The sequence below is a fragment of the Bradyrhizobium sp. LTSPM299 genome, assembly GCF_000938235.1.
In the GTDB taxonomy this organism is placed as follows: domain Bacteria; phylum Pseudomonadota; class Alphaproteobacteria; order Rhizobiales; family Xanthobacteraceae; genus Bradyrhizobium.
On the sequence record NZ_JYMU01000005.1, the window covers coordinates 115,344 to 201,877 of the forward strand.

General features: G+C 58.8%; 66 protein-coding genes and 6 pseudogenes (1 of these 72 only partly in view). 31 read left to right on the forward strand and 41 right to left on the reverse strand.

What is annotated here, in order from left to right:
• Window positions 1–116 carry the start of an amidase family protein gene (locus tag UP10_RS00670; RefSeq protein WP_044585523.1) on the reverse strand. Its footprint begins 1,321 nt before the window's first position, so only the first 116 of its 1,437 coding nucleotides appear in the window; it begins with the start codon at window positions 114–116; its stop codon lies beyond the left edge, outside the window.
• A gap of 203 nt (window positions 117–319) precedes the next feature.
• Between UP10_RS00670 and UP10_RS00675 the strand changes: the two genes are divergently transcribed.
• On the forward strand, window positions 320–889 hold the full coding sequence (locus tag UP10_RS00675; RefSeq protein WP_197086700.1) for a TetR/AcrR family transcriptional regulator: 570 nt from the start codon (window positions 320–322) through the stop codon (window positions 887–889).
• 163 nt (window positions 890–1,052) lie between these two features.
• Here the strand turns inward: UP10_RS00675 and UP10_RS00680 are convergent, their stop codons facing one another.
• From UP10_RS00680 to rfbA, 3 genes are all read right to left on the reverse strand, one after another.
• Window positions 1,053–2,636, reverse strand: coding sequence for a calcium-binding protein (locus UP10_RS00680; RefSeq protein WP_044585524.1), 1,584 nt, complete (start codon window positions 2,634–2,636; stop codon window positions 1,053–1,055).
• Window positions 2,637–2,988: 352 nt separating this feature from the next.
• Window positions 2,989–4,089, reverse strand: a complete 1,101-nt coding sequence (gene rfbB, locus UP10_RS00685; protein ID WP_044585525.1) for a dTDP-glucose 4,6-dehydratase — start codon at window positions 4,087–4,089, stop codon at window positions 2,989–2,991.
• Window positions 4,090–4,107: 18 nt separating this feature from the next.
• Entirely contained in the window at window positions 4,108–4,992 is an 885-nt protein-coding gene (rfbA, locus tag UP10_RS00690) for a glucose-1-phosphate thymidylyltransferase RfbA (protein ID WP_044585526.1), read from the reverse strand.
• 493 nt (window positions 4,993–5,485) lie between these two features.
• On the opposite strand from rfbA, the gene UP10_RS00695 reads away from it, so the two are divergent.
• The 4 genes from UP10_RS00695 (at window position 5,486) to UP10_RS00710 (ending at window position 8,071) form a co-directional block, all read left to right on the forward strand.
• Window positions 5,486–5,857 (forward strand): hypothetical protein, encoded by a 372-nt coding sequence (locus tag UP10_RS00695; protein WP_156179583.1) that lies wholly within the window; start codon window positions 5,486–5,488, stop codon window positions 5,855–5,857.
• A 276-nt stretch (window positions 5,858–6,133) separates the two neighbouring features.
• Window positions 6,134–6,433 (forward strand): hypothetical protein, encoded by a 300-nt coding sequence (locus tag UP10_RS00700; RefSeq protein WP_044585528.1) that lies wholly within the window; start codon window positions 6,134–6,136, stop codon window positions 6,431–6,433.
• Window positions 6,434–6,490: 57 nt separating this feature from the next.
• Window positions 6,491–6,904, forward strand: a complete 414-nt coding sequence (locus UP10_RS00705; protein WP_044585529.1) for a hypothetical protein — start codon at window positions 6,491–6,493, stop codon at window positions 6,902–6,904.
• A gap of 156 nt (window positions 6,905–7,060) precedes the next feature.
• Entirely contained in the window at window positions 7,061–8,071 is a 1,011-nt protein-coding gene (locus UP10_RS00710) for an NAD-dependent epimerase (RefSeq protein WP_044585530.1), read from the forward strand.
• Between the two features lie 118 nt (window positions 8,072–8,189).
• Here UP10_RS00710 and UP10_RS00715 read toward each other — a convergent pair.
• Both UP10_RS00715 and UP10_RS00720 read right to left on the reverse strand, forming a co-directional pair.
• Window positions 8,190–8,818: pseudogene (locus UP10_RS00715) on the reverse strand (metallophosphoesterase).
• A 362-nt stretch (window positions 8,819–9,180) separates the two neighbouring features.
• On the reverse strand, window positions 9,181–9,381 hold the full coding sequence (locus tag UP10_RS00720) for a hypothetical protein (protein WP_156179584.1): 201 nt from the start codon (window positions 9,379–9,381) through the stop codon (window positions 9,181–9,183).
• A 640-nt stretch (window positions 9,382–10,021) separates the two neighbouring features.
• On the opposite strand from UP10_RS00720, the gene UP10_RS00725 reads away from it, so the two are divergent.
• Complete coding sequence (locus tag UP10_RS00725) at window positions 10,022–11,461, forward strand: undecaprenyl-phosphate glucose phosphotransferase (protein ID WP_044585583.1); 1,440 nt, start codon at window positions 10,022–10,024, stop codon at window positions 11,459–11,461.
• A gap of 424 nt (window positions 11,462–11,885) precedes the next feature.
• Here UP10_RS00725 and UP10_RS00730 read toward each other — a convergent pair whose 3' ends face one another.
• The 5 genes from UP10_RS00730 to UP10_RS43855 all read right to left on the reverse strand — a co-directional run bounded on the left by UP10_RS00730 (window position 11,886) and on the right by UP10_RS43855 (window position 16,654).
• Window positions 11,886–12,626, reverse strand: coding sequence for a metallophosphoesterase (locus UP10_RS00730; RefSeq protein WP_044585584.1), 741 nt, complete (start codon window positions 12,624–12,626; stop codon window positions 11,886–11,888).
• A 694-nt stretch (window positions 12,627–13,320) separates the two neighbouring features.
• Entirely contained in the window at window positions 13,321–13,653 is a 333-nt protein-coding gene (locus UP10_RS00740; RefSeq protein ID WP_044585533.1) for a hypothetical protein, read from the reverse strand.
• 162 nt (window positions 13,654–13,815) lie between these two features.
• A complete protein-coding gene (locus tag UP10_RS00745) occupies window positions 13,816–14,478 on the reverse strand; it encodes a hypothetical protein (RefSeq protein ID WP_156179585.1) in 663 nt (220 codons plus the stop codon).
• 5 nt (window positions 14,479–14,483) lie between these two features.
• Entirely contained in the window at window positions 14,484–15,833 is a 1,350-nt protein-coding gene (locus UP10_RS00750) for an O-antigen ligase family protein (RefSeq protein ID WP_156179586.1), read from the reverse strand.
• Between the two features lie 152 nt (window positions 15,834–15,985).
• Window positions 15,986–16,654 (reverse strand): hypothetical protein, encoded by a 669-nt coding sequence (locus tag UP10_RS43855; protein ID WP_156179587.1) that lies wholly within the window; start codon window positions 16,652–16,654, stop codon window positions 15,986–15,988.
• A gap of 478 nt (window positions 16,655–17,132) precedes the next feature.
• Between UP10_RS43855 and UP10_RS00760 the strand changes: the two genes are divergently transcribed.
• Window positions 17,133–18,260, forward strand: coding sequence for a polysaccharide biosynthesis/export family protein (locus tag UP10_RS00760; RefSeq protein ID WP_082076934.1), 1,128 nt, complete (start codon window positions 17,133–17,135; stop codon window positions 18,258–18,260).
• Window positions 18,261–18,326: 66 nt separating this feature from the next.
• On the opposite strand, the gene UP10_RS41895 is transcribed toward UP10_RS00760, so the two are convergent.
• On the reverse strand, window positions 18,327–18,776 hold the full coding sequence (locus tag UP10_RS41895; RefSeq protein WP_050043510.1) for an NUDIX domain-containing protein: 450 nt from the start codon (window positions 18,774–18,776) through the stop codon (window positions 18,327–18,329).
• 436 nt (window positions 18,777–19,212) lie between these two features.
• Between UP10_RS41895 and UP10_RS00770 the strand changes: the two genes are divergently transcribed.
• Window positions 19,213–20,637: a GumC family protein gene (locus UP10_RS00770; RefSeq protein ID WP_044585538.1), complete on the forward strand. Its 1,425-nt coding sequence runs from the start codon at window positions 19,213–19,215 to the stop codon at window positions 20,635–20,637.
• A 55-nt stretch (window positions 20,638–20,692) separates the two neighbouring features.
• Here UP10_RS00770 and UP10_RS00775 read toward each other — a convergent pair whose 3' ends face one another.
• Complete coding sequence (locus UP10_RS00775) at window positions 20,693–22,030, reverse strand: lipopolysaccharide biosynthesis protein (RefSeq protein ID WP_044585539.1); 1,338 nt, start codon at window positions 22,028–22,030, stop codon at window positions 20,693–20,695.
• A 99-nt stretch (window positions 22,031–22,129) separates the two neighbouring features.
• On the opposite strand from UP10_RS00775, the gene UP10_RS00780 reads away from it, so the two are divergent.
• The 4 genes from UP10_RS00780 (at window position 22,130) to UP10_RS00795 (ending at window position 27,035) form a co-directional block, all read left to right on the forward strand.
• A complete protein-coding gene (locus UP10_RS00780) occupies window positions 22,130–23,368 on the forward strand; it encodes a glycosyltransferase family 4 protein (RefSeq protein WP_197086702.1) in 1,239 nt (412 codons plus the stop codon).
• Between the two features lie 28 nt (window positions 23,369–23,396).
• Window positions 23,397–24,689 (forward strand): O-antigen ligase family protein, encoded by a 1,293-nt coding sequence (locus UP10_RS00785; RefSeq protein WP_197086703.1) that lies wholly within the window; start codon window positions 23,397–23,399, stop codon window positions 24,687–24,689.
• Window positions 24,690–24,936: 247 nt separating this feature from the next.
• Window positions 24,937–26,076, forward strand: a complete 1,140-nt coding sequence (locus tag UP10_RS00790; RefSeq protein WP_082076923.1) for a glycosyltransferase family 4 protein — start codon at window positions 24,937–24,939, stop codon at window positions 26,074–26,076.
• Window positions 26,073–27,035 carry an NAD-dependent epimerase/dehydratase family protein gene (locus UP10_RS00795; RefSeq protein WP_044585542.1) on the forward strand — a complete coding sequence of 321 codons (963 nt, stop codon included), beginning with the start codon at window positions 26,073–26,075 and terminating at the stop codon, window positions 27,033–27,035. The genes UP10_RS00790 and UP10_RS00795 overlap by 4 nt, the downstream gene beginning before the upstream one ends.
• A gap of 11 nt (window positions 27,036–27,046) precedes the next feature.
• Here the strand turns inward: UP10_RS00795 and UP10_RS00800 are convergent, their stop codons facing one another.
• Window positions 27,047–28,165: a glycosyltransferase family 4 protein gene (locus UP10_RS00800; protein ID WP_082076924.1), complete on the reverse strand. Its 1,119-nt coding sequence runs from the start codon at window positions 28,163–28,165 to the stop codon at window positions 27,047–27,049.
• A gap of 80 nt (window positions 28,166–28,245) precedes the next feature.
• Between UP10_RS00800 and UP10_RS00805 the strand changes: the two genes are divergently transcribed.
• From UP10_RS00805 to UP10_RS00815, 3 genes are all read left to right on the forward strand, one after another.
• A complete protein-coding gene (locus UP10_RS00805; RefSeq protein WP_050043512.1) occupies window positions 28,246–29,319 on the forward strand; it encodes a cellulase family glycosylhydrolase in 1,074 nt (357 codons plus the stop codon).
• Window positions 29,320–29,701: 382 nt separating this feature from the next.
• Entirely contained in the window at window positions 29,702–32,836 is a 3,135-nt protein-coding gene (locus tag UP10_RS41900) for an Ig-like domain-containing protein (protein WP_050043513.1), read from the forward strand.
• Window positions 32,837–33,517: 681 nt separating this feature from the next.
• Entirely contained in the window at window positions 33,518–33,778 is a 261-nt protein-coding gene (locus tag UP10_RS00815; protein WP_044585544.1) for a hypothetical protein, read from the forward strand.
• Window positions 33,779–33,951: 173 nt separating this feature from the next.
• Here the strand turns inward: UP10_RS00815 and UP10_RS00820 are convergent, their stop codons facing one another.
• Window positions 33,952–35,598, reverse strand: a complete 1,647-nt coding sequence (locus UP10_RS00820) for a glycoside hydrolase family 26 protein (protein WP_044585545.1) — start codon at window positions 35,596–35,598, stop codon at window positions 33,952–33,954.
• A 213-nt stretch (window positions 35,599–35,811) separates the two neighbouring features.
• On the opposite strand from UP10_RS00820, the gene UP10_RS45070 reads away from it, so the two are divergent.
• Together UP10_RS45070 and UP10_RS46305 are read left to right on the forward strand one after the other, a co-directional pair.
• Window positions 35,812–36,018, forward strand: a complete 207-nt coding sequence (locus tag UP10_RS45070; RefSeq protein ID WP_044585546.1) for a hypothetical protein — start codon at window positions 35,812–35,814, stop codon at window positions 36,016–36,018.
• Window positions 36,019–36,458: 440 nt separating this feature from the next.
• Window positions 36,459–36,584, forward strand: a complete 126-nt coding sequence (locus UP10_RS46305) for a hypothetical protein (RefSeq protein ID WP_283807608.1) — start codon at window positions 36,459–36,461, stop codon at window positions 36,582–36,584.
• A 103-nt stretch (window positions 36,585–36,687) separates the two neighbouring features.
• Here UP10_RS46305 and UP10_RS00835 read toward each other — a convergent pair whose 3' ends face one another.
• The 9 genes and pseudogenes from UP10_RS00835 to UP10_RS00870 form a co-directional block, all read right to left on the reverse strand.
• Window positions 36,688–38,526 (reverse strand): polysaccharide biosynthesis tyrosine autokinase, encoded by a 1,839-nt coding sequence (locus tag UP10_RS00835; protein WP_245321638.1) that lies wholly within the window; start codon window positions 38,524–38,526, stop codon window positions 36,688–36,690.
• Between the two features lie 246 nt (window positions 38,527–38,772).
• Window positions 38,773–39,105: pseudogene (locus UP10_RS46460) on the reverse strand (Wzz/FepE/Etk N-terminal domain-containing protein); the annotation flags it as partial.
• Window positions 39,106–39,639: 534 nt separating this feature from the next.
• Complete coding sequence (locus tag UP10_RS00840) at window positions 39,640–40,623, reverse strand: NAD-dependent epimerase/dehydratase family protein (RefSeq protein ID WP_044585549.1); 984 nt, start codon at window positions 40,621–40,623, stop codon at window positions 39,640–39,642.
• 107 nt (window positions 40,624–40,730) lie between these two features.
• Entirely contained in the window at window positions 40,731–41,192 is a 462-nt protein-coding gene (locus UP10_RS00845) for a hypothetical protein (protein ID WP_156179590.1), read from the reverse strand.
• Between the two features lie 16 nt (window positions 41,193–41,208).
• Entirely contained in the window at window positions 41,209–41,658 is a 450-nt protein-coding gene (locus UP10_RS41905; RefSeq protein ID WP_050043514.1) for a VOC family protein, read from the reverse strand.
• Between the two features lie 6 nt (window positions 41,659–41,664).
• Complete coding sequence (locus UP10_RS00855; RefSeq protein WP_044585551.1) at window positions 41,665–41,904, reverse strand: acyl carrier protein; 240 nt, start codon at window positions 41,902–41,904, stop codon at window positions 41,665–41,667.
• Window positions 41,905–41,957: 53 nt separating this feature from the next.
• Window positions 41,958–43,100, reverse strand: coding sequence for a hypothetical protein (locus UP10_RS00860; protein ID WP_156179591.1), 1,143 nt, complete (start codon window positions 43,098–43,100; stop codon window positions 41,958–41,960).
• Window positions 43,101–43,102: 2 nt separating this feature from the next.
• Window positions 43,103–44,542 (reverse strand): MBOAT family O-acyltransferase, encoded by a 1,440-nt coding sequence (locus UP10_RS00865; protein WP_044585553.1) that lies wholly within the window; start codon window positions 44,540–44,542, stop codon window positions 43,103–43,105.
• A gap of 59 nt (window positions 44,543–44,601) precedes the next feature.
• Window positions 44,602–46,524 (reverse strand): HAD-IIIC family phosphatase, encoded by a 1,923-nt coding sequence (locus UP10_RS00870; protein ID WP_044585554.1) that lies wholly within the window; start codon window positions 46,522–46,524, stop codon window positions 44,602–44,604.
• A gap of 266 nt (window positions 46,525–46,790) precedes the next feature.
• On the opposite strand from UP10_RS00870, the gene UP10_RS00875 reads away from it, so the two are divergent.
• Complete coding sequence (locus UP10_RS00875) at window positions 46,791–47,858, forward strand: glycosyltransferase family 2 protein (protein ID WP_197086705.1); 1,068 nt, start codon at window positions 46,791–46,793, stop codon at window positions 47,856–47,858.
• Window positions 47,859–47,893: 35 nt separating this feature from the next.
• Here the strand turns inward: UP10_RS00875 and UP10_RS00880 are convergent, their stop codons facing one another.
• The 4 genes from UP10_RS00880 to UP10_RS41910 all read right to left on the reverse strand — a co-directional run bounded on the left by UP10_RS00880 (window position 47,894) and on the right by UP10_RS41910 (window position 52,622).
• A complete protein-coding gene (locus UP10_RS00880; RefSeq protein ID WP_197086706.1) occupies window positions 47,894–48,916 on the reverse strand; it encodes an acyltransferase family protein in 1,023 nt (340 codons plus the stop codon).
• A 314-nt stretch (window positions 48,917–49,230) separates the two neighbouring features.
• Window positions 49,231–50,475, reverse strand: coding sequence for an O-antigen ligase family protein (locus UP10_RS00885; RefSeq protein ID WP_044585556.1), 1,245 nt, complete (start codon window positions 50,473–50,475; stop codon window positions 49,231–49,233).
• A gap of 108 nt (window positions 50,476–50,583) precedes the next feature.
• Window positions 50,584–51,762: a glycosyltransferase gene (locus UP10_RS00890; RefSeq protein ID WP_044585557.1), complete on the reverse strand. Its 1,179-nt coding sequence runs from the start codon at window positions 51,760–51,762 to the stop codon at window positions 50,584–50,586.
• A 62-nt stretch (window positions 51,763–51,824) separates the two neighbouring features.
• Window positions 51,825–52,622 carry a glycosyltransferase family 25 protein gene (locus UP10_RS41910; RefSeq protein WP_050043516.1) on the reverse strand — a complete coding sequence of 266 codons (798 nt, stop codon included), beginning with the start codon at window positions 52,620–52,622 and terminating at the stop codon, window positions 51,825–51,827.
• Window positions 52,623–52,934: 312 nt separating this feature from the next.
• Here UP10_RS41910 and UP10_RS00900 point away from each other — a divergent pair, with 312 nt between their 5' ends.
• Complete coding sequence (locus tag UP10_RS00900) at window positions 52,935–54,293, forward strand: glycoside hydrolase family 16 protein (protein ID WP_044585558.1); 1,359 nt, start codon at window positions 52,935–52,937, stop codon at window positions 54,291–54,293.
• Window positions 54,294–54,364: 71 nt separating this feature from the next.
• Here the strand turns inward: UP10_RS00900 and UP10_RS00905 are convergent, their stop codons facing one another.
• Window positions 54,365–55,171, reverse strand: a complete 807-nt coding sequence (locus UP10_RS00905; RefSeq protein WP_044585592.1) for a hypothetical protein — start codon at window positions 55,169–55,171, stop codon at window positions 54,365–54,367.
• 296 nt (window positions 55,172–55,467) lie between these two features.
• Here UP10_RS00905 and UP10_RS00910 point away from each other — a divergent pair, with 296 nt between their 5' ends.
• The 5 genes from UP10_RS00910 to UP10_RS00930 all read left to right on the forward strand — a co-directional run bounded on the left by UP10_RS00910 (window position 55,468) and on the right by UP10_RS00930 (window position 61,545).
• Entirely contained in the window at window positions 55,468–56,598 is a 1,131-nt protein-coding gene (locus tag UP10_RS00910) for an acyltransferase family protein (RefSeq protein ID WP_082076928.1), read from the forward strand.
• Window positions 56,599–56,869: 271 nt separating this feature from the next.
• Complete coding sequence (locus UP10_RS00915) at window positions 56,870–57,778, forward strand: beta-1,6-N-acetylglucosaminyltransferase (protein WP_050043517.1); 909 nt, start codon at window positions 56,870–56,872, stop codon at window positions 57,776–57,778.
• 422 nt (window positions 57,779–58,200) lie between these two features.
• Entirely contained in the window at window positions 58,201–59,706 is a 1,506-nt protein-coding gene (locus UP10_RS00920) for a lipopolysaccharide biosynthesis protein (RefSeq protein ID WP_082076929.1), read from the forward strand.
• Window positions 59,707–59,809: 103 nt separating this feature from the next.
• Complete coding sequence (locus UP10_RS00925; protein WP_082076930.1) at window positions 59,810–60,667, forward strand: glycosyltransferase family 2 protein; 858 nt, start codon at window positions 59,810–59,812, stop codon at window positions 60,665–60,667.
• A complete protein-coding gene (locus UP10_RS00930) occupies window positions 60,664–61,545 on the forward strand; it encodes a polysaccharide pyruvyl transferase family protein (RefSeq protein WP_044585561.1) in 882 nt (293 codons plus the stop codon). Before UP10_RS00925 ends, UP10_RS00930 begins: the two co-directional genes overlap by 4 nt.
• 259 nt (window positions 61,546–61,804) lie before the next feature.
• On the opposite strand, the gene UP10_RS45670 is transcribed toward UP10_RS00930, so the two are convergent.
• The 6 genes from UP10_RS45670 to UP10_RS00965 form a co-directional block, all read right to left on the reverse strand.
• The gene (locus tag UP10_RS45670) at window positions 61,805–62,692 is read right to left on the reverse strand and encodes a class I SAM-dependent methyltransferase (RefSeq protein ID WP_082076935.1); all 888 of its coding nucleotides are present in this window, start codon (window positions 62,690–62,692) and stop codon (window positions 61,805–61,807) included.
• A gap of 111 nt (window positions 62,693–62,803) precedes the next feature.
• Window positions 62,804–63,817 (reverse strand): glycoside hydrolase family 16 protein, encoded by a 1,014-nt coding sequence (locus UP10_RS00940; RefSeq protein ID WP_044585562.1) that lies wholly within the window; start codon window positions 63,815–63,817, stop codon window positions 62,804–62,806.
• Window positions 63,814–64,818 carry a glycosyltransferase family 2 protein gene (locus UP10_RS41915; protein ID WP_050043519.1) on the reverse strand — a complete coding sequence of 335 codons (1,005 nt, stop codon included), beginning with the start codon at window positions 64,816–64,818 and terminating at the stop codon, window positions 63,814–63,816. Before UP10_RS41915 ends, UP10_RS00940 begins: the two co-directional genes overlap by 4 nt.
• Before the next feature lie 83 nt (window positions 64,819–64,901).
• A complete protein-coding gene (locus tag UP10_RS00955) occupies window positions 64,902–65,729 on the reverse strand; it encodes an FkbM family methyltransferase (RefSeq protein WP_044585565.1) in 828 nt (275 codons plus the stop codon).
• A gap of 114 nt (window positions 65,730–65,843) precedes the next feature.
• On the reverse strand, window positions 65,844–66,836 hold the full coding sequence (locus UP10_RS00960; protein ID WP_044585566.1) for an NAD-dependent epimerase/dehydratase family protein: 993 nt from the start codon (window positions 66,834–66,836) through the stop codon (window positions 65,844–65,846).
• Complete coding sequence (locus UP10_RS00965; RefSeq protein WP_044585567.1) at window positions 66,836–68,050, reverse strand: glycosyltransferase family 4 protein; 1,215 nt, start codon at window positions 68,048–68,050, stop codon at window positions 66,836–66,838. Before UP10_RS00965 ends, UP10_RS00960 begins: the two co-directional genes overlap by 1 nt.
• 560 nt (window positions 68,051–68,610) lie before the next feature.
• Between UP10_RS00965 and UP10_RS43865 the strand changes: the two genes are divergently transcribed.
• The 5 genes and pseudogenes from UP10_RS43865 to UP10_RS00985 all read left to right on the forward strand — a co-directional run bounded on the left by UP10_RS43865 (window position 68,611) and on the right by UP10_RS00985 (window position 77,924).
• A complete protein-coding gene (locus UP10_RS43865; RefSeq protein ID WP_156179593.1) occupies window positions 68,611–68,949 on the forward strand; it encodes a hypothetical protein in 339 nt (112 codons plus the stop codon).
• Between the two features lie 797 nt (window positions 68,950–69,746).
• A complete protein-coding gene (locus tag UP10_RS41920; protein WP_156179594.1) occupies window positions 69,747–74,777 on the forward strand; it encodes a family 16 glycosylhydrolase in 5,031 nt (1,676 codons plus the stop codon).
• 525 nt (window positions 74,778–75,302) lie between these two features.
• Window positions 75,303–75,563, forward strand: coding sequence for a hypothetical protein (locus UP10_RS42690; protein WP_245321637.1), 261 nt, complete (start codon window positions 75,303–75,305; stop codon window positions 75,561–75,563).
• Window positions 75,564–75,824: 261 nt separating this feature from the next.
• Window positions 75,825–76,238, forward strand: a pseudogene (locus UP10_RS00980) (sugar phosphate nucleotidyltransferase); the annotation flags it as partial.
• Between the two features lie 249 nt (window positions 76,239–76,487).
• A pseudogene (locus UP10_RS00985) lies at window positions 76,488–77,924 on the forward strand (IS1182 family transposase).
• 65 nt (window positions 77,925–77,989) lie between these two features.
• On the opposite strand, the pseudogene UP10_RS45675 reads toward UP10_RS00985, so the two are convergent.
• The 4 genes and pseudogenes from UP10_RS45675 to UP10_RS43870 all read right to left on the reverse strand — a co-directional run.
• Window positions 77,990–78,336: pseudogene (locus UP10_RS45675) on the reverse strand (NAD-dependent epimerase/dehydratase family protein); the annotation flags it as partial.
• Between the two features lie 1,929 nt (window positions 78,337–80,265).
• On the reverse strand, window positions 80,266–80,442 hold the full coding sequence (locus UP10_RS01000; RefSeq protein WP_156179595.1) for a hypothetical protein: 177 nt from the start codon (window positions 80,440–80,442) through the stop codon (window positions 80,266–80,268).
• 707 nt (window positions 80,443–81,149) lie between these two features.
• The gene (locus tag UP10_RS01005; RefSeq protein WP_197086708.1) at window positions 81,150–81,839 is read right to left on the reverse strand and encodes an archaeosortase/exosortase family protein; all 690 of its coding nucleotides are present in this window, start codon (window positions 81,837–81,839) and stop codon (window positions 81,150–81,152) included.
• Between the two features lie 189 nt (window positions 81,840–82,028).
• A complete protein-coding gene (locus UP10_RS43870) occupies window positions 82,029–82,196 on the reverse strand; it encodes an LPXTG cell wall anchor domain-containing protein (protein WP_156179596.1) in 168 nt (55 codons plus the stop codon).
• A 486-nt stretch (window positions 82,197–82,682) separates the two neighbouring features.
• Between UP10_RS43870 and UP10_RS42700 the strand changes: the two are divergent.
• A pseudogene (locus tag UP10_RS42700) lies at window positions 82,683–83,405 on the forward strand (helix-turn-helix domain-containing protein); the annotation flags it as partial.
• A gap of 688 nt (window positions 83,406–84,093) precedes the next feature.
• Here the strand turns inward: UP10_RS42700 and UP10_RS01015 are convergent.
• Together UP10_RS01015 and UP10_RS43875 are read right to left on the reverse strand one after the other, a co-directional pair.
• On the reverse strand, window positions 84,094–84,450 hold the full coding sequence (locus UP10_RS01015) for a VanZ family protein (RefSeq protein WP_044585573.1): 357 nt from the start codon (window positions 84,448–84,450) through the stop codon (window positions 84,094–84,096).
• A gap of 27 nt (window positions 84,451–84,477) precedes the next feature.
• A complete protein-coding gene (locus UP10_RS43875; RefSeq protein WP_197086711.1) occupies window positions 84,478–84,639 on the reverse strand; it encodes a hypothetical protein in 162 nt (53 codons plus the stop codon).
• Between the two features lie 488 nt (window positions 84,640–85,127).
• Between UP10_RS43875 and UP10_RS01020 the strand changes: the two genes are divergently transcribed.
• The coding region (locus UP10_RS01020) for a mannose-1-phosphate guanylyltransferase/mannose-6-phosphate isomerase (protein WP_044585597.1) at window positions 85,128–86,534 on the forward strand (1,407 nt) is incomplete at its 3' end.

The following is an 86,534-nucleotide window of genomic DNA, read 5'->3' on the forward strand; positions in this document are numbered from 1 at the left end:
AACGCTTCGATGCGACGAAGCACGGCGTCGGCGACCTCATGGGGAGACAGTTGCCCGCCCGCATAGAGCGCCTTGAGTTCGACCGCGCTCAGAAATCCGATTTCCGCCGTGTCCATCGTCGTCCCTGCTTCAGATATTCGGCTACAGTCCGGCCTCGTCGATTTGACGCTTCAAGCTTCCGGCCCTGCCGCTATAAGAAGCATATCCTGTGCCATCACAATTACAATACGGAGCGTCTCGTATGTCAATTGTCTCGCCGGTTCGACCGAAAGTGTCCGCGCCCCAGCCGAGCCGTGCCGGTCGGCCTCGCGATCCGGCGGTGCAGCGCCAGATTCTCGAAGCTGCCAAAGCGCTGGTGGGAGAGAGCGGATGTGCGGCGCTCACCATCGAGGGCGTCGCGGCCAGAGCGGGCGTTTCCAAGCAGTCGGTCTACCGGCGCTGGTCATCCCGCGGTGACCTGCTGGTCGATCTTTACCTCGGCTCAGTCGCCGAGGAGCCGGAGGGATGGCACCGCCTTGGCTTCAAGGCGGCTTTCACCGACTACGTTCAATGGAGTGTTCGGCGCCTGTTCGATCCAAAACGGGCCGCCATCCTGCGCGGGCTGGCGATGGAGGCACAGGCCGATCCGGCAATCCGGCAGGTGCTGAAGGCGAGGATCGTGGAGCCGAGGCTCGCAAGGGGGCGCGAGCTGCTGCGTCGTGCCGCCGGTGCTGGCGAAATCCGAAAGGATCTCGACGTCGAGACGGCTTTGGATTTCGTCTTCGGATCGATCTGGTTCAGTCTCCTGATCACAGGCTCGCCGATCAACCGCCCCTGGCAGGACAGGGTGTTGCGGGCGTTTTTTATCCTGGCGGCGCCTGTGGCTCCGAAAAGTGCCCACAGAACCTAGCAGGGCGTGGACACATAAGTGCGAGATATCAGCCTTTGATGGTGAAGCAGACTTGCGCGAGCAACTCCGGGATGTCGCCGTTTGACCCGGGGCGGACGCCTAGACTAGTTGGCTTTCCGTCGGTGTGGGCTCCGTTCACAGATGCAAGCCAAGCGCAGATTCATCAGGCGAACAAGAAGTCATGCGCTGTCAGCAAATGCGTGAAATTGTGGAGGGTTACCTGATCGGCTCCTGCGGTGATGATGGTGTCAGTGCCACTTTGGGTGATGGTGAGGTCCGCGAATGAATGCAGGCTCGCCACACCGCTAAACTCAATTTTATCCTGTTGGCTCTGGCTGAAGTCTTCGATGGTGTTATTGGTTCCGACTGTCATCGAACTGTTGTCCTTGAATACGAACAGGTCTTTGCCGCCCTTCGCGCCGCCGCTCAGTTGCCCATCACCCCACATGTCGTTGATGACCGTGCCGCCGGGTGCCGCGGTGCCGGCGATCAAGGTATCGTCGCCGCCCTTGGCTGAGCCGGACATAAATTCCGCGTCACCGATGAGAATGTTGGTAACAGTGCCACTAACCAGGCCAGTGCTGTTACCCCCCGTAAGAGTATCGTTGCCTCCCTTCGCAGACTCGGACATGGATTTGGCGTCACCGACGAGGATGTTGGTAACGCCATCGCCGCTAGCCCCCGTTAGGGTGTCGTTGCCGCCCCGAGCATGACCAGACATGTTGCCGCCCGCATCACCAAAGACAGTATTGTTGCACAAGAAGGCCGCCGACGTGTCCGGGGCTGTCAATCCGCCCGTGAAAGTGTCGTTGCCGCCTTGAGCATGGCCCGACATATCGCCGCCTGCGTCACCGTAGAAAGTGTTGTCGGTCCGGACGCCTCCGCCCGTGAAGGAGTCGTCGCCGCCCCGAGCATGGCCGGACATGTTGCCGCCCGCGTCCCCGTAGAAAGTGTTGGTGGTCCGATCAGAGCCGCCCGTGAAAGTGTCGTTGCCGCCTTGAGCATGGCCGGACATGTTGCCGCCCGCGTCACCGTAGAAAGTGTTGTCGCAGAAGAAAACCCCTCCCACGAAACTGTCGTTGCCGCCCTTGCTGTGGTCCGACATATCGCCGCCCGCGTCACCGTAAACAATGTTGCCGGAAGTAGACCCTGTGAAGGTGTCGTTGCCGCCCTGAGCATGGCCGGACATGTTGCCGCCCGCGTCACCGTAGTAGGTGCCCCTGCCAGCGCCCGTGAAGGTGTCGTTGCCGCCCCGAGCATGGTCCGACATGTTGCCGCCCGCGTCACCGTAGTAAGAGGCCTCGACGCCGCCGCCCATGAAAGTGTCGTCGCCGCCCTGAGCATGGCCGGACATGTTGCCGCCCGCATCACCGTAAAAAAAAGAGGCCGCGAAGCCGCTGGCCGAGAAAATGTCGTTGCCGCCCTTGCTGTGGTCCGACATATCGCTGCCCGCGTCACCGTAAGCAGTGATTGTCCCACCTCCAGAGGACTGCCCCGTGAAGGTATCGTCGCCGCCCTGAGCGAAGTCGAACAGGCTGCCAACCGCGTCGCCGTAGAAAGTGGCGTCGAAGGAGCCGCCCGTCGTAAAGGTGTCGTCGCCGCCCTTGGAAAAATCGAACATGCTGCCGCCGGCATCCCCGATCAAAATATTTGTGTTTGGGTCGCCCGAGAGGATGTCATCGGTCCCGTGTTGATGATCGGTTAGATCGCCGGGGGTAAATGGAACCAGGTCGATTGGGCGTGCCATGTGATTTCCTCCCTGTGATGGTTTCTCGATCGCCGATCCTTCATGCGAATTCGGATAATACAACCTTTCCGAGTAACTGCGTGGTTTGCACATCTGTCAAGCTGAAGTTGCTACCCTTCAAATGAGGTTGCCAAGACCGCCTTGGTCCTCGGCCTCGATGTGCCGCCGTCGCTCATCGCTCGTGCGGATGAGGTGATCGAATGAGTGCGCCAGCCGCAAGCTCGTGCGATCCAACCGGTGGAAGTCCGGCCCAAGTCCTGAAGAGCCGGCGAGAAACGGATGTTGATGGATGTCGGCCGCAGACGGGGCCGTTCCGCACGTCTCGCTATGAGGGGCTTATGACACAGCAGGATTAGTCGGGCCGCCGAGCGGCGGGCGATGCCACAGCCGAAAGCCCGAGGCGTTTGGTGTCGTAGCCGGAGTTCAGGATGGTTTCCCACCACGGCCTGTTGGCAAGATACCAGCCGACGGTCTTGTCGAGCCCGCTGTCGAAATTCTCCTGCGCGGTCCAGCCGAGCTCGCGTTCCAGCTTCCCGGCGTCGATCGCATAGCGGCGGTCATGGCCGGGACGATCGGCGACGAACGAGATCAGCCGGCTGCGGTCCCCCTGGCCTGACGGCTGCAGCCGATCGAGCAGCCGGCAGACGGTTTCAACGACCGCGAGATTGGTCCGCTCGTTGCGGCCGCCGACATTGTAGGTCTCGCCGACCCGGCCATGCCGGAGGATTGTCCACAGTGCACGCGCGTGGTCCTCGACATGCAGCCAGTCGCGAACCTGCCGGCCGTCGCCGTAGACCGGAAGAGGTTCGTCGGCGAGCGCCTTGATGATCATGTGAGGAATCAGCTTCTCCGGAAACTGATACGGCCCGTAATTGTTCGAGCAGTTCGAAATCAGGCAGGGCAGTTCGTAGGTTTCGCACCAGGCGCGGACCAGATGATCCGACGCAGCCTTGCTGGCGGAATAGGGCGAGTTCGGTGCGTAGGGGCTCTGTTCGGTGAAAGCGCCGTCGGGACCGAGCGATCCGAACACCTCGTCAGTCGAGACGTGCAGCAGGCGAAACAACTTGCGCTCCGACGGCGTCAGCGCGCGCCAGTGGCGCAGCGCCTCCTGCAGCAGCGTGAACGTGCCCGTGATGTTGGTTCGGATGAATTCCTGCGGACCGTCGATCGAGCGGTCGACATGGGTCTCGGCCGCGAGATGGATCACGCCTTTCGGATTGTATCTAGCGAACAAATCGCGCAGGGCGTCGCCGTCGCAAATGTCGATCCTGGCGAGGGCATAGCGGGCGGGGTGCGCCGCGGCCTGCGGAATTGATTCCAGGCTCGACGCGTAGGTCAGCTTATCGATGTTGACGATCGAGACATCGGTGTTCCCAAGCAAATGCCTGACGACGGCGGACCCGATGAAGCCCGCGCCACCCGTCACGAAGATCGTCGATCGTCCCTCGCTCATATCCGGCACATTGGTTGGCTAGCGCTGCGACTTCACGACGCCGTGATAGACGGAGAGCAGATATTCGCCATAGCTACTCCTTGCCGATCGCTGCGCCAGATGATGGAATTGTTCGAGCGTGATGTTTCCCATCCGCAGCGCGACCTCCTCGATGCAGGCAATGCGCAAACCTTGCCGCTGCTCGAGAATCTGGACGAAGTGGCTGGCCTCGACCAGCGACGAATGCGTGCCGGTATCGAGCCAGGCAAAGCCGCGATGGAGCATTTCGACGGCGAGCTCGCCCCGTTCGATATAGGCGCGATTGATGTCGGTGATCTCGAGTTCGCCCCGCGCCGAGGGTTTCACCGCGGCGGCGATGTCGAGCACCGAATTGTCGTAGAAATAGAGGCCGGTCACCGCGACATTCGATTTCGGCTGCGCCGGCTTTTCCTCGATCGAGATCGGCCGTCCCTGATCGTCCAGCTCGACGACACCATAACTCTGCGGCGAGCCGACCGCGTAGCCGAAAATCGTCGCGCCCCTGGTCTTGCCGCCGGCCCGCTTCAGCTTGTCGCTCAGGCCGTGGCCATAGAAGATGTTGTCGCCAAGGATCAGCGCGACGTTGTCGTTGCCGACGAAGTCGCGGCCGACAATGAAGGCATCGGCGAGGCCGCGCGGCTGCGTCTGCACCGCGTAGGACAATTTGAGGCCGATCTCGCCGCCTTCGCCGAGTAACCGGCGGAACAGATGCTGATCCTCCGGCGTGGTGATGATCAGGATGTCCTTGATTCCCGCCAGCATCAGCGTCGACAACGGATAGTAGATCATCGGCTTGTCGAACACCGGCAACAACTGCTTGGAGACGACCGTCGTCACCGGATACAGCCGTGTCCCGGTTCCGCCCGCCAGAATGATCCCCTTCATCGTACCTCTCGCCCCGCAGGCATTAAGAGTTGCCCCGGCTAGCTCTAGCACGGATTTTACCTCGGGTACGGGCCCCGCTGGCCGGATTTGCGCGTCGGCGCATGAACTTGCGGGCATTTGCACTGGCTCGGCGAGCGGGCCTCCGGCCTCACCAGCCAGTGTGATGCGTCGATCGCGGAATGACCCCGTCGCGAATCGAGCGGCAACGATTCCGCTGCACGGCAAATCATACCGCGAAGGATTCGATAGGCGCGATCGTCAGCACGATCGGTCGAGCACGCGCGATTGTGAATGTGCGATAGCTCACGATGTGCACGCTGCCGGGTGATGTCGCGACGCCACGTCATGAGATTATCGAATTTGATGACTAGGTCTGTCCGGGGAATCTGGGGCGTCACATGTTTTATCGATTCAAATTTCCTCTGCTGGCGCAGTTGAAAGAGAAAAGTCTTTCCGGCGTCTTTGTCGGACTGATTTTATTGGCGATGACGGGATGGATTTATCTGCTGAGCACGATGTTCCTGAAATTCACGCTGTGGGTTTTTTCGTGAGCGGTGGCAACCTCGCACGCGTGTTGATCGATTTTGCATCGTTTGGCTGCACAAAGAATTCAGCGGATGAACAATCTTTCGGCGCGCTGAATCATGATGTGGTCACAACTTCGGACTGTAGATACCAGCACGATGAATTGGGACGACGGACAATGCTTGGTGCTCTCATCTTGTTGACGACGTTTTTCGCAGGCTTCTTCGCCGGCTACGGCGCGCGCGCCTGGCGATCGTACAAGCGGCGCATGCTGGTGCATACGTCCGGCAGGTCGAGGTTGCCCTCCACGACATTCGGTCATGCCCGCCGGGCGTTCTAGCCATCCTGGTGGTCGCGCCGTCGCAGGCTTGCTCACGGCACGACGACGGCTGCAGGCGCTGGTGGCTTTGCCCGCGGGGCAGCGTGTGCCGCCGGCGTGGCACGGCTCTTGTATGGAGAGCTGGTTGCGTTGACTGATTTGCTCGAGGGGACCGCGTGGTGGGATGGTTGGTCGTTCTGCTTGTGCTCGTAATCGGCGTTGCGGCCTTCATGTGGGTCTACCGCCGCCGGCTGGCTGCACGAACCGGTCCCTGGATCGCCAACGAGCTCGCGTAGGATGACTGACCTCAGGAACAACTCGCCAAGGCGCTACGTCATCGATAATGACGGCCGGCGCGTCTTGATCGGCCTCACTTATGAAGAGACGTTCGAGTTCGAACGGCTCGATCACCTCTCGAGCCTGCACGATGCGAGCCGGCACGATGACGGCCACGTGCTGTGGGACGCCGGGGGCCGTCCGGCCACCAATCCGGCGCAGCGCTGGCTCGATCTGTACAGCAAGCACGATCGCGCCTGGCTGCAATGGAGGGCCGATCGCCGCAGCGCCCGCGACCGGGATTTACCGTTTCTTAACTAAGACGGGGCGATTTTGGAGCGGCCGTCTCCTGATTGCGCCTGAACCGGACAAACGCGGATGTTTCAGCTGTTTTTGCGCAATCGAGCGCACAACTACATCAAGGCCCGCCTGGGTGACGAGGGGTTCAGGGCGCGCTCGCCGGAGCGCGACGCCGAGACCGACCGGGCCCGGATAGATTCCATCATGGCTGCGATCGAAACCGCATTGCATGCGGCCGAAAGCGAGCAATCCGGCCTGAGCCGCCGGGTCGACGACGTGCTGGCCCGCGCAGCCGTGACGTTCGGCAACGGCACCGACGAATATCTGGAGCGTGAGGCGCTCGACAATCACCATCAGGACCTGTTCACGGCAGAGATTTCCAACGGACAGCGTCGGCTGAAGGAGCTGGTGGGCGAGATCGCCCATTTCAAGTTCATGAAGGCCGCGGTGTTGAGCCGCTTTCCCAACTACAAGGCCACAATCTCCAGCTAGTCTAGCGGGCGGGCCGGCCTTGGCCCTGGGCGTCGCCGTTCCCGCTTGATCCCCCCTGCAATATCGGTAGGAATGCGTCCTGTTCGGGCGAATCCGGGTTTAACCCGGCGAAATCACGCCCCGAGGCCGTTCGACGGCAGTGGTGAGAAGCGGATTGTGGCCAATTTGCTAGTTACGGGGTGCGCGGGCTTTATCGGCTTTCACCTCACGCAGCGCTTGCTGGGCGAGGGCAGGCCAGTCATCGGCATCGACAACCTCAACGACTACTACGATCCGGCACTCAAGCAGGCGCGGCTCGACCGGCTCATGGCCCATCCCAACTTCACGTTCGAGAAGCTCGATCTGGCCGATCGGGCGGGCATGCAGGCGCTGTTTGCGCGGCATCGCTTTCCTGCCGTTGTGCACCTGGCCGCGCAGGCCGGCGTGCGATACTCGCTGCAAAATCCGCACGCTTACGCCGATTCCAATCTGGAAGGTTTCATCAATCTGCTGGAGGGCTGCCGGCAGGTCGAGTGCCGGCATCTCGTCTTCGCGTCGTCGTCGTCGGTCTACGGCGCCAACACCAAGCTGCCGTTTTCGGTGCACGACAATGTCGACCACCCGGTCAGCCTGTATGCGGCGACCAAGAAGGCCAACGAACTGCTGGCGCATTCCTACAGCCATCTCTATCGCCTCCCGACCACCGGTCTTCGTCTCTTCACGGTGTACGGACCGTGGTATCGGCCCGACATGGCGCTCTATCTGTTCGCCAGGGCGATCACCGCGGGGCAGCCGATCAACCTGTTCAATCACGGCCAGATGCGGCGCGACTTCACCCATGTCGACGATATCGTCGAGGCGATCGTCCGGATCATCGATCGCCCGCCGCAGGGCGACCCGAACTGGTCCGGCGTCAAGCCAGATTCGGGCACGAGCAGGGCGCCGTGGCGCATCTACAATGTCGGCAACAGCAGGCCGGAAGAACTGATGCACGTCGTTGCGCTGCTCGAGCAGGGATTGGGGCGGGTCGCGCAGAAGAACCTGCTTCCGATGCAGCCGGGCGATGTGCTCGATACCTTTGCCGACGTCGATGACCTCGTGCGCGACATCGGTTTCCGGCCGCGGGTTGCGATCGAGCAGGGGGTCGAGACATTCGTCACCTGGTATCGTGACTACCATCGCGTCTAAAGCGCGAAGAGATTAGGTTGAATCGTCATCGCGCTTTAGCTCCTTGTTTGAGCATGATCTTTTCGGAAAACCGCTTCACACTTTTCCGGATCATGCTCTAGGGTCTTTTCGGTACCGCTCACACCGCGAGCAGACTAGATTCCTGGATCGACAGCAGCCTCAGGTTTCCGGTCGCGTAGGCGCCGGTATCGATATCGGCGCGATTGGGCAGTATCTCGGCGCTGCGCACCGGGGTGTGTCCATGCACGATGTACTTGCTGAAGTTCTTCTTGCTCTGGAGAAACTCCTCGCGGATCCAGAGCAGATCGGCCTCGCGCTGCTCGGCGAGCGGGACGCCCGGGCGCACGCCGGCATGCGCGAAGAAGAAATCGCCGCAGGTGAAGGAGAGCCGCAGCCGGCTCAGGAATTCGCGATGCAGCGGCGGCATGGCCGCGGCCAGCGCTCTCATCAACGCGCGCTGTTCGTCTTCCTGCGCATCCGACGCAGGTGAAAGTCCGCAGGACATCAGCGTCTGCGATCCGCCGACCCGGAGCCAGTCCTCGATACGGGGCGGTCGCGTAGCACCTCGCCGAGAAAGGCCTCGTGATTGCCCTTGGGGAAGACCGCGTTGCCGCGGCGGGCGCGCTGGATCAGAAGGTCCATCGTGCCTCGCGAGTCCGACCCCCGGTCGATATAATCGCCCATGTAGACCTCGATCGCGCGATACGGGCGGCTGTGCGCGACATCGGCGTCGATCACCCGGAACATCTGCTAGAGCAGGTGAGCGCAGCCATGGATGTCGCTGATCGCATAGATCCGAACACCGTCCGGCAGCCGCGGCTTGGTGGTTGACGTCAGTTGTCGCAGCGCTGACAGCACCAGGCGGATAGGGACTCTCCGGGCGATCGGCCCCACCGTCCGATAGGACAAACCGCAAATCGCAAAAAGGGATTCGCCGGGAACTGTTTCTTTTAACCCTGAAGAAGGTGCGGCGCGAGGTGAGTTTTTGGCGGCCGGCGTTAGCCGGATGCCGCTTTTGTGCACCTTCTTGATCGAGATTGCGCCAATTCGTGATCGAGATTACGCCAATTGTGGCGGTGCCCGGACAAGCGGAGGACGAGAGAGGCCTCTCAAGACCTCAACGAGGCTTCGGACTCCCCGAGCCGCGCTTCGCGGTTGGCGACGATCTCGGGGCCGATCGCGTGCGTAAGCACGGCGCTGGTCATATATCCGAATTGCAGGACGCATGCGAAAACCACGATCGTCGACAACGCCTCCGCGAGAGGCAGGCCCTGTGCAATCGAGATCCCGGCGACGAGCAACAATCCCATCAAGAGGATCGGCGCTAGAACGAAGAACCTGAATCGGATTCCCAAAGCCATTCCGAACAATGCACTGCTAATCGCCAACGCGGTCACACTCTTTACTCCTCACGCCACAATCCGTAATGGTCCTGCCCTAACATTGCTTTAATGGCCATGATCGAATTGTCCTAACGCTAGGGTTGCATGGGGAGCGAATGACGCGCATAGAGCCCGAATCGAGATGTTTTTTCACGGTGCCGTCACCACAAGAGCGCGGCTGTTGCTCAAGGAAGTGTCATTAGCGTGGTGTCAAGTCGTGCAGCCCGCCGACGTTCGTTGCACGTTTCTCAATGCGCGCAAGTTCGGTGCTCGCGATTGGACAATCGCGCATCACGAATTGATTGATTATGCATCATGCTGTGATCGACGCGTGTGGCAATATCTTGCAATGCGAAAAACGAATTGATTTTCCTGTTGCGGCGCCACAATATCGCTGCGTTTGGTAAACAACCTGCGCAGGCATTTGCGAATCCCAGCGCGCGAAACTGAGACTTTCCTAACCAAGTTTGGTGCGAGATCGCTTCCTCAGTATTCGAGCTTTTCCCGCCTGCATTTGTTGTGTTTGTCCGTTTTCGTCAATGCGGCCGTTGAAGTGATGAGGTTCGAGATGTCTGCAACCACGTTTGGCTCCGATGGTCTTCGAGTAGTAACATCGAACCGCGGCACCTCGTTGCAGAGGCCGTTTCAGCTCTTCATCATCGCCGGCGACTTCCTCATCATCCTGGCGAGTTACATCGCCTCAAGCGCGATCTATCGCTGCTTCGTGAATTCGCCGTCCGATCCGGTTAATTCAGTCGGCGCCGGGCTGGTCGTCGGCATCGTGTTCGTGCTGGCCGCTTATTCTCAGGGCGTCTACGACAATCACAGATTGCTGAATACGCTCTGGCAGTCGCGCAAGGCCCTCGTCATCTGGCTGTTCGCGCTGACCACGCTGGCGGTCGCTGCGTTCCTCCTGAAGTCGACCGCCGACATGTCCCGCGGCACCATCATCCTGTTCACTGCGATCGGGGCGGTTGGGCTCGTCGCGCATCGCGTGGTCTGGCGTTATTGCCTCTCGTCGGCCTTCGCCAAGGAACGACTGATCGACCGCAAGGTCATCCTGATCAGCCTTCGCGCGCTGGATTTCACCTCGACCCGGTTCAAGGACCTTCGCAAGCACGGTTTCGACGTCGTGCAGCACTTCGTGCTCAGTGTGGCTCTGGACCAGGACGACAACACTTGGAACCAGCAGGTTTCCGATGTGATCCGGCAATCGCGTGCCGCCGACGCCGATGAGTATCTGTTGGCGATTGACTGGAACGAGCTACCGATGCTGCAGAAGCTGAGCCACCATCTGCGAATGGTGCCGCAACCGATCCGCCTGTTGCCCGATTTCCCGATCGCCGATCTGGTCTCGCGGCCCTTCCTGCCGGTCAGTGGAACTGTGGCGATCGAGATCCAGCGGCCGCCGCTGACGGTTCTCGAACGGGTTCAGAAGCGCTTCCTTGACATCGGGCTGGCGTCCTTTGCGCTGCTGTTGCTGGCGCCGATGTTCCTGACGGCCGCCCTGCTGGTCAAGCTCGATACGGCGGGCCCGATCATCTTCCGGCAGTCCCGACGCGGCTTCAACGGCAAGCCGTTCCAGATCTGGAAATTCCGCAGCATGACTGTGACCGAGAACGGGACCACTGTCATGCAGGCCACGAAGCGGGACGCACGGGTAACCCGGGTCGGGCGCTTCCTGCGCAAGACCAGCATCGACGAGTTGCCGCAACTCTGGAACGTGCTGCGCGGTGAGATGTCCCTGGTCGGGCCGCGTCCGCATGCGCTCGCCCACGATAATTACTATGACCAGCTGATCAGCAAATATGTCTATCGTCACCACATGAAGCCCGGCCTGACCGGCTGGGCCCAGGTCAATGGCTTCCGCGGCGAGACGCCGACCATCGACCTGATGGAGAAGCGCGTCGAATACGACGTCTGGTATGTGAGCAACTGGAGCATCTGGCTCGACATCCGGATCATCTTCCGTACAGCGGCTGCGCTTATGTATCAGGAAGCCTACTGAGACAGCCGCACACCGCTATGTCAGGCCTGCACGCCTTTGGTCTATTTCTCGTCCTCGATCAGGATCATGAACTGCAGGAATAAATAGAGGCCCATGACCGCGAAATGACGCAAAGCGCGGCGGCGGCGACCGCGATGATGGCAGATGTCGACATGACCTCCAGAGTCCCGGCAAGCGATGGCTTGAACCTCTGCACGAAGCCGGTGGCTGGACCGCTACCCGAAAGTGTCCAAACTTCGCTTGGTGAAGCAATCATTGGTTTACGCCGACACAGCGGCGGACCTGCCTTGATCGCTTTGGGATCGTGCTTACGAAAATCCTGAAACGGGCAATGCCAGATTGAGGACCTGTCCTCCTCGATTGCGCATTCATATTCATGAAAATGGTGGTGCTGAACTCCTTCCCCAGCTACCGGGCGCAGGGGTCAGACGGCAAGCATGCTACTGCCCTGCATCGTCATCAATGTGAGGTTGCCGGTGGCATAGGCTCCGGTATCGATATTCGCCCGGTTTTCCAGCAGTTCGGGGCTGCGTACCGGCGTGTGGCCATGCACGATGTATTTGCCGAAGTTCTGCCGGCTTTTCAGGAACTCTTCGCGGATCCAGAGCAGGTCTGTCTCCTGCTGTTCGGCAAGCGGCACGCCGGGGCGGACGCCGGCATGGACGAAAAAGAAGTCTCCACAGGTGAATGTCAGCCGCAGCTTCCGGAGAAACTCGAGGTGCTGGCGCGGCATCGCGCGCGCAAATGCTTGCACCAAATGTTGCCGCTCCTCATCCCCAGGGGTGGGGGAGGGGGCCAGTCCATAGGACATCAACGTGTATAGTCCGCCGACGCGGAGCCAATCTGTCAGAAGCGACGGGTCGCGAAGGACATTGCCAAGAAACACTTCGTGGTTTCCCTTCAGGAAGATCGTGTTGCCTCGTCGGCTGCGGTCGATCAGGATGTCGAGGGTCGATCGTGAATCCGGACCGCGGTCGACGTAATCGCCCATATATACTTCAATGGCGTAGCGCGGACGGCTGCGCGCGAGATCGGCGTCGATGACCCGCAGCATCTGCTTCAGCAAATGCGCGCAACCATGAATATCGGTCATCGCGTAGATGCGTACCCCGTCCGGCAGTTTCGGCTTGTTCTTTGACGGACGCAATCGGCGCGTGGATAACATCTGCCTGCGGGCGCTCTCGCGAAAATATCTGAACATTTTAACCCTGAAACGCCACGTTGGGACTGGGCATCATGGGTGAAGAACCCTCAGATATTCCCGCGACGAGGGGGATATCTCCGCCGCGATCGCATCCCTCGCGGTTGGGGCGTGGTCGTGTCGGCTCGTTGCTATCGAAAAGCCCGAGGCCAGGCTCCGCTTGGTTGGCAGGATTGCGATCGTCAATGCAGTGGGTTACTCCGGCAAGCGTCTGGGTTCCACGCATGATCCTGAACTGCATAGTCACAACGTGGATGGCGCGCAAGCATTCCGCGGCGTTAACGGCGCTGCGCTGCACAAAAAGTTGATAGAGATAACAATCTTCCGACGTCAAGAATCATCAAGAATCATGATGTCGTCACGGCGCGGGGATGAACTGCCCCGGAGCTGCACGGGACATCGAACATGCTTCCGATACTGATCTTGGTCGCGATCTTCCTAGTCGCATTCGTTCTTGGCTATGCGGCGCACGCCCGGCGCTCGCATAAGCGTCGTGTGCGTTATCTGATGTACGCGCCCTACGTGACCAGATCGTAAGCCAGCCCGCAGGTGCGGCGCTGGGCCTGCAGGATTCGCGGCGCGCTCAATCCTGCAAGCGACGCCCGAAGGTTCGGATCACGCCGACCTTATTCGCCAGCTCGCGGGGATGGGTCCGGGCTCAATATTGAAACACCAGATCGGGATTCCGTGGATCTGGAAACCGGACGTAAGTCCGGTTCGGACCGTAGTAGTAGTTCGGTTCGTCGGTCCTGGTGCGCGGATCAAAGGTGTAGGGATAGCCGTTCTCGAGCGAGCGATGCCGAACAAGAACTGCGGTCGGGTAACCGCATCGCGGACCGCAATAGGGGTTCGGCCCACGGTCGATCCGCAGGATGGGAGCCGCGGAGCGGGCCTGCCGCGGATGAGCCGCATAGTCGGCGGCGCGCGCGGGAGTGCCGAGCATCATCACTGTCGAGGCGAGTGCAACAAGGCCGGCATAGAATTGTGACATCGCTTTTGTTCCCCTGATTGCGGCTAACCTTAAACGTTCGTGCCAGCACGAGCAACCAGTCCGATTCTGCCGTCGGAAATCGAATGAAATGTGGCCGAGACGGATCGGTCGGACCTTCTGCGCCTTGTGCTTGCGCCGCCCGGTCCGCTTCGGGCGCGGTGTTTAGCCGCGCAGTATCGGAACGAACGTCGGATCGATTGATTGAACCGCGTCGACTAGGGAGGCCTTGCCGAGGTCCGATGCCCGTCGATAGGCTGACACGATTGCGGGCTTCAATTCCGGTCGGCGAGTCAGGATCAGCCGGACGTCGCCGCGTACGAGATCATTGACGTCCGGATCGGCGAGCGCATCGAAACGACCGGCGATGTCGAGCCGCACCGGTATCAATCGCGTATCAGTTGGCGCAGTAAAATAGGCCATTTTCAATGCCTCGAACACGACAGGATCGTGCGGGTCGCGTTGAGCCTGAAGCAGCACCAGAGCCAGCCACAGTTCGGGATCGTAAGGCGAGGTCGCCAGCGCCTGCCTGACCCTGCCGATGGCGTCCGGCTGGCCGGTAGATCGTACGGCCGTCGGCTTCTGCCGGCCGGCCTCGATCGCCTGCAACGCAGCGATCAAGGCATGGTTGTTTTCCAGCTCTGATCCGAAAGGGGAGAACGTTGCCGGAAAAGAGGGTACCTCTCCAGTCCAGGGCGAGCTGATCTTGTCTGCGTCGGACGGAAACGCCGCGTGCTCCAGCCCGACGGTCTCCGCGACCGCCGAGGCAATCGCATAGGATCCGATGGTCAGGGCCAATGCGATCAGAAGGATGCGAGATCCGCTCAAGGACGTCATTCCCGATCGACCGCCGAGGCGTCGCGTGACGTCATCTTATCGTAGGATTGAGGGCTGCTGGTCCGGCCCGCAGATTGCGCGAGCCCCAGTCCGACCATCACGGCCACTATGATCTGAACCGAAGAACTTGAGAGGCTTGTATCAAGGAAGCTCTCGCAGAGTACAACCAGAACGCTAGCGGCTGCAGCCGACGCGAAAAAGAAATCTCGTCCTCGCCGAACGGCGCCACGAAAGGTAGAGAAAAAAAGCTGGGCTGCGAAGCCCGCCAGGATCACTATCGCCGGTCGTCCCCACTCGATCGCGATCGAGACCGCGGTGGAAGGGGAAACCGGCAACGGCGTGGCGCCGGGGGCCTGATAGGCCCTCGACGTCAGCCCGAATGTTCCGACGCCATTGCCCAGCCACGGCGCGTCAGCGAGCATGCGTTCTGCCGGTACGGCAGCCTCCGGAGCGACGCTTACGAATCCAAGCAGATCCGAACTACCGGACTGAAGGTGTGGCACGGCCATCGCGCCGGCCATCGTCGCGAAAACTGCAAATAGGATCGCCGACGGCCAAGAACGAAATCCCAGGCGGCGGACGGCGGCGATGAAAACCACTACGGTCAAGCCCAGGCCAGTTACCGCCAGCAAACTCCCTCGTGCGAGGGTCGCCAATGCCGCGAACGCAACGGCAATTCCGGACAGGCCGGAAAGAACCCCGAGCCACAGCGGGAGCGAGGCCAGATTGCGGATGTCCTGCTGGTGTAGGTGTCGTTCAATTGCGCGGGCAATGAGCGCGCCATTTGCGAATATTGCGAGCGCGGCTGCTGCCGGAAACGGGCTCGCGGCGGCGCCGGTGTCGGGATACATGCCTGCCAACAGATCGAGCCGGCTGAACAGGACTTCGACCGACATGAAAGTCGTGACTGCGCACAGCACGAACAGGATCGTTTCGGCCCGGTGACGATCCTTGGTGATAATGACGGCAGATACCGCCAGCGACACGTCGATCAGATAGATGAAGAGGCTTCGCAGCGTCGAGCCGGGATCAATGCTGATGCGGCCTGGCAGCGATGGTTCGTTCAATGCGATCGAAGTCGCCGACCAGATCGGGTTTGCAATCGATGGAGAGGGCAGTGGGAAGATTTGCACCACCATCCAGACGGCCGGAAGCAGAATCGCGAGCGAGAATCGCTTCAGCAGCTGCCCGATCGATGAAAATTCGGCCGCCGGTCCCCTTGCCGCCATGGCCAGCATGATGGCGGCGACAAGCGCGACCGCAGGTTGTGCGAAGGCGCCGTTGGCAATTGCCAGGATCGGGGTCACCCCCAGAAGTGCGATCAGAAGATAGGAAGCTATCGACAAGATTTGGGACTTCGAAGCAAGATTGGGTCGAGGCGACCGTGGATATCACCGCGGCAACGGGGCGGAAGGTGGCGACTATCGCATAAGCGAACATGCGACGCCAACGCACGCGATGCATTCGAGGGAACCCTGAAGTTCCGTCGTCAACCGGCCTACCGAACGTGGCAATTTTGCGACAGGTAACGAAGCGCCGCAGACAACCCGCCGATCGGCACCGCGCCGCGGATCTCGGTCGGCTTGCTCTGAATGTCGACGGAAAGCTCTTTTGCGCTCTGCCACTCGGCGGCCGCGAGGTTCGACGCGCCCGCGGGCAGCAACAGTGCCGCACCGCCTTGGATCACGGAGGCTTCGAACTCCGCCGGCTTTTCGCCTGTCGTCAGGACCACGGTCGGCCGTGTCGAGCGTGACACGGGCTCGAGAAGGATGAGCACGACTTCAATTCCGTCCCGCCCGCATTGCAGGCTCAAGCCCGCAAGGCGTGCATCCGATTTGACGCTGTCGACAACATGCATCGCTGAAATGGCGTCGGCGCCGCCGTCAGGATTTGTGGTCTTCACCAATCGCCATCCGCCCTCAAGCTGTGTCGATTGGCTACCGCTCTCGACCTGCCTGAAGGCCTCTTCGTCGCACTGTCGACGCTGCTCTGGGTTGATGCCGGACGCGCAATTCAACATGCCCGGGCGCGGCGGATCTGCCCGGCTGGAACTATTGGCCACAACCAAAAGAGCAGCGCAGAGCAGGGTTACACACATCATGACAAACGCAGTCGGAATCCTCACTGGAACTAGACTCTTCTTATTCAACGGTCGTATCAAAAGCATGATCCGCTGTACCTCGCAACTTTGCCGCCCGCGCCATGACGACGTCGTTGTCGCCTCGGACGGCGACCGAATGAGACGAGGCGCGCCAATCTCAATCTGACGCGGGATTGCTGAAAATAAATTCGCGACGGAATCGCCACGCGGAACAGGTGAATCGAAAGTTCATTGACGCCCTCTAATGCACTACAACTGCTGATCGTTTGGAACTTGCGCACGAAAAGGATGCAAATTTGGCACGTTTCTGCCTAATTTTTGATCGCGAGAGCGGCCGCCTGTAACTGTGCTGCAACAACACTGGCTTATTCTTGGCTGCGACAATCTCTCCTTATTCTGACCATCTCATGCAGCTTCGTTTGCGCCACTTTGGGAATTGGGTAATGTCTAAGCTTGGGCGTGATGGGGATTAGTCTTGAGGCGTAGCGTGTTAGTGTGGGGAGTGTTGCTCGGCATTTTGCTGTCTTCAGCGGGATGTTCGATCGTGCCTTCGTCGGGTCCGGAAGATCACGTCGTCAAGAGCCAGATCACAAGGTCGGGGCCGGATTACGAGCTGGTCAAGCTCACACCGACCGTCGTCGACATTTTGAAGGAATATGGCCCCGGCGCAATCGCGGGGTCATTTCCTGATCATCGGCCGCCGGCGGGCATCAAATTTGGCATCGGGGACACGGTGGCAGTTTCGATCTTCGAAGCCGCCGCAGGCGGACTTTTTATTCCGGCAGAGGCCGGCGTGCGACCAGGTAACTTCGTCGCCTTGCCGAACCAGAATGTCGATTTGAACGGGTTCATTACGGTTCCCTACGCAGGCCAGGTGAAGGCCAACGGCCGCAGTCCCACCGAGATCCAGCAGGATATCGTGAAGGCGATCGGAAACCGCGCCATTGAACCGCAGGTGGTGGTGTCCCTGATCACGCAAAACACCTCGCTCGTCAGCGTGCTGGGCGAAGTGAAAACGCCGGCGCGTCTGACGGCGAATGCGGCCGGCGAGCGGGTCCTTGACCTGATTGCACGTGCCGGCGGCCTGACGGGGCCGGGCTGGGAGAGTTGGGTGACGCTGGAGCGCGCCGGCAAGCGTGCCACAGTTCCGTTCGGAGCCTTGATGTATCAGCCGGCCAACAACATCTGGGTCCATCCCGGCGACACCATCTATGTCTACCGCGAGCCGCAGGTCTTCCTCGCCTTTGGGGCATTCACGATTGGAGGAAGCTTCGGGGGACAGGCTCAGTTCCCGTTCGATATGTGGAAGATCACCATGGCGCAGGCGATGGCAAAGGCTGGCGGCCTGGTTGACGCGCAGGCGGAGCCCGCGGGCGTCTATGTCTATCGGCGCGAGCCGCGCGAACTGGCGGAACGACTGGGCATCGACTGCTCCAAATACTCCGGCCCGCTGGTGCCCGTGGTGTATAACGCCGACTTCCGGGATCCGGCCGCCTTCTTCCTCGCAAGCAGGTTTGAAATGCGGGACAAGGACGTGTTGTTTGCAGCGAACGCCGCCATCGTCGACACAACAAAGTTCCTGCAGTTCGTCCAGCAAGTGGTCGGCACCGCCAACTCCACGATTGTCGCCGCGAACAACGCGCAAATCCTCAAGATCAACTCGCGCCAGTGATGGATTGGAGTGTAGGTGCAGGTTCTTATTGGTTAGAGGGCGGCCTATGCACGTTGTGTGTACCGATCAGGCACCTTCAGCCGATGATCGATCGAGAAACGCCTTGAGCCCGAACCGGGACGCTGGCGTCAAGTCTCGTTCAAGGCGACGGAGCGAATGCATCAACTCGCCGGGATCGACGATTTCGAGCGAACCCTCCGTCACGACAATTTCATCCAAGGGGATCCCCCGCACCAGAAATACGGTGCCCCTGACAATGTCGCCTCCGACAACCTCACCACATTCATCGAGGCTTGTCAGAAGCTCGAACCTTTCGGGCGCAATCGGATAGCTGAGTTCTTCCCGCAGCTCGCGCGCGATGCAGGCGAGATATGTCTCGTCCGGCTCGCGATGGCCCCCGAACAGCGAAAGTCTCCCGGGATAGGCAATGCCTGGAATGTCGTCGCGGCGCTGGAAAAGGTAACGGCCGGTGGTGTCAAGGACAACTGCAATCGCGATGTGACGATCCGGCATCATGTACTTTCAGGATGTGGTGACTCAAGCACAGTAAGCCGTCAAGGGCAGGGCCAGTTTGTCATATTTAAGGATGCTGTGTGATGCTTCTTCGACCGATTGCGGGCATGTTCTCCGAGGCGGTTTCGGCAAGAACGGTGCGCTCCAGACTCAAATCGTTCTGCACAAATGCGACCCTTTTTGCACCGCGCTATGTCGTCACGGCCTGCGAAATAGGCACTGATGAACGAGCCCTGCTCGGAATGAGGTCAGCGCGCGATCGTGCAATTGTGCGAAGCAGGCTTTTTCTTTTGAGTTTGGCGAACAGGATCGGTAGATTAGCGAGGCGACGGGTGATCGCAAAAGAACCCTGTTCAACACGCCTGCAAGTTGAGCACCAATCCACATTGTTCCGACCGGTCAATGGTCGTATTGTTCGGACGGACGGATAGAGGTTGCAATGACCAGTCTCGAACGACCGGATTATCGCGTAGTTGTTCGACCTCAAGTTGAGGACTATCGGGCTGCGGAGAAGGAAATAGAACATTCCGATAGCCTGGAGCTGTTCGTCCTCCGTGCGCTTCGTCGATACTGGTTGATTGCCGCAGCAGCCCTTGTTTTGGGCCTTGTTTCGTCCGTGCTGCTGCATAGCCTGCTTGACACCAAATACGAGGCGACGGCGTCCCTGCTTGTCGACAACGGCAAGCAGAACGAAGTCAGTCAAGGGACCGACTCGGTCTTTGTAAATTCACAAATCGAGTTGTTGAACAGCGAACTGGTCCTCAGATCGGCCATCCAGAGCGTCGGCGTTGGCAGGTTGTACCCGAAGAGCCCTGACGGTGAACTCTCCAAGTTGCTGAACTCGCTAGGCGTCGCTCGGAAAGAGATGAGCAACGAGGATCGTGCATACAAGTCGGCGGCGCGCGCATTGAAGGTGCAGCTAGAGCCCCGGACCAGCATGATCCGGGTCTCCTTTCGGCACGAAGATCCGCGGCTCGCAGCATCTTTTGTGAACGCGCTCACGGAAAGCTATCTGAGCAAGTACAGAGATCTCTACACCCAGGCTGGGACGGCCGATTTCCTCCGCGGAGAGGTGGATCAGCTTCAGCGCAAGGTGGCGACGGCCGCCGCGGCCCTTGGCTCCTTCGTGACCGCAAATCGTACTTACGCGATCGACGAGCAGAGAAAGCTCCTTCTGACGCTCCAGAGCGACCTCGCCAAGTCACTGGCGACGGTGCGAACTGAGCTGGCGCAGAAGCAGGAGGAGCTGAGGGTCGTCGAGGAGCAGATCAACCAACTGAGGCCGAACGCGGCCCGCGCCCCACAGGCCCGCGATCCGTCAAAGCCGATGCCGGAGCCGGCGGTTCCGCTGCCATACAACAGGAGCCTGTTTAGCGACGATCCTCCCCTGTTGCTTGTGAAGCTTTATCAGGAGACGACGCAGCAATTTCTGACATTGAAGATGACGATCGCCGGGTTGGGCGCCGCGCAGTCGGCACATGCGGCCGAGCTCGATGGTGTTGCAAGGGATCTTGCCAACCTTGCCGGCCTTGAAGCCGAGACCAATCACCTCAAGAGGCAGCTCAGCGCCGCGGAACAGGAACTGACAGAGATCAGCGCGCGCGCGGCGGACAAGCGAATTGCAGCAGCAATGACCGAAAATAACCTTTCGGTCATCAAGATCGCTCAACCCGCGTCTGTTCCGTTTGAGACGGCGGGACGCAGTATCTGGCTGTTCCTGGCGATCGGCTCCTTCCTGTCTTTCCTGATCGCGGTGGGACTGGCCTGCGTGTTGCAGTTGATTTCAGCCTATCGAAATCCGCCGAGAGGCATTCCCGCCAGCTTCCTCCGTACGGTCCGTTTCTACCTGTTTTTCCCAGGCTAGACGCATTTCCGACGACCGCCGGTCGGACGGGCTCGGTTGGGCCGGCCTGATTGATTCAGTGTGCGGCTTTGTCCCCGAGAACCGACATCGATCGCCGGATGGTTTGCGGACTGAGCCAACCGAATGGCTCGATCTCGGGGATGTGGATCGACAACCCGCGCCAGGATAGGAGAAAGAGCACGAGTTCGGCGATTACGCTCGCATAGGCGGCGCCCAATGCGCCAAGTGCGGGAACGAAAATACAGGACGCGACGATGGACGTAAGGGCCGCAAGGGCAAGGTAGATGACCCGTGGAATGGTTTGTTGTCCGGTTACGAGCAGCGAGCTGAAGGCGCTCTGCAAGAATCTCGCCGGAATTGTAATGCTCATCACAAGCAGCAGTTCGACAGACGGCGCGTATCTCGATCCAAACATCCAGGGAACCAGCCCGTGAGCGGTGGTCATCAAGATCGCCATTGCGAGTATCCCGAACGCAGCCATGAGCGCCGCAGACAAATAGAACGCGGCTGCGAATTTCTTGCGGTCATGGTGGCCCCAATGAAAGACCCTTTCAGCAACGAACTTGGAGTAGAACACTGAGGGGAACATCATCGCCGCAGAAACGATAAGAAATGCGATATTGTATTGAGCGGTCTCGGTTCCGCCCCGGAAGTACTCCAAAATTACGATCGGTCCCTGGAAGAATATGAGATAGATCGCGCCGAATACCAGAAACGGGCCAGCAGAGCCGGCCGTCTCCAGCAGGGTGGGATGCGGGTGCCGATAGCTCTCCAGAAGCCGATCCCAGGAACGCGCTGGGACTGCAAGCAAACTACAGATGACCGCGATGGCACCCATCAATCCAAATCCGACCAGCACGGCCCGGAGGCTGGAGATCGCGACTGCCTTGAGGCACAAGGCAACCATCGCGCGTCCAAGCTGGGTCACGACCTGCCAAAACGCGACTTGACCTGCGCGGCGCTCGATTTGATAGCGGACCGACGACAGTTCTACGGCCAGTTGCCCCAACAGGATCGGAAGCGAGGCTGTCAGCAACAGCAGCCGTTCGGAGGGAGGAAACTTTGCAGCCGTTAGCCCGTAAGCGACGAGACCAACGATGCCGAGGGCGGTGAGAAGCGCCACCAGTTGCGCGGCGGGAAAATACCAGCGAAAAGCCTTCTCTTTCTCCCTGCCGACCACCTGCAGCAGAAACCAGTTCATTCCTCCCATGCCGATTAATGCTAGAAGGTTTATGATCGACGACAAGGCGGCAATTGTGCCGAGAGCCTCCAGGTCCATGGAGCGGGCCAATGTTAGTTGCGCAAGAAAATTGAAAAAGGCTGCGAGAAATGTCCCGGAATACAGCAGTGTCAGGGCGCCTATCGCTCGCCTGATGAATGGGTTGCGGATCATCCAGCTTGTCCTTCCCGTGCCGCGATGTGGCGCCGGCACGCAGTCTATTGTCAAATCCAAAAGGCGAAAGTTCAGCGTGTCGCCGTCAGAGGCCAATCGATGACGGGGCGCTCGATACTCTTCGTAACCGACGAGCTCTTCCTTCCGTTGCCGTCGAAAAATGCGTCCGGTTGGCTGTATTACACGATAGCGGAGACCTACAAGAAGCGAGGCTGGAAGATTTGTTGCGTTTCGTTCTTCCGCGATCCGCGCCTGGCGGAATCGAGCGAAGTGAATTCGGCCTATGGAGAGCTTTTCTCGCAATTCCTGCTGCTGCCTGGCTGGAATCGCGGAGGACATCCGCTTGGTGCTGTTGGTCGGGTCTGGCGAGAGGTTGAGCGAGCGTTGACCGGCAATGTCCTGTCATCCCATCCATTCCTTGCCACCAACAGCATCGGAAACTCGCGCAGGATCGCAGAGCTCTTGAACGCATGGCAGGTCGACGTCGTTTACCTTGCCAAGCCGCAATCGGTTCAATTGCTTGGTCGGGTGCTGCCTCGGCTGTCCAACGGACGCAAGCCGCTCGTTGTGATGAGTGCCCATGATGACTTTGTCAATCGCGCGATCGCCTACCGCGGGACGTACCGGAGATTGTTTGACGCGTTGAACTTGCGGCAGGTCCTGCGCAATCATGCCAATGCTTGGCTAAGATACTATCTCGAGCGAATTGACGTTGTGCGCTCGCGGCGGGCTGAAACGGAAATATTCGACGCGTGCCATTTGGTTCGCGTGGAGTCTGTGGATGAGTTCGCAAACTATTCGGCCATAAACCAGTCAACGGCGAAGCTCTCTCACAAACCGTTCTCCTATGTGGCTCCGGTTCGACAAACGGGAGTAACCGCGGCTAGAGCATTCGATGCGGGGTTCATTGGATCGAGTGATGTGATGAATCTCGATGCCGTGCTGTACTTGCGGGACATGATACTGCCGATCATTCGGAGGGAGGCACCGGAATTTCGGGTGCTGATTGCCGGAGGGATATCGAGCAAGGTCCTTCCGCTCGTCGAAGGCGTCGGTAATATCACTGTCTGGGACAGTCTGGACGATGTATCGAACTTCTACCGCGCCATTCGCGTTGCAGCGGTGCCGCTCCGCGCCGGCACCGGCGTCAGCATCAAGGTGCTGGAGGCGTTGTCGTTCGGAAAAAAGATCGTCAGTACGCCTGTCGGTGTCCGTGGGTTGCCGCACAGGCTGCTCGCCAACACGATCGTGACCAGTGATCCGAACGAGTTTGCGCATGCTCTTTTGAAGGAGCAAACTCGGTCCGGCATGCACAGTCAGCCCGTCATCGATGGTTGAGTTGGAGACGACAAGAGGGCGCTTGTTCATGGCAAACGTTCGCCGGAGCGACATCCTGTTTGCGTCAGCCCTGGTTTTCTACCTGCTGATCGCCGCGGATATTGTGCCTGGCGTCACTGGTCTTCAGGCCGACTACGAGCCGGGCTATCTCGATGTCATGAATATCGACAAGGGCGGGGACGTTGTGCGGCAGGCTCTTCTTGCCCCGTTCTTTCTCGCTTCCGTCTATCTGCTGGCACGGGCCAGGCTGCAGGAGAATTTCCGACGGTTGGGGTGGCCGGCGGCCGTCGTGATTGCAATTTGCTTGTTGTCCGCCGCCTGGTCGCCGGACCCCTCGGCGACCCTGAGGAAGGCACTGGGGCTGTTCGGGACCTTCTCGGTGGGAACGTATGTGGCCAGCCGCTTGAGTTGGTACCGCTTTGCCAAGCTTGCTCGGATCGCGGTCGCGGTGGCGCTGGCGGGGTCGTTCGTTTGGTTGCTGGTGTCGCCTGACAAGGCGCTCGACACCAACGGCCAACTTCGAGGGCTGTTCAATCACAAGAATATCCTGGGACAGTTTGCCGGCATTGGCTATCTCGTGTTCCTTTCGCTCGCCTTCGGGGAAACCGGTCGTCGCAGATTTGTGCAGCTTGTGGGCGCTGGAGCTTGCGTTCTGTCGCTGTTGCTGGCGGGGTCCGCAACGCCGCTGATCTCCATTGGATTTGTAACCGCTTGGGTCTACGCGCGATCTCGGCTGAGATTGCGACCGCGGGAATTGGCCGTGCTCACCGCCGTGATCTGCGTAGGTAGCATTCTGTTTCTGATCGCGGCGCCTGATGCGTTTACGTCTGTGATTGGCCGGGACGTGACCCTGTCGGGGCGAACCAACATCTGGCAATTCGCACTGGAAATGGCGGCGGCGAGGCCGTTTCTCGGATACGGTTATGGTGTGTTCTGGCTGGGGACAAATTCCCCCGGGTCGCTGTTTTGGGACACGACCCTCCAGTTCGAACTGAGCGCCCACAATGGCTATTTGCAATGTCTTCTCGACATCGGGATGGCGGGGCTCCTGGTTAGTCTTGTCGCGGTACTAGGACCCCTGCATAGGGTGCTGACACGGTCGGACGTCGAAGGGGCCTACGTCCATCGGCCCGAAAACGTTTCAGAATGGTTCCTGATCTTCTTTCTGATTCTCAATGTGGCAGAAATCCGCCTTTTCGACCCAACGTCCGTGGTGACTTTCGTATTCGCCTATGTTTCCGCGCATTTGAGAGGGGAGACCGGAGCTCGCGATGTTCGGAGAGAGCCCGCGTTTGCGGCAAACGGCGCGGGGCGCCCTTAGATTGCGTCAACAACTGGGCGAGAATCTTCCACGGGCGTTTCGACTCGCGCGTACGCATGGTTGTTAGATTGTGCGATTGCCCAAATTTTCGTCGTTAATTCGGCCACCACATTACGACAAAAATTGATCACAACTAAGGAGAATTTGTCGTATCCTAAACCTTGTTTGGGGGCCCGTAGTCGGAACTAAAGCTTGTTCCGCAGTCGGAACTAAGTTTTTCGGTATTGCGTATTGAAAGGCGGGTCGCGTGCGCATTGGGGTATTTGTAGAATTGTTCGCTCCCAGCGTGGGTGGGCAGGAGCTGTTTTTTGAGGGGCTTTCTCGACAACTCGTCAGGAATGGTCATGTGGTCGATGTTCATTGCATCGCGCACGCACCAGGCTTGGCTAGCGTGGAGAACTTCGACGGGATTACGGTTTTCCGTCACCCTGTAGACGCATCTTATAAGGATCCGCGCTTCAAAATGATGAAGCGGGCCTGGCCGACGATCATCAAATACGCAATGCACGTTCGTCGAGTATCCAGAGGGACGAACTACGACGTGCTCTTGCTCAATCAGTGGCCCCTTTTGCATGCGGTGACGATCCCGAAATCGCAGCGTGCGAAGGCGGTGATACATTGGTGCGAAATTCGTACCGGGCTGTTCTTTAGGTTGATCCAGGCTGTCCTACCGCGGTTTGCGGCCATGAACGTGGCGGTCAGTGACGCCGTGGGCCGCTCGATCCAGCCGTTTTGCGTCGGCCCCGTGCACATTCTCCCGAGTGGAATTGATGTTGAGCTTTATCATTCGCTGCCGCAGAACGGGCGTTCGGGAATTTGCCATCTCGGCAGGATGGCATCTCACAAGAATATTCCTTTGCTGATCGACGCCTTCGAATTGTTGAAGGATCGGGGATACTCTGGCGCGCTGACGCTGGCGGGAGATGGGCCCGCAGTCGACGAGATCAGGGAGCGGGTCCGGACATCCCGGTACGCGTCCGATATCTTACTGCCCGGCCTCGTCTCGGACAGCGCCAAGATCGAGCTGCTGGCCAAATCCGAGGTTCTCGTCGTCTCCAGCCGGCGCGAAGGGTTTCCGAGAGTCGTTGCCGAAGCGATGGCCAGTGGGTTACCCGTCGTCACATGCGAGTATGAGATGAATGGAACAAAGGACGTCGTGCGCTCCTATGATTGCGGCGTGGTGACGCTTCCCACGCCGGACCGGCTTGCTCAAGGCGTGTGTGATGCAATTGCGCGCTGGGATCACTATTCCGCAACCGGCTGTGCTGCTGCGAAGACGCTCTCTTGGACTTTGATCGCGGAAAGCTTTGAGGAATTGGTTGCTCCGGGCCTTGGCGATAGGTCTTCGTCTCTCCCAAGCCGTTTCAGTGAAGCCAGGGTCGCATGAAGCGAAGGATCCTGGTTGCGGGCGGCGCCGGATTCGTTGGGCGGCAACTTGTTCGAAAGTTGATGACCCAGCACGATGTTTGCGTGGTAGATGCGCTGAAGTTCGGAAACCGCTTCGACGAATCCGATAATTCCAAGATTGTGCTGGAGACGGTCGACATTCGGGATTGGCGCTCGCTCTCGGACGTCATGGAGCGGTTTCGTCCCGAAATCCTGATCCATCTTGCTGCAATCCACTTTATCCCCGAGTGCGAGCGCGATCCCGCGCAGGCCGAAGAGGTCAATGTCCTCGGAACGATGAATCTTCTTCGGACCTGTCCGATCGGCGCGCGCTTTGTTTTTGCCAGCAGCGGTGCGGTCTATCAGCCGGACGATGCGCCACACGATGAGACCAACTCGCCCGTGGGACCGGCCGACATCTACGGCCTGACGAAGTTGCATGCCGAGCACTTTGTGAGGTATTTCGTCAAGCAGAGAGGGCTCTGCGGCGCCATAGTCAGGCTTTTCAACGTGATCGGGCCGGGAGAAACCAGCCCGCATATCTTGCCCGAAATCATCTACCAACTGAAGTCGGGGAACACCAGGATCAAGCTTGGGAATGTTTGGCCGCAGCGTGACTATGTCCATGTCGAGGATGCAGCCGGGGGATTCGGACGCGTCGCGCTGTGCGGCGACATTCCGGCGGGTGTGACGGAATTGGTCAATCTGGGCTCCGGCAAGCAATATTCGGTGTCGGCGATCCTGGACGAGTTACGATCGCTTACGGCGCTTCCGATCGAGGTCGAGCATGATGCATCGCGCGCCCGCGCGGTCGATCGACCATTCCTGCAGGCGAGCATCGCCAGGATTCAAGCCGGTTTCGGATGGTCGCCCAGGCTAAACATCGCCGCTGCGTTGGCAGACCTTTGGAAGAATCCGGATCTTGCACCCAGCCTGGTTGAGCAGCTGCGAAACCGCTGACAAAGGCCGCCTCAAGGGCGGCTTGAGCGCGGGCGGCGGGCTCGGCTTTGCGAGAGGGCATTCTCATAGATGCGCAGATGCGCCTTGATCTGGCTATCGATCGAGAATGTCGTGGACGCAAACGAGGCTGCCCTCGTGGCGAGCGATTGCGCCAGTTGAGGAGAATCCAGCAGCGACAGGATATGTGCTGCAAATTCGGCGGCGGTCAGCGGGTCGGCCAGAAGACCGGTTTCGCCGTGGCATATCAGCTCCTGGTTGCCGGGAATCCGTGACGCTACGACCGGCAATCCCATCTTCATCGCCTCGACCACAGACACCGGGACGCCCTCCCAGAGCGACGGCAATAGAAGGATCCGTGCCCTCGACATCAACTCGAGCGCGTCGGTCCGAGACTTCGTGCCAACTATGGTAATCTGGGATTCCACCCCCAGTGCCCTGCATTTCTCGCGCAACGCCGTCTCGAGTTCACCACCGCCAACGATCAGCATCCTTATGCGCGGCCGGTTCATTGCAGCCAGAATGGCCGGCAGGGCGAGCGGATTCTTCTGCGGGTGAAGGCGACCCACAAAGGCGATGTCAAATTCGGGTTGCAGGGAGAGCTTGCAGCCCGCCGGTAGCTCGACTCCATTATATATTTGGCTCCATCGCCGCGGATCGTCGACCAGACCCTCCCTGCGCGCAAATGCCTCGTCCGCCTTTCCGACCAGGACAATCTGGTCAGCGCGCGCGATGCACAACTTCTCCATCAGCTTGAAGAACGGCCGGCTGCCCGGGCCTCTCTTGTCGTAGTGGAAGCCGTGGACCGTGTAAGCAAAGGCGGGGCGCTTGCCGCGCGGCAGGAGCGATATGGGCAATGCCGACCTGGCGCCATGGGCGTGAACGATGTCCGGCGGACGGTGCTCGAACAACTCCGATATCTGGCGCGCTATCTGGAGCACATTCTTCCGGCGGCTGAAGTCGATGCCAAACGTCTTCCATCCCTTTGCGCTGGCGAGGTCGAAAAAGTAACTTCCGATCTGAGTAACGACGGCGGTTTCCACGCCGCTCGCAGTCATGCCGCTGCACAATGTTTCGACAACGACCGGACCACCGCCGGGATTTCCATCGCCCAAAATATGAACTACACGCATCTTACTGACTGGCCTACGTCGTTCGATCCAGTTCGTGGATCGATCAAGTATAAGACACACATAGAGCGACGGGACGTTCGATGGAAGTGGCAATGAATGTCGGGGCGAACAGGCAAATCTTGCGATTGGCCAAGCAGCTAACGAGGCTTTTCATCCTGCTGGTTACGCTGGGCGTGCCATCGGTCGGCCGCTGCGATCCGCTGCAGAAGGGCATGAACGCCGGCGATCTTCTCTTCATGCCGGTGGGTGAACTCCGGTCCCGATTTGTGGAGTTCAGGAGTGCCGGTGTCAAATGGCTGAGAGTGGAGTTTGACTGGAATCGCATCCAGCCGGACAATCAGGATACTTACATCATTCAGCAGCACGACAGGATTGTTGCCCTCGCCCGGGAGTTCAATATTTCGGTCCTGGGCCTAATCTATTATTGCCCAGCTTGGGCAAACGGTGGGCACAAGGCACCGGCATACCCTCCGGCGGACCCGGGCACTTTCGGCCGGTTCGCCGGTTACCTCGCGGCGAGGTACGCATCATCAGGTATTCGGCATTGGGAGATCTGGAATGAGCCGAATCTTGGCAGCAGCTGGGAGCCTGTCCCGTCACCTTCACAGTATGTTGCGCTGTTGAAGACCGCCTACCAAGCCATCAAGAACGTCGATAGCGGCGCGACCGTTATAGCGGGCGGTCTGGCACAGCCAAACAACACCGGCACGACAATGCGCGCTGCGGAATTCTTGGATGCGCTCTACAGGAACGGAGCGCGGCCGTTCTTCGATGCCGTCGGCAACCATCCGTATACGTCTCCAAGTCCTCCAGATCGGTCGGACGGAAATTCCTGGCAGCAAATGGAAAGTTCGGACGGCCTGCGAGGGATCATGGACAGGTACAAAGATCATGACAAGCGCATCTGGGTGACCGAGTACGGCGCTCCGACGGACGGAGAAGCAAATACGGTTATTTCCGAAACGGCCCAGGTCCGGCTTCTCAAATCGGCCTTCGAACTTGCGTCGCGGAAGCCAGATCTCGGGCCGCTCTTCTGGTACAACTTTAGAGATTGGTGTCCAAAAGGAAAGACCGATCCGGACTGCTACTATGGTCTCCTGAGATTCGATAATTCCCGGAAGCCCTCATACGCTGCGTTCGTCGACGTGCATTGACAACCGGCACCGTGGATCTCGGGCGCCTGAGGAATTTGCATGAACCATCAGTAAACGCTCGATCGCATACCTCAACTGCACTGTTTTGCGGCAAACGTCATTTGCACGAGTCCCGCAGCGCGCGCCATTCTTTATCGATCTTGGTAACGAATGGCTGTCCTTCATTGCAGGTCCCATCTCGTTTTTGAAGTGCAGCTTGGCTTTAGCGGCTGTTGCTGCTGCTCTTTTTTTAGTTGTGGAGCATTAACATCGTCGTAAAGCCAATCTTGAATCGCGTTTTTCGATAAAAACGAGAAAGCCTTCTTCAATTGATCGCAATTCTTGTCGCGCACTCTTTCGTCGACACGACTGCCATTCTGGTCGTTGGTGCAGGGATGCCATTATGACAACCGCCATAGCAAGCGTGACGGCGATCGACATCGCCAAGTTTGTGCAGTCGATCGGGGTGAACACCCATCTCGGCAACTGGACGGTGTACGAGAATGTTGGCCTGGTCGAGAGTTCGCTCGCCTATCTCGGAGTGACCACGGTCCGGGACGGCAGCATGTTCTCGACGGCACACGCGCAGGCGGCGTACTCGCAACTGGCGACTGATGGGATCAAATTTGACTTTTTCACGCCGACAGGAACCGACCTGTCGACGTTCATCAATCAGCTGGATGCGTTCGTCGCGGCTCACCCTGGAAGCCTGTTCGCGATCGAAGGTCCCAACGAGGTGGACCTCCAGGCCATCTCCTATAATGGCAGTTCGTCGCTCACGAGCGCGGCCGCATTCCAGCGAGCACTTTTTGCGGCCGTTCAGGTCGATCCAAATCTGAAGGATGTGCCGGTCTACAACCTCACGCTCTCCCAGCCGAACACCTCCAACTACAACCAGGTGGGGAACCTGGCATCGGCGACGGACGACGCCAATATTCATGCCTACGTCTGGTCAGGGACCACGCCAAATCAGGCCCTGCTGAATGACATGAACATTGCGCGGTGGGACGCGGCGGGGCTGCCTGTTATCTTCACGGAAACGGGCTATGACACGATGACGAGCGATCCCATGAGCGGGGTCGATCAGACGGTCCAGGCGAAGTACACGCTCGACACCCTGATGGACGCGTTCAAGAACGGTGTCGCACAAACTTTCCTGTATGAGTTGTTCGACGAGGCCTCTGATCCGAACTTCACGAACAACCAAGCCCACTTCGGCCTGTTCAACAACGACGGCAGTCCGAAGCTGGTTGCGACCGCGATACATAATCTCACGACCATCCTGAGCGATCCCAACGCGTCGCGATCGTTCACTCCCGGCAGCCTGCCGTATGGTCTGGACAACATGCCGTCCACCGCTTCGCAGCTGCTGCTTGAGAAGCACGACGGCACGTTTGACCTGGTGCTCTGGGATGAGCACGTCATCTGGGATCCGACCCAGCAAAAGGAAATCGCGTCACCGACCAGCGACGTGACGCTCAATCTCGGAAAGTCGTACGCGGTAGTTTATGTGTTCGATCCCCTCGTCGGGACCAGCCCCATCGCGACCTATACCAACGTCTCACAGATCCATGTTTCGTTGACGGATCATCCGCTTGTGATTCAGATCGGCAGTGGAAGTCTGACGTCGAGTGCCCCTTCCTCGGCAGGCGCGCTGGCTGATACAACTCCGCCGGATGCACCGAACATCGCATCGTTCTCGCCGGACGCCGGGCTGGTGGGCGATGGTATCACGAACGCCAGCAGGCTGACGCTGACCGGGACCGCGGAAGCGGGCAGCAAGATCCTGGTATTCGACGGCACGACGCAGATCGGCACAACCGCTGTCGACGGCAGCGGCAACTGGGCGTTTGCGACCGGCACGCTGGCCGACGGGATCCATGGCTTTACCGGTCGGGCGGTGGACGGGGCCGGCAATGTCAGCGCGGCATCGAGCGCATTTAGCGTCACGATCGACACGGTCGCGCCCAACGCGCCGGTTCTCGGCTCGGACACACTCATCTCGTCCAACAAGGTGGTGGTGTCGGGAACGGCGGAAGCGGGCAGCACGATCAAGCTGTACGAAGCGGACACATTGCTCGGCACTGCTGTGACGGCATCGAATGGAACGTGGAGCCTCACGACCGGATCGCTCGCCAACGGAACCCATGCATTCACGGCAACCGCAAGCGATGCGGCCGGGAACGTGAGCAATCTCGCCACCGCGCTCCCCACCCTTGTCGGAACGATCATCGATGCGACCGGGTCGGCCGGCTTGATCGAGATCGGCAACAAGTTCTACGTGGGCAACGCCAGCACTGGCTTCAACGCCGAGCTGAAAGTTGCGGGCGTCGCCGAGGTGGCGGATCCGACGGGGCACGTCGCACCGCTCGGAGCCGAGAAGACCGCGACCGGCTACCAGGTCGTCTGGACGCTCGGCGGCGGCCGGTATTCGATCTGGACCGCGGACAACAACGGAAACGAGACCTCCTATGTTCACGTGTCCGGGACGAGCAGCACGCTGGAGACCCTGGAAACGACCTTCCACGAGGACCTCAATGGCGACGGCGTGATCGGCGCAGCGCCGGTCCCGACAACGCTGATCGAGACCAAAGGCTCGGCCGGCGTTGCCCAGATCGCCGGCAATTTCTATGTCGGTAACGCGAGCACTGGCTACAGCACTGAGCTGAAAGTTGCCGGCGTCGCCCAGGTGGCGGACCCGACGGGGCAGGTCGCGCCGCTCGCGGCCGAGAAGACCGCAACAGGGTACCAGGTCGTCTGGACGCTCGGTGGTGGTCTGTACTCCATCTGGACTACGGACAACAATGGCAACGAGATCGCCTACGTGCATGTGTCCGGCACCAGCAGCATGCTTAAGGCCTTGGAGGCCACTTTCCTCCAGGACTTCAACGGCGACGGTGTGATCAATACGGCGTCGACCGTGTTGGATGTCTCCGGCAAGGCGGTCCTTGCCCTGAGCAACACGAGCCAAGCGGCGACGATCGAGCCGGGCGCGATGCTCGAACTGACCGGGGCAGCTTCGGGGGCGATCAGGTTCGCCGGTACGACGGGCACCCTGGTGCTCGACCATGCATCCCAGTTCACCGGGACGATCTCCGGCCTTTCCGGCAACGGAAGCGCAGCCAGTTCGGACATTCTCGATCTGAAGGATATCTCGTTCGTCACCGGAACGAGGGCCTCATACTCGGGCAACACGGCCGGCGGGATCCTGACCGTGTCGGACGCGCAGAACCACATCTCGCACATCACGTTGGTCGGCGACTACACGCATTCAACGTTCAATCTCTCAAGCGACGGAAGGGGCGGCACCTTCGTGATCGATCCGCCTGCTGATGGGTTCGTCTTCGCCGCGGTAACCTCGCAGACCGGCCCCAAACTTGCCGCGGCAACCCGCGCTGACGATTTGGTGCCTCACTTGTCTGGGCCCGCCGGGGCGTTGTACGATCCCCACTTTGCCCCAAACGTGCAGGGCGGGGAGGGCGCCCATCTGACCTCGTTCCACACACCGCCGGTCGAGGGATTTCTGCTCCACATCTAAGCGATCGACTTTTTCTTGAGTGAGACGATGACCGGGAGCGCCGTACATACCCACTGTGGCAAATCTGGTGTGGTCTCAAGCGCGACGGGCCAAGGCGGCGGTCCTGTGGTGACGGTCGCGATTCTTGCCGCTTGCGATCGATGCTATCCATCAGGAAGGTACGACCACGCAGGTAGGAAAGAAGTTGGCATTCCCCGTGCTGAGAGCCTTCCCTAACCAGCCAACCCGAATTGGGTTTGCTTGAAATTGAGGCAAATATCATGCTGTTAATGTACCATTCTGGAACGACAGGTTCGATGCGCCTACAAGCGCTCATCGCGAACCTCCCCTGGAAAATTCAGCTCGTCAGCGCCGACGAGGAGCGGAGGAGGGGGTCTTTTTCGTGAATAATGTGACGTATCCCCTGATTTCCAAGGGCCTGCGGAGCAGCCGCGACAATCTGGTCGCCGCTATCCGACACCGAAGCCCGGTTAAGGGATGTCGATCCCTTGTCGCTACCATCGGGTACTAGGAGCTTTCAGTTGGGCGGAGTGAGCCCTGTATTTAACCGGAATTGAAAACTTTGGTAGGATGTTGGCATGTCGATGGCCGATCCCGGCGTCGGCCGGTCCTGTTCAGCCCCTACTTGAGCGGCGCTGCTGCGATATAAGGGGCGGCCCAAGGATAATGAGGAGAGGAGCTATGTTGGGGCTTGTTCTGGTGAGTGGCATCTGCGGATTGCTCCTGGGACGCTATTACAAGATGTACGTGTGTTTGCCTACGACGGTTCTGTTGATCCCGGCGGCTTATTTTGTCGGTCAAACGGACAGTTTTACGAATGGAATTCTCGCCTTCGTTTTCAGCGCCATCGCTCTGCAGGTATGTTATGCATTCGGCGCGGCGGTCCGCATCTTCATCGAAAACTTCGGGCCACAAAAGGCTCCCTCCGAGGATTTCATCTAACCGCAGACTTTCCATTGACGTTTTTTTAGGCACCGAGCGCCGCCTTGACGCGAGAGGGGCAGGAAATCTGCAGTACGGCGCACAATGTTCCCCGAAGCCTCGCATTTTGGGAACGGCTGCGTAGCAGCGGTAAAAGCGTTATCCCGCCGCCGCCGCAATCCGATCTGGTCCCATCATATCCAGTGAAGCATAAGGTCGCTGGGATGGAATACCGCATGATGCGGGCTCACCTGACTAGCGTCGGCCGAATGGCTGAACATTGCATCGGATCTTGCCGCCATCGACGGGCCGTCCGATCCGGCATCGTTCGCGAGCGCAGCTAAGCTGCGGTGCGCGATGTTCGACGGTGATCCTTCGGGTGCAAAGCTGTCCTGGCTTCTGAAATTTGCGTCGGCAAGCTGGTGGAAAACAAGTGTGTCGTTGCCAACGCCTCCTGGGGCGCCTGATCCGTCGGTCGCGGCTGCCGACGCGGATGCGAACTGAAAATTGTGGTTGAAGCCGTCGATCGCCGCAGCGCTGCCATGACCGTTGGCGGACGCACCGCTCATTTCGGTGTTGCCGTTGCTAACCGTAGCGCTATCCTGCGAGAGCGATGACGCAGACGCCGCAGCTGCGGATTCAGATGCAGAAGCGGGTGCATGGTCGAAGGCTGAAGCAGATGAGTGCACAGATGAGGACGTGGACGCGGATACAGGTGCGGACATTGGCGGGTCACCGAAATACTTCGCCCAAGCTGTAGCCTCCTGCGGCTTGTGGTCGGCGGAACTGGTGAATTGATATTGTCCGCCCGAGTTCGAATCCCAGATGTTCACGAAGCTGACGGTAACGCCCGATTGATGCAGTGTGTCCGCCAACCACTTCACGAATGTCGGATTATCGGTGAGACCGGCGCCATCATTTGTATTGCCCGCGCCGGTCTCGGCGACTGCGAAAGGCTTGCCGGCCGATTTGGCGAGATTGATCAGTTGCTGGAGAGTGGTCGCATGGCCGTCGCTGCCGTCGAGCGACCATTGGTTGGAGGCCGGGTAAGTGTAGTAGTGATCGAGATTGATCGGGTCCGCCGCCCATTGCTTGACGCTGCTGTCGTAGACTGGACGGGACGAATTGAGGACCTGCCCGCTCTTGTCCCAGTCATACAAATGCGTTGACGAGCCGTAGGGAAACACGTCGCCGTAGACGTCAGCGGCGATGATGTCGACATGCTGGTTCCCGGGGTAAGCGGTGTCGATGACATTGCCCGCGTGGCTGTAGTTCGCCACGCTAGGATTCCACGCCACCTTGATGTTCACCCCGTCGGCTTTGCCCGCGGCGTGCAAGACGGTGTAGATGTGCTGGAACGCCTTGACCCAGTCGGCGCGTGTCGCGGCGTCCTCGCCGGCATAGGACGGCATGGTGCCGATATTCATCTCCCAGCCGGGCCGCCAGATCTGTGTCGTGAAGCCATTCTCGGCCCACGCCTTGACCATGCCCTTCAGAACGGAATCGTAGTCCCCCGCCGCGAAGTTCTTGTAGAACTGATCAGGAGTTCCAGAGTTCGAAGCCGTCGAGGTCATCGGCAGACCGATCACCGGCGTGACATCCTTCAGGACGGGCGATTGTGCCATCGAGGCCGCATTCCAACTCGCCTGGCCGACCCATTCGGATGTGGGCAGGCGCTGATCGCCATATTGGTCGAGGAACAGCGGCTTGGCTTTCATCAGGTTCGAGAAGGCGTTGAAGTTTGCTTCGAAATTCACCTCTTCACTGGCATCGTAGTAGTTCGGGTTCCCGACAAAGACGCCGAGAGGAAACGGTGTTGCGCCGGTCGCGTTCTGAGCCATGTCGTGTCTCTTGTCTTGCCACCACTTTCGTTTCGTTCGTGTCTAGGCAGCAAATGCGAAATTGTAATGTCGTCGCTCGACGCGGCGCTGCTGCCAAACCAGGCACATATCGTCGCGTCGACAAAGGGCCGCTTGACGAGCCTTGGTCGCCGTCTACCTTCATGACCCCGGGGTACGCAAAGGAACAGCCATGGACGAGTCCCTCATTACGACGTGGGTGCCCACGAGGGCGAGGACACCGAATTCTATCTGAAAAAGGGATTTTGCGTCGTCGCCGTGGAGGCGATGCCGGAATTCTGCGAATCCATCAGCAACCGGTTCCCGGAATATGTGCACTCAGGCACTCTGTCGGTCGTCAATCTTGCAGTGTCAAACTCGCCAGAAACAAAGGTTTCGGCGCAGGTGCGGGGCGGACGTTGACGATACGCGCTGCCAGACTGGCGGATATTCTAAAGGAGCACGGTGTTCCGAGATACTGCAAGATCGATATTGAGGGCAACGACCTCGAAGCGTTGGCGTCACTGGAAGGTCTTTCGGAACCCCAAAGTTCCTGTCTATCGAGTCTGACAAAACGAGCTGGAAAAAGCTTATCGAAGAGTTCCAGACGTTCGAGAAACTAGGGGTATCGAAAGGACAGGATCAACGATCAATCACTCGTCTCCATGCAGAGATGCCCAGCTGCTCCGAAGGAGGGAAGGTTCGTCGATTGGCAATTCAGGAACGGAAGCAGCCGCCTCTTCGGAGACGAACTTCCGGGAACATGGGTCAGTGCACTTGGGGCGATCGAAATCTACAAGGGCATATTCCGTGGATATGCGATCAATGGAGATCTTGGACTGTTCGGTGGCGGTCCGAAAAGCATGTTCAATATGGTCAGCAAGATCCAGGAGAAGCTGTTACGTATCGAGGGCTCCAGGCAATATTTGAATCCGGCAGTGCAGTTCTCGCCGCGCGGCTGGTACGACACCCATGCGGCAAGAGAGTGATCGTACTTGAGAGGTGACAAGAAGCACGTTGCGCCGCAGGCGGGTAAGCCAGCGGCGGCTGTCGCCGCCGCTGTTGCAACAACATTGTCGCGCGAATCATGCGCTAGTCGACATATCCGTATCGCTTGTAATAGCGGTTGCGGTAGTAGCTGGCGCTGTAGATGTCGTAGCGGCTCATCACCGCCATGTTCACCTTGTTGAGAACCGCGCCGAGAAGGCGTTCGCGGACGATCGGGGTTTCGTTGAGCACGCGCTCCACAATATCGACCTTGGCCTTGGCCCATTCGATGACGAGCACGTATGAGTCCGCCAGCGCACCGGTGGCCCGAACGTCGATCACTGGCGCGAGCGGGCTGAGGTCGAGAACGATGCGGTCGTAGTGCTCCCGCAAATGCTGAAACAATCTTTCCATTTGGGGCGAGGCCAGCACGTCGCTGGAATTGGAGAAACGCGAGGTCACGACACAGGGCAGGAAATGCAGGTTGGTCTGTGGATCAATCCAAACCGCATCCTTCCAATCAACCCTGCCAACGACGACATCGATCAAGCCAACCTGCGCCGAGGGTGCGAGCCGCGCGGTGAGGCTTGGATTGCGGATATCGCCGTCGATCAGGAGGGTGCGGGAACCGGCTTGCGCGACGGTTTGCGCCAGCGCCTCGCTGATCGTGGATTTGCCTTCATTGGGGAGGCCCGAGGTAATGCCGATAACCTTGTTGGACGATCCGTAACTGCTGAGGTCGGTTGCAAGCTTGATCGAGCGAAAGCCCTCGGAAAACCGCGAGAACGGTGCATTGATTACGTATCTGCCGACGCTGTCGTTGGCCTTCAGTAGACGGTCGCGATGCGGCTGCGGGTGATTGGAACCGAGTTCGGATTTTCGCAGCGGCAGACCCGCAGTGGCGACGGACGGAGCCGGCTTTGCTGCCAAAGGCTGGGGTCTTTTCGGGCGTCTGTTGAAACGCCGCGCCGCTCTAGACATCAGAGAGTGCCCCGCTACACCCACGCTCTGCTCGCTGCCGATCGCCGGAATCGAAGCAAGACAGCTGGTGTGGAGCAGCTGCTCGACTTGCGATACCGTCCGGAACACGCGGTCCATCATGTCAAGCAGGACGGCGACGAGCCCGGCAAGGATAGTGCCGCCGATCAGCGTCGCCAGCAGAATGAGCATTGTCTTGGGCGACGTCTTGTTCGGAGCGTTGGACGCCTGCGTGATCACACGCGATTCGGTGATCGGAAACGATTGCTGCTGAACCGAGACCATGTAGAGCTGGAGGAAGTTGTCGGAGAGCGCGCGCGCGCTTTGTGCGTTGCTGTCCAGATCGCGCAATACGATTTGCGCCTGGCTGGTACCGTTGGATAACGCGATGGTATCGTTCAGGCTCTTCTGGCTGGACTCTTCACGCGCTTTCGCAATTGCGAGGTCGCTCTTGTAGACCTCGGCTGTGCGCCGCAGCTCTTCGGTGATCGAATGTCTGATTTCGCGCATCTGGTTGCGCAGATTGACGACTGCAAGGTGGGTCGGCCCGTATCGATTTGACCAATCGGCCTCGCGCGCCGCATAGTCGAGATAGGTCTGGCGCAACTTGGTGATCACCGGATTGTTCATGGTGTCGGTCACGGTCGCCAGATCGTTCAGGATGACCTTGGCGTCGTTGTCGTCCGCATTCAGAATGGATGTGATCCGCTCCAGCTTGGCCTGCGCCTCGGCGCGCTGACCGCGAGCCTGCGTCAGCGAACTGTTGATCTCCGCCAGTTGCTGCTCTGTAAGGAGGCGCCCGCCGGCATCGACGATGTTGTTCTTGGCCTTAAAGTCGGCGACCGCCCGTTCGGCGGTGGAAGCCTGCGTCCGCAGTTCCTTCAATCGATCCTGCAGCCAGACCGCCGCCCGTCGCGACGCCTGATATTTCGATTCCAGCGAATCGACGATGTAGCCGTCGGCCACCGCATTGGCGACCCGAGCGGCCTGGTCGGGCGAACGCGACTGATAGGAGATCTCGATGACGTAGCTCAGGCCGACGCGCTTGATCGTGAGATTGCCGGCCAACTTGCCGATCGCGGTACGCGTCAAAGCGGCTTCGGACGGAGGCGATTCCGGAAATATCCAGGAAAACAGGTTGGAGATGCTGCCGAGCATTCCGCCTTCTTTGCCGGTGAACTCCGGCGAATCGAGCAGATGCAGTTCTTTGATGACGGATGTCGCGATGGTCTCCGACTTGAGGACTTCGACCTGGCTGTCGACCATGGCTGAATCGATCGGACTATCGCCGCCAGTCGGCGCCTGGGTCTGCAAGCCCTGCATCTTGCGGCTGTCGATCAGGAGTACGGCGGTCCCGGTATATTGCTTCGGGGCCGTCAGCAAATAGACGCCGGCCAGGCCGATGCAAATGCACATTACGAAAATCATCACAGGATACTGGCGGCCAATCAGCGTGATCGCCGTAGAAATCGTCTGCTCGAGCGAAGCCGACTGTTGTTTGGGAGATTCGATCTCGCGAGGGGGGGTGATTCGAGTTTGGAGCATCCGGCTCGTCTACCTGACCTGATTTCTGGATTGTGTCGGAGTAGGCTGAAACGCTTCAGCCCTCGCTGAACGCATCGGCGAACTGAAGGTGCCAAATAAATGTGTCAGGAAGAGTGCGGTGCATCATACATCTCCGGGACCCGCCTAGGGTGCGGAACCCAAGGAGCGATTGGGAACATGTATCGTTTTCACGACGACAACGCTTGGTTAAGGGCGGTTCAGGCTAGGTACTCACCCAGCAATTCCCATGCCGGCGAGTAGCGCTATCGCGAGCAAGAGACCGGACATTTGCACAAGAAATAGGCAAGAGAAAGGAGCTCAGAGCAGATGGAATCGTAAGGCGGATGATCAAAATTGTGGAGGGCGCCGTTTGGGCGGCGGCCTCGCGCACCGATTGTCCAATTGGGTCGCAAGTTCCACGGGCAGAAACGGGAACCTTCGCAGCCGGGTCGTTTTGAATTCGAGCGAAGGGTAACGGGACCAGTGCCGAGCCCGGGGACCCTTCGGAAATCCGCCCGAATCCGGCCGCGATCATCAATCAAAATCTTTGATACGGGAATCGCGCTTCCATTCGTCAAGCGAACTTGCCACGTCGTAGTCGAACCTGAATCCGCTGGCGACCAGGCGCTTCGGCAAGATATTCGTGGAGAACCATAATTTGTGGATTCTGTCGCGATTGATGCCGGTCTTGATGCCGACCTTGTGCAGTATCTCGAACGGAAGGACCGCGAAATTCATGAACCATACCGGAATGGTCAACATCGGCTTCTTGTAGCCTGCGGCCTGCGAGAAAGCCGAGCAGATCTCGCTGATCGTGTAGCGATGCTCATAGCAAAAATTGTAGATCGCTATGCCATCGTTGCGAGCTGCCATGAAGAGCATCGACGAGACCAGGTCCTTCACATAGCCGCATGATTTGATGGTGTCGGTTCGACCGGGATAGACGAAGGCCCGTCGTTCCAGCAGCCTCGACAGCCGCGTGAAGTTTCCGTGCTCATAAAGGCCGTAGATGACGGCGGGACGAACGATGGTTAGCCGTCTTGCCGTGTCGTCCGATTGCCACAGCCGATGGATGGCTTCAGCCGAGAGTTTGGAACGCCCGTAGGCGCTGACCGGCGCGGGCTGCGAATCCTCGTCGAGCGGGGTTTCGCTCGGACCGTAGATCGATATCGAGCTTGTGAAGGTGATGGTCCTGCTGTCGGTCTCCATGGCAAATCGGCACACGTTCACCGCACCAAGGACGTTGGTGTAATAATACTCACCGTCCGGATGGCCCGGCGTCGTATGGATCGCTGCCAGATTGAAGATGTTGGCGGGCGCACCATGCGCAAGTTTCGGGTCGACTGGCTTCCGGACATCGTGGTGAACGTATTCTACGCCGGCGATCAGGGTTCTCGGCTTGGCGATATCGACGGCGACAACCCGATCGTATTTTCCGGACGCGATGAGCCTGTTCATCAGATGTGTTCCGATGAAGCCGGAACCTCCGAATATGATGGCCTGAGTGGGGCTGGGCATGCTCAAGGCTCAATCCGAGTGAAGATGTAACGATGTTGCGAGCGCGGCATCGGCGGGCAAAGGAGGTTTGGCCAGACAAAGGGCTGCGGTTGGTGTAGTGCGCTCCATCAATACAACTCGCGGTACTCGTAGCCGAACGAAGTCGAACCCCCAGAGATGCCGAGGATCCTTTGCAGTTTCTGATAACCGCTCAGCGCAACCGTGATGCAGTCCGAGCTGCCAGCATAGCAAACTTGAACCTTGATGGATTGGCCGCAAGAGTTGTTCACAGTCACGATCTGATCGATGATCTTCGGATTGATGATTTGAGGATGCGTGGACGGACGGACCGATATGCAGGCCGTTCCGTCCGGCGCTTTGTGGCTGGGGGCATATGTGCCCTTCATCGGTGGGAACGGGTTCGCCGGCGCTGCCGATATGCCGGTTCCTCCGTACATTGGCGCCGATGATCTCCCAAAGCCGACGATCTGGGCCTGTGCTCCCGACGCGGAAAGCAGGGCAGCGAGGGCCAGGCCGCATGGAATGCGGCCGACGTGACCGAAATGACGTGAAGAGTGATCGTTGTTCATGCGATCTGGCATCCGGCTAGGGCTCAATGCCGGTCTCGAGAAGCTCAATGAGACCAAAACCCGAAACAAGGTGAAACGAGACTTTCTGGCCGCCGAACAGGATTGCCGGTGCGGGCGCGCTGACCGGCATGATCTCGACTCCGGACGCCGAAAGCGCCGCCAGCGCCTGTTCGGCATCTGGGCATGCGTAGCACAGGTGGTAGATCATGGTGCCGTTTCGCTTGATAAGCTTGTCGATCGGCGAGGGACCGTCGCCTGGCCAGATCACTTCGACGTCCGGCATCAGGAGGTGATGCCGCATGGCGAGGTTGACCCGCTGTATCGGGTCGAAAGCTGCGTTTCCCGCCGTATAGCCGAGTGACGCCAGGTAACGAAAGGCGTCTTCCGGGGATGCGACCGCAAGCCCGAGGTGATGGAAAGCCAGCGCAGCCGATGTCGGCGCGATGTCGTTCGCTGAGCGGTCCACGTGTCCTTATGCTTTCTTCTCGATCAGATCGGCGAGTTCGCCGACGTTCTTGAGGCTGCCGATCTCGGATGCGGAGAACTTCACGCCGAAAGCCTTGGAGACAGCCAGCACAAGGCGGATATGGGACAGACTGTCCCAGCCGTCGACGTCGTCGGCGGTGGTTTGCGGAGTGAGAGCCACATCGTCCTCGTCAAATACATCCCGAAAAACACCGGTGAGCTTGCTGTAGACTTCGGCCTTTTCCATTGCGTCATCCTTTGTCGAGTGTGTTGGGGGTGCCGGCGCGGATCGCAGACCGGTCAGTTAGCCGGGGCTGCCGTTGTTACCTGCTCCGAAGAGCGCAAGGTGTTGACCTTGGGGGGAGATTTGTCAGGCTTCTCAAGGCAGACGAACGAATCCAGCTTGCTCGCCAGCCTGGTCGACCAGACTTTGGCCATATGCTGCTTAGCATGCACTTCGTCCGAATAGTCGAGGTCGTTGTCGAGGTCGTCCATGCTCAGCGAGCTGAAGTCCGACTGCTCGCCGAATTCCTGAAGCAGGTTTGCCATCGCCTGTCGATAGCTCGGCTCATAGGGGCTCGCTTTGCGATGCCATGCCGGGATCGGGAGGTCGACGAGCACGACCTTCTCCCCTGACGCCAGCAGCGCTTGAATGGTTTGTTTCAAGATTTCGACCTGGGACGGAGCAATATCGCTCGTGCGCCCCATGGTCTCCTTCCAGTATTCCAGCGCTTTTTGCTTCTCCGCGTCCGACATCACGACGCTTTCGCGTTCGTCGTCGGTGCGTTGGGCGTTGACGCGGCCGGTGAGCGCGAGATTGATGCCGGCCCTGGCCTCGCGCGCGACTTTCTCGAGCAGCAGGAACGGCCGGATCGCCATGACGCCGGCGTCCAGCCATTTCGCAGGCAACACCGCGACCGGACCGTCCGACGTGCGATGGTAGAAGCCATACCGGTACCGTTCGATATCGAGATCAGTCTCACCGCGATGGCGGTCGCCTTCCACATATTTCACATCCGAATCGATGAACATGCCGAACCAAACGCCGATAACGAAGGTGTTCAGTCGGCGTTCCTGATCGTTCTGCACCTCGTGGACGAGATCGATCACCTGCTTGACCTCGGAAATATTAGCGCCTCCCATCGCAAGGTTGCTGACTTTGGCGCAGCCGAGGTTCGACTGCACGAGCTTCTGCCGGAACCCGACGCCGGTGTTCGATGCCCCCACCAAGATGATCTTCCTGTCCGGGTTGGCCAGCACGCTGCGGCCGAGGAAGACATATTTGGGAACCGTCATGTAAAGCGTATGTTCTGCAGCCTGGAAATCCCGCGGACCGCCGCTCGACGGATCCGGAAAAACGAAGAACGACGCGCCGGCGAGCAGCGTGTAAAAAAAGGCGAACGACAACAAGGTCAACGCCGACTGTCGAAGGATGTATTTCAATTTCAAAACGCCTTGTAGACGAAGTCGGGAGCCTTGTGCAGCAGGGTCGCGACGGCGACGATCGCCATCATCCTGCCTGCCAGGTGCAGATTCCTGGGGATCTCGCTGCCCCGGATTGCCGGCAATGTGATAGGGATGCGAACTTGAGCCTGGATGAAATCCAGACTCAACGCCGCAATCGCGAACGCCACTACCACCATGATGAAGGTGCAGAGTACGCCGGCGACACCAAGCCGCGCCAGCAGATGGGTGAATTGATGCAGTTCCGGGACCCACAGGCAGGTCAGTGCGAGCACGAAATAACCAACCGTGAGGCCTCTCGCCGAATAGATGTAGGCGGTGGACTCGGCAAGCGCCCGATAGCGCTTCTTGCCCAGGCGTTCGGTGCAGGCCACTTGCCAAAGCTTGTTGATGCTTGCGCCGGCACCCATCAGGAGGCCGTAAATGACGAATACGGCCGTCGTGCCGTGCCAGACGCCCATTACGCCGAACGTGATGAAGAACGCCAGCACCCCGAGATAGGACGTGAGCGCAGGCGAGGGTAGCCACGTCATCAGGAACATCAGGAGCGGGTTGAAGAGATAGAACTTGAACCACTGCGACAGCGTCATGTGCCAGCGCTGCCAGAATTCAAGGAAGCTGCGCGCCGAGAATGGTTTGTCGAAATTCTCCGGCAGTGTTTGCCCGAGCAGCGTGCCGATGCCGATTACGATGTCCATGTATCCCGAAAAATTGAAATACAGATAGATCGTGTAGAGCGATGCGACTGCGGCATAGACGGCGCACAGCTTGAGAAACGGCAGACCGGCTGGCTGCAGCAGGTGTGGACTGAGGAACGTAAAGGCGTAGTCGGCGGTCGCGGCAACGATGACAAATTTCACATAGCCGGTTGCGATTCTCGAAAACGCCGCATAGACCACCGACGAGTCGAGCTGAACCGCCGCTTTTCCGTCCATCGCGTTGAAGTCCTGATAGCGCTGGATCGGACCGGAAACGAAGCACAGGAAGTTGCAAGTGAAGCGAAAGAACGCCAGCGGACGAATTCGCTCGGCCAAGTCTCCCGACCGTACATCGATCATGATGTGCAGGATTCGAAACAGGATGTACGAAAGTCCGATGGTTAGGTAGGGGAACGGAAGCTGGCCCAACGCCTCGAAGAACGAGAAACGCTTCAGGAATACATAGCAACAAAGGATCGCGACGATGCCCAACGCTAACACGAGGGACGATTGGCGGAGGTAGAGCGCGGATACGCAGAAATAGCCGAGCGCGAGGAAAGCGATCAGCGGCAAGACCTGCGTAGCGTCGGTCAAGTAACTCGCGATGAATACGGCATTCGCGGCCCCGAGCACGAACCTACGGTAAGCGACCGATTCACTCATGTGAAAGGCGACCACCACCGCGGCAAGAAACGTAAAAAACAGAGGCGATGTCAGGCTCATGGATGTGAAGCTCGAGGTTGTCCGAATTCTCGTGGAAATTTGTCGGCGATCCGGTTAAATCAGGCCGGTTCGAACTGCTTCTCTTCGCGCTGAACCGTCATCGGCAGATCTCCCAGTTCAACGTCAGTACGAAACTCCCAGCGGCTGCTCCCATCGGGGCCGTCATCAAGGCGCGTGAAGCCCAGCTTGCCGTAGTGTTCGCGGACCATGTCGTTTCTGTCGGTAGGAAGATAGATGCCTTCCAGGGTGGTGATGCCAACGGCGCGCGCCCGCAATACGATCTCGGCCAGCACGGCCTGTTCGACTCTTCGTCCGAGCACCCGGCAGCTCATCAACCAGCTGTCGATCGTCCAGGTGTCGCGACGGGTCGCGCGGCAAATGATCACACAGATGATGCCGTTGTCGCCGAACTTGTCGATCAGCCGCGCATGCAGGGTCATGACCCCGGAGTCGGCCTCTAGCTGCTCGACCTGGGATTCGGTGTAACGGCGCGTCGTCAGGTTGAACTGGTTGCTCTTGTTGATGAGCTGGGTGACGCGGGCGCGCGTGGTCCGGTCGAAGGGGCCGAAGACAATGCGCATTTCCAGCGACCGCAGGTAGGAGTTCAGATCGGTCGTCTGGCCCTGCAGGTTGAGCCGGCGCGTATTGGCCCGATACATTTCGGCGCGTGCGCTGTCTTCCTCCGAGAAGTTGATCGCCTCGAAATAGCCGGCGGCAGTAAGCGTACGGGCGTAGCCCGCCGGATCGGTTTCGAGCTCCGGCACCGCGACCTCCGGGAGTTCTTGCCGGATCAAGCCGCGTTCGACCGGATTGTCATCCAGGAAGACGAAGGAATCCAGGCCTAGCGCGAGCTCTTTTGCTATGGCGCGGATGTTGGTCGCCTTATCGTTCCAATTGGCCTGGAACACCGCAATATGCTCTTCCTTCAGCAGCATGTCCGGATGTTCCCTGAACGGCCTGCGCGCGACGCTGTCGGTGTTCTTTGAGCTCACCGCGAGCACGATGCCGCGCGCGCGCAGTGTCAGCGCGAGCTGCTGAACCGCAAGATGTGCCTCGCCGGTCGCATCGCCCTGGGCGATCTGGATGCCCTCGACGCCGTCATCACCAATCACGCCGCCCCAGACCGTATTATCGAGATCAAGCACGAGAACACGCCGACTCTTGCCGCGCAGCGCTCCGATGATGCGCGCGACATGCTCGGCGTAGAGCGGCACCATGGCATCCGCGAAGGGCAGCTTTGCCAGATTCCATTGGGCAGGCGAGTGCCAGTCGGCAAGTCCAACCGTCTCCGCGATGCCGGCTACGTCGAGCATCATATCGGTCGACGATAGTACCGCCTCTGAGATCTTCTGGTTGACGCGATCAACGAGATTGCGGACTGTGCCGGCCAGCGCGCGGTCGAAGGACCCGAATAGCCCTTCGGGCGGCGCGGCGAGGGTTTGCAGGATGCACGGCGCGCCGCTGTTCCGCGACACGCTTGCACGGATAGAATCGAGAAGTGCACCCGCCGCTTCGACGGCTTCCGTGGCCATCTGCTCATTGCCCGGACATGGCTGCAGGGATAATCCGCGGTGATCGAGTGCAAGAAGGACCGCGTCAGGCCGCGCCTTGTTGAGCAGAGAATCCGGCTGTAGCGCATCCTGCAGGAATTGATCGTAAGCGCCCGTAATGCATTCGAGCGCAAAACCGTGACGGGCAGCCGTCGCAACCAGCACGGGAACGATCAGATCGAGCGTGCCGTTGCCGATCAGACCGAGTCGAAAGGGCGCGAGCGGTGCGAGGGATTCGCCGCCAAGTTGCAGCGATTGAATGGTCCGCCCCAGCCGGGACAGCTGGCGCTCATCGAGCGCGAGCGTTGCGAGTGCTCTGATTTTCTTGCCAGGGTCGCCGCCAGAGCTGTTTGCCAGTTCTTTGCAGCGGATCGAGAAATCGTCAGGAGGTTTCGGAAGCCAGGCGAGTTCTCGATATAAATCTGCGGACACAGCCGTTTCCTTTATCTTGGCAACACGGTTTATTGCCCGACCAGCTTGCGTTTCCCCTGATTGTTGTTAGCCACAATCTCTATCCATAATTCGACAGTTTCATGGCGGTTGCAAGCAGGGGCACATATGCGGAACCACTATGCGGGGTTCGATGACACGATTTCGGCGCGATTCGAGAGGCCGCGAATGAGCTTGTGGCGATAGGTCGTTGTCAATTCGCACAAATACGAAATAACAACCCGTTCTCGATGCGTGAGGAACCGGACGTGACCAACGAACTCGTCTTGTCGGTGGTGATTCCCAATCACAACTACGCCGATTATGTAGGCATCGCGGTCAAAAGCGCGCTCGATATTCGCTGGCCCGATGTCGAGGTCATCGTCGTTGATGACGGATCGACCGACCGTTCCCTCGAGGTTATCAGGGCCTACGCTGACAGAATCACCATCATCAGCCAGGCCAACGCAGGCCAGATGCCGTCTTGCGTCAATGGGTTTCGCCGCTGCACCGGCGACGTTGTGATATTTCTCGATTCGGACGATGCACTTCATCCGGACGTAATGACTGAAATTGCGGCAGTCTGGTCCGACCAGGCCAGCAAGTTTCAGTTTCAGATGCGTGTCATCGACGCCAGAGGAAATCCGACGGGCAGCATTCTGCCGCAATATTTCTCACATCCCACCCCTCAGGACATCCGCACATGGGTAACGACGACCGGCGTCTATCCGACGCCCCCGGGATCGGGCAGCGCGTATCCGCGGTCGGTGGTCAATCGTATCTTTGGTTTTGAATCAGACTTTATCGACCGCGCGCCCGACAGCTATCTCATCGCCGCGGCGCCCGTCTATGGCGATGTCATAACCATTCCAAAGCCGATGGTAGATTATCGCGTTCATGGGTTGAACCACGGCGCGCACCTGCATCTGGACGACAGCCGCTTCGCGCGGGAGGTCGACCTGACACGTCGGCGCCACAAATTCTTCACGGAAGTAGCACGCAGCGTTGGCATGCCGGTGGAAGCGGGCGCGCTCAACAGGAACTTGCTGTTCCTGTGCCTGCGCGCGGCGTCATACTCGCTGCGGCCAGATATCCATCCGATTGCAGGCGACAGCGCGATGCAGATTGCCTCCGCTACTTTCAAGGCACTGGCGTTTCCGCAAGGCTTCTCCCAGACCCAGCAGATGTCATTGTTCTTGTGGGTGATCTGCGCATTGTTCGGGCCGCGCGGCCTTCGCCGTTCTGTGGTGAGTTGGCGTTACGTTCCGACGGCGCGGCCGCAGTGGATGAACCGGGCGCTTAGCCTGCTTCGAGTGGCGAAAAAAGCGCGTGGTTAGGTGAACCGCGCATCTGGCATGAACATGGGGCGCTTTCACTCGGCGAGATGCGGTTGTTGAGCTCCGGGACCCGGCTTCAGAAGCTCAGCGAACGGACGCTCGAACAACCGCCATGCGGCAAGGCCTATCAAGGCCGACAAAATCAGGCTGGCGACAAAGAATGACGCGGGACTGAAATGCGCCTTGAACTTCTCTATCGCGGAGATAGTGAACGTATGCGTCAGGTAGATCGAATATGAAGCGTCACCGAGCACGGCAAGTGCAGGAACAAAGAGGACGTTCCGCTTTTCTTCAAGGATTACGGCCCCGGCGACGAGCAGGAACGCCGGTATTCCCCAGAACACGATGCGCGGCGATTCAATATCGAGTCGGGCTGAAACGAGAAATAGCAGCAGACCAACGGTCAGTGCGACGTAACCCCAGCGGAGCTGCGGCAAGCGATCCTGCTCAAACGCTCTGCCCAGCAGTATCCCTGACAGGAATTCGAGCATGATTGGGTCGGAGTAAAAAATGATCAGCGGGCTGCTGCCAGTGTAAATGTGCCCCACCAGGGACAGGGCGGAAAACGCCGCGGCCAGAAAAATCAGCCGCTTGATGCTCTCGAGAAAGAGTGCCAGGGCAAAAATGGCATAGAAAAACATTTCGCAGTTCAGGGTCCATCCCGGCACCACCACCGGCCAAATCTCGCCATTGCTCGGAGATCGCATCGGAACAAAGAAAAGTGAGGCGAAGGTGTGGCTGGTGCTTACGACCAGCCGCGGAAACAAGGCCGGAAAGGTGATCGCCGCGAAAACAAAAGAAAGCGTCGCGAACCAATACATCGGAACGATTCTGGTGATGCGGTTCAGGAGAAAATCTGCTGGAGTCTGCCTGCGATAGGCGTTCACGGTCCACATGACGAATCCGCTCACGACGAAAAAGACATCCACGCCGGCGCTGCCGATGACGAGCGCTCGTCCATACGTGAGCCCTTGCGCATGAAAAATCACGACCCCGAAGGCCGCAAATGCTCTCAAGTATTGGATCGAGAGAAGCTTTGGCAATGCTGTCTCCGGCAATGCTGTCTCCGGTCGCGACCGCCATCGTCCCGTGTTGCGTCCTTGCAATGCGGCCGTACGTCCATCGCATTTCGGACGAGTTCGGCGCGAGGCGCGAAGCCAATTTCACTGCGTTCCAATTCCGCCCGGCTTCTCACCTTCCCAGCAGATTTCGTTGTTCGTGTGGACGCTGTGCGTTTTATTTGCGCCGTGGGTCCAGCGGAGAGCTGGCGCGTTATCTGTATAATGAGCGCGCGAGCCCACATCGGATTGCGGTAATGGACAATAATCGACTATCCGCCTCCAATGCCCTTAACACTAATGCCCGCGGAGGTTCAGCGGGATCGCGGACTTGTGCCCGGAATCGGTCGTCCGACCAGAGTCAGCAGCCAGACGATAAGCGCGAAGCTTGGCTTCAGAACGACTCCGACGCTGATCCAGCTGAACAGCAGATAGTTGCATATTTCCACGCGCAGCCGGCTCGAATACAATCTTTGCAGAAGAATTGCCGAGATCAGGCCAAATCCGAGCACGCCGTACTCATAGATTAGCTTTGCCCAGGTCGGGTCGTTGACCTCATATTTTATGCGGTAAAGCGTCACGTCCCTCAGATAGCTGCCCGCGCCGTTTCCGAACCAGGTTGTAAAGGGGCCGACGTCGAAGCTGTGTCCGATCATTTCCATCGGCGCGACGAAGCGCGCATAAGCGCTGGTATTTGGCGTCTGAAACTCTGCGAGACGGCTGAACCACAGGTCCAGGCCCGGAATGTTCAGGCTGTAAAGCAGGTACAGCGCCAAGATCAGGCCGGCGAGATAGGCGACGAAGAGTGGAATGCGAGCGAGCGATCTCGGCATCAACAATCCCGCGGTGATCGCGAGGAGGCCGGAGCCAGAAAGCGAGCAAATCAATCCCACCGCAAGAATGCCCATGATGCTCAGCCTCGCCCGCGACCCGAGTTCTATGATGAGAGCCAGGGCGACGATGATCGAAAGATCAGCCGACTCGCGGAGGAAAAAGCCGTTTGCCTTGATGATTCCGCCACCCTCGCGAACGAAGGTGTAGTTCCCGGCGCCGCGAATGGCCTGGGGTAGACTGAAATAGATGTTGGTCAGAAGCGACGACTTGGTGGCGTTGACCAGCACGATTTGCACGATCGCGATAGCGGCGATGGTGGTTGCCGCCGAAACATAGGCGGACAGGATATAGTCGTGGACGGCGTCCGGATCTCCCTTGAGCCGAACGGCAAACGGAGCATAGAGAACGAAAAGCAGCAGCATCGAAGTCCACGATGTCACCGATGTCGCGGTCGATGTCGCTAAACAGGCCAGCACCAATGCGACGACGAACAGGAGAAGAGGTAGCAACCCGATCGAAGCGAAGCCGCTGGTCAACAGGTACGCCGTCACGGCGGCATAGCAGATCAGGTCAGTCGATGCCGGAAAGGTGCTGATGTTGTAGGCAATCTGCGACAGGAACAGGACCGAGACGATCGACGCCCATATGGCAAATCTCCCCGACTTGCTGAGTTCGGAGTCCGACGATGCTGACTGTGGGCGTGCGGCCCCAGCCGGCGCCGCCATGGGAATCTCAAGAGTCATCGCGGGTTTTTGCCTGGGTGGATCGAGATCACGCTAGCACAATCCGGTGGTCCGTATCGATCGATATGGGGTTCCAGTCGTGACCTTGCATCAGTTCTCCTGGAGCAGGATGCCGCGAAGGCGCTCGGTTCCCCGCTTGAGCCCGAAGCGATCGGACATCATTTCAAACAGCCTGGCCTGATTGCGATTAAGGCCGGCGAGGTCGTCGATGCCATCGATGATCGCGTTTGCCAAGTCATCCATGCTGTCGGCGAGAAACATGGCCGATTGCTCGTCGGGCGTGGTGCCATCGACTGCCATTCGTAGTCCGAATATGGGGAGCCTTGCGAAGGCATAATCCAGCAGTTTCAGCTTGAACCCTCCGCCGAGCGTTTCGGCCACGAGTCCGCCGCGCGACTTCCCAAGCACGCCCGAGAGATCGGCCACCGGACCATGGAACACCAGGTTCGGTCGTTCATGGGCATAGCGGGCCTTGATGTCCTCCGGAACGTTTCCGACCACGTCGAGGGTGACGTTCCTGCTCTTTAGAATCGGAAGCAACGCGCGGACGATATGTTCGAGATTGCGCTGCTTTGCCACCCATTCGAACGAGCCGAGCAGCAGAATGGACCTTGGCCGGGTCGGCTCGATGCGATCGCTCGGCGCGACCGTTCCGAGATAGATGGGTGGCACGACGAACGTGGACTTGCCAGCCAGCGCAAAATAGGCCGCGTCCGCCTCGGTGATGCAAAGGATGCTGTCGGCGGCGTCGACGATGCGTTGCTCAAGTCGCCGGTACTTTTCGGCATCCCAGCGCATGATTGACCGGCGCAACGGATCGGCGGGGTCTTTCGCGATCTCGGGCCTAATCTTTCCCTCGGCATTATGCGCCACGTAGCAGATCGAGGCCTGCTTTCGTTGCTGCAATACCGTCGAGAGGAACGCGGCGGAGCGCGCGTGATCGAACACGATCCAGTCCCAATGTTGATCCAGAAGCTCGGCCAGAGTGTTCCCGATCGAAGGCGGGGCAAGACTGTAGGCGTCTCTTGGTAACGACGTGAGCAGGCTCAGTAATCCAAACTTTCTTGGCCACGGCGCCTCCGGGAAGACCGTGCCCGGCAAGCTGAGCACGCGATCATCGATCGGCCGGTTCTCGCGCCGAGTGCCGACGACCGTTACGGCAGCCCGTTCGGTTCTTGACAATGCCGTGAGCATTCCCGCGGTATAGAGCGCATCGCCGCTAAAGAGCGGCGAGGGAACGCGGCCGGCAATCCAGAGAATCTTCTTCATGCTCAATCTCGAAAGAGAATGCTCCGAGCAGAATGCCGGCGGCGCGCATCCGCGACTAGGGATCAGGCGACAGATGGAGATTTGGCGCCGAGCAGGCGTCGCTTGACCAGGCGTCTTGCAACGTAGGCAATCCGCTTCGTGCCGCGACCGATGGAGGCGAGCCCTTGACGAATCCGCTCCACGGGCTGCAACGGGGGCGCGTCGAGGTTGCGCAACTCGATGCTGCTTTCATAAGCTGCCTGACTGACGAGAAACGGTTGAGTCTCGGCGAAATCAATCCCGTGCCGATCGTAATAGACGAGCTTGTGGTCCAGCGGCCGGTCGGCGACCGACAGTGCCCTTATGAGTTCCACCGCGCCCTTTCGTGTGACGGCATAGGCAGCGGATCCGAGGGCCGGCTTCAGGGGAACGACCAGCTGGGCCGTTTCGCCCTTGAGGAGCGAGACGCCGGATTTTGACGTGTGCGCATAGTGAATGCCTTCGAATTTCACGATATCGCTCGTCATCAGAAAGTGTGCCAAATCGCGCCGGTAGAACTGCGCAAAACGTTCGTCGAACGCGGCGTCGTCTTCGAAGATGATGGCCATCGGCAGGTTCTTGCGCACGATGCGCTTCAGCGCGGCGATGTGCGACAGATAGCAGCCGATCTCGCCCGCCTTCATCGGGCGATTGGCGAGGGCAAAGTGGAATTCGCGGCGGATCACCCGGCGAATAAGTGTCATCCGCTTTTTGGCGTCGATCGCGGGAATTCTCTCATAGGGGATTACGAGCCGCGTCAGCGCACTCGAAATGTCCTGCCATCGCTCGACGTCCCGATCGAGATTGATGACGAAGGCAGGTATTGTAGCGTCGGTTGCCACGAACTCTCTCACGTTTGTATTGCCGCTTGTGTATTACCGCTTGCACATGGCGAGTGGCGCTGCCGTAAATTTCGTCATTCTCCGGACATAAATTCGGCAGTCCGACCACATCGTGGCCAAGCTTGATGTGTTCTATCCGACGCCAATTTCCCGTCTTCGTCCATTTCGTCAATGTGACTGGCCGACCGTTGGGAACCCCCTAGAGTGCGAGGCTAACCTGTCCTACCGATGCAAGGCTGTCAACTTGACCGAGACTTGTTGGTGACGTTAGGAAACCCTGTCATCGAAATCACACACGCTCAGAGACCTCGAATGATCCTCACCGAGATTTGCAAACGTGTTCTCCTGACACTCACGATTCTCACAGCCGCCTCGACGTGCGCGCGGTCGGCGGGATGGGAACTGGTGTTTTCCGACGAGTTCAATGGCGACAAGCTCGATCGAACCAAGTGGGCCACGCGCTATCTCTACCAGAACGAAACGATGGATCATTTCAACGATGAAAATGAACGCTACCGCGACGGCCACGTGGTGGCGGACGGTGCGCTCAACCTAATCGCCAAGAAGATGCCCGGATCGGTCAGCCTGTATGAATCCGCGATGATCCGTAGTCATCGAACCTTCTATTACGGATATTATGAAGCGCGCGTGTTCCTGCCCAACGCAAAGGGAGTCTGGCCGGCATTCTGGCTCGAGGCCGATTACGATATCGACGGCAAGACCTGGCATCCGCCGGAGATCGACATCTTCGAGTATGTCATCAACGGCGTTGAGGACAAGGCGAACTCACTACACTCGAACGTAGTGGGCCCCTTTAGCGCTCAGCAATACAGCTATGTGGATCGATCGTTCGAGCTCAAGTTCCAGAACATTTATGGAAGCGAGGACCTCAATCAGGGTTGGCACAATGCTGGCTTTGTGTGGGCGCCCGACAAGATTTCGATGTTTTGGGATGGCAAGCTGATCTACACGCGCAATTACCAGTGGCTGCGCAGCGACGGAAAGCTTGGACCGCCGGCGCATGTCGATCTCAACTTCGCCGTCGGCGGCAGCAAATGGGCGGGCCGGCATGGCATTGATGAGGCCGCGTTTCCGCAGACCTTCAAGATCGACTATCTCCGCGTCTGCCAGTACACGACCTCCGAACGCGGCGGCCGGCAGTGCGGGCCGAGCGAATTGACGCCGGATCCGAAGCAATTTGGCTATTCCGCGCCGCTCAACGACATGGCGAAGCCGGCATTCCTGGGCGTCAGCAAGGTGGTGGCGGGCAAGCAACCCAAGGCAGGCGTCTTGGCGTTAAGCACCAGCGACAAGCTTGACGTCGAAATTCCAATCAAAGTCCCGGAAGACTATCCGTCCAATCGGACGCTTCAGCTGACCGTTTACGACAAGGCGACGGGATCCATTGTGGCGTCCACCAACGCCAAGCTGCAGCTCGAGGCCGACAAGAGGCGACCCGACGGCACCATAATCGCCGTTGCCTCCCTGCCCGCCGTTCAGCGTCCCGGAAGCTACATCCTATTTGGCGGGCTGACCGCTGACGTGGCCAACGGCAGTGGCGCAAAGCAGACGCTGCCTAGTCCGGTGACTTGCAGTACCGACGTCGTTCAGCCAGCCAAAGCTACGGTGTGCAAGCTGCTAAATCTGGACGTGCAGGCGCAGTCGCAATGATGCGGTCCGGCTCTGCGGGATGATCGCGCGCTTATCGATGCCAACCGATACTCTGTGGCATGGCAGGTTCGCTAGGCGGGATCGGTTCCGAAAAACTCACGTCGCAGCTTCGGTGTGATGAGGCGGAGCGAAAGCGCGGTTTTGATGAAACGAAGCGGACTGGCAAGCGTCGCTTTCTTGAAGAAAGTTGCGATCAGCCCGGAGGAATTGCTATGGGCCCCCGGATGTCCGACCCGGTAGATCGCGCCAAAGAATGGGAGCGCTTTGATCGGAGTTCCCGCTGCGGCTAGCTCCTGAGCGATCGCGATATGACTCCCAAGCATGCGCTTCATATAGTCGTCCGCATCGTTTCCGCTGAGCTTCTCCAGATCGTAGAGCCGGGCATTGATGATATGCGAGGTGCCGCAAAGCATGAAGAACTTTGAGATGGCGCCGAGCAGAAGGTTGCCTTCACTCCACATGTAACCTCGGTCGATATACCATCCATTCTCGTCGGGATGCCTGGCAACATGGTCGGCGAGCCTGGAACTGACGAAATCGTCGTCATCGACGATCATGAAAAAGGTGGTGTTCCGTGCTGCCAGCATTCCGGCGCGCACGCGGCGGCCCTTATCGACGCGGAAGAAATCCCGGAATACTTCGACGTCGTCTGCGGCACCGCGTTCGTGCTTCGGGTTCGGCGCAAAATCGACGCGTTCAACCGAAAAACCTCTCGGAAGGGCGGGCAAGTCTGCGCCGGTATTCGCCACAATGATGGCTTGCCAGTGGTCACTATTCTGACCCGAGATCGATGCTATGGTTTGTGCAAGCCGTGCCTTGAGGGCGTCCCAGTTCTTGGAATTCGCCGGATGGCGAACCGGTATGATGAAGGTCAACATGAATTGTCTCGCATGGACGTTGTGGGCTTGGATGTTGCGCTCGCGTGATCGTTCCGGCAGATAGCATGCGCTATTGGCCCGCTGGATGCATAGCACCAAGTTACGGCTGCCGCTCGGATTGTTCATCGTTGCGGCATGAACTCTCAGCGAAAGGTTTGTGGCAAAGCTATGGAGCGGAATTCTACTGGTCGTTGCGACGGAGTTTTGTGCAGCCGATGCGATCTCTGGCTCGTTTCGGAACGCCCCCCATTTGCTGACGGCCTCAGCGCGATTTTTCCCCTCTTGAAGTGACACAGATGACTCCTGGAACCACGCTGGATCAAAAATCCTCTGCACAACTCTTGACCATCCAGTACCTGCGCGGCCTTGCGTCCGTGATGGTGGTGCTGCATCACATCAGAAATCCGTGGCCGCATCTGTACAACCCGCTCGAAACGTTCGACATGGGCGAGGCCGGGGTCGATATCTTCTTCATCATTAGTGGCGTGGTGATGTACGTCTCGTCGCGAGTTGAGGCGCCCGCGGTCTTCGTCGGATTGCGGCTCATTCGCGTCGCGCCTCTGTACTGGATCCTGACGCTCTGCGCGGTCAGCCTCGTTCTATTGTCCGGCGGAGCCAAGCCTGGCATCGCGCTCGTGAACGACGTGATCCTTTCCGCTCTGTTTATTCCGCACCACAGCTCGATTTTCACAGGCACGATCTGGCCGGTGTTGAACCCGGGCTGGACCCTGTATTTTGAAATGTTCTTCTACCTGATCTTTGCTGTTGGCCTTTTCTTTCGTAAACCGCTGCTGATCTCAATTTGTCTGATTTCTCTGCTCGTTGTGCTGGGAGTCTTTGTATCGACCGATGAATCGATCTTTCACACCTATACGCACCCGCTACTGCTATATACGCATCCCCTGATGCTGGAATTTGCGGCGGGCATCGTATTGGGGTGGTTGTTCCTGAGCGGGAATGTTCCCAAGGTCTGGCTGCTTTTGCCGGTCGGCTTCTTGGTGTTGGTCGCTGCACATATCTTGCGGCTTCCGTACCTGTTTCTGCAAAACGGTTTATGCGCGGCGGTGATCATGATCGGCGCGGTCGCAGCCGAGGGATCATTCAAGATTCCGGAAGTTCGCTGGCTGCGGTTGCTTGGGGATGCGAGCTATTCGATCTATCTCACGCACGCGCTGACGCTTTTCATATTTCGCCGGGTGCTTCTGCGGTTGCCATTGGAAGGCGCTCTACAGTTTGCTTCGTTCGCAATTCTCGCCGCAACAGCTTCGTTGCTGGTTGGATTTCTCGTCTACTTCAAGATCGAGCGTCCCATGACGCGTTGGCTGCGCTCGCAATTCCTGGCGACATTCGCGGCCAGGCGCAGAGTTTCAGGCCACCGATTGAGCGAGACCGGTTCGTCTGTTCCCGTGGGCCCAGCCGGCGGGTGATCGATATGCGAGCGCTCATGTCTATTCCTTGAGCAGATTTGCACAGGGTCGGGTTCTTGCCTTGAACCGATCGACCAAGTCATGCATGCGTATGACGCAGAGGGGCTCTGCAATCAAACGCCCTCGGGTCGTAAACTGCGGGATCCGCTTGGGCCTCGTGGCGTTAGGCAGCGAGCGTGTTTAAGACGCGAGCTATCTTTGAGCCGCGAGCTGTCTATTGCGAGACCAGGTTGTCGACACCGGCGCGTGACCATACCAGGACGACAAGAAGATGAATATTGCCTACCTCATTCTTGCCCACCAGCATCCTGAGCAGCTTTCTCGGCTAGTTCATCAGCTGCAGACGCCTGCTGCGGACATGTTTGTACATGTCGATGCAAAGGTAGACATTGGTCCGTTCATGCGGGCGGTCGGATCCGACGTCAAGTTTGCGGAAAAGCGAATCCCCGTTTATTGGGCTGATTATTCCCAAGTCGATGCAGTCCTACTCCTGATTGAAACAGCCTTAGCGGTGCCCCGCAATTACGACTATTTCGTTTTGCTCAGTGGTGTCGACTACCCGCTGCGTTCGGCGGCAGAGATCGAGGACTTCTTCCTGCGAAACAAGGGCCTTGAATTCATCAATTGGGTGGCAATGCCTTCGACACTAGTAGCAAAGCCCCTGTCGCGGCTAACCGACTACAAGCGCCGTCCCGGACTGCTCGGCTGGATTATCGGTAGAGTTCGCCAATTGCTCGCCAAACTTCATGTCATCCCGCGAGAGCGTGACTACAGAGTATATCTGGGTAACCTTGCGCCTTATGGAGGGAGTACGTGGTGGGCTCTTACGCGCGATGCGTGCGACTACATCCAAAAATTCGCTGTAGGCAATCCCAGGCTCATGCGGTTTTTTGAGAATACCTCTTCGCCGGATGAAATGGTCTTCCAAACCATCCTTGCGAATTCGCCGTTCCGGTCAAGCATGCGCCGTAACATAACGTATACAGACTGGAGCAAGGGGGGGAATAATCCGTCCCCTATCGGCGACCAGCACGTGGCGATGTTCCGCGCCAATCCGATCATGAGGGCGGAAGAAGGTGTTTATGTTGCCGGCGAGTTCCTTTTTTGCCGCAAGGTCATGGATGACGCCATCTCGGATCAGCTTGCGGTCATGATCCAGCAACGCGACCCCGTTACCTAACGCGCTCCTGTCCCTGGCTAGCATTCGATGGCCGAGGAAGCTGCGCGCGGCTATGATCTGCCCGGACGAGGTCATGTCGAGTGTGACGTCTTCGGCTGCTATTTGGTCGCATTTCGGAGCTGGTTGATAGCTTATTTGTTCCGCAGGGAGTCGCGAAGGCTAGCCCTGCGTCTTCACTTGCAACTGTGCTAGCTTACCAATTGTCCGCTTGGTCGGTTGGCAGTGGATGGATCACGTGGCCCGAGCCGGGCGCGCCTTCCGCTCATCCCCTTCTCCTGGAAGCGTCTGATGGCAATCGAGTTGGATGGACGTCGAAAACTGCTTGTTGGGCAATTACCTTCGCGCAAGGATGTCGTTGCGTGGTTGCATGCGACCATCCGTAATCATGCCGGGAACGTTATGATCTGGGAAGAATTCTGCAAATGGTAGACACTGAACCCGGCAACCAAACGCACGCTGTTCGCGCCATTCGGGGCGTGTTTTGGTCGGGCGTCAACTCGATCGTACCGTCGCTCGTCGGCTTTTTCGTTTTCCTGGTGACCTCGCGCTACCTCGGTCCGGCCGAGTTCGGTGTCGTGGCCCTTGCTGGCAGTCTGGTGGCGCTGCTCGCAGTGCTGTTGCCGACCGGTTTCGCGGAGGCGATCGTTCAGAGGTCGTCCGTGGACGACGCCCATCTTGACTCAACGTTCTGGGTGGCATCGATCTGCGCGCTCGTCGCGTATGCCGTGCTGGTGGTTTCCAGCGGACTGTTCAGCCGAATGCTGGGCTCCGAATGGATCGCGGTTTTGCTTCCGGTCGCCGGGCTGAGGCTGTTCGCAGACGCCGCCGGCATTGTTCCGCAGGCCATCATCACGCGAAGAATGTCCTTTGAGTTGATTGCTGGCCGGACATTGCTCGCCACGGTGGTGTCGGCGGCACTGACGGTGCTCCTTCTCCTCGCTGGCTATGGCATTTGGGCTCTCCTCGTCGCACAGCTGTCGTCGTCCGTCACCGCGGCCGTGGCCGCCATGTGGGGAGCGGGGTGGCGGCCGAAATTCCGGATCAGCCTGGACGCACTCAAATCGCTCGCGCGTTATGGCGCGTTTTCATCGGGTACTCGGGCCATGCAGGCCCTGACGACACAGGCGGACCCCGCGATCGTGGGGCTTTACCTTGGGCCGCATCAAGCGGGCATCTACGCCTTTTCGCGGAACCTGTTCCAGATGATCCTCAACGTCCTGGCAACGCCGATCGGTGCGGTGGCGCATCCAATGTTCTCGGCCGTTCAGGAAAATGTGGATCGGGTCAAGAAGGGCTATTTGCTGGCGACGTTTCTGTCCTCGGCGTTATCGTTTCCGGTCTTCATCGGGTTTGCGATGATCGCGGACCTTGCAGTCCCTGTCATATTCGGATCGCGCTGGGTCGATACGGTCGAACCGATCCGGCTGTATTGCGGCCTCGGCACGATGGCCTGCATCGGTGTGATTCAGGGAAGTCTCATCAACAGCCGCGGGCATGCTCATTGGTGGTTTTATTACCAGCTTGCCGCAGGAATAGTCACACTGGCGATCTTGCTGCTGATGTCGAGATTCGGCGTGACCGCGCTATTGGCAGCCGTCCTGATCGCGACTATCGCCAGATGGCCGTTTGCGGTGATCAAGACGTCTCGGCTCTTGGCGGAACCGGTGTCGGCGTATTTACGGGTCTTCGTCGGCCCGATGGGCTCCTGCATTGTCATGGTCGCGTGCATTGCCGGCACGAGGCACCTTCTTCCGGAGCTTCCGCCCGTTCTTGCGCTAGGTGTCATGGTTGCGGTTGGCGCAGTGTCGTATGTCGGGGCGATGCTGGTGATCGCCAGGGACCAGACGATGGATGTCGCGAAGCTGCTCGCGGGTTCTATCGGGTTCAAGCCACGGGGCCAGCGCGGAGTTGTGTCGAAGCCTGGTTGAATACGTTGGTTGCGCCCCCTGAGGCAATAACCATAATGTTATCCGACGTCCGTCACGGTGTGTCGGTCGGTTCTCGAAATTGACGAAGGTCCGAGCAAGTAGAATGCACGAAGTTGCGCTAACGTTGGTCCTGTGTTCTCGAAATGGAATGAGGACCGTCGAAAAATGCCTGGATCATATTCGCTCGATGGACGGCGCGGATGCCATCGAGGTCGTGCTGGTCGACAACGGCTCGACGGATGGCACCTTGACCGCAATGCAGGAGTTCTGCCGGGCCAACCCAAATCTGTGGCGTGCCATCCAGGAAACCAAGCCGGGCAATTCGGCCGGTCGAAACACCGGGATCGCGGCGTCTTCCGGCGAGATCATGCTATTCATCGACGACGATTGTTATCCGCACAGGGATTTTGCATCCGCCTGGAAAGCGGTATTCGCGCAAGATCCCGGGTTGGGCTTTGGCTCCGGAAGAATCCTGCCGTACGACGCACGGCAGTCGTCGCTTGGTTGCAACACCAGCACCACGACACAGATTCTCACCTCGTCCACTTTCGTCCAGCGAGGGTTTGTCCAAGGCTCCAACATGGCGTTCAGGCGCCAGTGTTTGATCGATGCCGGCATGTTCGACGACCGCTTTGGGGCCGGCACTCCGTTCGCCGGCGAGGAATGGGAAGTCGCTGTCAGGGCGTCATATGCCGGCTGGACGGGCGGGTATTTCCCGGAACCAAGCGTGGCTCATGATCATGGCCGCTTTGACAATGAGGCGTTCGTTCGCGGGCACTACTATGACATCGGTGCCGGCGCCGTCTACGCCAAGCATCTTTTGACGACCCATGCACCTGCGACCGTCGTGGAGATTGCGCGGGACATCCGTAGACAGATCAGGAAGCGGGCTGCCGTTGGGCCCCTGTTCGGAGGGGCCGTGCAATATTACTCGACCATGCTGCGTCAGGCGCGATCATGAAACTCTACTACTACCAGAGCACCGCACCGAACTTTGGTGACGATCTGAACAATGTGCTCATGCCGAAGGTCTTCCCGCGCTTCTTTGATGAAGATGATCTGACCCTGTTCCTCGCGATCGGTTCAGTCCTCTTCGACCATCATCCGCAGCAGGCCCTGAAGGTGGTGTTCGGGTCGGGATTTGGCCAGTACACCGCGGCTCCCCGGCTCGACGACCGCTGGAAGATCTACTGTGTGCGCGGGCCGCTGACCGCGGAAGCGCTGGGACTCAACGCGCGTCTCGTCGCGGCCGATGCGGCCGTGCTGGTCAATCGTCACTTGAGGGAAGACGTCCCAAAGCGCTTCAAGTTCAGTTACATCCCGCATTGGCAGAGCCTGTTGAACGGCAATTGGCCCAGGGCTTGTGAATTGGCCGACGTCGAACTGATCGACCCGCGTTGGCCGGTTGACCGGGTCCTCGAAATGATCCAGGCCTCGAGCACGGTCATTACGGAGGCAATGCACGGCGCCATTGTCGCGGATGCGCTCCGGGTACCGTGGGTGCCAGTTCTTCCGTTCCACCGATCTCATCGATTCAAATGGTCGGATTGGGCCGGTGCTCTGAAGATCGAGCTCAGACCGTACGCCACCTTTCCTGCGACGTTGCACGACCTCTGGGTTTCGAGGACGGGTAGGGATGGTAACTGGATGTCCAGCAAGAACGGGCTGATTCAGCTCGCCGTCGGCACGGCGAACAGCGCGCTGCCCTATGTCGCCGCGCGCGGATTGCAGCGGCTGAGCGAAATGGAGCCCGTGCTCAGCTCCGACATTGCGCTCGAAAAGGCCGTCTCAAAGCTCGAGGCCGCGGCCGATCAGATCCGACGAGACTTTCATCGTTGAACGAGACTCGGTGCGTCTCGTCTCGGCATCTTCGAAACTGGATGACCTTCAATCCGGCAATATGCATTCGAGAGGGAAAGGCATGCGGATCGCTGGGAGCAGCGAAGCAACGAAGGTTGTTCCGCTTGTAACGTATGCTTGACATGAGGTGGAACGCTGCCCACCCATCTATGCGCCTTCCATAACAGTCGATCTTGGACGGCTGGGCTGGCTAGGCCCAATCACGCGAACGTCGAGCGAACAACGTGGATACTATCGCTCAAACCGTCTCCAACCAGAACGAATACCCTTCCGACTTGCAGCCTAACGGCTTGGTGATTTCTTTAGCTTGAGCGCGAAGGCGCTCGTCCTGTTCAATAAACCAGTTCGGCAGGAGTATCTTGAAGGGTTGTTGGTGGCATAACAGCATTGCGGCCAAGAGGTATTGCTCTGAATAAAGTCGTTTGTTCCAGCGCGGCGGATAATCCCAGGGAAGGAAGATATCATGGATCTGAACGATGACGCCGGAGGCAAGGCGCGGTAACAGTTCAAGGAAGAACACCGTTGCATCGGAATTTGTGAACGCCCGGTGTGAACCATCAAAAAACAGGACGTCACCGGCTTGCAATTGATCGAATAGAGAAAGGTCGCAATCTTCGAGACGTTGCCGGATCACGTTGTCGCATAAGACGTCAATTGAATTTCTTGGGTGAGGGTCCAAAGAAGTGATTGTGGTCTGAAGCTTTGCATCATTAATAGCAAAGCGCGCAAACTTCGTCGAATTGCCGGACCCGATCTCGAAGTAGCGCATCGGCTTTCGCGTGACCAAAAATCCGATCAGGGCAACCGCGTCGAAGTCCTTGAACCAGACGTTCTGCCAGTTGGGTGTCGTGGATAGCTCGTCGCTGGTGAGCGGTATCTTCGAATAAATGTCGCGGCAGCCTGAGAATGCTTGAATGAGACTGCTATAGTCGGCCCGGCCACGCTCAATCACTTCTGCAAGCTTGCCGTGAGGAGGATGTCCAAACCCCCAGCGTGGCTTCGGGTCGACAGGATAGTATTCATCGACGCCGTAACCCCATTTCCAATTTGTCTTGGAATAGGGGTGCAGGTCAAAGCCGGCCAACTTCGTAGCCGTCCGAACGGTCTTCTTGATCTGATGCAGCATGAAGAGGATCCCATCGAAACGTGGGCGTTTCAAAGACATCATTAATTCGAATTATGGCCTTTTGATCGCGGCTTTCTGCCGAACGCATGTCGGGTAGTCGGCCTGTCGTTCTCAAGCGCTGCCAAACTGTACGACTTTCACGCCGCGGATGTACATCCGTGCGGGAAAAGCAGACGGGTCGCTCGGCGCCGCCACGAGTCCGCCCACAGCGACATCCATCAGCATGTACCACGGACCTGGGCCCACCAAATTCGCCGTGGCCCGATAGGGTTTACCATTGAAGTACCACACGATCTCGGTTTCCCCGAGAAAGCAGCCGAACCGATTGAAGTGCGTAAAGATATCAGCGCCCGGCTCGAAGTTGCTCAACTTGATCGGTGCGCTCGAAGATTCATGCCCCTTGCTGCTCACCCAGTGAAGATTGGTCGCCACGCCATCCCGCGGATAGTCGGAAGAGGAGATGAAGGCTTCGATGATGTCGATCTCTGGCGGCCACTTGCCGGAGCGCAAGAGCCACAGCGCCGGCCAGCTTCCGGCGATCTTCGACAGCCTCACATCAAACTCGACATAGCTTCCAGTTGTGATCCGGTTGAAGAACGTCTGCGACGTAATGATCGCTGCGGTATAGGTGATGGGTGATTCTTTCTGCCACCCCAGAGTGATCTTGCCAGCCCGGCCATCCGAAAGCCCCTCCGGGATGTATTCGGCTTGAATGAAGCGGTGCCCAGTCGATGGATCGAGGCCCCACACCTTAGCTTCCGGGTTAAGAGCCGGATCCGCGTAGTAACCGAGTTCCCTGTTGCCGACCTGCTGCCGCGTCTTGGAAAGCCGGCTCTGCCAACAGGGCCTCCCGTCCACACGAAAGCCGCTGTCGCTGGCGAAGTCCGGAGCGAGGAGATCATCTGAAAAAACCACCGTGCCGCCGGTCGGAAGCGGTGGAAGCTCGCGGCGTGATGGAGGAGCTGGCGTCTGTGCTTGCGCGTCGCACAGGGCAGAGGATGCGGCAGTGAGGCCGGCGGCTGTGGCGCGGATGAGGAATTGTCGCCTTGTGGCACTCATTGTTTGGCGGCGAACATCATTTTGATCGTCTCCCGTGACGACGACGGGCCGGCTCGCTGTCGTCATGCCTTCAATCGGCGCGAATGAGCGTTGAGCTGCTTTGCCAGGCGCGACAAAGCTTCGGACGCGCAGGTGACCACGAACTGAAAGCTCAACACGAGTGCGCCGATCGGCATTGCGATCAAGAGCGCACCATAGCGCCGTTTGGAACGCGTATATTGCGCGGCCGTGGCCATTTCGATCCGTAGCACCCGCAGACCGGCCCAGTTACGCCGGTGCCAAGCCGACCACAGCCAACCGAGCAAAATAGTCAGCCGCGTGTCGGGTCGCAAGATGTATTTGGCATAGAAACTACCGCGGCCCCGGTCGTATGAGCGCAGTAAAGCGGGCATATCGGCCACAGTGCGTCCATGATCATGCCGCACGATCGGACGAGGATCGAAATAGCCCTCATAGCCGGCCCAAAGCACTGCTACGATGGCATCTATGTCCTCGCAGGGAAATGGTGTTCCGGCGCCCAGCTCCGGGTCCATGCCGTTGGCAGCCACAAGCGCGTCGCGCCGGAACGCGATGTTTGCGCCCTGCAATACGCCTGGCCGTACATAGGATCGCCTCTGGTATTTGCGAACTGTCTGGCCCTCGTCAATGGTCACCTGCGCGTGCTTCGGATTATGGAGCAGGATACGCCCGCCGATCACGCCGGCATCGGGATGGTCGGCAAACGCCGCGAGTATGGCGTCGACATAGTCCGGCGAAGGATAGCAGTCGTCATCCGTGAAGGCGACGATCCTGCCGCGCGCGTTTTGCCAGCCGAGATTGCGGGCAGCGCCCAGTCCTATCTGTTCGCCGAGGATATATCTTGATACCGCGTCGTGGGCGAATTCACGCTGCAGAACGGCGGCCGTATCGTCGGTCGACGCGTTGTCCACCCAGATCACCTCGTAGTGGCGGCCGGTGGACAACGCGCGCAGTGCGCCGAGCGTTCCCGACAGGCGGCTTGCACGATTGCGCGTGCAGATTACGATCGATACCTCGATCTCTCTGGTTGGATCAGCATCCACAGTCATGTCCTACGCATCTCCAAAGCGGTGAGGGCGGGGCAGTGGCAGCTCGCCTCTCAAAGTGACAGCGATCTTGCCGAGTGCGCTCGCTACAGGCTGGCGTGGGTATCGTACCAACCGGGCAGTGAGCCGCGTTGGCCGGTGCAGAGCTTGTAGATCACCTTGAACGGCAAGGCTAAGATAGGAAACTTGGCTAGGAAGGAGCCGTCGCCGAAGTACCGATAATCCCGGAATATCGATCGGTAGCGGCGAATGATACCGTCAAAGTCCAGCCATCGACCGCCGAGATCCTCGCCAAATGGACCGGAGGCGCCGCCTTCGAAAACATGTTTAACCTTTGAGCCATCAAGCGCCTTAGTCTCAACTCGCGATCCTGGAATTCGCTGCTGCTGTACGGCTTTGAACTTCCGGTATCCAAGCTCCTTCAACAGGCCAAGCTGGGCCTCTACCTCGTTAAAGTCGACTTTGTCGGACTCAACCGAGATATACTGAGGGCGGTTGGGCTGCTGCTTCAGTCCATCCAATACCAGCTGATCGGCTCCTTCGACGTCGACCTTCAGGAAATAGGGCACTCCGAAGGAGCGGTAGATGTCGACAGTGTCGATGCGTGGAAGAACGATGCATTCACTCTTGTGGCCGAGCTTCTCGGTGCGCTCTGCTCTGTTCTTGTTGATGGTGCTTAGTACGGAGTCTGAACTCTTGTAGAAGGTGATCGTGGGTCCTTCGGCCTCCGGCGCGATTGCTCCCTCGATTATACGCAATTGCCCGCTCGCGACTTCGTTGCGAAATCGCGCCTGGCAGTGCTGCACCAACTCCGGGCTAGCCTCGATCCCGAGAACCTTGAACCCCTTCTTGAGATAGAACGCCGAGTCTTCGCCCTTGTGCATGCCAACGTCGTAAATCAAATCTGCAATCATAGAAACACCTGCTGGTTACACTATCGACGCCTCCAGATGATCATGTCGGCCTTCGCCTGTTGCGCTGCGCAAACGGTCCTCATACGTTGTGAAAGCTGGCCGGTTGGACCCCCCTTAGGCGGCCGCCCTGGTGTTGCTGCGAACCTGCCGTTCGATCCATTCATAGGTCTTCTCGAGACCGGAGCGGAGCGTTGCAGATGGTTTCCAGCCGAGCTTCTGGCCGATCAGGCGGTTGTCCGAGTTCCTCCCGCGCACGCCGAGTGGTCCGGGGATGTGCTTCTTGATCACCTTCTTGCCGGCGATGTCGGATACGAGATCGACGAGTTGGTTGATCGTGACCATCTCCTCCGATCCGACGTTGACCGGACCCTCGAAGTCTGACCGCGTCAGGCGGATCGTACCTTCCAGACATTCATCGATATACAGGAACGAGCGCGTCTGGGTGCCATCGCCCCAAATCTCGACCTCGCCGTTGTTGGGGGTCTGGGCAACCTTGCGGCATACCGCGGCGGGTGCCTTCTCCTTGCCACCTTCCCAGGTGCCCTCGGGCCCGAAGATGTTGTGATAGCGCGCAACGCGGTTTCGCATTCCATAATTTCGATTGTAGGCGAGATACAATCTCTCCGAAAATAACTTCTCCCAGCCATATTCACTGTCGGGCGCCGCCGGATAAGCTGAATCTTCCGCGCAGTTCGGGTTGTCGGGATCCTTCTGATTATGTTCGGGATACATGCAAGCCGACGACGAATAGAACATGCCGCGCACGTTCCGCTTTTGGCAAGCATCAAGCATGTTGAGATTGATGGTTGCCGAATTGTGCATCACGTCGGCATCATGCTGGCCAGTGAAGATGTAGCCGGCACCGCCCATATCCGCGGCGAGCTGATATACTTCGTCGAACTTGCGGTCAGTGACCAGTCGGCAGAAATTTTGATCACGAAGATCGCCGACAACAAAATCGTCGGCTTCGGTCTCCGCGAATGGTGGAAACTTTAGGTCGACGCCACGCACCCAAAAGCCCTCACGCTTGAGCCGCTTGACCAGGTGCCCACCAATGAAACCCCCTGCGCCGCAGACAAGAGCGGTGGGTATATTATTCGTCGCCATTAGACGTTCCTTTCCGCAGTTTTCGCACCGATAGCGTAGTCAAATACTGTTTCAAATCGGTCCGTTACCGTTTTGATATCGTAGTTGTCGAGGGCAAATGACCTCGCTTTGGCAGCGGCATTTGCTCTCAAGGCTTCGTCATCGAGAAGCCGCAGGCCAGCCGCCTGGAAAGCCGACTGATCCACTGGATCAACGACCAATCCGGCGCCATTGCGGCGAACCAATTCGGAAGCGAGATTTTCCTTGGGGGCCGCGAGCAGGACCGGACGCCCGGCGCAAAAATAGGATTGCACCTTTGAAGGCACCGAAAATATTCCTGCTTCCGGTTCGATCGTCGCAACGGCGACATCGGCGGTCGCGAGTACCATGGGAAGACTCGCAAAAGGCTGCAGCGGTAGCAAGATGAGATTATCTAACCCGAACTCAGCCTTGGCTTGCTCCAGATGAGCAACGCCAACGCCCTGGCTGACAGTCACAACATTGGCGCGCCCCTTCACGGCCTTGGCAAGCTGTACCAGGAGGTCGGGATTGTGCTTCAACCCAAGTGTACCCGAATAGAGAAAGTTGAACGATTCGTGCAGCCCGTAACTGCGGGCCCACTCGTTGTCTTTCGGGTAAGGCGTAATATCGTTCAGCGCACCCCAGTTCTCGATTACAAAGACGTTGTCCTCTGTGCCGGTCCACTTGCTCGCGAGAGGCGAGAAGGCGTTCGTGATGACGACGACCGCATCGGAGCTCTGAAACTGCCGTCGCTCAAGAAACCGGTAATAGGCACCGACCATGGCGCCAGGCGGCCCCAGCTTCTTGCGCAGCAGCTGCGATACGGCAACGCTGTAGAAATCCTGAACCCAGAACACGAATTTTGAGCCAATCTGCTTGCAAGCGTTGACGATAGCCGATTGCGCCTCTGTCGGTGTATTGCCGGAAATAACGATGTCCGGTTTATCCGAATGCACCAGTTTCGCGACCGCTTTTCCGTAGGCGACGTCGTCGAACCTGCGGCGCACAAAGGACGCCTTGTCGTAAGGGCGCGACAGCTTGACGCCGGTAAATGACAGTCGGTCGGGATCGGCCGACGATCTCTCGAGCTTGCCCTTCGGGCCGAGGTCACCGTGGAAGTAAGCGTGGCTGACTTCGTGCCCTCGGAACGCCAGTTCGCGGCTGAGATCGACCTGAAACGGGTGCCCGGCATAGTCGTGCACGAGGATTTTCATAACTGCACCAATCTCGCAACCGAAATATAGCCGCTATGAAAATGCCCGCGACGCGAGATCACTATCCATGCGTCGGCGGATCGCAGTCGTCTGTCTTCGGTTTGCATTATCCTCAATTTCGAACTTTGATGAACGCTACGCGGTTTGACATGCCTTCGCACGTTCTGTTTTGGAGGCACCCTGCTTGAATATTGGACATCAACGCAGTGCTCCATGGTAGCGCCTTCTATTCGACGAGTAAGAAAATCTTGTGTCGGGATCAATTCAAATTCGGTGCCAAGTAGCAGACGTGAGGAGCAACCACCACACCCACAAGCTCAAAAGTCGTCAAGGCATCGCATACTTGCCTCAAAGCAGCCACATAAGGCAGGCCTACCGCAACGGTAACTTGATCGCGCGCCTATGCTGGCCTATCACTCTTCCGTTCTATCGAGCAGGCAAGGCAGACGGATGCGCCCGCAGCGTGCCGCTGGGGTAGAGTAGGGCTGATCTTTGGAGTCCCAATGTCAACAAGGTTCATAGCTGTCGCATTGGCCGGTTGGTTTGCTGGATGCTACCCAGTGATTGCAGATTCCATGACATTGGATTTTTCCTGGGGCGGGGCCAAGGGTTGCGTCACGCTATTCCCGAATCCGGAAATTCATCTTCGAAACATTCCGGACGGCGCCAGAAGCCTGTCACTCACGCTGACCCAGGGTGTCAGGGAAATGGGAGGGCAGGAACTGCCGGTTCCGGAGAATGGCATTCTGCCATCCGGGACATTTCGAACATTTGGGCCATGCAATCCAGGCGTGTACCAGTGGACGGCTCAGGTCAGGTCGTCGACCGGAGAGGTTCTGTCCGAGGCGCATAAGGCTCGGTTTTATCCAACCGATGAGCTTGCGCAGGACAAGCCCTGACCGGGCCCATCGATTCGGGAACATATTCATATCGCTCGTCGCTGCGTACAGATCCGGTGCGATGGGCGTAGAATCCTGCACGCTCAAGCTATCGAGTGGCCACACGTCCTTTGCGTGCGCGGCACATCATTAATCGAAGTCCGTGCAACTTAACAATAAAGTTGCAACGGTTGATTGATACTGATCCTTCGATTATGAACAGGACGACGTCAAATCGTCCAAGTTGCCCATATCGACGTCGTCTTGTTGCGACATTTTTCAGCGGCCGGGCGCACCTACCAGATCGCCGCATGCTCGATACGCGTTTGCCGTAACGGATATTCCGGAACTTGAGGATTCGATTTAGGGCTGGCGGAACCCGCCCCACAATCGGATTTGCCTCAACCGGATCTGTCGTAACGCTCATTTGAGTGCACCTGCCTGCACTGCTTGCTTAGGCACTCGATTGGAGGGCGCGTCCTGCGCGAGAAAGTGGAACCGGAGTGAGCGATTCGCATTTGGCATGAGTAGTTCCTGATCGCGAAGAACCCACATTGTGAAATCAGGAGGCCCGATCGCACCCCGGAACTACCGTTGGGCTACCGTGCCTCACGTCGACGCCGACTATCTTCTGGCAATCGGAACATTGACCTTGCCGTTGTGCTGCGATCCGGCGCAGATCGGGATTCGAAAAATCCGCAGGTCCGCGCGTCGACATTTCAGTCACTCGTGACCCGTAGTACTCCTGACCCGTAGTACTACGGCGCGCCGTGCTTTCTTCCGCATATTTCAATTTTTCCCGAAATTCATATATCGGCTTGAACGCCTTCGTGGTGGTTGTGGCTCTAAGGAGCACACAATCCATCATGGCAACGAACCCAACCTACGCGAGCGTTATTGTCGGAACGTCTGGATCGGACATCCTCTTCGGCGGCACCGGGAACGATCTTCTCACTGGAGGAGCCGGCAGCGACATCTTCGCAATCTCGAAGGGCTACGGCTCGGACACCGTCAGCGACTTTCAGGCTGGCGTCGGCGGTGACATCCTGCGTATCGAGAACTACGGGTTCGCGACGTTTGCAAAGTTCCTCGCAGTCGCCGCGCAGGTGGGTTCCGATACGGTCGTCACCTTGTCGAGCACCGAAACCCTGACGTTGCAGAACGTCACGCTCTCCTCGCTTGTCGCGTCCAATGTCGAGCTCGACAATCCGCTTCAGGGCAGTGCTTCGCCGAACACGGCGGCGCTCACGGTTCAGGCCGGCGGCACGCTGACCGGCGGTACGATGAACGACTCCCTGCAGGCGCTCGGAATCGGCGTCACCCTGATCGGTGGCGCGGGAGACGACAGTTACTTCGTGTACGATCACAATACCAAGGTCGTCGAACAGGCCGGTCAGGGTATCGATACCATCTACGATGGGATGATCGACGGCTACAGCCTCGTCAATGCCCCGAATGTCGAAAACCTGATCTTGGGCGGCAGCTACGCATCGCCAGCGACCGGGAACGACCTCGACAATATTATTATCGGCAACGCCGGTAACAACATCATCGATGGCGGCAAAGGCAATGACGTGCTCAATGGCGGCGGCGGCATCGACACCTTTGTCGAGGGTATCGGCGACGGCAACGATATCATTACCGATTTCCACACTGGGGTCGGCGGCGACATCCTGCAACTCAACGGCACAGGTTTTCATACGCTTTCCGACGTCACCGCCGCCATGAAGCAGGTCGGCACCGATACCGTCCTGACGCTCGGCAGTGGCGAAACCATCAGGCTCGAAAATACCAGCATTCAGAATTTTACCGCGGCTAACCTCAGTATTGTCACGCAGCCTACCGGGCTCGTCCAGACCTTCAACGACGATTTCAATGCGCTCTCCGCGGGTCAGGACCCGCATCTGACGTGGCGCACCAGTTACGCCTGGAGCGGCGCGGCAAGTTACTCGCTCGCTGGCGAGCAGGAGATCTACGTCGATCCAAGCTTCTCGGGGCTGCAGGGAACCCATGCATCGGCGCCGCTCGGCCTCAATCCATTCTCGATCCAGAACGGCCAGCTCGTCATCACCGCCCAGCCGTTGCCTGCGAGCGATGCGGCTTATGTCGGCAACCACCAGTTCTCGTCGGGCATGATCTCGACCCAGAACAGCTTCGCCCAGACCTACGGCTATTTTCAGATGACGGCCACGCTGTCCGGCACCCCCGGCGCGTGGCCCGCGTTCTGGATGCTGCCCACCAATCCGCATGGTCTCGCCACCGAACTCGACGTGCTCGAAGGGCTCGGCACGCATCCCGACCAGTCGCATTGGGGCTTCCGATCCGCGACCACGCCGGATCAGGGATATTGGGCGAACACCGCCAACCTAACTGCGGGCGAGCATACGTTCGGAGTGGAATGGACGCCGTACACGCTGACTTATTTCGTTGATAGCGCGGAGGTGGGGCAGGTGGCCACCCCCTCCGACATGAACACGGCGATGTACATGATCGCCAACCTCGCCATGGGAGGAAACTGGGCTGGCAATGCCGCCGCCGGCGCGACGGCGACGATGTCGATCGATTCGATTACCGCGTATCAATTGCCGGAATACACGCTCGCGGAATATTCGCTGCTTGCCAGTGCAACACCGACCAACACGATCACCGGGACTGCGAACGCCGACACGTTGAACGGTACATCGGGTAACGACCTGATCGATGGAGCAGGGGGCGCCGATACCGTGAGCGGCGGCGCCGGCGACGACACGTATATCGTCACCAATCCGAGCACCAAGATCGTCGAGAGTTATGGCGGCGGTATCGACACCGTAAAATCGTCCGTCACTTACACGCTGCCGGACTATGTCGAGAACCTGACGCTCACCGGCTCCGCCGCTATCAATGGCACCGGTAACTCGCAGTCCAACATCATCACGGGCAATGATTTGGCGAACGCCATCACCGGCGGGCTTGGCAATGACATCCTGACGGGCGGTGGCGGCGCAGACACCTTTGTCTTCAACTCCGGCGATGGTTCGGATATCATCACCGATTTCACGCCGGGCTCGGGGGCAGGGCACGACGTCGTTCAGCTCAACGGCTTTGCCTTCAACTCGTTCAGTGACATCCAGGCCGCGATGACCCAGGTGGGGAGCGATGTCCACCTGGCGCTGACGAGCCAGGACACTCTGGTTTTCCGCAACACAACGATCTCATCCTTTACCAGCGACGATTTCCAGCTTCCCGGATCTCCTCCGGTCGGCGGCACGATCACATCCTGGATCAGCGGAAGCGTCAGCAGCCACACGGTCTTCGGCACCTCGGCCAACGACAAGATCACGCCGGTCAACACCGACGACACGATGGTCGGATGGACCGGTGACGACACCTACGTCATCACGAATGCGAACCAGAGAATCGTCGAGAATCCCAGCGGCGGCATCGATAGTGTCGAGGCCTGGACCTCCTATACCCTGCCGGCCAACGTCGAAAACCTGACCTTGATGACGGGCGGGCTCACCGGCACCGGTAACCAACTGGCCAACCTCTTCGTGGGCTCGAGCGGCGACGACATCCTCAACGGCGGCGGCGGCAATGACTGGATTACCGGAGGCGCGGGGAACGACACGTTCGTCTACACCCCGGGCAGCGGCAACGTCACGATCTCCGACTTCCACGTTTTCGTCAGCACCATTTCCGAGCACGACAAGTTGACGCTGAAGGGCTTCGACGCCTCTGCTTACCTGACGAATCTTGGCGGCATGTGGACGATTCACTACGCGGGAGGATCGGATACGCTCCACCTTGTTGGCGTCACCCAGTTGGCGTCGTCAGATTATTCGTTCGTGTCTGCCTCGAATGCGCCGATGACCATGAACGCCCTCGCGGTTCCGACCGTCTCGTTCGCCACCAACACGCCACTAACCGCGTCGGGCCTCACCGCCGCAAATGACCTGACCCTGACTGGAAATGCCCAGGCTGGCGTCACCATTGAAATCTTCGATCAGGCAACCCTAATCGGAACCGCGATCGCTGACGCCGCAGGCGCTTGGTCGTTTACGACGGGAACGCTGGCGGACGGCAGCCATGCCTTTACCGCCGAGGCCGCAGACGCCGTCGGCAATCTCAGCACAGCGTCGGCGGCATTGAACCTGACAGTCGATACGTTAGCGCCCTCGGCGCCCAACCTTGCCTCAGCCGCGCTTGCTTCCGGAAGCACCATCGCCGCCTCCGGCGCCGCTGAAGCCGGAAGCACCGTCAAATTGTACGACGGAACAATCCTGCTGGGCAGTACGGTCGTCGCGTCTAACGGAACGTGGAGCATCAACACCGGCTCGCTCGCCGCGGGCGCGCACAAGCTCTCCGCGGCCGCGACCGATGCAGTCGGCAATCTAAGTCCGTCCTCCAATGTCCTGGCAGCGGTGGTTGGTACGACGGTCGAGGCGATCGGTACGACGTTGTTCACCAAAGTTGGAACCAACTTTTACATGTCGCACGCCGACGCCGCTGTCCTGCTGAAATACAGCGGTGCGGTAGTGGTGGTGGGGGAGTTTGGCACATGGTCGCCGGTAGCCGCGGAGGCGACGTCGAGCGGCTATGACGTGGCCTGGAAGGATTCTTCTTCCGGCCAGTACGCGGTTTGGACTACCGACAGCAACGGCAACTTTGCGTCAAAGATCCTGAGCAACGTATCGGGAAGCAGTTCGTCATTTGAATCGATCGAAACTGTCTTCCACCAGGACCTTAATGGCGATGGTGTGATCGGCGTTCCGCCGGTTGCCTCGACTGCGGCATCAACGATGATAGTGACGACGGCGATTGAAGCGTCAGGCGCGACCAGCCTGGACAAGCTCGGCAACAGCTACTTTCTTGACTCGATTGGCGGCGGCCAGGGACCCACGCTGAAATACGCCGGTGCTGCCGTCGTCGCGGGTCAGTTCGGTACTTGGACGCCGGTCGGCGCGGATGCGACCTCGGGCGGCTATGACGTCGCTTGGAAAGACTCCTCCACCGGCCATTTCGCGGTGTGGAGTACCGACAGCAATGGCAATTTCGCTTCCAAGATTGTGAACAACGCATCTGGAACCGATGCGTCGCTCAAGTCAATCGAGACCGTGCTTCATCAGGATCTCAATGGTGATGGTGTGATCGACACACCATCCACGGTTCTCGATATTTCCGGAAAGGTCGTCCTAGCGTTGGGCAAAATGAGTCAGGCGGTCACGATTGACGCAGGAGCCAAGCTGGAATTGACGGGCGCCGTTTCCGGGTCGATCACCTTCAATGCCGCAACCGGCACGCTGGTGCTCGATCACGCGTCCCAGTTCGCGGGAAAACTGATCCATCTGAGCGGCGACGGGACGGCGTCCAACTCGAACCAGATCGACCTGAAGGGTATTGCCTTCGGATCCGGAACGTCCGCGTCCTATGGAGGAGATACAACTGGAGGCGTGCTGACCGTGGTCGATGCCCAAAACCACGCGACACATATTTCGCTGGCCGGCAACTACACCCACGCGATGTTCAATCTCTCGAGCGACGGAAGCGGCGGCACGCTGGTCATCGATCCGCCCAAGGATGGATTTGATTTCAACCAGGCTCCGACACCGGACGCGACATCGGCCGCACAGGCGACGGGCGCCGTGTCGCTGGCGGGCGAAGGCTTTGCCTTTGATCACGCCGATTCACTGGCAAGCGTGGCCCATTTCGGTTTTGAATCCGTCGATCACCAGGCAGGCCCGGCGTTGCTGCAGGTCGACAACCTCCAATCAGCCCTGCCGGCGACCGGTCCTACTGAGCTATTTCACGCTGCCTCGTCGGTAGATGCTCACTTTGCGGAGTTTCACAACTACATGCTTCATCACTAGCGGCGTCGGAAGGTCTGGCGCGTGGCGCACCGGACCTCGACGGCGCCGCGCTTCGGCCGATACCGCTGGAGGCGGACCCGACCCGGTTGGATCCCGGAACGGATTATTGCTCCGCCGGGCTGCAACGGTACTGTGCGAACCCGTCGTGACAAGGCGTGCTGCGTCCGCTTGGTGACTTTCTCATCGTCGGAGGTGAATTGCTCTCGTAGCTTGTGACGGGCAAGATCGTAGACGGCTTCGCATATGCTCCGGGTGTGCTTGACGGTGTCGATCATGCGGGCGACGACGAGCGCCAACTGAACCTCGTTGGTAGCAGGATCCAATGGGTAATTATCGTTCGCTATCAAGTTGCCGAATCTCGCCGATTCTTGCCGGATCCTTTCAGCATGTTTGCAGACCATACCGACTCGCGTCCCCGCGGCTTGAACTTTTCGCCTGTACCAAAACTCGTCATTCCGACTAGAATATGTGCCAACGATGGCGGCGCGTTGTTTGCGCGGTTGCTGCAGGCAAGAGAAGGTCCTCATGTTCGCCAATTTGAAGTTCGGATGCGTTTGGCTCGCGGTGGCCTGTGTTGCGCTAAGCTTTGTTCCCGAGCCCGCCTCGGCGATCACGGCCGACGTCGCCCGAAAATGCCGTACCCTGACCGCTATACAATTTCCACCCCGTGCGCCCGGGAATCCGGCGGCGGGAAGCGCAAAAGGATCGGGGCGCGCGCAATATGAATATTTCGATAAATGCGTTGCGAATGGTGGCAAGGTGGACAATAGCATTGCGCCCAAATGACCGGTCAAAGGTGATCAATCAAGAGCCGCCACCCTAACTCGGTCGCCGCAGTTCACGATTGTGAGCATGGCCTCAGGGACGTTGCCTTTCTTGAACGCCGCCGGGGGTAAAATGCACGGATCGCCTCGATCACGCTGCTTCCCGCTTCTGTGCCCCAAAAGAAGCTTGAACGTCGCTGGATCGGCAGAACATGTGTTGCTGTAGGCTGGCACCATTCTTGCTAAACCAAGACGCGATCTGGTCACGACCTGAGGCATATCGATGAAATCGCGTATTATTCCCCTGATCATGTGCGGCGGCGCCGGCACGCGGCTGTGGCCGGCCTCGCGCGAGGTGCATCCGAAGCAGTTCCTATCGCTGTTCGGGACCCGCTCGACTTTTCAGGAGACGCTGCTGCGGGTTTCCGACGCGATGCTATTCGAGCGTCCCACCGTGATCACCAACGAGGCCTACCGCTTCATGGTGCTGGAGCAACTCGCCGAGATTGGCCGCGAGGCCGACGTGCTGCTCGAGCCGATGCGGCGCGACTCTGGTCCCGCGATCGCGGCCGGTGCGGCGTTCGCGCAAACCCGTGACAGCGACGCGATCGTGGTGGCGCTCGCCGCCGATCATCTGGTGCGCGACACCAATGCGTTCGTTCGGATTGCTGCTCTGCCAGCGCCAATGGTCGGCGCACATCGCCTCGAGCGACCGGGTTGCCCTCCATCCGAGCGCTTCGAAGCGTAGTCGGTCGCGGCATAGTAGGCGTCGATGTCGCCGGGGCGGCGCGGCTTGATGCCGTAGGGGACCGGCCTGCCGCTCGCGGCCTCGAGGGCGCTGATGAAGTCGAGCACGCAGCTGCCCGCGCCGGTGCCGAGATTGACCCAGACTGTGTGAAAACAGGCTCGATGATATGATTCTCCAGTGATTCGGCTGGAGGATTCGATGACGCGATTTGTCGTTGGTGATGACCGCAGTCAGAGCACCTTGTTTCCCGAGCGGTTAGACGACTATTTGGGCGAGGACAATCCGGTCCGGGCGGTCGATGTCTATGTCGATGGGGTTGATCTGACCGAGTTGGGCTTTGTCGGCGTTAAGCCAGAGGCGACAGGAAGGCCGGCCCACCATCCGTCGACGTTGTTGAAGATTTACGTCTATGGATACCTCAATCGGGTGCAATCAAGCCGGCGCCTGGAGCGGGAGTGCCAGCGCAACATCGAGTTGGTTTGGCTGACCAGCCGCCTGATGCCGGACTTCAAGACAATAGCCGACTTCCGGAAGGACAATGGCGAGGCCATCCGAAAGGTCTGCCGTGAGTTCGTGGTGCTATGCCGGCGCCTCGAGCTGTAGAGCGAAGCGAGCGTTGCGATCGACGGCAGCAAGTTCAAGGCTGTCAACGCGCGGGATCGGAACTTCACCCAGGCCAAGATGCAGCGCCGTCTAGCGCAGATTGACGAGAGCATTGCCCGTTATCTCTCGCAGCTCGACAGCGCCGATCGTCAGGGAGAAGCGGTACCGGCGGCCAAGATCACCCGGCTCAATGAGAAGATTGCAACGCTGCGTGACGAGATTCAACGCCTGAACGGTCTGAACACCCTGATGATGCAGACCGAGGACAAGCAGATATCCCTGACTGACCCCGATGCTCGCTCGATGGCCACAAGTGGCCGAGGTAGCGGGATGGTTGGGTACAATGTTCAAAGTGCCGTCGACACCAAGCATCATCTCATTGTTACCCATGAGGTGACCAACGTTGGGTCCGACCGGAGCCAGCTATCCAGCATGTCCGAGCAGGCACGCGCAGCGATTGGCTGCGAGGCCATCGAGGCTGTTGCTGACCGCGGGTACTATAGCGGCGAGGAAATTGTTGCCTGTGAGCAAGCCAACGTTACCGTCTACCTGCCGAAGCCGATAACCTCGGGCCTCAACGCCAAAGGGCGCTTCGGCAAGCAAGACTTCGTCTACGTCGCGGCGGACGACGTTTATCGCTGTCCCGCCGGTGAGCAGCTAATCTATCACTACACCAACGAAGAGGATGGCAAGACACTGCGGCGCTATTGGACCAACGCGTGCCAAGGCTGCGCGTTGAAGAGCCAATGCACGACGGGCAAAGAACGACGGATCTCACGTTGGGAGCACGAAGCCGTCCTTGAGGCCGTGCAAGCAAGGCTCGATCGAAACCCGGCCAAAATGCGCCTTCGCCGCCAGACCGTCGAGCATCCGTTCGGCACGATAAAGTCGTGGATGGGGGCGACGCACTTCTAGATGAAAACACTCCAGCACGTCGGCACAGAAATGGCGCTACACATCCTGGCCTACAACATGAAACGAATTATGAGCATTCTCGGCGTTGGCGGACTAATAGAAGCGGTCCGAGCATAGGCTCGGCTTCTTGAGCCAGCCGCCTGCGCCTGCAAACCTCAACATCCGCGTTTTTACACAGCCTGGACCGCAAAGCATTGCGGCGTGTTGAGCAGCTTGAGTGCGGACACTTGGCCCGCGCCGGATCCATCACATGGATATAGTCGCGCACGCGGGTGTCGTCGGGCGTGTCCTAGTCATTGCCCCAGACGTCGAGCCGATCGCGGCGTCCGATCGCAACCTGGGCGACGAACGGGACCAGATTGTTGGGAACGCCCTTCGGATCCTCGCCGATCAGGCCGCTTTCATGCGCCCCGACCGGATTGAAGTAGCGCAGGATCGCGATCGCCCAATTTCTGTCGCTGACATACTGGTCACGCAGCATCTCCTCGATCATCAGCTTGGTGCGGCCGTAGGGATTGATGGCGTGTAGCCGTCCCACTGGCCAGCGCGTCATCGCGGCTGGGGGGCCGACCCTTATCAAACTTTCCGAACGCCGTAAGGCTGGATGCGGGGTTTAGTATGTTCGTCAGGCCACCTAAATACTGGCCCTGAATTGACGCTGTTTCGTCACACTGATGCGGTTACAGTGGGTTGTAGGCTGTGGGTTTGAACGATTCGCCGATCAGGGCATTTGTTTACCGAGATACTGTTGAGATCAGCAGGCGCCCGCAATCGATCGGGAGATGAATGATGCTTTGGTTGCTTGTTTTGCCACCGGTCCTCGCGGGGATTGTCTTGGCTGGACGCGCCCACAGTCGGTATCTAGATCGGCTGGAAGCTGTTCGGATCATACTTCTTGAACGGGATCCTTTGCCCGGGAGTCTTCCCGCGAAAGCCAAGAAGCGTGGTCTTGCTGACGAATATGATGCCGCACAGGGGTGTGGCGAAGTTCAAGGCCATGGAGGGCAAGGGAAGAAGGGCGTTCCGAGTGAGACATATCTTTGGTCGCAGAGATCGGCCACCTCGCCATCGAGCCTAACTGCAGCAAGCGACCGCCCCATAGAGACTATTGAGCAGTTCCATAATTAGCGCGGGCGACAGCGACAATCGCTCGCGGGCCCCCTCGACATTAGACGCCTATTCTTAAGCGGCTTCCGAGGACGACTCGACGTCCAAACCAAGCACCTGCAGGCGCTCCGTGGTGACGAGCAGCCTCTCTAGGATGGCTGCCTCTTCGAGCCAGAATGATTCGTTCTCGCCCTCCATCTGTGCCCTTTGGCGACAGATACCGAGCATTGCGCGGTAGTGTTGTATCATATCCATACGTCTGCCCTCATGCCACCAAGAGGTTAGCAAGGGGCGTACCTGCGACTAGTGAACCAGTTAACAAATCCCGCTGTTTCAGTTTGGCTAGCACCCCCTTGTTGATGTTGACCACCTCGCTCTAGTCGAGCCTGGTGTCGACCCAACCGACGCGGCCGCAGTCGGTGCACGCGAGGTGTACCGAGATATCGGACCAATCTCAATCGGGCAGAGTGGCGAGATCCAGCCGGCCGGCGTGATGTTGGAAGCCGACGCAATAGACAAGCACGGTCTTGAAGCCGGCATCCCGCCATGGCATGGCGCATGAAGACGCCGCTCGTCGCGGTGTGCAAATTTTCAATCGGTAGCGGTTCGGAACAGCGCCGGCCAACCGCGCGTCGTGGGTGTGGATAGGTTCCTCTACTGCAGACCAATGCTGCTTTCCTGCAAACACTTCCCCGGGACTGTTCAAGCTGCTTGTAAAGGCTCGCACCTATTCAAGGGTACCGAGCAATCGGAGGACAATTCGACCAGGGGATACATCAAGTCGCAGCTCGATTTTTCCAATTTGGTGAGGCAGTCAGCTCGCTGCTTTTTGGCCTTCACCTTTTTGCGCTCCATGGACCATGAAGCAGAATAATTGCTCTCTGCGTCAGAAACGCATACGCGGTAGCGTTTCTGCACAACCTCCCGATCGGCCACCTTTCTTGTTTCGTTTTGACGCTGTTCTGCAATGCGTCTGGCCTCGTCGGCCTGCGTGGCGAACTCAGTGTGTTCGGCGTCTAGTCCAGCCTTCGGTTGCGGTCTAGACTAACTAGTCGTCTTGTTTTTATCTCTGCGTCTCTCTGCATCTGCGAGGGGTGGCAAACGCCTTTGAGGCGATAATACCGACTGGTCAAGCCGAGTTGATTCGCTATTGCGCGAAGGCTGAAACCTTCCGATTTCAGCTGCAATATGATTGAATCGGACGAGCGTTCTTTTCGGACGGGCATCTGTTACTCAGCTGGTGGGTTTGAGAGGCCTGAGCAAAAAGGATGCCAATGTTTGGTATCCGCGGAAACGCCCGACCTTGAGCTGTTGCCTTACGGACGGGAGCCTCCGAGCGGCCCGGTGACCGCTACGGCTTGGGTAAATTGCCTTGGGGAATTGAATCCAATTGCATCGGCTGGCGAGAAACGGTGATCTGAATGGCAAAGCTGCCTTCGTCGCGTCGGTTCTTTCCAACCACGGCGAGAGTGAAACTGTCGGTGCCGGTGAAATCCGGCTTTGCAAAATAACGAAACCCGCGGCCCACCAAACCGAGTTCCCGCTTTTAGGTTTTTCCACGACCGTAATCTGCATCGTCGACCGGCGAAGGCCCTGCAAGCACTGCGCCAGATGCAATCGTCATCGACCATCCGATCGTGTCGCCGACGAGTTTGTATGGCTGACTATCCCTTAGGCAGTTCGGCGTTGCTCTAGCCAAGGAACTGCCGACGCGAACAGCACCGATCGCAGAAATGTGCTGTGCTTTCGGCATTTCGGCAGCCCCGTTCGGATTGAGGATGGCACCTGAGGCTGAACGTTTCGTAATCCCATGCTGCACAGATTGCTGTTGGTAACACGCCGCAATGCTTTGCGGTCAATCTCGGCACCGGCGCGGGCAGCAGTGTGCTCGACGTCATCAGCGCCTTCAAGGCCGCGAGCGGCAGGCCGGTCCCCTACGACATCAAGCCGCGCCGCCCCCGGCGACATCGACGCCTACTATGCCGCGACCGACTACGCTTCGAAGCTGCTCGGATGCCCGTCGGCGGAGTTGCGATTGACCGACTAAAAGAGCTGGTCAAGAAGATGAGGTAGTTGGCATGGCGGGCCGAGCGCATCCAAATCGCTCATTTCTCATTCACTCGCACGAATACAGGATCTGTCGCGGCATGTCGGCCTTATGCGAGCCGGCCCCACGTCGGGGCAACGGCGGCGCGTTGGTGAATCAAGCCTTCGGCCGATATGAAGAGAGCTTATTCACGCCACTGGCGCCAATCCTCGACCTGACAACAGCTTTCTATTAGGTTCTTGCTTGATTCCGAAAAAGAAAATCACGAACACAACGCCAATCATCGAAAACTTCGCAATCTCAAATCCGAGACCATCGTGCCAGAAGAAAAATGACTGTGCGGAGATCGACAGCAGAGCTAACCTTGCGCTGTTGATCACAACAACCGCGCCGAGCGCAAATGCTAGTACGACGATGCGATGGATGGTGACTTCGAGGCGCTGAATTTTGATGCTACAGAGCCAAACGAACGCCGCGGTCATCGTATTCCGAAATGCGGAACATCCCTCGACCACCATGATGCTGTGACCGGCACCATTGTCGATGACGTTGCCGTCTCTGGTGAACTGCGTAAACCAAGACAGCGGTTCAAAGGCGATCATCGTTTCTAGCGACAAGAACCAGCGATCGAACAGCAGGTAGAATGACGGGCCCCAGAAGTCGATCCACGCCAGTGCTAGGCTGAGTTGCCCGATGGACGAAAGACGGCTGTCTTTCCGCCAAATCAGAAGCGCAGCCATGGCGGTCGCTGCCACAGCAAAAGTCGAATGCTTGGGGATGCCACAGAGCAGGACAACGACGAGGAACACCGGCCAATTGCAACGATCCAGGAAATCGTCAGCCCGTCTCAATTCTACGATAAAAGTCGCGATGGTCAAGAACCCGAGCACAACGCTAACACTCGCCAGCCGCGATGTCGCGTAAGAGGGCAAAAATACGTCGAAGCGGGCTGCTGCGAGCGCGCTCAAAAATAAGCAGATATAGACGGTAGGTAGAGCTGCACGCTTAAATGACATTGTGAAAGGAATAAACCGAACGAGAGCGACCAGGCCGTTCCAGAGCCCAAATTACGCCTTGTTACGGCGGCGTTTCAGAACCCAAGCAATACCAGCCGCAAGCGATACCCCAAACAGGCTGCTTTCAATATCCGGCCCTGGTGCAGAAATTGGCCTGGCATGAGCTGCTCCGACGGCGCCTAGAAGCAAAACCGCGGCAATAGCTAGACGTTTAGCCATGAACACAACCTCTCCTATATTCAAGATTTGATTGACCACAAAGTATCGCCCCATGTCAAGAGAGGCACCTTCATATACCTAATCCGAGACATGGCATGTGCCTTCGGTCCCAGTACTCCGACGATTCTGACCGACACGGCTGCCGTGAAGGCGCAGTCCAAACCAAGCCCGGCCGGCGCGCGTGAAGCGATACCATTACGCAATAGCGTCAGGTCCCGTTTGCGTCAGTGCTAGCTGACTACCCTGCATTGCGATCAGACCGAGTGCGAGCAATGTCTGTAGATCTCCGGCACTGATCGGCGATAACTTCAATCATTCTTTTGGAAATCCAAGTTGAGATTTACGCCGACTCAAGAGTGCGCCGGGCGTTGCGATTCGCAGTCTCACGGCGCTGCTTACAGCGGGCAACGCGCGTGCAAAAACTGGTCTGCATTGACGGTCATCCGATTCAGTTGTTGGTGCGTGCCTCGAACACGGAGGCACGCTATGAATGTACGCTATCGGGTCGACCTCAGCCAAATCGAGCGCACCGCACTGAGGATGCTACTCAGCAGCGGCAAGCATGCTCACGCAAGCTCTAGCTAGCGAGCGCAGATTTTGCTGGCCGCCGATACCGGGGCCAGCGACGAGGAGATGTCGGCGTGGGCGGCTCGACCGTGTACCGAACCAAGCGACACTTCGTGGAATGCAATCTGGAGCGGGCGCTAAGCGAAGAGCCGCGTCCCGGAGCGGAGCGCAAACTTACGGGCAAGGAAGAAGCCTTGCGGGTGGCGAGAGCCTGTGCCAGCCCGCCCAAGGGCCGCGCTGGACGCTTCGGCTGCTGGCAGGCGCGATCGTCAAGCTCACCGAACACAAGAGCCTGTCGCACGAGACGGTTCGGCGGCGCCTGGCCGAAAATGACCTCAAGCCGTTGCGCAAGGACATGTGGTGCATTCCAAAGGTAGATGGCGAATACGTCGCCCGTATGGAAAACGTGCTCGACCTCTGCCGAAGCGCCCCATGCCAAGCGGCCAGTGGTGTGCTTCGACGAAAGCCCGGTGCAACTCATCGGCGAGGCGCGTCAGCGGCTCCCTGTATCAGACATTTCCGCCTGCCGAAGCCAGGCGGATCTTGCGACGGCTCGAGTTCCACTACCCTCCCAAGCACGCAAGTTGGCTCAACATGGTCGAGATCGAGATCGGCGTCATGCGTGGTCATTGCCTGGATCGTAATTTCGCGGCTACGACTGCTCGGACGATTGCTCCGGCCATGCTACGGGCTACCGATGGGCAGAAGCGCTCGGCATCGCGTCGGAAGCGGATTGTCCGCTCCGCGGCGGTGCTCTTTCATTCTATGAAGGCTGTCTGGTTTACGTCTCCGATCCAGATCGAGGTGCCGATGAGGACGACGATGGCGACGACATTGGTAATTGAGCAAAAGCAATCTGGGGTGCCACAGGGGAGAGGCAAATGGCGGGGTCAGTCGACGCCTTCCTGAAGGTGAGCGTCGCAGCCGCGGCGCTCTTCGTGTCGGCGAGCGTTCGCTATTGCTATGTGCTTTATCTGCCTCAGAGATGCTCAATTAGTCCATACACGAACGATAGCCGCTGACAAGACGGAGTATCTGCATCGGCGTACTTTTGCTTCTGCTCGCGGTAGCGCTTTGCAGCGGGCTACTGCACGCGGGGCCTTGTTTCCCGCAGACACGCAGCCGCTCGGAAATGGAGACCCTTCTTCGAGCCAGGATGGCTACGCGCCGCGAATACCAACGAAGCGGCGAACGGCCGGAAACGCCCCGCGACCGTTCCTCCCGGAGAGCTTGTCAGATTCTGGGTCGTTGGGAAGACAAATCGGGAGCGCGTCGGCGCGGTCGTTCGTCATGATGCCGACGGTACGGCAAGCCGATGCCCTGAGGTACTTCAGTTGCTGTGTCGGAACGGTAGCAGTCGTGAAATGAACACGCCAACAATCCCGCCTACCGCCTTTTCAAGCACATCAAGCACGGCTGGATCGCGGTCTGGTCGTAACCCCTGCAACAGTTCGAGCAAGATCGCGATGCCCACAGCGATCGTGCACGCGAGGATCGTGCGACCGGGGAAAAGCCAAGACAGGAGAAAGCCAAAAACCAGGTAGGCGACGAAGCGCTCGATGACTACGATCCAAGGGGCCTCGTTCGGACCTAGCAGGACCGGCCGGTTGGACATGGATGTCAAGGTCGCATAAACGATCAACAAGAGGCAGGCAACTGTCGCGGCGATAACGTGAATTCGATGCATCCTGTGCCTGGCCGCCTCAATCCGGGGTTATGAAGAGCCGCGCAAGTCTGCCAAGCTAGCAGAAGCACGAAAAAATCGCACCTCGCTCGTTGCCAAAAGACCATCCATCGCCTTGACGATTTCGGCGGCATAGCGCTGCACACCTGTCAGCTTCTGTGAGAGAAAGCGGCCGTTGATGTAGATCTTCAAGTCGTGGCCTCATTGGGATGGGTGCATTGAGAAGCACATCGCTCCCGTGCGATCAATCGTCATTGATGCATGAGGCATTTTCGATGTGCGGTTTGTGCGTGAAACTTGATCAGCATGTCTCATCGATTCACAGATTCACCAAATTGTTGTCGTGAGGACATGCAACCGAACAGATTCTGTGCGCTGCCAGACAATTGTTGTGGCCATGGTGCGCAGATTGCGCCTGAATGTTCATCAAATTGATCATGTTTAGCATCGGAATCGTTGCATGGATCGGGCCACAATGTTGGGGGGCAGAGAGCAAGCATAAGGCACGGAAATATGACGGATGGAGAATGCCGTGCGATTGTCCTCGTTCCGTCACTTTCACACGGATGAAGTGGTTGGCGTCTATTGGCAAAGGCGAGCGGCGGCTGAACTCGATGTCATCGCGTTGGCACCGTTCTTGCTGAACAAGCATCACGATCACGACAGGACTTGAGGCATCGATGGATCGACGAATAATCCCCCTGATCATGTGCGGCGGCGCCGGCACGCGGCTGTGGCCGGCCTCGCGCGAGGTGCATCCGAAGCAGTTCCTGTCGCTGTTCGGGACGCGCTCGACCTTCCAGGAGACGCTGCTGCGGGTTTCGGACGCGGCGGTGTTCGAGTGCCCGATCGTGATCACCAACGAGGCCTACCGCTTCATGGTGCTGGAGCAACTGGCCGAGATCGGCCGCGAGGCCGATGTGCTGCTGGAGCCGATGCGGCGCGATTCAGGTCCGGCGATTGCGGCCAGTGCGGTATTCGCGCAAAGCCGCGACAAGGATGCGATCGTGCTGGCGCTCGCCGCCGATCATCTGCTGCGCGACACCGATGCCTTCGTGGCGGCCTGCCGCGCGGGACTGGTGGCCGCGGAAACGGGCCGCATCGTGACCTTCGGCGTCAAGCCGGAGCGGCCTGCCACCGAATATGGCTATATCAATCCCGGCGAGGTTGTCGCCGGCGAGGTGCGTGCGGTCGCAAAATTCGTCGAGAAGCCGGATGCGGCGACTGCGGCCAGTTATATCGATGCCGGCTATCTCTGGAACAGCGGCAACTTCATGTTCCGCGCCGCGATGCTGCTTGACGAATACCGCAACGTTGATGCGGACAGCATTGCCTCTGTCGAGGAGTCGGTTGCGAAGGCCGGACACGATCTCGGCTTCGTCAAGCTCGATGCACAGGCCTTTGCTGCGGCGAAAGCGATCTCGATCGACTATGCCGTCATGGAGAAGACGGCGCATGCGGCGGTGGTGCCGGTGGCGTGCGGCTGGTCGGACATCGGCTCGTGGCGCCAGGTCTGGGAGCTCTCCGACAAGGACAGCCAGGGCAACGCGGCGCGCGGGGCTGCCGTGTTCGAGGATTCCCGCAATTGCAACGTCACGACCGACCGCGCGCTGGTCGCGCTCGAAGGCGTCGACGATCTTGTCGTCGTCGCAACCCAGGATGCCGTGCTGGTGTCGCGGCAGCAGAACGCCAACGGGCTGAAGCGGCTGGTCGCCAAACTGAGGGTGACGGCGCCCGAGGTGACTGAGAACCACATCAAGGTGCATCGTCCCTGGGGCTCCTATCAGGCGGTCGACAATGGCGACCGCCACCAGGTCAAGCGCATCATTGTCAAGCCGGGCGGACGGCTGTCGCTGCAGAAGCATCACCACCGCTCCGAGCACTGGATCGTGGTGCGCGGTACGGCGCAGGTGACCGTCAACGAGCTGGTCAAGACCGTGCACGAGAACGAATCGATCTACATCCCGATCGGCGCAGTGCACCGGCTGGAGAACCCCGGCAAGATCCAGCTCGAGCTGATCGAGGTGCAGACCGGCAGTTACTTTGGCGAGGACGATATCATCCGCATCGAGGACGATTATCAGCGC

Coding starts and splice junctions, on each gene's coding strand:
- UP10_RS41915 (WP_050043519.1), bottom strand. CDS start 64,818: ATGACTGTGGATGCTGATCCAACCAGAGAGATCGAGGTATCGATCGTA.
- rfbA (WP_044585526.1), bottom strand. CDS start 4,992: ATGAAGGGGATCATTCTGGCGGGCGGAACCGGGACACGGCTGTATCCG.
- UP10_RS00930 (WP_044585561.1), top strand. CDS start 60,664: ATGAAACTCTACTACTACCAGAGCACCGCACCGAACTTTGGTGACGAT.
- UP10_RS00920 (WP_082076929.1), top strand. CDS start 58,201: ATGGTAGACACTGAACCCGGCAACCAAACGCACGCTGTTCGCGCCATT.
- UP10_RS45670 (WP_082076935.1), bottom strand. CDS start 62,692: ATGCTGCATCAGATCAAGAAGACCGTTCGGACGGCTACGAAGTTGGCC.
- UP10_RS00695 (WP_156179583.1), top strand. CDS start 5,486: ATGGATTTATCTGCTGAGCACGATGTTCCTGAAATTCACGCTGTGGGT.
- UP10_RS00725 (WP_044585583.1), top strand. CDS start 10,022: ATGTCTGCAACCACGTTTGGCTCCGATGGTCTTCGAGTAGTAACATCG.
- UP10_RS00770 (WP_044585538.1), top strand. CDS start 19,213: ATGACCAGTCTCGAACGACCGGATTATCGCGTAGTTGTTCGACCTCAA.
- UP10_RS00915 (WP_050043517.1), top strand. CDS start 56,870: ATGAATATTGCCTACCTCATTCTTGCCCACCAGCATCCTGAGCAGCTT.
- UP10_RS00885 (WP_044585556.1), bottom strand. CDS start 50,475: ATGGCGGCGCCGGCTGGGGCCGCACGCCCACAGTCAGCATCGTCGGAC.
- UP10_RS41900 (WP_050043513.1), top strand. CDS start 29,702: ATGACAACCGCCATAGCAAGCGTGACGGCGATCGACATCGCCAAGTTT.
- UP10_RS00900 (WP_044585558.1), top strand. CDS start 52,935: ATGATCCTCACCGAGATTTGCAAACGTGTTCTCCTGACACTCACGATT.
- UP10_RS00775 (WP_044585539.1), bottom strand. CDS start 22,030: ATGATCCGCAACCCATTCATCAGGCGAGCGATAGGCGCCCTGACACTG.
- UP10_RS00940 (WP_044585562.1), bottom strand. CDS start 63,817: ATGACGACAGCGAGCCGGCCCGTCGTCGTCACGGGAGACGATCAAAAT.
- UP10_RS00815 (WP_044585544.1), top strand. CDS start 33,518: ATGTTGGGGCTTGTTCTGGTGAGTGGCATCTGCGGATTGCTCCTGGGA.
- UP10_RS00845 (WP_156179590.1), bottom strand. CDS start 41,192: ATGAACAACGATCACTCTTCACGTCATTTCGGTCACGTCGGCCGCATT.
- UP10_RS00700 (WP_044585528.1), top strand. CDS start 6,134: ATGACTGACCTCAGGAACAACTCGCCAAGGCGCTACGTCATCGATAAT.
- UP10_RS00910 (WP_082076928.1), top strand. CDS start 55,468: ATGACTCCTGGAACCACGCTGGATCAAAAATCCTCTGCACAACTCTTG.
- UP10_RS00925 (WP_082076930.1), top strand. CDS start 59,810: ATGCACGAAGTTGCGCTAACGTTGGTCCTGTGTTCTCGAAATGGAATG.
- UP10_RS00890 (WP_044585557.1), bottom strand. CDS start 51,762: ATGAAGAAGATTCTCTGGATTGCCGGCCGCGTTCCCTCGCCGCTCTTT.
- UP10_RS00780 (WP_197086702.1), top strand. CDS start 22,130: ATGACGGGGCGCTCGATACTCTTCGTAACCGACGAGCTCTTCCTTCCG.
- UP10_RS00855 (WP_044585551.1), bottom strand. CDS start 41,904: ATGGAAAAGGCCGAAGTCTACAGCAAGCTCACCGGTGTTTTTCGGGAT.
- UP10_RS00730 (WP_044585584.1), bottom strand. CDS start 12,626: ATGTTATCCACGCGCCGATTGCGTCCGTCAAAGAACAAGCCGAAACTG.
- UP10_RS00865 (WP_044585553.1), bottom strand. CDS start 44,542: ATGAGCCTGACATCGCCTCTGTTTTTTACGTTTCTTGCCGCGGTGGTG.
- rfbB (WP_044585525.1), bottom strand. CDS start 4,089: ATGAGCGAGGGACGATCGACGATCTTCGTGACGGGTGGCGCGGGCTTC.
- UP10_RS42690 (WP_245321637.1), top strand. CDS start 75,303: ATGTTCGCCAATTTGAAGTTCGGATGCGTTTGGCTCGCGGTGGCCTGT.
- UP10_RS43855 (WP_156179587.1), bottom strand. CDS start 16,654: ATGCTTTTGATACGACCGTTGAATAAGAAGAGTCTAGTTCCAGTGAGG.
- UP10_RS00740 (WP_044585533.1), bottom strand. CDS start 13,653: ATGTCACAATTCTATGCCGGCCTTGTTGCACTCGCCTCGACAGTGATG.
- UP10_RS00800 (WP_082076924.1), bottom strand. CDS start 28,165: ATGCGTGTAGTTCATATTTTGGGCGATGGAAATCCCGGCGGTGGTCCG.
- UP10_RS00955 (WP_044585565.1), bottom strand. CDS start 65,729: ATGATTGCAGATTTGATTTACGACGTTGGCATGCACAAGGGCGAAGAC.
- UP10_RS43870 (WP_156179596.1), bottom strand. CDS start 82,196: ATGGCTAAACGTCTAGCTATTGCCGCGGTTTTGCTTCTAGGCGCCGTC.
- UP10_RS00795 (WP_044585542.1), top strand. CDS start 26,073: ATGAAGCGAAGGATCCTGGTTGCGGGCGGCGCCGGATTCGTTGGGCGG.
- UP10_RS00960 (WP_044585566.1), bottom strand. CDS start 66,836: ATGGCGACGAATAATATACCCACCGCTCTTGTCTGCGGCGCAGGGGGT.
- UP10_RS46305 (WP_283807608.1), top strand. CDS start 36,459: ATGTTCAATATGGTCAGCAAGATCCAGGAGAAGCTGTTACGTATCGAG.
- UP10_RS00840 (WP_044585549.1), bottom strand. CDS start 40,623: ATGCCCAGCCCCACTCAGGCCATCATATTCGGAGGTTCCGGCTTCATC.
- UP10_RS00705 (WP_044585529.1), top strand. CDS start 6,491: ATGTTTCAGCTGTTTTTGCGCAATCGAGCGCACAACTACATCAAGGCC.
- UP10_RS00905 (WP_044585592.1), bottom strand. CDS start 55,171: ATGTTGACCTTCATCATACCGGTTCGCCATCCGGCGAATTCCAAGAAC.
- UP10_RS00720 (WP_156179584.1), bottom strand. CDS start 9,381: ATGGGATTGTTGCTCGTCGCCGGGATCTCGATTGCACAGGGCCTGCCT.
- UP10_RS00805 (WP_050043512.1), top strand. CDS start 28,246: ATGGAAGTGGCAATGAATGTCGGGGCGAACAGGCAAATCTTGCGATTG.
- UP10_RS41895 (WP_050043510.1), bottom strand. CDS start 18,776: ATGATGCCGGATCGTCACATCGCGATTGCAGTTGTCCTTGACACCACC.
- UP10_RS00965 (WP_044585567.1), bottom strand. CDS start 68,050: ATGAAAATCCTCGTGCACGACTATGCCGGGCACCCGTTTCAGGTCGAT.
- UP10_RS01015 (WP_044585573.1), bottom strand. CDS start 84,450: ATGCATCGAATTCACGTTATCGCCGCGACAGTTGCCTGCCTCTTGTTG.
- UP10_RS00680 (WP_044585524.1), bottom strand. CDS start 2,636: ATGGCACGCCCAATCGACCTGGTTCCATTTACCCCCGGCGATCTAACC.
- UP10_RS00785 (WP_197086703.1), top strand. CDS start 23,397: ATGGCAAACGTTCGCCGGAGCGACATCCTGTTTGCGTCAGCCCTGGTT.
- UP10_RS00820 (WP_044585545.1), bottom strand. CDS start 35,598: ATGGCTCAGAACGCGACCGGCGCAACACCGTTTCCTCTCGGCGTCTTT.